Source organism: Kribbella sp. NPDC104218 (assembly GCF_055584105.1).
On the sequence record NZ_JBVJMQ010000001.1, the window covers coordinates 1 to 115343 of the forward strand.

At 69.1% G+C, this 115343-nt stretch carries 87 protein-coding genes and 3 tRNA genes (1 of these 90 running past the window's edge); 41 read left to right on the plus strand and 49 right to left on the minus strand.

Translation table 11 applies throughout. The annotated features are described in order from the left end of the window. Positions 1-565 precede the first annotated feature (565 nt). The 4 genes from ACZ6ZD_RS00005 to ACZ6ZD_RS00020 are packed head-to-tail and all read left to right on the plus strand — an operon-like array spanning position 566 to position 4604. Entirely contained in the window at positions 566-1825 is a 1260-nt protein-coding gene (locus ACZ6ZD_RS00005) for a helix-turn-helix domain-containing protein (protein WP_465666678.1), read from the plus strand. A gap of 10 nt (positions 1826-1835) precedes the next feature. Beyond that, positions 1836-2963: a branched-chain amino acid aminotransferase gene (locus tag ACZ6ZD_RS00010; protein WP_465666680.1), complete on the plus strand. Its 1128-nt coding sequence runs from the start codon at positions 1836-1838 to the stop codon at positions 2961-2963. A gap of 39 nt (positions 2964-3002) precedes the next feature. Further along, complete coding sequence (gene ligD, locus ACZ6ZD_RS00015) at positions 3003-3968, plus strand: non-homologous end-joining DNA ligase (RefSeq protein WP_465666682.1); 966 nt, start codon at positions 3003-3005, stop codon at positions 3966-3968. A gap of 3 nt (positions 3969-3971) precedes the next feature. Continuing rightward, positions 3972-4604, plus strand: coding sequence for a nucleoside/nucleotide kinase family protein (locus tag ACZ6ZD_RS00020; RefSeq protein WP_465666684.1), 633 nt, complete (start codon positions 3972-3974; stop codon positions 4602-4604). On the opposite strand, the gene ACZ6ZD_RS00025 is transcribed toward ACZ6ZD_RS00020, so the two are convergent. After that, complete coding sequence (locus tag ACZ6ZD_RS00025) at positions 4592-5335, minus strand: TetR/AcrR family transcriptional regulator (protein ID WP_465666686.1); 744 nt, start codon at positions 5333-5335, stop codon at positions 4592-4594. The two genes, ACZ6ZD_RS00020 and ACZ6ZD_RS00025, sit on opposite strands and share 13 nt — an antisense overlap. Before the next feature lie 82 nt (positions 5336-5417). Between ACZ6ZD_RS00025 and ACZ6ZD_RS00030 the strand changes: the two genes are divergently transcribed. From ACZ6ZD_RS00030 to ACZ6ZD_RS00055, 6 genes are all read left to right on the plus strand, one after another. After that, positions 5418-6323, plus strand: a complete 906-nt coding sequence (locus ACZ6ZD_RS00030; protein ID WP_465666688.1) for an ATP-binding cassette domain-containing protein — start codon at positions 5418-5420, stop codon at positions 6321-6323. A gap of 10 nt (positions 6324-6333) precedes the next feature. Then, positions 6334-7107, plus strand: a complete 774-nt coding sequence (locus ACZ6ZD_RS00035) for an ABC transporter permease (protein WP_465666689.1) — start codon at positions 6334-6336, stop codon at positions 7105-7107. Positions 7108-7350: 243 nt separating this feature from the next. Next, positions 7351-7527 carry a hypothetical protein gene (locus ACZ6ZD_RS00040; RefSeq protein ID WP_465666691.1) on the plus strand — a complete coding sequence of 59 codons (177 nt, stop codon included), beginning with the start codon at positions 7351-7353 and terminating at the stop codon, positions 7525-7527. Between the two features lie 9 nt (positions 7528-7536). Next, on the plus strand, positions 7537-8517 hold the full coding sequence (locus tag ACZ6ZD_RS00045; RefSeq protein WP_465666693.1) for a proline racemase family protein: 981 nt from the start codon (positions 7537-7539) through the stop codon (positions 8515-8517). 9 nt (positions 8518-8526) lie between these two features. After that, positions 8527-8850 carry a putative quinol monooxygenase gene (locus tag ACZ6ZD_RS00050; protein ID WP_465666695.1) on the plus strand — a complete coding sequence of 108 codons (324 nt, stop codon included), beginning with the start codon at positions 8527-8529 and terminating at the stop codon, positions 8848-8850. A gap of 5 nt (positions 8851-8855) precedes the next feature. Continuing rightward, the gene (locus ACZ6ZD_RS00055; protein ID WP_465666697.1) at positions 8856-9551 is read left to right on the plus strand and encodes an endonuclease/exonuclease/phosphatase family protein; all 696 of its coding nucleotides are present in this window, start codon (positions 8856-8858) and stop codon (positions 9549-9551) included. Here ACZ6ZD_RS00055 and ACZ6ZD_RS00060 read toward each other — a convergent pair. Continuing rightward, positions 9548-10465: a phosphotransferase family protein gene (locus ACZ6ZD_RS00060; protein WP_465666699.1), complete on the minus strand. Its 918-nt coding sequence runs from the start codon at positions 10463-10465 to the stop codon at positions 9548-9550. The genes ACZ6ZD_RS00055 and ACZ6ZD_RS00060 overlap by 4 nt on opposite strands. Before the next feature lie 98 nt (positions 10466-10563). Then, positions 10564-10637, minus strand: a tRNA-Met gene (locus ACZ6ZD_RS00065). Positions 10638-10824: 187 nt separating this feature from the next. Here ACZ6ZD_RS00065 and ACZ6ZD_RS00070 point away from each other — a divergent pair. The 6 genes from ACZ6ZD_RS00070 to ACZ6ZD_RS00095 are packed head-to-tail and all read left to right on the plus strand — an operon-like array spanning position 10825 to position 23809. Further along, positions 10825-11811 (plus strand): ABC transporter substrate-binding protein, encoded by a 987-nt coding sequence (locus ACZ6ZD_RS00070; protein ID WP_465666701.1) that lies wholly within the window; start codon positions 10825-10827, stop codon positions 11809-11811. After that, positions 11808-12854 carry a FecCD family ABC transporter permease gene (locus ACZ6ZD_RS00075; RefSeq protein WP_465666703.1) on the plus strand — a complete coding sequence of 349 codons (1047 nt, stop codon included), beginning with the start codon at positions 11808-11810 and terminating at the stop codon, positions 12852-12854. The genes ACZ6ZD_RS00070 and ACZ6ZD_RS00075 overlap by 4 nt, the downstream gene beginning before the upstream one ends. Further along, positions 12851-13900, plus strand: coding sequence for a FecCD family ABC transporter permease (locus ACZ6ZD_RS00080; protein WP_465666705.1), 1050 nt, complete (start codon positions 12851-12853; stop codon positions 13898-13900). The genes ACZ6ZD_RS00075 and ACZ6ZD_RS00080 overlap by 4 nt, the downstream gene beginning before the upstream one ends. Further along, a complete protein-coding gene (locus ACZ6ZD_RS00085; protein ID WP_465666707.1) occupies positions 13897-14787 on the plus strand; it encodes an ABC transporter ATP-binding protein in 891 nt (296 codons plus the stop codon). Before ACZ6ZD_RS00080 ends, ACZ6ZD_RS00085 begins: the two co-directional genes overlap by 4 nt. Continuing rightward, positions 14774-21949 (plus strand): amino acid adenylation domain-containing protein, encoded by a 7176-nt coding sequence (locus tag ACZ6ZD_RS00090; protein ID WP_465666709.1) that lies wholly within the window; start codon positions 14774-14776, stop codon positions 21947-21949. Before ACZ6ZD_RS00085 ends, ACZ6ZD_RS00090 begins: the two co-directional genes overlap by 14 nt. A 9-nt stretch (positions 21950-21958) precedes the next feature. Continuing rightward, a complete protein-coding gene (locus tag ACZ6ZD_RS00095) occupies positions 21959-23809 on the plus strand; it encodes an SIP domain-containing protein (protein WP_465666711.1) in 1851 nt (616 codons plus the stop codon). A 46-nt stretch (positions 23810-23855) separates the two neighbouring features. On the opposite strand, the gene ACZ6ZD_RS00100 is transcribed toward ACZ6ZD_RS00095, so the two are convergent. From ACZ6ZD_RS00100 to ACZ6ZD_RS00115, 4 genes are read right to left on the minus strand one after another with little or no spacing between them, the layout of a single operon-like run. Continuing rightward, on the minus strand, positions 23856-24107 hold the full coding sequence (locus tag ACZ6ZD_RS00100) for a phosphopantetheine-binding protein (protein WP_465666713.1): 252 nt from the start codon (positions 24105-24107) through the stop codon (positions 23856-23858). Continuing rightward, positions 24107-24997: a class I SAM-dependent methyltransferase gene (locus ACZ6ZD_RS00105; RefSeq protein WP_465666715.1), complete on the minus strand. Its 891-nt coding sequence runs from the start codon at positions 24995-24997 to the stop codon at positions 24107-24109. The genes ACZ6ZD_RS00100 and ACZ6ZD_RS00105 overlap by 1 nt, the downstream gene beginning before the upstream one ends. Then, complete coding sequence (locus tag ACZ6ZD_RS00110; protein ID WP_465666717.1) at positions 24994-26745, minus strand: ABC transporter ATP-binding protein; 1752 nt, start codon at positions 26743-26745, stop codon at positions 24994-24996. Before ACZ6ZD_RS00110 ends, ACZ6ZD_RS00105 begins: the two co-directional genes overlap by 4 nt. After that, on the minus strand, positions 26742-28421 hold the full coding sequence (locus ACZ6ZD_RS00115; protein ID WP_465666719.1) for an ABC transporter ATP-binding protein: 1680 nt from the start codon (positions 28419-28421) through the stop codon (positions 26742-26744). The genes ACZ6ZD_RS00110 and ACZ6ZD_RS00115 overlap by 4 nt, the downstream gene beginning before the upstream one ends. 100 nt (positions 28422-28521) lie before the next feature. On the opposite strand from ACZ6ZD_RS00115, the gene ACZ6ZD_RS00120 reads away from it, so the two are divergent. Next, positions 28522-37692, plus strand: coding sequence for an amino acid adenylation domain-containing protein (locus ACZ6ZD_RS00120; RefSeq protein WP_465666721.1), 9171 nt, complete (start codon positions 28522-28524; stop codon positions 37690-37692). On the opposite strand, the gene ACZ6ZD_RS00125 is transcribed toward ACZ6ZD_RS00120, so the two are convergent. After that, a complete protein-coding gene (locus ACZ6ZD_RS00125; RefSeq protein ID WP_465666723.1) occupies positions 37685-38893 on the minus strand; it encodes an FAD-dependent oxidoreductase in 1209 nt (402 codons plus the stop codon). The genes ACZ6ZD_RS00120 and ACZ6ZD_RS00125 overlap by 8 nt on opposite strands. A 4-nt stretch (positions 38894-38897) precedes the next feature. Then, the gene (locus ACZ6ZD_RS00130; protein WP_465666725.1) at positions 38898-40523 is read right to left on the minus strand and encodes a (2,3-dihydroxybenzoyl)adenylate synthase; all 1626 of its coding nucleotides are present in this window, start codon (positions 40521-40523) and stop codon (positions 38898-38900) included. Between the two features lie 57 nt (positions 40524-40580). Between ACZ6ZD_RS00130 and ACZ6ZD_RS00135 the strand changes: the two genes are divergently transcribed. Beyond that, positions 40581-41252, plus strand: coding sequence for a 4'-phosphopantetheinyl transferase family protein (locus tag ACZ6ZD_RS00135; protein WP_465666727.1), 672 nt, complete (start codon positions 40581-40583; stop codon positions 41250-41252). Here the strand turns inward: ACZ6ZD_RS00135 and ACZ6ZD_RS00140 are convergent. The 9 genes from ACZ6ZD_RS00140 to ACZ6ZD_RS00180 form a co-directional block, all read right to left on the minus strand. After that, the gene (locus ACZ6ZD_RS00140) at positions 41225-42031 is read right to left on the minus strand and encodes an alpha/beta fold hydrolase (protein ID WP_465666729.1); all 807 of its coding nucleotides are present in this window, start codon (positions 42029-42031) and stop codon (positions 41225-41227) included. The genes ACZ6ZD_RS00135 and ACZ6ZD_RS00140 overlap by 28 nt on opposite strands. Then, the gene (gene dapB, locus ACZ6ZD_RS00145) at positions 42031-42777 is read right to left on the minus strand and encodes a 4-hydroxy-tetrahydrodipicolinate reductase (RefSeq protein ID WP_465666731.1); all 747 of its coding nucleotides are present in this window, start codon (positions 42775-42777) and stop codon (positions 42031-42033) included. Before dapB ends, ACZ6ZD_RS00140 begins: the two co-directional genes overlap by 1 nt. A gap of 84 nt (positions 42778-42861) precedes the next feature. Further along, positions 42862-43275 (minus strand): aspartate 1-decarboxylase, encoded by a 414-nt coding sequence (panD, locus tag ACZ6ZD_RS00150; protein ID WP_465666733.1) that lies wholly within the window; start codon positions 43273-43275, stop codon positions 42862-42864. An 11-nt stretch (positions 43276-43286) separates the two neighbouring features. Continuing rightward, a complete protein-coding gene (locus tag ACZ6ZD_RS00155) occupies positions 43287-43517 on the minus strand; it encodes an MbtH family protein (RefSeq protein ID WP_465666735.1) in 231 nt (76 codons plus the stop codon). Continuing rightward, a complete protein-coding gene (locus tag ACZ6ZD_RS00160) occupies positions 43517-44827 on the minus strand; it encodes a lysine N(6)-hydroxylase/L-ornithine N(5)-oxygenase family protein (RefSeq protein ID WP_465666737.1) in 1311 nt (436 codons plus the stop codon). Before ACZ6ZD_RS00160 ends, ACZ6ZD_RS00155 begins: the two co-directional genes overlap by 1 nt. 81 nt (positions 44828-44908) lie before the next feature. Further along, the gene (gene tcuA / locus ACZ6ZD_RS00165) at positions 44909-46357 is read right to left on the minus strand and encodes an FAD-dependent tricarballylate dehydrogenase TcuA (RefSeq protein ID WP_465666739.1); all 1449 of its coding nucleotides are present in this window, start codon (positions 46355-46357) and stop codon (positions 44909-44911) included. Positions 46358-46457: 100 nt separating this feature from the next. Then, positions 46458-49304 (minus strand): TIM-barrel domain-containing protein, encoded by a 2847-nt coding sequence (locus ACZ6ZD_RS00170; RefSeq protein WP_465666741.1) that lies wholly within the window; start codon positions 49302-49304, stop codon positions 46458-46460. Beyond that, the gene (locus ACZ6ZD_RS00175; protein ID WP_465666743.1) at positions 49301-52600 is read right to left on the minus strand and encodes a TIM-barrel domain-containing protein; all 3300 of its coding nucleotides are present in this window, start codon (positions 52598-52600) and stop codon (positions 49301-49303) included. Before ACZ6ZD_RS00175 ends, ACZ6ZD_RS00170 begins: the two co-directional genes overlap by 4 nt. A 27-nt stretch (positions 52601-52627) precedes the next feature. After that, positions 52628-53803 (minus strand): ROK family protein, encoded by a 1176-nt coding sequence (locus tag ACZ6ZD_RS00180; protein ID WP_465666745.1) that lies wholly within the window; start codon positions 53801-53803, stop codon positions 52628-52630. 199 nt (positions 53804-54002) lie between these two features. Here ACZ6ZD_RS00180 and ACZ6ZD_RS00185 point away from each other — a divergent pair, with 199 nt between their 5' ends. From ACZ6ZD_RS00185 to ACZ6ZD_RS00210, 6 genes are read left to right on the plus strand one after another with little or no spacing between them, the layout of a single operon-like run. Then, entirely contained in the window at positions 54003-55199 is a 1197-nt protein-coding gene (locus ACZ6ZD_RS00185) for an ROK family protein (protein ID WP_465666747.1), read from the plus strand. After that, entirely contained in the window at positions 55196-56068 is an 873-nt protein-coding gene (locus tag ACZ6ZD_RS00190; protein ID WP_465666749.1) for a carbohydrate ABC transporter permease, read from the plus strand. Before ACZ6ZD_RS00185 ends, ACZ6ZD_RS00190 begins: the two co-directional genes overlap by 4 nt. Beyond that, a complete protein-coding gene (locus tag ACZ6ZD_RS00195) occupies positions 56061-56885 on the plus strand; it encodes a carbohydrate ABC transporter permease (protein ID WP_465666751.1) in 825 nt (274 codons plus the stop codon). Before ACZ6ZD_RS00190 ends, ACZ6ZD_RS00195 begins: the two co-directional genes overlap by 8 nt. 11 nt (positions 56886-56896) lie before the next feature. Further along, positions 56897-58147: an ABC transporter substrate-binding protein gene (locus ACZ6ZD_RS00200; protein ID WP_465666753.1), complete on the plus strand. Its 1251-nt coding sequence runs from the start codon at positions 56897-56899 to the stop codon at positions 58145-58147. A gap of 8 nt (positions 58148-58155) precedes the next feature. After that, positions 58156-59262 carry a glycoside hydrolase family 15 protein gene (locus ACZ6ZD_RS00205; RefSeq protein ID WP_465666755.1) on the plus strand — a complete coding sequence of 369 codons (1107 nt, stop codon included), beginning with the start codon at positions 58156-58158 and terminating at the stop codon, positions 59260-59262. A 3-nt stretch (positions 59263-59265) separates the two neighbouring features. Continuing rightward, positions 59266-61434, plus strand: coding sequence for a glycoside hydrolase family 31 protein (locus tag ACZ6ZD_RS00210; RefSeq protein WP_465666757.1), 2169 nt, complete (start codon positions 59266-59268; stop codon positions 61432-61434). A 41-nt stretch (positions 61435-61475) separates the two neighbouring features. On the opposite strand, the gene ACZ6ZD_RS00215 is transcribed toward ACZ6ZD_RS00210, so the two are convergent. Then, a tRNA-Met gene (locus ACZ6ZD_RS00215) sits at positions 61476-61549 on the minus strand. A gap of 55 nt (positions 61550-61604) precedes the next feature. Continuing rightward, positions 61605-63497, minus strand: a complete 1893-nt coding sequence (locus tag ACZ6ZD_RS00220; RefSeq protein ID WP_465666759.1) for a LuxR C-terminal-related transcriptional regulator — start codon at positions 63495-63497, stop codon at positions 61605-61607. 212 nt (positions 63498-63709) lie between these two features. Between ACZ6ZD_RS00220 and ACZ6ZD_RS00225 the strand changes: the two genes are divergently transcribed. After that, positions 63710-66082 (plus strand): helix-turn-helix transcriptional regulator, encoded by a 2373-nt coding sequence (locus ACZ6ZD_RS00225; RefSeq protein WP_465666761.1) that lies wholly within the window; start codon positions 63710-63712, stop codon positions 66080-66082. Positions 66083-66103: 21 nt separating this feature from the next. On the opposite strand, the gene ACZ6ZD_RS00230 is transcribed toward ACZ6ZD_RS00225, so the two are convergent. Next, positions 66104-68863, minus strand: coding sequence for a discoidin domain-containing protein (locus ACZ6ZD_RS00230; RefSeq protein WP_465666763.1), 2760 nt, complete (start codon positions 68861-68863; stop codon positions 66104-66106). Positions 68864-68949: 86 nt separating this feature from the next. Continuing rightward, a complete protein-coding gene (locus tag ACZ6ZD_RS00235; RefSeq protein WP_465666765.1) occupies positions 68950-71541 on the minus strand; it encodes an AAA family ATPase in 2592 nt (863 codons plus the stop codon). Positions 71542-71703: 162 nt separating this feature from the next. On the opposite strand from ACZ6ZD_RS00235, the gene ACZ6ZD_RS00240 reads away from it, so the two are divergent. The 3 genes from ACZ6ZD_RS00240 (at position 71704) to ACZ6ZD_RS00250 (ending at position 76997) form a co-directional block, all read left to right on the plus strand. Then, the gene (locus ACZ6ZD_RS00240; RefSeq protein WP_465666766.1) at positions 71704-74307 is read left to right on the plus strand and encodes a helix-turn-helix transcriptional regulator; all 2604 of its coding nucleotides are present in this window, start codon (positions 71704-71706) and stop codon (positions 74305-74307) included. Positions 74308-74400: 93 nt separating this feature from the next. Beyond that, positions 74401-75657: a heparin lyase I family protein gene (locus ACZ6ZD_RS00245; protein WP_465666768.1), complete on the plus strand. Its 1257-nt coding sequence runs from the start codon at positions 74401-74403 to the stop codon at positions 75655-75657. Further along, the gene (locus ACZ6ZD_RS00250; protein WP_465666770.1) at positions 75654-76997 is read left to right on the plus strand and encodes a discoidin domain-containing protein; all 1344 of its coding nucleotides are present in this window, start codon (positions 75654-75656) and stop codon (positions 76995-76997) included. The genes ACZ6ZD_RS00245 and ACZ6ZD_RS00250 overlap by 4 nt, the downstream gene beginning before the upstream one ends. 49 nt (positions 76998-77046) lie before the next feature. Here the strand turns inward: ACZ6ZD_RS00250 and ACZ6ZD_RS00255 are convergent, their stop codons facing one another. The 3 genes from ACZ6ZD_RS00255 to ACZ6ZD_RS00265 all read right to left on the minus strand — a co-directional run bounded on the left by ACZ6ZD_RS00255 (position 77047) and on the right by ACZ6ZD_RS00265 (position 79508). After that, complete coding sequence (locus ACZ6ZD_RS00255; protein WP_465666772.1) at positions 77047-78141, minus strand: hypothetical protein; 1095 nt, start codon at positions 78139-78141, stop codon at positions 77047-77049. Next, positions 78142-79233 carry a DUF3103 family protein gene (locus ACZ6ZD_RS00260; protein ID WP_465666774.1) on the minus strand — a complete coding sequence of 364 codons (1092 nt, stop codon included), beginning with the start codon at positions 79231-79233 and terminating at the stop codon, positions 78142-78144. A gap of 201 nt (positions 79234-79434) precedes the next feature. Further along, a tRNA-Met gene (locus ACZ6ZD_RS00265) sits at positions 79435-79508 on the minus strand. 104 nt (positions 79509-79612) lie between these two features. Here ACZ6ZD_RS00265 and ACZ6ZD_RS00270 point away from each other — a divergent pair. Then, a complete protein-coding gene (locus tag ACZ6ZD_RS00270; protein ID WP_465666776.1) occupies positions 79613-80578 on the plus strand; it encodes a GNAT family N-acetyltransferase in 966 nt (321 codons plus the stop codon). A gap of 117 nt (positions 80579-80695) precedes the next feature. Further along, a complete protein-coding gene (locus ACZ6ZD_RS00275) occupies positions 80696-81268 on the plus strand; it encodes a hypothetical protein (RefSeq protein WP_465666778.1) in 573 nt (190 codons plus the stop codon). Between the two features lie 173 nt (positions 81269-81441). Here the strand turns inward: ACZ6ZD_RS00275 and ACZ6ZD_RS00280 are convergent, their stop codons facing one another. From ACZ6ZD_RS00280 to ACZ6ZD_RS00300, 5 genes are read right to left on the minus strand one after another with little or no spacing between them, the layout of a single operon-like run. Beyond that, positions 81442-84411, minus strand: a complete 2970-nt coding sequence (locus ACZ6ZD_RS00280) for a UPF0182 family membrane protein (protein ID WP_465666779.1) — start codon at positions 84409-84411, stop codon at positions 81442-81444. Continuing rightward, positions 84408-85025 (minus strand): PPA1309 family protein, encoded by a 618-nt coding sequence (locus tag ACZ6ZD_RS00285; RefSeq protein ID WP_465666781.1) that lies wholly within the window; start codon positions 85023-85025, stop codon positions 84408-84410. The genes ACZ6ZD_RS00280 and ACZ6ZD_RS00285 overlap by 4 nt, the downstream gene beginning before the upstream one ends. A 43-nt stretch (positions 85026-85068) precedes the next feature. Continuing rightward, positions 85069-86106 (minus strand): YlbL family protein, encoded by a 1038-nt coding sequence (locus ACZ6ZD_RS00290; RefSeq protein ID WP_465666783.1) that lies wholly within the window; start codon positions 86104-86106, stop codon positions 85069-85071. Beyond that, positions 86103-86438 (minus strand): hypothetical protein, encoded by a 336-nt coding sequence (locus ACZ6ZD_RS00295; protein WP_465666785.1) that lies wholly within the window; start codon positions 86436-86438, stop codon positions 86103-86105. Before ACZ6ZD_RS00295 ends, ACZ6ZD_RS00290 begins: the two co-directional genes overlap by 4 nt. A gap of 30 nt (positions 86439-86468) precedes the next feature. Further along, on the minus strand, positions 86469-86909 hold the full coding sequence (locus ACZ6ZD_RS00300) for a molybdenum cofactor biosynthesis protein MoaE (protein ID WP_465666787.1): 441 nt from the start codon (positions 86907-86909) through the stop codon (positions 86469-86471). 118 nt (positions 86910-87027) lie between these two features. On the opposite strand from ACZ6ZD_RS00300, the gene ACZ6ZD_RS00305 reads away from it, so the two are divergent. Further along, complete coding sequence (locus tag ACZ6ZD_RS00305) at positions 87028-88314, plus strand: zinc-dependent metalloprotease (RefSeq protein ID WP_465666789.1); 1287 nt, start codon at positions 87028-87030, stop codon at positions 88312-88314. 41 nt (positions 88315-88355) lie between these two features. After that, positions 88356-88895, plus strand: coding sequence for an NUDIX hydrolase (locus tag ACZ6ZD_RS00310; RefSeq protein ID WP_465666791.1), 540 nt, complete (start codon positions 88356-88358; stop codon positions 88893-88895). Here the strand turns inward: ACZ6ZD_RS00310 and ACZ6ZD_RS00315 are convergent. Then, positions 88879-89553, minus strand: coding sequence for a TetR/AcrR family transcriptional regulator (locus ACZ6ZD_RS00315; RefSeq protein ID WP_465666793.1), 675 nt, complete (start codon positions 89551-89553; stop codon positions 88879-88881). The genes ACZ6ZD_RS00310 and ACZ6ZD_RS00315 overlap by 17 nt on opposite strands. Positions 89554-89562: 9 nt before the next feature. Between ACZ6ZD_RS00315 and ACZ6ZD_RS00320 the strand changes: the two genes are divergently transcribed. Together ACZ6ZD_RS00320 and ACZ6ZD_RS00325 are read left to right on the plus strand one after the other, a co-directional pair. Further along, positions 89563-90555 (plus strand): MFS transporter, encoded by a 993-nt coding sequence (locus tag ACZ6ZD_RS00320; protein ID WP_465666795.1) that lies wholly within the window; start codon positions 89563-89565, stop codon positions 90553-90555. Positions 90556-90563: 8 nt separating this feature from the next. Beyond that, positions 90564-90863: a hypothetical protein gene (locus tag ACZ6ZD_RS00325; protein WP_465666797.1), complete on the plus strand. Its 300-nt coding sequence runs from the start codon at positions 90564-90566 to the stop codon at positions 90861-90863. Between the two features lie 535 nt (positions 90864-91398). Here the strand turns inward: ACZ6ZD_RS00325 and ACZ6ZD_RS00330 are convergent. From ACZ6ZD_RS00330 to ACZ6ZD_RS00370, 9 genes are all read right to left on the minus strand, one after another. Further along, the gene (locus tag ACZ6ZD_RS00330) at positions 91399-92037 is read right to left on the minus strand and encodes a hypothetical protein (RefSeq protein ID WP_465666799.1); all 639 of its coding nucleotides are present in this window, start codon (positions 92035-92037) and stop codon (positions 91399-91401) included. 40 nt (positions 92038-92077) lie between these two features. Beyond that, positions 92078-92719, minus strand: a complete 642-nt coding sequence (locus ACZ6ZD_RS00335) for a LuxR C-terminal-related transcriptional regulator (RefSeq protein ID WP_465666801.1) — start codon at positions 92717-92719, stop codon at positions 92078-92080. A gap of 80 nt (positions 92720-92799) precedes the next feature. Beyond that, positions 92800-94743 (minus strand): hypothetical protein, encoded by a 1944-nt coding sequence (locus ACZ6ZD_RS00340; RefSeq protein ID WP_465666803.1) that lies wholly within the window; start codon positions 94741-94743, stop codon positions 92800-92802. Next, entirely contained in the window at positions 94740-95375 is a 636-nt protein-coding gene (locus tag ACZ6ZD_RS00345; RefSeq protein WP_465666805.1) for a prepilin-type N-terminal cleavage/methylation domain-containing protein, read from the minus strand. The genes ACZ6ZD_RS00340 and ACZ6ZD_RS00345 overlap by 4 nt, the downstream gene beginning before the upstream one ends. Then, positions 95366-95800, minus strand: coding sequence for a type II secretion system protein (locus ACZ6ZD_RS00350; RefSeq protein ID WP_465666807.1), 435 nt, complete (start codon positions 95798-95800; stop codon positions 95366-95368). The genes ACZ6ZD_RS00345 and ACZ6ZD_RS00350 overlap by 10 nt, the downstream gene beginning before the upstream one ends. Then, complete coding sequence (locus ACZ6ZD_RS00355; RefSeq protein ID WP_465666809.1) at positions 95800-97005, minus strand: type II secretion system F family protein; 1206 nt, start codon at positions 97003-97005, stop codon at positions 95800-95802. Before ACZ6ZD_RS00355 ends, ACZ6ZD_RS00350 begins: the two co-directional genes overlap by 1 nt. Next, entirely contained in the window at positions 97002-98207 is a 1206-nt protein-coding gene (locus ACZ6ZD_RS00360) for a GspE/PulE family protein (RefSeq protein ID WP_465666811.1), read from the minus strand. Before ACZ6ZD_RS00360 ends, ACZ6ZD_RS00355 begins: the two co-directional genes overlap by 4 nt. Then, positions 98204-99286: a type IV pilus twitching motility protein PilT gene (locus ACZ6ZD_RS00365; RefSeq protein ID WP_465666813.1), complete on the minus strand. Its 1083-nt coding sequence runs from the start codon at positions 99284-99286 to the stop codon at positions 98204-98206. Before ACZ6ZD_RS00365 ends, ACZ6ZD_RS00360 begins: the two co-directional genes overlap by 4 nt. Before the next feature lie 82 nt (positions 99287-99368). After that, positions 99369-99743 carry a type II secretion system protein gene (locus tag ACZ6ZD_RS00370; protein ID WP_465666815.1) on the minus strand — a complete coding sequence of 125 codons (375 nt, stop codon included), beginning with the start codon at positions 99741-99743 and terminating at the stop codon, positions 99369-99371. A gap of 392 nt (positions 99744-100135) precedes the next feature. Between ACZ6ZD_RS00370 and ACZ6ZD_RS00375 the strand changes: the two genes are divergently transcribed. After that, positions 100136-102397: an FdhF/YdeP family oxidoreductase gene (locus ACZ6ZD_RS00375; protein ID WP_465666817.1), complete on the plus strand. Its 2262-nt coding sequence runs from the start codon at positions 100136-100138 to the stop codon at positions 102395-102397. Here the strand turns inward: ACZ6ZD_RS00375 and ACZ6ZD_RS00380 are convergent. Further along, a complete protein-coding gene (locus ACZ6ZD_RS00380) occupies positions 102372-103520 on the minus strand; it encodes an MFS transporter (protein WP_465666819.1) in 1149 nt (382 codons plus the stop codon). The two genes, ACZ6ZD_RS00375 and ACZ6ZD_RS00380, sit on opposite strands and share 26 nt — an antisense overlap. A gap of 63 nt (positions 103521-103583) precedes the next feature. On the opposite strand from ACZ6ZD_RS00380, the gene ACZ6ZD_RS00385 reads away from it, so the two are divergent. Together ACZ6ZD_RS00385 and ACZ6ZD_RS00390 are read left to right on the plus strand one after the other, a co-directional pair. Beyond that, entirely contained in the window at positions 103584-104159 is a 576-nt protein-coding gene (locus ACZ6ZD_RS00385; RefSeq protein ID WP_465666821.1) for a CGNR zinc finger domain-containing protein, read from the plus strand. A 22-nt stretch (positions 104160-104181) separates the two neighbouring features. Continuing rightward, complete coding sequence (locus tag ACZ6ZD_RS00390) at positions 104182-104673, plus strand: GNAT family N-acetyltransferase (protein WP_465666823.1); 492 nt, start codon at positions 104182-104184, stop codon at positions 104671-104673. Positions 104674-104687: 14 nt separating this feature from the next. Here the strand turns inward: ACZ6ZD_RS00390 and ACZ6ZD_RS00395 are convergent, their stop codons facing one another. Next, the gene (locus ACZ6ZD_RS00395; protein WP_465666825.1) at positions 104688-106880 is read right to left on the minus strand and encodes an MMPL family transporter; all 2193 of its coding nucleotides are present in this window, start codon (positions 106878-106880) and stop codon (positions 104688-104690) included. 187 nt (positions 106881-107067) lie between these two features. After that, positions 107068-107604, minus strand: coding sequence for a YgjP-like metallopeptidase domain-containing protein (locus ACZ6ZD_RS00400; RefSeq protein WP_465666827.1), 537 nt, complete (start codon positions 107602-107604; stop codon positions 107068-107070). A gap of 509 nt (positions 107605-108113) precedes the next feature. Here ACZ6ZD_RS00400 and ACZ6ZD_RS00405 point away from each other — a divergent pair. Next, on the plus strand, positions 108114-108272 hold the full coding sequence (locus ACZ6ZD_RS00405) for a DUF5679 domain-containing protein (protein ID WP_012922897.1): 159 nt from the start codon (positions 108114-108116) through the stop codon (positions 108270-108272). 120 nt (positions 108273-108392) lie between these two features. Further along, on the plus strand, positions 108393-109703 hold the full coding sequence (locus tag ACZ6ZD_RS00410; protein ID WP_465666829.1) for an ABC1 kinase family protein: 1311 nt from the start codon (positions 108393-108395) through the stop codon (positions 109701-109703). A gap of 3 nt (positions 109704-109706) precedes the next feature. On the opposite strand, the gene ACZ6ZD_RS00415 is transcribed toward ACZ6ZD_RS00410, so the two are convergent. Next, positions 109707-109874, minus strand: coding sequence for a hypothetical protein (locus ACZ6ZD_RS00415; RefSeq protein WP_465666831.1), 168 nt, complete (start codon positions 109872-109874; stop codon positions 109707-109709). A gap of 18 nt (positions 109875-109892) precedes the next feature. Between ACZ6ZD_RS00415 and ACZ6ZD_RS00420 the strand changes: the two genes are divergently transcribed. Continuing rightward, positions 109893-110453 carry an NUDIX hydrolase gene (locus ACZ6ZD_RS00420; RefSeq protein ID WP_465666833.1) on the plus strand — a complete coding sequence of 187 codons (561 nt, stop codon included), beginning with the start codon at positions 109893-109895 and terminating at the stop codon, positions 110451-110453. 407 nt (positions 110454-110860) lie between these two features. Here ACZ6ZD_RS00420 and ACZ6ZD_RS00425 read toward each other — a convergent pair whose 3' ends face one another. The 4 genes from ACZ6ZD_RS00425 to ACZ6ZD_RS00440 form a co-directional block, all read right to left on the minus strand. Continuing rightward, positions 110861-111148, minus strand: a complete 288-nt coding sequence (locus ACZ6ZD_RS00425) for a WhiB family transcriptional regulator (RefSeq protein WP_465666835.1) — start codon at positions 111146-111148, stop codon at positions 110861-110863. 151 nt (positions 111149-111299) lie between these two features. Continuing rightward, positions 111300-111500: a hypothetical protein gene (locus ACZ6ZD_RS00430; RefSeq protein WP_465666837.1), complete on the minus strand. Its 201-nt coding sequence runs from the start codon at positions 111498-111500 to the stop codon at positions 111300-111302. 356 nt (positions 111501-111856) lie between these two features. After that, positions 111857-112801, minus strand: coding sequence for an alpha/beta hydrolase (locus tag ACZ6ZD_RS00435; RefSeq protein ID WP_465666839.1), 945 nt, complete (start codon positions 112799-112801; stop codon positions 111857-111859). A 13-nt stretch (positions 112802-112814) separates the two neighbouring features. Beyond that, positions 112815-113132, minus strand: a complete 318-nt coding sequence (locus ACZ6ZD_RS00440; protein ID WP_465666841.1) for a putative quinol monooxygenase — start codon at positions 113130-113132, stop codon at positions 112815-112817. Positions 113133-113242: 110 nt separating this feature from the next. On the opposite strand from ACZ6ZD_RS00440, the gene ACZ6ZD_RS00445 reads away from it, so the two are divergent. Then, positions 113243-114115, plus strand: a complete 873-nt coding sequence (locus tag ACZ6ZD_RS00445; protein ID WP_465666843.1) for an AraC family transcriptional regulator — start codon at positions 113243-113245, stop codon at positions 114113-114115. Here the strand turns inward: ACZ6ZD_RS00445 and ACZ6ZD_RS00450 are convergent. Next, positions 114112-115343 carry the 3' portion of an ATP-dependent DNA helicase UvrD2 gene (locus tag ACZ6ZD_RS00450; RefSeq protein ID WP_465666845.1) on the minus strand. It continues 883 nt past the right edge of the window, so only the last 1232 of its 2115 coding nucleotides appear in the window; its start codon lies off the right edge, out of view; the stop codon is at positions 114112-114114. The genes ACZ6ZD_RS00445 and ACZ6ZD_RS00450 overlap by 4 nt on opposite strands.

Genomic DNA, 115343 nt, shown 5'->3' on the forward strand with positions numbered 1-115343 from the left:
CCCACCCCACCCCCCCCCCCTCCCCCCCCCCCCCCACCCCCCCCCCCCCACCACCCCCCCCCCCCCCCTCCCCCCCCCCCCCCCCCCCCCCTGGCGCCGGGCCGGCCGGCCCGGCGGACCAGTGCAGCTGAGTCCGGCCGTCGGCGGCATGAGCGGCCAGCAGCGTGTCGAGCCCGTCCCAGGTGGAGGTGCTCGGCCAGGGACCACGCCAGCGCAGCGCGACCGAGCCGTCGGCCCACTCCACTCCCTCGGCCAGCGTGCCGGTGCCCCGCGGACCGGCCGCGTCGGCATGCCGCACCAGCCGGAAGAGCCGGGCCTGTCGCCGCATCGTGTTCATGTGGTGAAGGTTCGCCCACCTGCGCCCTGCCCCACCAGGTGTGAGCAGTGGGCTCCCCGAACAGCCCACACCGCCACCGAGCTGCCCACCCCAGAAGTCCACACCGGCTGACGGGCAGTGCCGCCAGTTTTGTCGGAGGGACCTTGTACTTTCCTTGGCACGCACCGCAACCACCAGGCGTACCAGCGAGCGAGCCGGAGGGCTCGCAGCACCGACGGGGGTGATCCTGTGGCCGAGACCGCAATCGAGACCCGGACCGAAACCGAAACCACGACCCGGACCGATCGGCCCGCCGACCGAGCCGCGGCGTTCGGCGCCCAGCTGCGCCGGAGCCGGCAGGCGGCCGGGCTGAGCCTGCGCCAGCTCGCCGGCCGCGTCGGGTACGACCACAGCTACCTGTCCCAGGTGGAACGCGGCCAACGCCCGGGATCGGCCGACCTGGCCCGCCGCTGCGATCGCGAGCTCGGCGCCGCCGGCCGGCTGACCGCGGCCTACGCGAGCAGCCCCGCCCGGTCCCGCGCGAAGCCTGCGCCCACCCCGCCGGCCCCGCGCCCGGGCGGCGACCCCGACCCGATGCAGTCCGCATGGGAGCGGGTCGCCGGCTCCTTCGCCGACCTCGACGAGCCGGTCCCCGATCGGCATGCGGTCCCGCCGGCGCGTCTGCTGCCCGAGCTGCTCGGCGAGCTGCGCCGGGTGGACACCTCGGTGAGCGGCTCCGAGCCGCAGGCGGCCGAGCTGTGCGCGCTGATCGCCGAGGCGCTGACCGACCTCGGCCGCGCGGCCGAGACGCGGCGATGGTGGCGGGCCGCGCGCGGTCTGGCCGCGGCGTCCGGTGTGCGCCGACTGGAGAGCCTGATGCCGATCCGCGAGGCGGTCAGCGGTCTGACCGGGCAGCGACCGGCGGCAGCCCTGCTGGAGCTGACGGAGGAGGTGCTGAAGCCGGCCGAGCCGGCGCGATCCGAGCTCCTCCTGCGCGCCCACGCCGTCCGGGCTGAGCTGTTCGTCGCCCTGGGCCGGTCGGGCGATGCCCACCTCAGCCTGCAGGCGGCGCTGCGCTCGAGCAATGAGTTGCCCTCAGCAACAACTAGTGACCTCGCCCCGTACGAGGTGCATGCGGTGGAGGGCCGGGCCTGCGTGTCGCTCGGCTACTGGGATGCGGGCTGTCTGTTCCTGCAGCGCGCGCTGATGCTCTGCCCGCCCGACCGGCTCGCGGCGCGGGCCGGTCTGCAGATGTCCATCGCCGAGTGTCTTGCGATCAGCGGCGACGGCGTACCGGCGCTCGCCCAGGCGATGCGGTCGCTCGTCGAGCTGCCCGACGAGTGGCATACCGCCTCGCTGTACGCCGCGGCCGAGCGCGTTCTCGGCACGACCCGAGCGCAGCAGCCAGAGCTGACTGCGGTCTGGAGTCTCCGGGCGTTGCTGGACCGGCGCGCGTACCAGGGCCGAAGTGTGGGCGTCAGCTCGTCGCCCGGCGACGGTTGGGGGTAGCGTGCCGGAGGTGACAGCAGAGACGACAGCGAGTGACGTGTGGAGCTTCGCGGTAGCGCGGCGGAGTGACCCGGCGAGCGCCGAGGAGCGGGCCGCCATCCTGGCCGACCCGGCCTTCGGGCAGGCGTTCACCGATCACATGGTGGTGGCCAACTGGTCGGTCGAGCAGGGCTGGTTCGATCAGCAGGTGACCGCGTTCGCGCCGCTGCGGGTGAGCCCGGCCGCCGCCGTCCTGCACTACGCGCAGGAGATCTTCGAAGGGCTGAAGGCCTATCGGCATGCTGACGGTTCGGTGTGGGCTTTCCGTCCGGAGCGGAACGCCGCCCGCTTCGCCGCGAGTGCGCAGCGGCTCGCCCTGCCGCAGGTGCCCGAAGAGGCGTTCATCGCCGCGCTGCGTGCGCTGGTCACCGTGGACGAGCCTTGGGTGCCGTCCGCGGCCGACGGCGAGACCAGCCTGTATCTGCGGCCCTACATGATCGCCACCGAAGCCGCGCTGAGCGTCCGCCCGTCGCAGGAGGTGCTCTTCGGCGTGATCGCCTCACCCGCCGGCCCGTACTTCGACACCGGTCCGCGCCCGGTGTCGATCTGGCTGACCACGTCGACCATCCGCGCCACCCCGGGCGGTACGGGCGCGGCCAAGTGCGGTGGCAACTACGCGGCCAGCCTGGCCGGGCTGGCCGAGGCCGTGGCCAACGGCTGTGAGCAGGTGGCGTTCGTCGAGGCCGTCGAGCACAAGTGGCTCGAAGAGATCGGCAGCATGAACATGTTCTTCGTGTACGCCGACGGCCGCATCGTCACTCCGGAGCTGTCCGGCTCGATCCTGGCCGGCGTCACCCGCGCCTCGGTCCTGGAGCTGGCCGCGGAGCTCGGCCACCCGGTCGAGGAGCGGCAGATCTCCGCCGACGAGTGGAAGGACGGCGTCCGCAGCGGGGAGATCACCGAAGTCTTCGCCTCCGGAACGGCCGCGGTCATCACCCCGATCGGCCGCCTGGCCTGGCCGGAGGGAGACCTCACCATCGGCGACCACTCCGTCGACCACGGCGTCGGTCCGGTCACCCAGCAGATCCGCTCCTCGTTGCTGGACCTGCAGTACGGCCGGGTGCCCGACACTCGCGGCTGGCTCACCCGGCTGGCGTAGTACCTGACTTTTGTCGCCGGGGCCGGTTAGGTTGCAGCTATGGCCGACTCCAAGGCGAAGTCCCCAGCGGTTGAGCTGGATGTGGAGGGACGGACGGTCCGGGTCTCGAACCCGGACCGGGTGTACTTCCCCGCGCGCGGCGAGACCAAGCTCGACCTGGTGCGGTACTACCTCTCCGTGAGCGAGGGCATCGTGCGCGCGCTGCGCGAGCGGCCGTGCATGATGCACCGCTTCCCCGAGGGCGTCACCGGGGAGAAGGTGCACCAGAAGCGGCTGCCGCACGGCGCGCCGTCCTGGATGGAGACCGTGCGGGTGAAGTTCCCGCGCTACAACCGGACGGCGGACGAGCTGTGCGTCACCGAGATCGCCCAGGTCGTCTGGGCCGTGCAGATGTCGACGGTCGAGTTCCACCCGTGGAACTCGCGGCGGGCCGACACCGAGCAGCCCGACGAGTGGCGGATCGACCTCGACCCGATGCCGGAGTGCCCGTTCGACCGGGTCCGCCGGGTGGCGCACGTCGTCCACGAAGTCCTCGACGACCTGGGGATGACCGGCTACCCGAAGACGTCGGGCGGCTCCGGTATCCACATCTACGTCCGCGTCGAGCCGGCGTACGGGTTCGCCGACGTCCGCCGGGCCGCGCTCGCCTTCGCGCGTGAGGTCGAGCGGCGCGCACCCGAGGACGTGACGACGACCTGGTGGCGCAAGGACCGCGACCCGAAGAAGCTCTTCGTCGACTACAACCAGAACGCCCGCGACCACACGATCGCCAGCGCCTACTCGGTCCGCGGCAACCCCGAGGCCACCGTCTCGACGCCGATCCGCTGGGACGAGATCGACGACGTCGACCCGAAGGCGTTCACGATCGCCACCGTTCCGCAGCGTTTCGCCGACCTCGGCGACCTGCACGCCGCGATCGACGACAAGTCTCATGACCTCACTCCGCTGCTGGAGTGGGCCGCCCGCGACGAGCGCGACGGCGCCGAGGAACCCCCGGAGGACTGACGCGTGCGCACGCTCGATTCAGCGGCGGCTTTCGAGCTCGCCGCCGGTCTCGCGACCGATCCGGCCCGCCGGATCCTCGGCATCACCGGCGCTCCGGCGGCGGGGAAGTCGACGTTCGCGGAGCAGCTCGTGGCGGAGCTGACGGCGGCTGGGCACCAGGTCGCGCTGGTGCCGATGGACGGCTACCACCTGGCGCAGTCCGTCCTCGAGGAGATCGGCCTGGCCGACGTGAAAGGCGCCCCGCACACCTTTGACGGGTACGGCTTCGTCGCCTTGCTCAAGAGGCTGAAGGAAGCGCCGAGCGAGCAGATCTGGGCGCCGCGTTTCGACCGCGGCATCGAGGACTCGATCGCCGCGAGTATCGGAGTAGCGCCGGAGGTCGGCCTGGTCGTGACCGAGGGCAATTACCTGTTGCTCGATGAGTTGCCCTGGGCAACTGTTCGGACGCTGCTCGACCAGTGCTGGTACGTCGACGTCCCGGAAGATCTGCGGCACGCGCGGCTCGAGGCTCGGCACCGGCAGTTCGGCCGGTCCGCCGCGGAGGCGCATGAGCGGACGTTCGGCAGCGACGAGCGCAACGCCCAGCTGATCGCGGCCACCGCGCCGGCGGCTGACGCGATCGTTCACTTGGCCTGAGTGATCCGCTCGATGAACGCTGCGACGCCGTCCAGGTAGAGCTGCAGCCCGAAGTCGAAGTCCTCCTCGCTGTCGTTCTCGAAATCGTTCACCTCGTCGAAGACACCGGCGTCCAGCACCTTGGCCAGGGCAGGTAGCTGCCGCGGGTCGACGACGCGACTCAGTGTCGCGCCGTACAGCCGGAAGGCGTCCGGATTGTCGGCGAACCCGGCCGACAGGTCGAGCGCCATCCGGATCTCGCCCTGGACGTAGGTGATCAGGCCCATCACGATGCCGACCTTGGCCTCCTCCGGCAGGCCGGTGCCGTCGAGCGCGCGGAGGGCGGAGTCGAACCAGGCGAGGTTGTTCGGCCCGGCCGGCGGGCCGGAGATCGGCAGCTTCGCGTACCAGCGGTGCCGGCGGATCGCGGTCAGCACGCCGTCGGCCCAGAACGTCAGGCCGGTCCGCCAGTCGATGTCCGCGGGGAGCGGCTCCGGCTGCTCCAGGGCGGCGTCCGACATCAGCACGAGCAGCTCGTCCTTGCTCTTCACGTGCCGGTAGAGGGCCATCGTCGAGTTGCCGAGCCGCTCGGCGATCCGGGCCATCGAGACCGCGGCGAGGTCGTTCTCCTCGTCGGCGAGCTCGATCGCGGTCCGGACGATGTCGTCCAGCGTCAGCGTCGGCTTCGGCCCACGCCGCGGGGTGTCCCGCAGGCGCCACATCAGGGCCACTTCGGCCGGCAGCTCGTTCATCACCTCAGTTTAGGGCTTGCGCATCGATACTGCGTACCTGCTACGCTAATTAGCGTATTCAATACGCAGTAAGGAGAGAATCATGATCGTCGAGGCGACCGGACTCCGGAAGTCGTACGGCGCGACCGAGGTGCTGGCCGGGGTCGACCTGGCGCTGCCTGAGGGCTCGGTGCTGGCCCTGCTCGGCCCGAACGGCGCCGGCAAGACCACCACCGTGCGCATCCTCAGCACACTGATTCGGCCGGACGCCGGTACGGCGACCGTCGCCGGGTACGACGTCGTCCGGCAGGCGGCCCAGGTGCGCGGAGTGATCAGCCTGACCGGGCAGTACGCCGCGGTCGACGAGAACCAGACCGGCCGGGAGAACCTGGCCATGGTGGGCCGGCTGATGCACCTCGGGCGACGTGGGGCGGATCGGCGTACCGGGGAGTTGCTGGAGCAGTTCGGGCTGACTGACGCGATGCACCGCCGAGTGAAGACGTACTCCGGCGGAATGCGCCGACGGCTCGACCTGGCGATGAGTCTGGTCGCACGGCCGCAGGTGATCTTTCTGGACGAGCCGACGACCGGTCTGGACCCAGCGAGCCGCTCGACGATGTGGGAGGCGATTGGGGAGCTGGTCCGGGACGGTACGACGATTCTGCTCACTACGCAGTACCTGGAAGAGGCAGATCGGCTGGCCGATCGGATCGTGCTGCTCGACCAGGGTCGGATCGTGGCTGACGGCACTGCGGACGCACTGAAGGCGCAGGTCGGCGGCGAGCGGGTTGAGCTGCAGTTCGCCTCTGAGCCGGAGGTGCGCAAAGCGACCGACGTACTGGGCGCTGTCGCGGTCGTTGGTCCGCTGCGACTCAGCGTGCCATCAGACGGTACGGCGACGCACCTGCATCACCTGTTGGATCTGCTGCGCGACAACGCCGCCGTCCCCGAGCGGGTGTCCGCACACCGTCCAACCCTGGACGACGTCTTTCTCGCACTGACGGCTTAGGAGGCTGCTCATGTCACACCACGGTGTTGCCGCCGCGCTGTCGGACACAGCGACCATGATCGACCGCAGCGTCCGCCTGGCCCGGCGGAACGTGGACACGGTGTTCGTCTCGATTCTGCTCCCGGTGCTGATGATGGCGCTGTTCGTGTACGTGTTCGGCGGTGCGATCAACACGGGGACGGAGTACATCAACTACGTCGTACCGGGCATTCTGCTGCTCACTACCGGGTACGGCGCCTCAACGACGGCGATGGCCGTTGCCGACGATATGAACAGCGGAATGATCGACCGGCTCCGGTCGCTGCCGATTCGCAGCTTCGCCGTACTGACCGGCCACGTCGCGGCCAGCGTCGCGCGGAACGCAGTGTCGACGACTCTGGTCATCCTGGCCTCTTTCGCGATGGGCTTCCGCCCGAACGCCGCCGCCGGCGACTGGCTCGCCGCCATCGGTCTCCTGCTCCTGTACGTCGTTGCGCTGTCATGGCTCGCCGCCGCACTCGGAGTCATCTCGCGGTCGGTCGAATCGGCCAGCACGCTCAGCTTCTTCATGCTGTTCCTGCCGTATCTGAGCAGTGCGTTCGTGCAACCCGACACGATGCCGTCGTGGCTGCAGCCGATTAGTGCGCATCAGCCAATCACTTATGTCGTAGAAGCGGTGCGCGGGTTTCTGACCGGTGTGCCGGTTGGAAACAGCGCGGCCTTTGCCCTCGCGTGGTGCGTTGGTCTGCTCGTCTTCTCGGTCGCGCTGGCGAGTTCGTTGTATCGGCAGCGGACTCGCCGTTGATCGCACGAAACGCACCGCTCAGCGGACAGATCGGCATCTGAGACACGTCTGGTTCGGACATGACCCCGTGCTCGCGCTACTGTCTAAGTCCCCCCCCAACGTGTGGAGGTCCCACTCCCCCCGGGACTCACACGGACAAGCGCCCCGGTCATCGACCGGGGCGCTTCGTTTTGCCGACCAGATGTCGATTTCGGCGGGTCTGATCCGACGTAGAGGTAAGAGCTACTGAGGGAGAGGGTCAGGATGAACGCCACCACCACGATGATCGTCACGATGCTCGCCGAGGGAAACCCGGTCTGGTACGTGGCAGCCATGGTCAACATGCGCAGCCACGACGTCTATCTGATCGGCGTCGCCGCGGGCTATCCGGACCGGGCGAAGCTGCGATGCGCGCTGCTGGCTGCTCGCCAGGCCGCCTAGGGTCGGGGTGTGCAGCCAGTCAGCGTTGTCGATTACCACACCGCCGGTGAGCCGTTTCGGATCGTCACGGAGGGCAGTCCGGAGATTCCGGGCGCCACTGTGGCCGCGCGGCGAGTCGTCGCGCAGTCCAGCCCAGCGATCGACGCCGTACGCCGGTTGCTGGTGAACGAGCCGCGTGGGCATGCGGACATGTACGGGTGCTTCGTCGTACCGCCGGACGACGCCGGTGCGCATTTCGGGGTGCTGTTCTGGCACAAGGACGGGTACTCGACGGCGTGCGGGCACGGGACGATCGCACTGGGCGTGTGGGCAGTGGAGAGCGGGCTGGTGCCTGCTGCGCCGGACGGCGTGACCGAGGTGGTCATCGACGTACCGTCCGGGCGAGTGACAGCCCTAGTGACCTGTGCCGGCGGCAGCGTCGTCGACGTCGCCTTTCGGAACGTCCCGTCGTACGTGCTGGCGCGTTCGCTGCCAGTGGCCGGTGCGGTCGCCGACATCAGCTACGGCGGCGCCTTCTACGCTTCGCTCCCGGCTGCCTCCGTCGGCCTGTCCGTCACCCCGGAGCACTACGCAGCCCTGATCGCCATCGGCCGCGAGATCAAGTGGGCGCTGAACGATGTCGCCGTCCACCCGACGGACCCGCGCCTGAACGGCCTCTACGGCACCATCCTGTACGACGACCTCGGTTCGACCGCCGACGGACCGCACCAGCGCAACCTGACGATCTTCGCCGACGGCCAGGCCGACCGCTCCCCCTGCGGCTCCGGCACATCTGCCCGGCTCGCACTGCTGCACGCAGACGGCCTACTGACCGCTGGACAGACGCTGCGCCACGACTCCATCGTCGGCACCACGTTCGGTGGCCGGGTGGTGCTGGACACCCTAGAAGGGGTGGTCACCGAGATCTCCGCGATGGCCTACCGCACCGGCACCGCCACGTTCTCCCTCGACCCGCGCGACCCACTCGGCACCGGGTTCACGCTGCGCTAACGTCGCCTCATGATCTTCATTACTGCGAAGTTCCGGGTGAAGCCCGAGTACGCCGAGACCTGGCCAGAGATCACCGCCGAGTTCACAGCGGCAACTCGCGCCGAGGCAGGGTGCCTCTGGTACGACTGGTCGCGGTCGCTCGACGACCCGAACGAGTACGTCCTCGTCGAGGCGTTCGCGGACGACGACGCGGCTGTCGCCCATGTGACCTCCGAGCACTTCAAGACAGCCCAGTCGCACCTGCCGCCGCACCTGGTCGAGACGCCTCGCATCGTCAACTTCAAGGTGCCGCAGGACGACTGGTCCGAACTGGGCGAGCTCGCGGTCAAGTAGTCCCCGTGCGGTTGGCAGTCGCTTCGCTAAACACGCGGGGGACTCCGCTGTTCGGGTCGCAGCTACGGGAGCGGTACGCCGCGGTTGGTGCGGCGTACGAGGCGTCTGCGGTTGAGGTGGTCAACTTCCAGGAGGTGTTGACCTACTTCCACCTCCGGCAGTTGGTACGGGCGATGCCGTCGTACCGCTTTGCCAGCTTCCGGAGGTCGCTGGCGGGCCCGGCCGGTGGGCTGCTGACGCTGTCCCGTCTGCCGGTCGTTCGAACGCGCTACTACCGCCTGTCCCATCTGAAAGGCGTGCTGGCGACAGGCCTCTCCGGAGTCACAGTGGCCAACACACATCTCCTGGCGAACCGGGACGGCGACTGGTCGGAGACCAACCGCTACTACACCGTCCATCAGACCCAGCTGGCCGCACTCGGCCGAGTAGTACCGACTCTCGAAGCACCCGTGGTCCTGTCCGGCGATTTCAACCTCGCACGGGACAGCCCGCTCTACAGCGACCTCATCCGCGCAGTCGGGCTTGTCGATGCCTTCGGGGACGACTGCCCGCCGACGTTCCACGCGGCCTACCTCCCACCAGACCGGACGCCGCACTGCATCGACTACGTGCTCGTGTCGAACTCACTGACCGTGGACGCCGCTCAACTCAACCCCAACCTCCCCTCGGACCACCTCGGGCTCGAGGTTCACATCCACTAGCTCAGCGTTTCGAGCAACGTGGTGACGTACGCATCCATCCGTTGCTGCACGACTGCCGTCGTCAGCTCCGGCCGACCGGCCTCGCGCCACGGCTTCGGAACCATCTCCAGCTCTTCCGACAGCGCCAACGCATCCCGCAACCGCCAGTAGAGCTGCTCGTTTGCAGTAGTGGCGAGTTGGCCGCCCGCCTCCTGATAGGCGTCAGCAAAGTGCAGCCCCCACTCCGGACCATGCAGCAATGCCAGATTGGTGGAGCAGTGCGCGACGTCAAGGTCAGCCGGCCCCCAGCAGACACTGGCCCAGTCCACCACCCCAGTCAGCCGGCCATCCTCGAAGAGCACGTTGCCAGGCTGAAAGTCCCGGTGCAGCAACCGCCCTTCGTACGCCGGCATCGGCGTCCGGATCACCTCGATCGCCGCCGCCCAGGCCGCGTTATCGGCGTCGGGTGGTACGACGGCAGTGTCGGCCGTCGACAGCGCCACGAAGTCCCGGATCGGTTCGCTGGGACGCACGCTGTTGATCTGCACCAACTGCCGAGCCAGCAACGGGATCCGCGCTTCCAGCCCTTCGTCGTGCAAAGCCGTCCGCCCAGGCAGATGCGTCATCAGCAACGACGGATACTCGCAGTGCGCACCCGCGGCATCGACGGCGACCAACTCCGGCGCCGGTACGTCGGTCGACGTGAGCAGCGTCATGGCACCGGCCTCAGCGGTCAGCCACTCGTCAGCGTGTGCCGCTCCGACCACGGTCCGCAGTACGAGCGCACGACTGCCCTCGGGCGTACGGATGATCAGTCTGCGCATCTCTGCGGTCAGGCCACCGTGCAGCACCTCGACGCCGGCGATCCACTCGCCGGCGGCCAAATACCGCTGCACCCAATCCATCGTCCGCGGTCGCACGGTGTCATTGGTCACCCCGCCACTCCACCATTCGCACCACACCCGCGGCGACTGGTTTTACGCTCCCCCGACAACGACGAAAGCCCGGACCAAATGGTCCGGGCTTTCGGTAGTAGCGGGGGCAGGATTTGAACCTGCGACCTCTGGGTTATGAGCCCAGCGAGCTACCGAGCTGCTCCACCCCGCGCCGCTGTCTTACGTTCGTCAGTCTAGGGGATGGCCGGTGCGCAACCAAATCGGCATCGGCTCCCCCGATCCCCGCGCAAAGCTGGCATTTAAGGTAAGGGTTACCTAATATGACCCGAGGTAGTTCGGGCGGCCGCCGGCAGCCGCCGGCTCCCGCTCCCCTGATGCAGAAAAGAAAGAGCAACCCCATGATCACGACACCCCTGAGGCGGCGCGGCGCGGCCCTGACCGCCACGGTCCTGAGCCTCGCGCTCGTCCTCACGGCCTGCGGCGGCGACGACAAGGCCGGCGACGCAGCTGGCGACAAGGCCGCCGAGACCCGGTCCATCACGGCCGGCAACGGCGCCGTCACCATCCCAGCTGCCCCGCAGCGAGTGGTCACGATCGGCAACACGGATCTGCCGTTCATCGACATGGGCGGCACGCCGGTGGGCGTCACCGGAGTCCCCGACTCCGACCTCGCCCTGTTGCCGCCGGAGCAGCGCGCGACGTGGGAGAAGGCCACGAACCTCGGTGACGAGGTGGACCTCGAGAAGGTCGCGGCGCTCAAGCCGGACCTGATCCTGGTCCAGATCCCCGACGCCGAGTTCAAGAAGATGGAGAAGCAGCTCACGACGATCGCCCCGACGGTGTTCTGGGGGCTCGACACCGAGTGGAAGGCGCTGGCCGACAGCCTCGCCGAGGCCGGTAACGTCAAGGACGCGCTCAGCAAGCAGAAGACGGACTTCGAGGCGCACGTCACCAAGATGAAGCAGACGTACGCCGACGTCATCAAGACCACCAAGTTCGTCAACCTCGACCGCTACTCGAACTCCGACCCCGGGACGTACGTCATCGGCGACATCGGCTGTGTCGAGATCGCCCAGGACGACGTCGGCCTGAACTTCCCCAAGGCGGCCGCCGGCAAGGACCCGCTGGCCTACGAGTCGCTGCCGTTCGAGCAGCTCTCGAAGCTGTCGCAGTACGACGTGATCACCTACCCGGCCGACGACAAGGGCCAGGCAACCCAGGTCTTCGCGCCGGTGGTCGAGACCAACACCTGGAAGGCGCTGCCGACCGTGACGTCGGGTCGCGCGCTCGGCGTCTTCTGCCCCGGTAACAACTCGTACGGCGCCGTCCTGCGGTACCTCGACTCGCTCGACAAGGCGCTGGCGACCCTGCCCGCCAAGAAGTGACCGCTCTCACCCTGAGCCGACCCAGCGATCCGGGCACCGTCACGGTGTCCGGATCGCGGCGTCGGGTGATCGGTCTGGTCGTCGCGCTGATCGTGCTCCTCGCCCTGCTGGTGGCGAGCATCATGATCGGCTCGACGGCCATCTCGCCCGCGGTGGTGTGGAAGGCCCTGTTCCATCCGTCGAGTGACATCGACCAGTTCGCGATCCGCGACTTCCGGCTGCCGCGCACCCTGGTCGGGCTGGTCGTCGGGACGGCGCTCGGCGTCGCGGGGGCCCTGATCCAGGCGCTGACCCGCAATCCGCTGGCCGACCCGGGCGTCCTCGGCCTGAACGCGGGCGCGTCCTTCGCGGTGACGGTCGCCATCGCGTTGCTCGGCGTCCGCGACATCCAGAGCTACATGTGGTTCGCCTTCGGCGGCACGCTGGTCGTGACGCTGATGGTGCTCGCGCTCGGGTCGACCCGGCGCGGCCAATCGCCGGTGATGATGGTGCTCGCCGGCCTCTGCGTCGGCGCGGTCCTCGGCGGCGCCGGGACGGCCCTCGAGCTGACCAACCCGGACGCCTTCGACGCGATGCGCTCCTGGAACGCCGGTTCCGTCGTCAGCCGTCCGCTCGAGCTGGTGTGGCCGATCCTGCCGTTCTTCGCGGTCGCGCTCGTCCTGGCCTTCCTGGTGTCCGGCCCGCTCAACGCGATGGCGCTCGGCGACGAGCTGGCCGTCGCCCAGGGCGTCCGCCTGGTCCGCACCCGGATCCTCGCGATCATCGCGCTGACCCTGCTCTCCGGCGGCGCCACCGCGATCGCCGGTCCGATCAGCTTCCTCGGGCTGATGGTCCCGCACGTCGCGCGCTGGATCGTCGGCCCGAACCAGCGCTGGATCTTCGCCTACAGCGTGCTGCTGGCCCCAAGTCTGCTGCTGATCTCCGACATTCTCGGGCGGGTCGTGATGCGGCCCGGCGAGATCCCCGTCGGCATCGTCACCGCCTTCGTCGGCGCCCCTGTGCTGATCGCGCTGGTGCGGCAGAAGAAGGCGAGTGGGCTGTGAGTACGCGGGTGGACTTCGGACGACGGGAGCTGGTGCTGCGGCGCCGCGGCGTCGCGGTCCGGCTCGACTGGCGCTCGGTCGTCGTCTGCTCGGCGCTCGTGCTGGCGATCGCCGGTGTCGCGGTGCTCGCGCTGATGACCGGCTCGTACCAACTCACCCCAGGAGAGGTGCTCTCCGCGCTGACCGGCGGGACGACGGGGCTCGTCCGCGACATCGTGGTCGAGTGGCGGCTGCCGCGGGTGGCCGCGGCGCTGGTGTTCGGCGCCGCGTTGGGGGTGAGCGGCGCGGTCTTCCAGTCGACGCTGCGCAACCCGCTCGCCGACCCCGGCGTCATCGGCTTCTCCCAAGGCTCCTACACCGGCGCGCTGATCGTCATCCTCGTTGTCAACGGCACCTACTGGCAGCTGGTCGGCGGAGCGCTGATCGGCGGGATCGCCACCGCCTTCGCCGTGTACCTGCTCGCCTACCGGCGAGGTGTCCAGGGGTTCCGCCTGATCGTCGTCGGTATCGCGATCTCGGCGATGCTCGGCTCGACCAACACCTGGCTGATCCTCAAAGCCGATCTGGACCAGGCGATGGCCGCCGCGACCTGGGGCGCCGGCTCGCTCAACGGCGTCTCCTGGAGCCAGGTCGCCTTCGGCGGCGCCTGCATCGCCGTCCTCCTGCTGCTGGCGGCAATGTTGAGCCGGCCCATGCGGCAGCTGGAGCTGGGCGATGACGCGGCCGCTGCCCAGGGCGTGCGAGTCGCACCGGCCCGCCTCGGGCTGATCGTGCTCGGAGTGGCGCTGATGGCGACCGTCACCGCCGCGTCGGGCCCGATCGCGTTCATCTCCCTGGTCGCTCCGCAGATCGGACGCCGACTCACGCGCAGCGCGGGGATCACCCTGGCGCCCGCCGCCCTGATCGGCGCGCTGCTCTGCCTGACGGCCGACTACATCGCCCAGCACATCGCTCCAACCCCGTTGCCGGTCGGCATCATCACCGTCATCCTCGGCGGTGGGTACCTCGGCTGGCTGCTGATCACCGAAGCCAGGAGACGCCTGTGAGCACCGACACCACCAGAAGCACCGGTCTGGCGGCAGCCGAGGGCGCACCCGCCTCCAGCGGTTCCCGGCTCCACGTGGAGTCGGCGACGATCGGCTACGACAAACGCGTCATCTCCCGCGAGCTGTCGGTGGCGATCCCCGACGAGTCGTTCACGGTGATCGTGGGGCCGAACGCGTGCGGTAAGTCCACACTGCTCCGCGGGCTGTCCCGGCTGCTGAAACCGTCGGCCGGGCAGGTCGTTCTCGACGGCGCCGACATCAACTCCTTCAAGACCAAGGAGGTGGCGCGGCGGGTCGGGCTGCTGCCGCAGACCTCCATCGCTCCCGACGGCATCACCGTGGCCGACCTGGTGGCCCGGGGCCGGTACCCGCATCAGGGGTTCGCCCGGCAGTGGACCGAGGCCGACGAGCAGGCCGTGCTGCGGGCGATGCACCAGACCTCGGTCACCGAACTGTCCAGCCGCCTGGTGGACGAGTTGTCAGGTGGTCAGCGCCAGCGGGTGTGGGTCGCGATGGCGCTCGCGCAGCACACCGACATCATGCTGCTCGACGAGCCGACCACCTTCCTCGACATCACCCATCAGATCGAGCTGATGGAGCTGTTCACCGACCTGCACGACGTCGGACACACTCTGGTCGCCGTCCTGCACGACCTGAATCACGCCGCCCGCTACGCCACGCACCTGATCGCCATGAAGGACGGCCGAGTCGTCGCCGAAGGCCCGCCGGTCGAGATCGTCACCGCCGACCTCGTCCACGAGGTGTTCGGACTGCGCTGCCTCGTCGTCCCGGATCCGGTCGCCGGTACGCCGTCCGTCGTCCCGCTGGGCCGCGAACGCCCGTCGAAAATCCGGAAAGGTGAGGGTGCTCCCGTTGACGGCTCTTGATCGGCTGGACCTGACCGCGAGCCAGCGAGGCAACTGGGTCGCGCGGAGCCTGGCTCCCGAGTCCTCGGTGTTCTGCGCGGGCCGGCTGATCTGGCTGGACGGCCCCATCGACCCGGTCGTGCTCGCGTCCTCGATCAGTACCGTCTTCGCCGAGACCGACACGCTCCAGGCCCGTTTCGGCAGCGACGAGGACGGCGTCCCGTTCCAGTACGTCGACGCCGCCACGACGCTCTCGACCGAGATCATCGACGCCGGTCACGACGACGAGCAGATCCGGGTCCTGGCCCGCGAACAACTCGACCGGACGGCGGCCGCCGGGGAGCCGGCGACCAGCTCGACGCTGATCCGCCGCGCGGACGGGAGCTGGGCGTGGGTCCTGGTCACCAGCATCCTGCTCGTCGACGGCTACAGCATCTTCCTCTTCATCCGCCGCGTCGCTGACGTCTACTCCGCGATCCAAGCCGGTGAGCCGATCCCGGACCGCTGGTTCGGCGACTTGACAACCGTCCTGGACGCCGAGCGGCACGACGCCACCGCCGCGGCGGCAGACGTCGCGTACTGGAGCGGCGTCCTCGAAATCGAGAGCGCCGGTGGCGAGAGCGCGTCGGACGTCGCCGGGCTGTTCGCCTCCTCCAGCCGGCCGGTCGCCGTCCCGATCCCGGACGACCTCTATCCGCGGGTGCAGCAGTTCGCCCGCGCCGCGCGGGTGTCCTGGACCGACGCTCTGATCGCTTTGTGGGGCGTCTACACCGCGCTGGCCGACGGTCGTGACTTCGTCGCCGTCCGGGTGCCGCTGATGCTGCGCGACGATCGCGAGGCGCTGAAGACGCCGAGCGCGATCTCCAGAGCGATCCCGATCGTCACCGAGCTCAGCCCGCACACCACCTTCGAGAACATTCTCGCGATCGTCGCCGGCCAGTTGAAGACGTCCCGGCAGCACACGACCGCCGAAGACCATCAGATCGCCCGCGCCTGGCCGGGCGGCCAGGCGTCCTATCTCGCGTTGCCGACGATCAACATCAAGCTCTTCGAGTCGACGCCGCAGCTGGGCGACACCGGCGTGACCACCGAGCGGGTCAGCAGCGGCCCGGTCGGATCACTCGACCTCGTCATCCACCGCAGCCGGGACGCCGGAGTCCGGCTGGAGCTGTCCGCCGGATCCGCCGTCGGCGATCCGCTCGTGCACGCCGACCAGCTCGGCCGCTTCCTCGACGCTGTCCTCGACGGCGCCCCCACCCAGACCCTGCACCATTGGCGGACCGGCTTCACGCCCGCCGCCGACGGCCCGGATCCGTCCTGGGCGCAGGGCGAAGCGCTCGACGTCCCCAGCGCGACTGTCGACGAGCTGGTGCGCCGACAGGTAGCCGCGACCCTAGACCGGGTCGCACTCACCACTGCTGACGACAGCGTCCGGCTGACCTACGGCGAGTTCGACACGCGAGTGAATGCGCTGGCCCAGCTCCTGGTCGATCAGGGCGTCCGGGTCGGGGATCGGGTCGCCGTCGCGATGACGCGTTCGGTCGACCTGGTGGTCGCGCTGGCCGGTGTACTGCGCGCCGGAGCGGCGTACGTGCCAATCGATCCGGAGTACCCCGCGGAACGCATCGACCACATCGTCCACGACGCCGCACCCGCTGTGGTGATCACCGACCAGTACCTCGCCGAGGCGCAGCAGCGCCTGGCCAAGGGCGCAAGCACCGCTCCCGATCTGGACCGGCCGCTGACCGACCTCGACGCCGCCGTCGTCATCTTCACCTCCGGCACGACGGGCACCCCGAAGGGCGTCGTCCTCTCCCACCGCGCGCTCGCGAACCGCCTGGCGTGGGGTCAACGCATGCTGGACTACGGACCGGACGACGTCGCGCTGTCGAAGAGCGGCGTCGGATTCGTCGACGCCGTCACCGAGCTGTTCGGGCCCTTGATCGCCGGCACCCCGACCGTCGTCGTCCCGACCGAAACCGCCCAAGACCCGGCCGCGCTGCTCGACACGATCGCCCGGCACCGCGTCACCCACCTGCTGACCGTGCCCAGCCTCGCCGACGTCCTCGTCCGCCACGACGACGTGCAGACAGCGTTGGCCACGGTCCGGCACTGGATCTCCTCCGGCGAACCACTCACCCAAGTCAGCGCGGACGCGATGCGAACCGCTGCACCACAAGCCGAACACCACAACTTCTACGGCTCCACCGAAGTGACCGGCGATGCCACCGCCGGCCCCCTCGAAATCGGCGCCCCGGTCGCGAACACCACCGCCCACGTCCTCGACGCGTGGTTGTGCCCGGTCCCAGCCGGAGCAACAGGTGAGCTCTACCTCAGCGGCGTCCAACTCGCCGACGGCTACATCGCCAACCCGGCCCGCACCGCTCAACGCTTCGTCGCCGGCGCGGACGGCGCCCGGCTCTACCGCACCGGCGACCTCGTGCGATGGAACGCCCAAGGCCGACTGGAGTACCTCGGCCGCAGCGACGACCAAGTCAAGATCCGCGGAAACCGCATCGAGCCGGCCGAGATCCGTGCGGTCCTCGAACAACACCCAGCGGTGTCGGGTGCGGCCGTCGTCGCCCTGGACCACCCTGCCGGCGGCAAGTACCTCGCTGCCTACGTCATCGGGGACGAGGCGCCGGCCGACGAGTTGCGCGAGCACCTCGCCCGATCGCTCCCGGACTACATGGTCCCCACGACCTTCACCCGCCTGGACCGATTCCCCGTTACCCCCAACGGAAAACTGGACCGCCGCGCCCTCCCGCAACCAGATCTCACCGAGGGCGCCGCCGAGGGCCGGCCGCCGCGAACCGGCACCGAGATCACCCTCGCCGGGATCTTCCGCGACGTCCTGCACCTGGACGCCGACCTCGGCATCGACAGCGACTTCTTCCGCCTCGGCGGCCACTCACTCCTCGCCGCGCGAGTCGTCGCCCGCGCCAACGCACAACTCGGCGCCGCACTCACCCTTCGCGATGTCTTCGACCACCCCCGCATCAGCGACCTCGCCCACCTCGCCGACACCAGCACCGGAACCACCGCGCCGCGAATCGGCGAGCTACCACGTCCGGCCGTCCTCCCCGTCTCCTACGGGCAACGAGCGCTCTGGCTGATCAATCAGCTGGGCGCACCGGGTGCGGGGTACGTCGTGCCGGTAGTCCTGCGGTTGCGCGGCGAACTGGACCCGGACGCCCTGACCACGGCGGTCCGGGACGTCGTGTCTCGGCACGAGGCGCTGCGCACGCTCCTGGTCGAGAGGGACGGGACTCCGACTCAGGTCGTCGTACCAGCCCAGGAGGCGGCCGACCGGTTCTCGCTGCTCGTCGAGGACGACGTCACGAGCGTGGATGCGCGGGTGAGCGCGATCGTCCGGGCCGGGTTCGATCTGGCGGTCGACCTCCCGATCCGGGTCGCGCTGCTCCGCGCCGACGATGCCGACTGGGTCTTCGTCATCGCGGTCCATCACCATGCGGTGGACGAATGGTCGTTCCCATCGTTGCTGGGCGATCTGTCGACGGCCTATCAGGCGCGGGCCGCGGGCCAGGAGCCGAGCTGGACGCCGCTACCGGCGCAGTACGCGGACTACGCGATCTGGCAACGCGACGTCCTGGGCGCGGCCTCCGATCCGCAATCAGCACTGTTCAGGCATCTCGCCTATTGGCGTGACGCCCTCGCGGATGCACCCGAGGAATCGACGATCACGCTGGACCGGCCCCGACCGGTCGCCCCGACCCACCGCGGCGCGGATCTGCGCTTCAGCATCGATCCCCAGGTGGTCACCGGCCTGCGGCAGGTTGCGGATGCGCAGGGCGTGACGATGTTCATGACTCTGCAGGCCGCGACCGCGTTGACCGTCTCGGCGCTGGGCGCCGGTCCGGATGTGCTGATCGGCTCGCCGGTCGGCGGGCGGACCGAGGACGGCCTGGAGGCGCTGGTCGGCTACTTCGTGAACACGCTGCCGGTCCGCCATCGGCTCCACGCCGGGCAGTCGATCGCCGAGGTTCTGCAGCACACGAGACGATCGGTGCTCGGCGGATTCGAGCATCAGGCCGCGCCCTTCGAGGAGATCATCCGCGCGCTGGGCACCGGTCGATCCATCGGCCGGAACCCGCTGTTCCAGACCATGCTCACCCACCGCGTCGTCGGCAGCGGCCGGGCGAACAGCCTGCGCCTCGACGGTGTCGAGACGACGGCGACTCCCGCGTCGGTCGGCGCGGTCAAGACCGATCTCGACCTCGACATCTTCGACTCTCCCACCGAGCTGAACGGGAAACTCGCGTACGCGACCGACCTGTTCGACGACACCACCGCGGAGCGGTTCGTCGCCGTCTTCAAGTCGGTGCTGGCGGCAATCACTTCGGATCCCACGCAGCGGGTCGGTGAGCTGGATCTGTTGCCTGCCTCGGAGTTGCGGCAACTCGACGCCTGGTCGCGCGGTGCGCTGGTCGAGCTCCCCGAAACGACTCTCGACGAGCTGGTACGCCGGCAGGCCGCGGCGAGCCCGGACGCCGTCGCCGTCATCGCCGACGACGGCAGCGAACTCACCTACCGCCAGTTCGATGCCCGGGTCAACGCTCTCGCGCATCGACTCGTCGCGGACGGCGTACAGGTCGGAGATCGGGTCGCGGTCGCGCTACCGCGTTCGGCCGATCTGGTCGTCGCGCTGGCCGGGGTGGTTCGGGCCGGCGCCGCGTACGTACCGATCGACCCCGACTATCCCGCCGAGCGCGTCAAACACATCCTTGCGGACGCCGAGCCCCGCGTGGTGCTCACCGACCAGCATCTAGCCGATCTCGGCACCGGGACGATCGACCCACCACACCTCACCCGTCCGCTGCGCCCGACGGATGCGGCGTACGTGATCTTCACCTCCGGCACCACCGGACGCCCCAAGGGCGTTCAGGTCAACCACCAGGCGATCGTCAACCGCCTGAGCTGGATGCGCGACGACTACCAGATCGGTGCGACGGATCGGGTGCTGTTGAAGACGCCGTTCACGTTCGACGTGTCGGTGTGGGAGTTCTTCCTGCCGCTGATCACCGGAGCCGTGGTGGTCGTGGCCCAGGACGGCGGGCACAAGGATCCGCAGTACCTGCTCGAAGTGATCGATCGTCAGGCCGTAACCGTCACGCACTTCGTGCCGTCGATGCTGCAGGCCTTCCTCACCTCGACCCCGGACCGGACGTCGGTGGCTTCGGTACGCCGGGTGTTCTGCTCGGGTGAAGCACTTCCCGTATCGACCGCTGCCGGCGCCGTTGAGCTGTTCGCGAACGCCGAGCTGCACAACCTCTACGGGCCGACCGAAGCGGCCGTGGACGTGACCGCGCACCCGGTGGTTCAGCCTGATGCCGCCGGAGTACCGATCGGTGTCCCAGTGGCGAACACGACGACGCGAGTCCTGGATACCTGGTTGCGCCCGGTGCCGGTGGGTGTGGCCGGTGAGCTCTACCTGGGCGGCGTCCAACTCGCGGATGGGTACGTCGCCCGGTCGGGCCTGACCGCGGACCGATTCGTGGCGGATCCGTTCAGCACCGACGGCGCGCGGTTGTATCGCACGGGCGACGTCGTCCAGTGGGACGCCCAGGGACAGTTGGAGTACCTCGGCCGCGGCGACGACCAGGTGAAGATCCGCGGGAACCGGATCGAGCTCGGCGAGATCAGCGCAGTCCTCGAACAGCATTCCGCCGTAGCGGGGGCGGCCGTCGTCGCGCTGGACAACCCGGCCGGCGGCAGGTACCTCGCGGCCTACCTGACTGGCGACGCCGTACCGGCCGACGAACTGCGCGAACACCTCGCCCAATCGCTGCCGGACTACATGGTCCCGACGACCTTCACCCACCTGGACGAATTTCCCGTTACTGCCAACGGGAAACTGGACCGCCGCGCATTGCCGCAACCGGATCTGGCGGCCGGCGCGACCGACGGCCGACCGCCCGAGACCGACACCGAGCTCGCCCTCGCCGACATCTTCCGCGCGGTACTGCACCTCGACACCGAGCTCAGCGTGGACGACGACTTCTTCCGCCTCGGCGGCGACAGTATTTCCGCGGCCCGAATCGTTGCCTCCGCACGTGAGCACGATCTGACTTTCAAACTGTCGGACGTGTTCGCACAGCGCACGATCGGTGCGCTCGCCCAGCTGTTAACGCACGATGCCGTGCCGGTCGAGCCGATACTGGTCCCGACGTCCGCTGCCCTCGAGCGCCTACGCGAGGCGGACCCCGCACCCAGCGAGTACGTCTTCACCGAGCTCATCACCCTGCCCGCTGAGTCGACGAGCGAGTCGATCGACGCGGCGTTCCGCGCACTAGTCGCCACCACGGACGCACTTCGCCTTTCGGTAGACGCGAGCAGCCGGCGGCTCTGGTTCACCCATCTCCTCCCCGCCGAGACAGTCCAGCCGCAGATCGTGGAGTTGGCGGACGTCGACGCCCTCAGGCCGGCCGCCGTCGAGCTCATCGACCTCACGGCCGGTCGCCCAGTGGCCCTCGCGCACACGCGGACGGACGCCGTCCTCGCCGTCCACGCGGCAGTCGTCGACCGTGCCTCGCTGCACCGGTTGGCGGCGGCATTGCAGCGACCCGAGTCTCAGCCGTCGGCACTCGTTCCCGCGCTCGAAGCCATCGAGGCAGCCGGCGAGGCGACTGCCACCGACGATCTGGATCGTTGGAAGGGCCTACTGGCCCAAGCACAGACAGTCGACGAATCCGCCTTCACAGCAGCCACCGCGGCCACCATCCGCTGGGACGGCGAGCTCACCGAGGACGTCGTCCGCAAAGCCATCCGCAGCGCGTTGCACACCTCAGGAATCGCACCGCTGGTCGACGAAGAGGTCCCGCTGATCCCCGGCACCACGCCGATCGGTCCGTTCACCGCGACCACCGCCATCGCACTCGACGGAACCGAGCCGACCCCGACCCCCGAGCTGGCCCTCCTGCGCTACCACAACAAGGCCGGCCGCCGAGCCCTGCGACGCGGTCCCTCCCCCGCCGTGCTCATCACCCGGGTCTACGGGCCGGACCTGCCGCCAACCCCCGAGGGTGCCGAGCAGCTGTACCGCGCCGTGATCCGGTATCGCATCACCCCGGATGCGACGACAGTCACTCTTCTCGGGTTCGCGGAACAGGCAGCCGCCGCACTGCGCGAGACTCTAGGTCAACAACGTCAATTTCAGTTCTGAGGAGTCGCCGTGCCGCGTCGCGTCCGCCCAACCGTCGTCCACGCCATTGTGCTGCGGGAGCTGCAGGTGGCGCGGGTCGTCGATGTCACTCCCGGCCTGCGCCGGATCACCCTGACCGGTGATCAGCTGGGCTCGTTCACCGCGGACGACGGTACGACGTTCCCCGCGTTCGCGAGCCACGGTTTCGACGACAACGTCCGCTTGATCTTCCCGTACCCCGGCGAGAGCGAGCCGGTGCTCCCGGCGTACAAGGACGGCAAGTACCGCTGGCCGTCCGACCCGGCGTCGCTCTGGCGGGTCTACACGGTCCGGCGGTACGACGCGCAGACGCGCGAGCTCGACATCGACTTCGTGAAGCACGGCGTGGGCGTCGCGACGACGTGGGCGTACCGGGCGAGCCCGGGCGATCGCCTCCACGTCGGCGGACCGTCGGTCTCGAACGGTTCGGCCGAGGGCTACGACTGGCACCTTGTAGTCGGTGACGACACGGCCATCCCGGCCATCGACCGCCTGCTCGCGGAGCTGCCCGACGACGCGCAGGCCGAGGTCTACATCGAGGTGGCCGAGGAGGCGCACCGGATCGACTTCCCCGCGCGCCCCGGCGTCGAGGTGACCTGGGTGGTGCGGAACGGAGTCCCCGCGGGGACCGAGCCCTTGCTGCTGCAGGCGGTCCGCGCGGGCGGCCGGCGCGACGGTTCGATGTTCGCATGGCTCGCCGGGGAGCAGTCCGTCGTCCGTGATCTGCGGCGGTACCTCATCGAGGAGCGCGGCGCCGACAAGGCCGACATCGACTTCACCGGCTACTGGCGGCGCGCCGAGGTGGTGGCGCTGGACGAGGATCCCGCCCTGCCGGACCCGGAGCGCAACGAGGGGGCCTTCAAGAAGTTCCACGAGATGTCCGAATTGCTGCCGCCGCTGGCGATCCGGGCGGCCGCGAACCTCGGGATCGGCGACTGCATCAGCCGCGGCGTCCGCACCCTCCCCGCGCTCGCGGAGCACACCGGCGCGAAGGAACGCTCGCTCGCGAAGTTCCTGCGCTACCTGCAGGCGATCGAGCTCGTGGACCGCGACGGCGACGAGTACAAACTCACCGAGACCGGCGAGTACCTGACCAGCGAGGCCGTCCTCGACCATTTGGTTGCCGACGGCGTCGACTTCCGGATGACGCAGGCCTTCCACGGCATCGAGGAGGCGGTCCGCCACGATCGTCCGGTGCTGGCGTCGGTCACCGGCCAGGACTGGGGTGCGCTCCGCGGCGAGGCGTCGTTCGAGCACAAGCGGCTGGAGAGCAAGTCCCGGTTCGTGCAGATCCTCGCCGAGCCGCTCGCGAAGTCACCCGCCCTCGCGGGCGCCGGCACGATCGTCGTGCACTCGGTCGGCGCCGGCGTCCACGCCGACAACCTGACCGCGACCCATCCGGAGGCGACCGTCACGATCGTGGCGCTTCCGACCGCGGCCGAGTGGTTCCGCAAGGACCTTCCGACCAGCATCCCGGACGAATCGCGACGGGACCGGATCCGCATCGCCGAGCAGTCGGTGTTCGAGCAGACCGAGCCCGCGGACGCCGTCCTGATCGTCGAGACGCTCGGGCAGTACCCGGACGCCGAGGCGCGGCTGATCCTGCAGCGGGCCGCCGCGAGCCTGGGCCCGGATGGCCGGGTGCTGCTGGTCGAGGCGACGTTCGACCCCGAGGAGCTGGACGAACACGACGCGGAGCTCGACATCCTGCGGCTGACCCTGCACGGATCCGGATACCGCACCAAGGACGAGCTCGAGGCGGTCATCGCCGACGCCGGCCTGAAGCTGGTCGAGACGTCGCTCGTCGGCTGGGGCAACACGTTGCGCGTGCTGGCGCCGTGAGGTGTGGGTGCGGTCCCTGGGACCGCACCACCCACCTGCCGCCGGGTCAGGACGGTACTTCTTCACCCGCCTGGAGCTTCTCGATGACCTCGATCCAGTGCCCCAGCCGCGAGTCCTCGGCCAGGGTGATGAAGTCGATCCGGTCGACTCCCGCGGTGCGCCAGCGCTCCACCAGATCCATCAGCCGGACCGAGTCCATCCCCTGGTCGCGCAGGCTCAGCTCGTAGTCGATCTCCGTGGGCTGGATGTACAGCACGTCGGCGACGTCGGCGATCAGCTGCTCGGTGGTGAGACTCATCAGAACTCCTCGTTCGTTTTCACGGTGGCGATCAGAACTTCCTCGCCGCTGTACGGGCGCAGGCCGTCGGTGCGGCCGGCGAAGTACCGCTCCTCCAGGCCGGTCGCCGAGACGTGCTCGACGTCGGCGAACCCTGCCTGCTTGGCCAGCTCGATGGCCTGGCCGGGGGTGTAGAAGCTGACGAACGGCGTGCCGGAACGCCGGGCGCCCTCTCGGGAAGCGCGCCGGATCGGGACGTCCTCGGGCCGGAGATCCTCGAGCGGCAGGAAGAACGTGAGGATCAGCGAGGAGCCGGCCGGCAGGTCGGCCAGCCGCTTGAGCGTCGCCGACGTGGCCTCTTGGGTCAGGTACATCGTGACGCCCAGCCAGGACACCACCGCGGGACGAGTGGCGTCGAAACCCGCCGCCTGCAGGCGCTCCCACCAGTCGTCGTGCGCCTCGAAGTCGACCGGGACCAGGCGCAGGTGATCCGGGATGCCCAGCCCGAGCTCGGCCAGGCGGTGCCGCTTCCAGGCCTGGGTCTCCGGCTGGTCGATCTCGAAGACGGTCATCGTCGTCTCCGGATGACGCTGAGCGTAGGTGTCCAGGCCGGCGCCGAGGACGACGTACTGATCCACGCCGCGGCTCGCGGCCTCCGCCACCAGCTCCTCGGTCAGCCGTGCCCGCCCGACGATCGTGGCTCGCTGCCCCCGGGAGGCGGCGGGGACCATGTCGGCGCGTTCACGCCAGCCGTCGTCGTCCTGCACCAGCCGGGCCCCCAGCGTGTCCTCGAGGACGCGCGGCAGCTCGTCGACCTGCGTGTGCAGGGCGCGCCACAACGCGGTCCGTACCGCCGTGTTGTCCGGCGTACCGACAACAGCCCCTCCGCCCCGGTCCGGGCTTCCCGTCATGAGCCAGTCCTTCCTACCTTGGTGTTCATGCTCCGTCCGGCCTCCCAGGCGCTCCACAGCCCGCCGTACACGCCACCGGCGGCGACCAGCTCGTCATGGGTACCGCTCTCGATGATCCGGCCGTGCTCCATGACGACGATGCGATCGCAGGTCGCCGCTTGCGAGAGGCGATGCGCGATCACCAGTCCGGTGCGTCCGTGCAGCACCGCGTCGGCAGCCCGGTCCAGCAACCCCGCGTGGGTGGAGCCGGCTTCGGCGGTCGCCTCGTCGAGAATCGCCAGCTCCGGATCAGCGAGCAGGAGCCGGGTCAGGGCGAGCTGCTGAGCCTGCGCATCGGTCAGCGGATGTCCGCCGGTGCCGATCATCGTGTTCAGACCGTCCGGCAGCAGGTCGAGCAGACCGGCCGCGCCCGTCGCGTCCAGCGCGGCCTGGATGTCGTCGTCGGTGGCCGTCGGGGCGCCGAGCGTGAGGTTGTCCCGCAGGGTGCCCGCGAACACATGCGTCTCTTGGGTGATCAACGTCGTCCGGCCGGGCCGGGCCACTGTCCCGTCCTCGGGGAGATGGATGCCGGCGATGACGGCGGCCAGCGTCGTCTTACCGGCCCCGGACGCGCCGACCACAGCAGTCCGCTGCCCGGTCGGGATGTCGAGGGTCAGGTCGTCGAACAGGCGAGGGCCGTCGCCGTAGCGGAAGGCGACCTCGTCGAGCCGCACCGCGACGCCCGTACCGGCGGTCGCGGCCGGCTCGTCTGCTTCCGCCGGAATCGTGGCGACGCCAATCATCCGGCTGAGCGATGCCAGGGCCGACTGGAGGTCGTCGACGACGAACACCAGTTCGTTGACCGGTCCGAGCAGGCGCAGGACGAGCAGCATCGCGGCGGTGGCCGCGCCGACGGTGGACACGTCCGCCCTGATCAGGAAGAAGCCGACGACTAGGACAGTGGCGAGGCTCAGGCACTCGCCGAGGTTCAGGCGGAGGCTCAGCAGGACGCCGACAGCGCGGGCGCGAAGCGTCCACAGCGCGACGTCCCAGGACGCGGCCAGGACGCTGCGGTGCCGCTGCTCGGTGAGCCCGAGCCCGAGCACGGTGGCATAGCCACGCTGGGATTCGAGGATCTGCTGGGCCCGCGCGCTCATCGCCGCACGTTCGGCGGCGTAGACCCGCGGACCGATGCGCAGGTACCAGCGCATGACGAAAACGTAGACGGGCAGGACGACGGCAAACGCGGCGGCGTACGGCCATTCCAGCGCTGCCAACCCGCCCAGCGAGACGACGATGGTGAACGCCGTGACGGTAAGGGCCGGGATGACCGCGGGCGCGGCGTCGGCGACGGCGGTCACGTCGTCGCTGGTCCGGGAGATCAGGTCGCCCGTCCCGGCGCGTTCGACGAGGTGCTGCGGGAGCGTCATCGCGCGGCCGACGAGCTGTTCGCGCAGTCCGGCGAGGATGGTGTGGTAGACGCGAGTGGCCAGCACGATCGTCACCGCGGTTCCGGCCGCGCCGAGAACCGCCGAGAGCACCATCGTGACCGCAACCACCAGCACAGTGCCGAGGTCAGCGGTCCCGGCCCGGACCCGGTCGACGAGGAACCCGATGATGACCGGCGGGATCACGTTGACGGCAGTACTGACGATCCCCAATACGCCGACAGCGACGAGCCGGAGGCGATGCCCGCGGCTGAGCCGCCAGACCTCTTTGGCTGTCTGCTTGCCGCTCGCGACCGGCAGCGCGGCGGATGCTTGGCTCACGCGGTTCTCCCAACACTGACCGGTACGTCGACGACGCGGTCGCAGCTGCTCAGCAAGGCGGGGGACGACGCGATCAGCAGCGTCGAGCGGCCCGCGCGGACGGCGCGCATCCGCTCCGCGATCGTGTGTTCGGTAACCGAGTCGACCGCCGTGGTCGGGTCGTGCAGCACGAGCACCGGCGCGTCGCTCGCCAGGGCGCGCGCCAGCGCAAGTCGCTGGAGCTGACCGCCGGAGAAGCGGTTACCGTCCTCGCCGACCGGAAGGTCGAGATCGGCAGCAAAGTCGTCACAGGCCGCGGCTCGCACCGCCGCCGGCACCAGCTCGGGAGTGGCCGCCGTAACAGTGAGATTGTCGCGAATCGTTCCGCCGAACAGCGTCACCCGGTGCGGTGTGAAGGTGACCCGGGCGCGGTACTCCCGCGCGCTCAGCTCACCCGCCGCGACGCCGTCCAGCCGCACCGCAATCTCGCCGCCGGGCTCGTGCGGGTCCAGCAACGCCTCTGCGATACGGGCCGCGGTCACGTCGTCGGTGCGGACACCCACGAGTTCACCGGGCTCCACCCGGATCGTCGTACCGGGCGTGCACACCTCCAGCACCGGCAGCTGCGCAACCGGCGACGGTACGGCGTCGTCGGGCTCGGGCACCGCGGCGACATCGGACTGCAGCACGTCGAGGATGCGTGCGGACGACGCGCGCGACCCGGCGAGGTTGGGGATGGAGTCGTTCGCGATCGATTGGATCTGCGGCAGCAGCGCCTGAGCGAGCCCGACGGCGGCGATCAGCTCGCCGATGCTCAGCTGACCGTTGACGGCGAACCAGCCCGCCAGCCCCATCACCGCTGCGACGAACACGCCGGTGACCACACCGGAGCCCATCAGGAACCTCCCCAGCAGCCCTGCGTTCCGCTTGGCGCCGACGAGCGTCTCCTGGCTTGCCTGCTGGTATCTGCGGGTCGCCTCGGTCTCAGCACGGATCCCCTTGACCACCCGATAGCCGGCCACCACATCTGTGGCCAGCCCGACCGTGGTGGCCAGCAGCCCTTGGTACTCGCGGGTGTCCCGCGACAGCCGCTCGCTGAGCACACCCATCAACCACACCGCCACCGGCGCCCCGACCAGCACCGCGAGCCCGAGGAGCCAGTGCGTCGTCAGCAGCGAGACGGCGATGAATCCGATGGTCACGACCCGCGCGATCGGCATGATCACCAGCTGAACGCCGTTGGCCATCCGGCCGACGTCGTTGGTCATCAGCGAGACGACACCGCCGTCCGGCGCGTGGGCGCCGCCTGCGACCGGATGCAGCACGCTGGCCGAGAGAGTGCTCCGGAGGCGATGCTGCAGCAGCTGAATGGCGTACGCGGTCAGCTGGATGGCGAACTTCGCAGCTGCCGTCAGCCCGACGTACAGGCCCACCAACGCACCGATCCACAGGACCAGCTGGCCCGCATCCCCGGTAGCCAGCGCCCGGTCGATCGCAAGGCCCATCACCACCGGGACCGCCGCCTCGCCCACCTGCCACAGCGTGGCGGCCAGCGCGGCCGGGACGGTCACCCGCCGTACAGAGAGGATCACACGGAGCAGAAATCGGCCGGCTGTCATCCCGGGATCGGCCGCGAACGGCTGGACGGCAGGTGGGTCAGCGGGCGCCCACGGGATCGCAGGGATGGATGGCGGCACGGCGCAAGGTTAGCCTAACCTTCATTGCTGTGGCAGTGATCGTCACCTCGTCCCAAGAGAAGTGGGTGTGCGTCCGTTGACGGCTTTTGATCGTGTGGAGTTGAGTACGAGCCAGCGGGGCAACTGGGTGGCACGCAAGCTCGCTCCCGAGTCTTCGGTCTTCTGCGCGGGTCAGCTGATCTGGCTCGACGGCACGGTCGATCCGGCCGCGTTCGCCGCCGCGGTCAGCCGCGCATTCGCCGAGACCGATGCGCTCCGGGCCCGTTTCGGCGACGACGACGGCGTCCCGTTCCTGTACGTCGACCCGGATGTGACGCTCCCGACAGAGATCGTCGACGCCACGTACGGCGACGACCGGATCCGGGCGCTGGCCCGCGGACAACTCATGACCGCACCGGCCACCACGGCCGAGCCGGCGACGTCGTCCACGCTGGTTCGCCGCAGCGACGGGAGCTGGGCGTGGATCCTGATCACCAACATCCTGCTCGTCGACGGCTACAGCATCTCGCTGTTCATTCGCCGCGTCGCTGAGATCTTCGCCGGCGACGCCGTGCCCGACGGCTGGTTCGGCAGCCTGCAGAACCTCACCCACGAAGCCGGCACCGACGCAGATCTCGTGTACTGGAACGAGATCCTCGGCATCGAGACCGCCGGCCCGGCGGAGGACCTGTCCGAGGTCTTCGTCTCGTCGAGCCGACCGGTCGCCGTCCCGATCCCGGACGACGCCTATCCGAGGATCCAGCAGCTCGCCCGCGCCGCGCGCGTCACCTGGACCGATGCGCTGATCGCCTTGTGGGGCGTCTACACCGCGCTCGCCGAGAGCCGTGATCACCTCGCTGTCCGGGTTCCGCTGATGCTGCGTGACGACCGCGAGGCGCTGAAAACACCCAGCGCGATCTCACGAGCGATCCCGGTCGTCACCGCGATCAGCCCGTACGACACCGTCAGCCACGTGCTCCAGGTGGTCGCGGACCAGCTGAAGACCTCGCGGCGGCACACAGCTGTCGAAGACCACGAGATCGCCCGCTCCTGGCCGGGCGGGCAGGCGTCGTACCTCACCCTGCCGACCATCAACATCAGGCTCTTCGACTCGGCGTCCAGCCTGGGCGTCAGCGAGACGATCAGCACCGGCCCGGTCGGGTCCCTCGATCTCGCGATCTACCGCGACGCCGACGCCGGACTCCGCCTCGAGTTGTCGACAGGCTCCGCCATCGGCGATACCGCGTTGCATGCCGAACAGTTCGGTCGTTTCCTCGGCGCCGCCCTCGGCGGTTCGCCGACCCTGTACGAACTGATCACCCCGGACACCTCGTCGCAGCCCCAGGGCGAAACGGTCGAGGTGCCCAGGGCAACTGTTGACGAGTTGCTCCGCCGACAGGTTGCGGCCAGCCCGGACGCGGTCGCCATCGTCGCTGCGGACGGCACTCTGACTTACGCCGAGTTCGACGCCCGGGTCAACGCTTTCGCGAACGACCTCGTCGGGCGGGGTGTGCAGGTCGGAGACCGGGTCGCGATCACCATGCCGCGGTCGGTCGACCTGGTCGTCGCGCTGGCCGGCGTCCTGCGCGCCGGAGCGGCTTATGTGCCGATCGATCCGGCCTACCCCGCAGATCGCATCCAACACATCCTCGACGTCGCCGCACCCGCCGTCGTGATCACGGAAGTCCCAGGCGCCAGTGCGGAAACGGCGCCGGTCCTGAACCGGCCGGTGAACGACCTCGATGCAGCCGTCGTCATCTTCACCTCCGGAACGACAGGCAATCCCAAGGGCGTCACCCTCTCCCACCGCGCACTCGTCAACCGCCTCGCCTGGGGCCGGCAACTACTGAACTACGGGCCGGACGACGTCGCGCTCTCCAAGAGCGGCCTCGGATTCGTCGACGCCGTGACCGAGCTGTTCGGCCCGCTGATCGCCGGCACCCGAATCGTTGTCGTCCCCGCCGAAACCGCCCAGGACCCGGCCGGGCTCCTCGACACCATCACGCAGCACCGCGTCACCCATCTGCTCACTGTGCCCAGCCTCGCCGACGTCCTCGTCCGGAACGACGCGCCGTTGACGACGCTCAAGCACTGGATTTCTTCGGGCGAACCGCTCACCCGCTCCACCGCGAACAGCATGCGATCCGCTGCACCACAAGCAGAACTGCACAACTTCTACGGCTCCACCGAAGTCACCGGCGACGCCACCACCGGGCACCTTCAGATCGGCGCCCCGGTCGCCAACACCACGGCGCACGTCCTCGACAGCTGGCTGCGCCCGGTACCGGCCGGAACAACAGGAGAGCTCTACCTCGGCGGCGTCCAACTCGCCGACGGCTACATCGCCGACCCGGCCCTCACCGCCCAGCGATTCGTTGCCAACGACAACGGAACCCGGCTCTACCGCACCGGCGACCTCGCGCGCTGGGACTCCGCAGGACAACTCGAATACCTCGGCCGCAGCGACGACCAGGTGAAGATCCGCGGCTACCGGATCGAACCCGCCGAGATTCGCGCCGCCCTCGAACAGCACCCAGAGGTTTCGGGTGCGGCAGTCGTCGCGTTGGAGCACCCCGCCGGCGGCAAGTTCCTCGCCGCCTACCTGACCGGCGGCGCCGTGCCGGACGAGGAGCTGCGAGCGCATGTCGCCCAGTCGCTGCCGGACTACATGGTCCCCACGACGTACACCCAGCTGGACCGATTCCCCGTTACTGCCAACGGGAAACTGGACCGTCGCGCGCTGCCGCGGCCTGACCTGACCGCAGGTGCTGCTGACGGCCGCGCACCGGAGAGCCACACCGAGATCGTCTTGGCGGGCATCTTCCGCGACGTTCTACAGCTCACCGACGAACTCGGTGCCGACAGCGACTTCTTCCGCCTCGGCGGACACTCCCTGCTGGCCGCCCGCGTGGTCGCCCGCGCCAACGCGCTGCTCGGCGCCGCGCTGACCTTGCGCGATGTCTTCGACCACCCCCGGATCAACGAGCTCGCCCGCATCGCCGACAGCACCGCCGGAGCCGTCGAGACCTCCGGCACCCGGATCGGCGAGCTACCGCGCCCCGCCGTCCTCCCCGTCTCCTACGGCCAGCAATCGCTCTGGTTCACCGAGCAGATCGCCGGCCGCTCGATCTATCGGACCGAGGTCGTGCTGCAGGCAGACGAGCGGCTCGACCTGGATGCGTTGGCAACGGCGGTACGCCGAGTCGTCGCCCGGCACGAGATCTTGCGCACGATCCTGGTGCCGGACGAGGAGAGCTCGTCGCTGCGCCAGGTCATCGCTCCGGAACCCGCGGACGACGCCAAGGTCCTGGAGATCGAACAGGTCGATTCCGGATCGCTCCCCGACAAGATCGCTCAGGTCGCCGCGCTGCCGCTGGACTTCACCTCCGAGTTCGGGCTGAAATTCCATCTGCTGCGCCACTCCGACGGCGATGTGCTGATCGCTTACGGGCATCACATCGTGACCGACGCGGACTCCTTCGGGACGCTGATTCAGGAACTGAACAGGTTCTACGTCGAAGCGGCAACCGGCAAGCCCGCCGAGCTCGCACCGTTGCCGACGCAGTACGCGGACTTCACGGTCTGGCAGCGGCACGTGCTCGGGAGCCGGAACGACCCGGCATCCCGCTATCAGTCGGACCTGCAGTACTGGCAGAACACGCTGTCGGATCTCCCGACGGAGACCGTGCTGCCGCTCGACCAGTCCCGGGACAGCTCCGAAGAACGAACCATCCGGCCTGCCTCGACGTCCCTCACCGGCACCGAGACAGCCGCGGTCGACGAATTCCTGATCGAGCACAAGGCCACTCCGCTGCAGGCCTTACTTGCGGCCTTCTCCCTGGCGCTCTGGGACGAAGGAGCCGGCGAGACCGTACCGATCGGCACCCCGGCCAGTCTGCGCGACCAGCCCGAGTTGCAGGACCTGATCGGCTACTTCGTGAACACCGTCGTGGTGCGTGCCGATATCGACGCCGACGCCGGGTTCGCGCAGATGCTGCTCGGATGCCGCGATCGGATGCTCGAGGCCGCTGACCACAAACTCGTTCCGTTCGAGCACGTCGTCGAGGCGGTGAACCCGCCGCGCCAGGTGGGGATCAGCCCGCTCTTCCAGGTGATGGCCGCCTACGTGGATCGCGGCGGCGACGCCGCGTCGCCGCTGCGGAACTACGTATCGACCGCCGCGGCCGGGCCGCTGGCCGCTCAGCCCGCGCTGTTCGATCTCGTGTCGAGTATCGAACGGCTGGGTAGCGGCGCCTTCGGGGTGAACCTGAACGCGGCCCGCGAGTTGTTCTCGGCGGAGACCACCGCACGGTTGCTGCGGAACACCGCACGCTTCCTGGTACTTGGCGCTCAGCATCCGGACGTGACGGTCAAGCAACTCGCCCAGATTGTCCGGGCCGGAGGCAACGATCTCCCCGCCACCGGTGCGGTCCACCGCTTCCACTTGCCACTCAACGATTTCGACATCAGCGTGGCTCCGCACTGGCGGGTCGCGATCGACCACGTCAGCCACGCCCTGTCGGGCAACTTGCAGTTGGCAATCCGCGACGACGGCACCGGTGAGCTGGTCGGCGAGACGAGCAACCCAGAACTGCTGGACGCGGTCCGGGAGAAACTCACCGAGCTGGTCGCGGCCTACCAGGCAAGCATTCCGATGGTCGTCACCTCGGCCCGAATCGCAACCGAGCACAGCGACGACGAGCTGACCGCCATCGTCGACGATCCGTTCTGGGAGGACTGGGTCGACGAACTCGCTGATGCGACCGACACGGTACTGCGGCAGCGCGGCGACTCGGCTGCTTCGAGTGGTACGGCCAGCCGTGCCACGTCCACCCTCGCCGGAACTTCGCTGCGCTCCGTCGTACTGACGGCGGTCGCCAAGGCGTTGGCTGAGATCGCCGACGGTGATCTGCTGGTCGAGCTCCACGAGTCCGGCAGTCCCGGATTCCCTGTCCGGCTTGATGATGGCGACGTGATCGGGCTGAGCCCGGAGCGAGCGGCCGAGTACGCCGTCCTGGCCGGGCACCCCCGGTTCAGCCGCTTCTTCGACGATGTTCCGACGCCGCGAATCCGGGTCGGCATCTTCCGGAGCGACGCGGAGCTGATTCTCGAACCTGCCGAGGACGGGCTCGACATCCAGGTCCTCATTGCCGCGGACGCCGTCCGCGTGTGGGCAGCCTCGGCGTCCACTGCCGATGTCGATGCACAGGCGCTGGCCGCCGCGATCGCCGAGGAGATCAGCGGCGTCCCGGCGCCTGGCCGCGAGCGGCGAGCCGCGTTCACGCTGCGACGCGCTGACCGGGTCACGCTCACGCCCGGCGAAGAAGAGTCCATCCGCGCCCGGTACGGGCGCGACGCCCAGATCCTTCCGCTCGCCCCGCTGCAGCGCGGGTTGTTCTACCACCTCCTGCGGTCCCAGGAGTCCGACGACCACAACACCTACGTCTCGCAGATCACCCGGCAGCTCGTGGGAGCGCTCGATCCCGAGCGGATGACGGCTGCCATCACGAGCGCGATGGACAGGTACCCCAACCTCCGGGCCGCGTTCGTCCCGCCTGGGGACGTACAGGTGATCCCGTCCGGCGTCGAGGTCCCGGTGCGGGTGATCCGGGACCACGCTATCGATGTCGAGCAGTTCCTCACCGCCGAGCGCGGTGAGCCGTTCGACTTCGAGACGCCGCCGCTGATTCGCTTCACGCTGCTCGAACACGGCGACGACGCGTGGACGCTGGTGATGAGCTTCGAGCACATCCTGCTGGACGGCTGGTCCATCAACTCGCTGCTCACCGAGATCCTCAGCATCTACGGCGATCCCGGGTACGTCGATCGGGTGCCCCCGGCGTCCTTCCGCTCGTACCTGGACTGGGTCGACGACCAGGACCCCGGTGCCGCCTATCGCGCCTGGGACGACTACCTGGCGGAGGTGACCGGCCCGACGCTGCTGTGCCCGGACTTCGTCGACCGCGGTGACGCCCAAGGCGAGATGGGTGAGCTGAACCTCGATCTCAGCCCGGCCGAGGCCGCGACGGTGTTCCAGGCCGCCCGCGACGCCAAGGTCACGGCAGGCGCCCTGCTGCAGACCGCCTGGGGGATCACGCTCGGCCGGCTCACCGGTAGCAATGACGTGGTCTTCGGCAACACCGTCTCCGGCCGGCCGCCGGCGTTGGCGGACGCCGACCGCATCATCGGACTGCTGTTCAACACGGTCCCGATGCGGGTGAACCTGCCGCCGTTCGCCACCAAGCGGGAGCTGCTCGCTCAGGTCCAGTCCGAGCTGCTGGGCGTCATCGACCATCCGCAAGCCGCTCTGACCCAGATCCAGACCAATGCCGGCGTACCGGTTCTGTTCGACACGTTGTTCGTGGTGCAGAACATGCCGTTGGCCAAGACCGGCGGGAAGGACATCGGCGGGTTGGAGGTCGTCGGCGCCAAGGTCGACGACGCGACCCACTACCCCGTCACGTTCGCGGTCGACCCGGAGGAGCGCGACGGAGCCGCGACCGTACACGTGCGGTTGTCCTACCGCCGCGACGTGTTCGAACCGTCGGCCGCGGAGTTGCTGCTCAAGCGCTACGTCCAGGTCCTCGTCTCGCTCACCGGACGGCTCGACGAGCCGGTCGGCATGCTGTCCGCGCTGTTGCCGACCGAGACCGACCCGCACACGGGTATCCCCGCTGATCTCGTCCGCGAGATCGAGCCGGTCACGGTCGCCGAGTTGCTGAACCGGCAGGTGCTGGTGTCCGCGTCGGAGACGGCGCTGGTTGCCGGTCCGCGCCGGTTCACCTTCACGGAGTTCGCCGCCGAGGTGAATCGCTACGCCCGCCTGCTCCTGGAGGAGGGCGTGCGTCCTGAGCATCGGGTCGCGCTGCTGCTACCGCGTGACGAGCGCACGGTCATCGCGATGTTCGCGGTGTTCGCGCTCGGCGCCGCCTACGTCCCGGTGGACTGCGAGCTGCCGGACGAGCGGATCAACTACATGGTCGAGGTCGCCGAACCGACCGTGACGCTGACGACCGACCGCGACGTGGACCGGATCACCGGCGCTGCCGGCCAGGTGATCAACCTGGACTCGGCGACGATCCTGGATCGCCTCGCACGGACCGCTCCCGATCCGATCACGGACGCCGAACGCGGCGGGCCGGTCTCGCTCGACAACCTCGCGTACATCATCTTCACCTCGGGAACCACCGGACGGCCGAAGGGCGTCGCCGTCGGCTACCGCGGGCTCACCAACATGTACGTCAACCACGTCGAGAAGATCTTCGATCGAGTCGTCGACCACCAGCTCGGTCGCCGGATGAAGATCGCGCACACGACGTCCTTCTCCTTCGACGCCTCCTGGGAGCAGCTGTTCTGGCTGCTGAACGGCCACGAGGTGCACGTCATCGACGAGGAGATGCGCCGCGACCACCAGCGGCTGCTGGCGCACTACGACGAGGTGTGCATGGACGGGTTCGACGTGACCCCGTCGTACGGGCAACTGCTCGTCGAAGAAGGACTGCTCGACCGCGATCGTCCGGCCGGCCGCTCCGTGGCTTCCGACGCGCCCGGTGTCGTCTTCGTCTCCCTCGGCGGCGAGGCCGTCCCCGACCGGCTGTGGCAGCAGCTGCGCGACGCACCCGGGGTCGAGTCGTACAACCTCTACGGACCGACCGAGTACACGATCAACGCCCTCGGCGCTGACCTGGCCGACAGCACGACGTCGAGTGTCGGGACGCCGATCTTCAACACCCGGGCCTACATCCTCGACGAGAACCTGCAACCCGCCCTGCCCGGTGTCGCGGGTGAGCTCTACCTGGCCGGCGAGGGAACCGCGCGTGGCTACTGGGGCCAGGCCGCCATGACCGCCGAACGTTTCGTCGCCTGCCCGTGGGAGCCGGCCGCACGCATGTATCGCACCGGCGATCTCGCGCGGTGGAACGACGACGGGATGATCGACTACCTCGGTCGCGCCGACGAGCAGATCAAGATCCGCGGTTACCGGATCGAGCCGGACGAGATCCGGGACGTCGTCCAGGAGTTCCCCGGGATCACCCGGGCCGAAGTGGTCGCCTTCGAGCACTCGACCGGGCTGCAGCTGGCTGCCTACTACAGCACCATCACGGACGCCGACGTCACCGAGCCGTTGCGCAATCACCTGGCCAAGTTCCTGCCGGACTACATGGTCCCGGCGGCCCTGGTCGTGGTGGACACCTTCCCGCTCACCCCGACCGGGAAGCTGGATCGCCGGGCCTTGCCCGCGCCGGACGTGGCGGCGTCCGGAGTCAGCGCGGGCCGGGAGCTCGAGTCGGAGACGGAGCTCGCGGTGGCCGCGATCTTCCGGGCCGTGCTCGACCTCGACGAGGGTCTGGAGCTCGGAGCCGCGAACGACTTCTTCCGGCTCGGCGGGCATTCGCTCGCGGCGATGCGACTGGCCTCGCAGCTGAATCGCGCCTTCGCGGTGAACATCGCGATGCGCGACGTCATCACCGCGTCGACGATCGGCGAGCTGAGCTCGGTGATCGATCGGAAGCTGCATCCGGACGCCGATCCCGAGGTCGGCATCACCGCGATCGCGACCCGGCTCACGCCGTCCCGGAACGGCCGCAACGTGTTCTGCGCCCACCCGAAGTTCGGCGCCTCGTTCATGTACGCGGAGCTGTCGAGCTATCTGCCGGACGGCGTCGGGCTGGTCGGCCTCGACGATCCGGCGATCGCCGGTGTGGACATCGAGTTCGACGATATCGACGATCTCGCCTCGACCTATGCCGACGTCATCCAGGAGCTGCAGCCGGCCGGCCCGTACGAGCTGGTGGGGTGGTCGTACGGCGCGCACATCATGTTCGCCGTGGCGCGCCAGTTCATCGAACGCGGCGAGCGCGTCGAATCCCTGGTCATCGTGGACGCCATGCCCGCCGGCGCGGAGAACGCCGCGGAGCGCCTCGAGCGACCGGGGACCGCCGAGTCGATGCGGGACGAGATGCTGAAAGCCTTCGGTCAGGAGGCGTACGACGCGTTGCTCGCCGACGCGCAGCAGCTCAAGGCTGTCGAGACGGCCGGGCTCCGGTGCGACGTCCTGACCGCGGCGCCCACGCGCGGCACGCTCGACATCCGGACGCTCGTAATCGCGTCGTCCGCGACACATGGCGCCCGGATGGCGGAGCTGGGTCGAGAGGACGCGCTGGGCTGGGACAGCTACCTGACCGACTTCTCCTTCTTCGTCGCCGCGGACGAGGACCACCAGTCCATCCTCGAGCCCGACTCCGGGATTCCGAAGTGGGGCCCGCTGCTGGCCGAGCTACTGCTCAGGTGACGGCGGCGGCGTCCTGAAGGCTGTCGAACAGGGCCGCGCGGCGCATATAGGCACGCGCGGTCCCGAACTCCTCGGCGGTCCGGCGCAACTGGTCGAAGTTGCGCCGCCGCACCTCGGGATCGCGCTCCTCCAGCAACCGCTTGTTGGCGATCGTCTGCGCCTGCACGTAGTTCACCGCGGCATGGCGACGCTGGCGGCTGTAGAGATCCAGCAGGTCGTCACTCGCGCCGGCGATCACCTTGGCGAGCTTCTCGGTCAGATTGACGGCGTCGTGGATACCGCCGTTCATCCCCATCCCGCCGATCGGGTTGTTGACGTGCGCGCTGTCGCCGGCGAGCAGGATCCGCCCGCGGCGGAAGCTCGCGGCCACCCGCTGGTTGACGCCGTACACGTCGCGGTACTCGACGTGGTACGCGCCGGCCTTCGGGAGGAACTTCTGCAGCCGCTGCTCGACGCGCGCCGGTGACAACGCGGTGGCGTCGTCCTCGTCGGCGGGGATCGGCAGGATCACCCGCCAGAGCCCCGCGGGGGACTCACCGCGCACCTTGAAGACGTTGGCCCACTCGTTGGGGTCGGAGAAGTAGTTGCGGAACGACAGATTCGGCTTGACGGCCTGCAGGTCGAAGCTGGTCGCGATCTTGATGAACCGCTCGGGATAGGTGAAGCCCTCGAAGTCGATCCCGGCGAGCTTGCGGACCGTCGATCGGCCGCCGTCACAGCCGATCACGTAGGCCACCGACAGGCGTTCCGGCCCGGCCGCTGAGGTGTACTCCGCCTCGATACCGTTCGCGGTCTCGGTCAGGCCGGTCAGCGTGTGCGCGAACCGGACGTCGAAATCGGACTCGTTCGCGTACTCCGCGGCGATCGCGGCGGTCAGCTTGTACTGCTCGAACTGCAGCACGTACGGGAACCGGACCTCGTTCGCGAGCCGGCCGAGATCGAACTCCGCCACGACCTCGCCGGTCGGCCGGTCGTGGAAGCGGTAGGTGCTGGAGACCAAACCGTGCGCCATGATCTTCTCGGTGACGCCCAGCTCGTCGAGCATCTCCAGCGTGCTCGGGTGGATGGTCGCCGCGCGCTGATCCTTGACCGGCGCCGGTTCGGACTCGAGAACGGTCACCGGTATGCCCAGCCGGTTCAGCGCCAGCGCGCAGACCATTCCGACCGGGCCGGCTCCGACGACGAGGACACGTGTCGACATCCGGCTAGTTCAGCTCGCGCTGGAGGCGCTTGCTGACCTTGCCGACGGCGGTGTACGGGAACTCGTCGACGACCTCCACGACGTCCGGGAGCTTGAACGTCGCGAGCCCCTTGTCGCGCAGGAACTGGCGCAGCTTGCCCAACGTGAGCTCGGCCGCGCTCTCCGGCGTCCGGGGGATCAGGTACGCCTTGACCCGCTCGCCGAGCACGTCGTCATCGATGCCGACGACCGAGACGTTGTGGACGCCGTCGTGCGTGAGCAGCGCGTTCTCCAGCTCCTCAGGCGCGATCTTCTCGCCGCCCCGGTTGATCTGGTCCTTCGACCGGCCGACGACCCGGATGAAACCCCGCTCGTCGCGCTCGACGATGTCACCGGTGCGGTAGAAGCCGTCGCTGGTGAAGGCCAGCGCGTTCTGCTCGGGGTTGCGGTAGTAGCCGCGGATCACCGACGGCCCGCGGGTCAGCAGGTGACCAGGGGCGCCCGGCGGCACTTCGTTGCCCTCGTCATCGATGACCTGGATCTCGTCGGCCGCCGAGGCCGGCCGGCCCTGGTAGCGCACGCTGGTGGCGCGGTCGACGTCCGCGGGATTACTGACGACGAGCCCCTCCCCCATCCCGAAGCTCTGCGACAGCTGGACGCCGAACTCGGGCTCGACCCGGCTCGCCACCGCTTCGACCAGTTTCGCGCCGCCGCACATGAGCACCTGCAGGCTGGACAGGTCGTAGGACTTCCGCAGCGAGGAGTTCAGCCAGGCCAGCAGGATCGGCGGGACCAGCGAGACACGGGTCACCCCGTGCTTCGCGATCAGCGGGAACGCCGTGTCGGGGCTACCGTTCGGCGCGATCACGATGGTGGCGCCGACGCTGAACGCGCCGAGGAAGCCGGGCGAGCGCGTCGACATGCTGTGGCAGATCGGGATCACCAGCAGATGCACGGTGCGCTCGGTGATCCCGCGTTCCCCGACGCTGCGCCGCAGCGCGTAGCCGTACGTCTGGTGCGTGTGCGGCATCAGCTTCGGGACGCCCGTCGTACCGCCGGACATCTGCAACAGCGCGACGTCCTGCGGGTTGCAGCGGCGCGCGTGCGCGAGCGATCCCTTGGACTGCAACGCTTCGTACTCGGCGCCGCCGCCGTCCCGCTCGAGGACGACGGTGTGCTCGAGATGCGACCAGCGCTGCTTCAGCTCGGCGGCCATCGCGGCCAGATCGGTACCGCTGTCCGAGGCGACGGTGATGTACGCACGCGCCTCGCCGATCTCGATGAAGTGCTCGATCTCGGCCCGGCGGTGCGCGATCGGGGCGACGATCGGAACCGCCCCGATCTCCCACAAGGCGAAGACGAAGGCGATGTACTCGTAGATGTTGGGCAGGTGGACGACGACGCGGTCGCCGCGGTCGATCCCCAGCTCCTGCAGGCCGGCCGCGAGGCGCAGGACCTCGTCCGTGAGCTGCGTGTAGCTCAGCTCGGCCTTGCGGTCGATGACGGCGAGCTTGTCGGGAAACCGCTCCGCGGTGGCGAACAGCAGCTCCGGCAGCGTCTGGTCCCGCCAGTATCCGGCGGCGACGTACTCGGCTGCCGTCTCCGGCGGGAACGGAACGACCCCGTCAAGGGCCAGCGGTTCGATGCTCATTGGTTTCCCTTCGAGGAGCTGCCTCCCAGCCCGTAAAGGGTAGGCTACCCTAACGAAATGACCGGCCGGACCGGGATCTCAGCGCTGCTGCCGGACGTCGTCGAGGTCGTCGAGCGGACCAGCGACGTCCCCCTCAGCACCCTGCTGCCGCAGGAGGACGCGGCGATCGCGCGCGCCGTACCGAAGCGGCGCGCGGAGTTCGCGACGGTCCGCTACTGCGCGCGGCAGGCGCTCGCGCGGCTCGGACATCCGGCCGTGCCGATCCTGGCCGGGAAGAAGCGCGAACCGATCTGGCCTGACGGCGTCGTGGGCAGCCTGGCGCACTGCGATGGATACCGTGCTGCGGCAGTCACGAGCGCACCGGGTATCGCCTCGGTCGGAATCGATGCCGAAGTCCATCAGCCGCTTCCTGATGGCGTCGACCGCGCGGTCACCGTTGCCGGTGAGGTGCGGATGCTGACCAGGCTCGCGGCCCAGTACCCCACGATCCACTGGGGCCGGGTGTTGTTCAGCGCCAAGGAGAGCATCTACAAGACGTGGTATCCGCTGACGCGGGCCTGGCTCGACTTCACCGACTGCGAGCTCGTCATCGACCCGGAGGACGGCACGTTCACCGGGCGGATACTGCTCCCCGGTACGACGATCGCCGGATTCGACGGCCGATGGACGGTCACGGGCGACCATGTGCTGACGGCGGTTCATCAACCAAGGAAGTCGATCAGCACCTGATTCACCTTCGCCGGCTGCTCGAGGTAGCCGAAATGGCCGGCGTCGGGAATCTCGACGTACTGCGCGCCCGGTACGACCTCGGCGACCTCACGGGCCAGGTAGGTCGGGATGACCCGGTCGTCCGCGAAACCGATGACCAGCAACGGCTTTGCGATCGCGCCGTACGCCGTCAGCCGGTTCCCGAGCTGGGCGGAGATCTCGAGCTGACCGCGCCGGCCGGCGTCCATCGGTCCGGACGAGTAGGCGAGGACGTCGAGCCAGTCCCGCGCTTTGCCCGCATCGGCCAAGGTCGCGGGCGAGAGGTTCAGGATCGCGTCGAGCGCGGCCTTGTACTCGGCCGGCAACACCACGGACGTATCGAAGAGCAGCCGCTCACCGGCGGTCAGACGCCGATTCACTTCGTCGAGCCGTCCATGCGCCGCCATCGCCACTACGCGCCGGACGAGCTCCGGCCGACTCAGCGCCAGCTCCTGGACGACGCGTGCACCCAGCGAGGTTCCGACCACATGCGCGGGGCCGCCGAGATGCTCGATCAGTTGTGCGAGATCGTCGACCAGGTCGTCGATCGTCATCCGGGGAAAGCCGTCGGCCACCGGCATCGGGCTGATCCCGCGGGCGTCGAATGTCACCACCCGGTAGCCGGCGCCGACCAGCGCCGGGACCTGATGCAAGGTCCAGACGTTGCCCTTCGCGCCGGTCCCCATCACGAGGACGACCAGGTCACCCGCGCCGGCGACGTCGTACCGCAGATCGAGGTCGCCGACCGACAGGAGCGGCATCAGCCCAGGTTCAGCACCGCGTCGAGCCCGACCGTGACGCCGGTCAGATTCGGGACGGCGCGCAGCGAGGTGAGCACACCGGGCATCAGGGACTCGCGGGTGACGGAGTCGTAGCGCAGGCGCAGAATTTCGCCGTCGACGCCGAAGAGCACCTCTTGTGACGACATGAACCCGCGGACCCGGACCGCATGGACGGAGACGCCCTCGATCCGCCCGCCGCGCACGCCGTGCGGGTCGAGGTAGGTGGCGTCCGGCGACGGGGCGCAGCCCGCTTCGGCGCGCGCGCGACCGATCAGCTCGGCCGTGTGCTGCGCCGTCCCCGAGGGCGCGTCCACCTTGCCCGGGTGATGCATCTCGATGATCTCGACCGACTCGAAGTACGGGGCGGCCTGGGCGGCGAACTTGGCCATCAGCACCGCGCTGACCGAGAAGTTCGGGACGACGAACACCTTGACCTCAGGATGGTCGACGAGCGCGGCCCGGATCTGCTCCACGGACTGCTCGTCGAAGCCGGAAGTCCCTACCACCACATGAATCCCGTGCTTGATGCACCACTGCAGCTGCTCGTGGGCGACATCCGGCGGCGAGAACAACAGCACGATCTCGGCGTTGTTGTCGACGATGTCCTGGACGTCGTCGTCGATGTCGATCTCGGCGACCACGGTCAAATCGGAGCTGGCCTCAATGGCGCGGACCGACGCCACGCCCATGCGCCCGCGGGCCCCCACCACAGCAATTCGATTCATATGGATAGCCTAACCTAAGTTGAACGCCCCGCTCCAGTGTCCTGAGTCTCACCCAATGAGACCCGGGAGCGGGGCGAACAGGCCTCAGCCCAGGCGCGCCGACAGCTGGTCGGCGGCCCCGGGCACCGGCTCGGCAAGGTCGTTGCCCAAGGCAATAATGCGGTTGTTCTCGTCGACGTGGACGACCTTCGGCTCGTAGCCGACCAGCTCGGACTCCTCGGCCTGGACGAACGACATGATGATCACCAGGTCGCCGGGGTGGACCAGATGGGCCGCCGCGCCGTTGATGCAGATCTCGCCGCTGCCGGCCGGTCCGTTGATGATGTAGGTCTCGAGCCGGGCCCCGTTGGTGATGTCGACGACCTGGACCTTCTCACCCTCGATCAGGCCGGCGGCCCGCGCGAGGTCGACGTCGAGCGTCAGGGACCCCACGTAGTGCAGGTCGGCCTGGGTGACGGTGGCGCGGTGGATTTTCCCGCCCAGGACTTCGCGAAGCATGTCCGGCTCCTCTATCGGTTGGTGGTGGAAACGTGGTCGCGCAGCGACTTCGGGCGGATGTCGGTCCAGTGCTCGTCGATCCAGTCGAGTACTTCCTGGCGCGGCTTGCCGCCGGGTTCGCCGTACGCGATGCTCCAGCCGGCCGGGACCGGCTTGAACGTCGGCCACAACGAGTGCTGCTCCTCGCCGTTGATCAGCGCGTAGAAGGAACCGTTGTCGTCGTCGAACGGGTTCTGAGCCATCAGTACTGCTCCTCGGCAGGTAGTCGTTGCTGGGCGGCGTGGTGATCCTCGGTGATCGCGCGCAGGATGTCGGCGGCGCGGATCGCGACGTTGGACAGCAGGGACGACGTCAACCCGTGACTGTGCTGGACTCCGCCGTTGAGGAAGATCCGCTCGGGCACGCTGGGCAGCCGCAGCCGGTAGTCGCGTTCGACGATCGGGAGCTCACCCTCGAACGAGGACGACGCGTCGATCGTCGGCCCGAGCATGCCGCGGGTGTCGGCGGCCCGGAACCCGGTCGCGAAGACGGCCGCGTCGACCTCGACCGTGCTGCTGCCCCGGTCGCCCAGGTCGCGGATCGTCGCGGTGACCCCGTCGGGCCCCTCGCTCAGCCGCTCGATCTCGGTGACCCGGTGCACGATCAGCCGGCGGACGCCGCGCGTGCTCTCGTCGTACTCACGCCGGTAGAGGTCTTTGATCAGGTCGGCATCGACGGCGGAGTAGTTGGTCTGCCCGTGATAGTCGAGCAGCTGCTGCTTGAGCTCCGGCGGCGCCGTGTAGAACTCGTCGACCGCCTCCGGATCGAAGATGCGGTTGGCGTAAGGCGTGTCGTCGGACGGCGAGTAGCCGAACCGGCGGAAGGACGCGTGCACCTCCGCGTCGGGGTACGAATCGTGCAGGTACGCAGCGACCTCCGCCGCGCTCTGCCCGGACCCGACGACGAGGAATCGGCTGTGCGGCCGCGAGGGCAGCTTGGCCAGCCGATCCAGCAGCTGATGATTGTGGAACACCCGAGCGCCCGGCACGATGCCCGCCGGCAGCACCGGCCGGATACCGGAGCCGATCACGACGTTGCGGGCCGCGACTCGCGTCACCGCCGAACCGCCGTCCACGGACTCGAGCGCGACCTCGAACCGCTCGCCGCTCCAGTCGATCCCGGTCGCCCTCGTGCCGTAGGAGACCGGAAGGGCGATCCGGCTCGCGGCCCAGCTCAGGTAGCCGTGGAACTCACGCCGGGTCGGGAAGAACGTCTTGAGATTGATGAAGTCGGACAGCCGGCCCTGCTCCTGCAGATAGTTCAGGAACGTGAACGGGCTGGTCGGCGTCCGCAGCGAGACCAGATCCTTCAGGAAGCTGATCTGCATCGTCACGCCCGGCAGCAACATCGCGTCGTGCCATCCGAACCGCGGCCGGACGTCGACGAACCGTGCCGTCAGCGGCCGCTCGTCGGCACGGCGATCGTTGAACTCCTCGATCGCGATCGCCAGGCTCAGATTCGACGGCCCGAAGCCGATCCCCAGGATGTCGACCTCGGCACTCGACTCATCCATCGCGCCCCACCCCCTCATCGAGGGGTGACGATAGCATCAACAACTTAGGCAAGCCTATCTTTAGTGGTCTCATGAGACGTCTCACGCGAGCGTGCCCGCCCGGCGCCCGATCACCATTCCCGCCGTCAGGCCGGCGCCGGTCGGATAGTTGCCGCTGAAGAGTCCGCCGAGGGTCTCACCGCAGGCGAACAGACCGGGGATGGGCACGTCCGATCGGTCCAGCACCCGGCCGTCGACGTCCCCGCGGAGACCACCGAAGGTGAAACTGATCCCGCAGGTGACCGGGTACGCGTAATACGGCCCGGCCTCGAGCGCCGCGGCCCAGTTGCTCTTGACCGGCTGGACCGACGCGCAACGACCGTCCTTGATCGTCGGATCGAGCGGCCGGCTGGTGTCGATCGACGCGTTGAACTCCCGTACCGTCCGCACGAATCCGTCGACGTCGACGTCCATCGCCGCGGCCAGTCCTTCGAGGCTGTCGGCGACCACCGGTTCGATCCCGGGCATCTCGTACTCGTACGCCGCCAGCATCGCGCGCGACGTCGCGTCGAACACCTGGAAGGCCACCGATCCCGGCTGATCGAGGATCACCTTGCCGTACTTCGCGTACGTGTAGTTCCGGAAGTCCGCGCCTTCGTCGAGGAACCGTTGGCCGCGGCGGTTGACCACGATGCCGAGCGGGTAGCCGTACCGGCTGAGCCGGTTCGTCAGCGTGCGATTGCTCTCGTTCTCGGGGAACGACGCGTCCCACGGAACGCTGTGGCAAGTAGACCAGTCGCCGCCGCGGTCCGCGCCGATCTCCAGCGCCGCGCCGATCAGGTCGCCGGTGTTGTACGGCGTCCCCCGCACCTTCGCGTGCTGCCAGCCGTCACCCAGATACCGCTGACGCCATTGCGCGTTCGCCTGGAAACCGCCGCTGGCGATCACCACCGACTCCGCCGCGAGTTCCTGATCACCGATCCGGACGCCGACGACCGCATCGCCGTCCGTCATCAGCTCGGTGACGGCGCAGTCGTAGCGCACCTCGACCCCGAGCCGCGCCGCGATTCGCTCGTGGACCGCCATCAGCCCGGGGCCGCCGTCCACATTGCTCACATGCGAACCGCCCCAGAAGACGAAGCTCCCGTCGGGCTGCTGATGCGCTTGCCGGTCGTACATCAGCTGGAAGCGCAGCCCCAGCCCATGGAGCCAGCGGACGGCATCCCGCGAGCCGTCGACGACCGTTTCGGCGAGCTCCTTGTCACCGCGTCCGCCGGTGACCCGCTCCAGATCGTCCAGGAACTCCGCCGCCGAGTACGGCGGGACCTCGGTCCGCGCGTGCCGCTCGTCCGGCTCGAGAACCTCGATCAGATCATCGAGCCCGTCATGCACCATCCGGGTCGATCCGAGCGTGTAGTAACTGTTCCCGCCGGCCTGCGCTCGTGGCGCCTTCTCCAGCAGGACAACGCGTCGCCCCCGCTCGGCCGCCGCATGCGCCGCGCAGTAACCGGCGTTCCCGCCGCCCACCACCACAACCTCCGGATCACGCATGCCATGAGCTTAGCCTTACCTAAATTGAATGGTCATGTGTTCTCGACCACTGCCTATAAGCAAAACGGTGCGGACCGGCCGAAGCCGGTCCGCACCAAGGTCATAGCGTTCCAGTAGTGGTTCCGCCACTGCCAGTAGCCGGAGTGGTGAAGGTGTTGTTCGGATCTGGACCCCACTGGTCGGCGGTCGCTGGGTAGTTGGTCTCTTGGCGTTTGATGCACTTCCACGCGACGTTGGTGTTCGGCGGCAGATTGGCGATCGTCCCTGTCCAGGTGGGGTAGCTGGTCGGCGAGAGCTTCACCGCGCTGGCGACGGACCAGGCGCCCAGCTGTGGGATGTCGCCGACCACGTAGACGGACTGCCCCGACGTAGTGGTGCCATTGGCGCAGCTGAAGGTCTTGGTGACAACCGCCTGACCAAGGGTGAAGACGAACGACTTGGCTGTCGTCACCGACACCGCCGCCGACTTCGCCACGACCAGGTTGCCGCCGGCGTTGTACCAGCCACTGGCCGCTGCGTCGAAGGCCGCCTTGTTCGCGTGCTGGGTCAAGGCGGTTCCGTTGAGAGTGACGCCCGAGGCCTGTGTGTCGGCGACGAGTTCCACCACGTTCTGGCGCGACGACGGGGCGCCGGTGTAGGTGCCGCTGGAGGCGGCGATGCCGACGGTCGCTGTGGCGCCCGAGCGGGACTGCGACAGATCTGTGGTCCGCTTGGATCCGGTCTGGTAGCCGACCGTCGCCCCGTCGTCCTCTGCGAGCTGGAACGACGAGGCGGTCGGGTCGGAGTAGACCCGCGCCACGAGCTCGTTGCGCGTCGAGCTGTCGGCGCGCTTCCCGAGAACGTTCATCGTCTGGTCGTCGACGTGCATCTTGGGGATGATCGCGCCGCCACGGGCGTACGCCGGGAGCTGGAACTTGCCGTTGCGCCACAGCGGTACGTCGGCCAGGTTCTGCCCGGTGCTCACCGTCTTGGTGTTGGTGTAGTAGTCGTACCAGGTCCCGGCCGGCAGGTAGACGTCACGCTTGCGCTGGTTGGCGCCGGCGACGACCCCGACCAACAGGTCCTTGCCGATCAGCTTCTGGTGGCCCATCTCCCGGACGTTCGGGTCGTTCTGGTAGTGGTAGACCAGCGGTGGAATCAGTGGGTCGCCGTTGGTGTAGGTCTTGTGCGCCAGCGAGTAGTAGTACGGCGTCAGCTCGTACCGCTGACGCAGGTTCGCCAGGTTGCTCGGTACGTCGCCGATCGAGTCCGGAGCCGTTTTCGCGCAGTTGCACAGGTTCTCGGTATGCGGCCGGATCGGTACGTCGAACCACGACGAGTTCGCGAACCACTGGGTGTACAGCTCGTTCAGGTCGGTGTTCAGCATCTCCCGCCGGAAGCCGCCGATGTCCGAGCCGTAGTAGTCGATGCCCGACATCGACATCTGCATCTGCGTGTTCTGCTGCGCGGCCAGCGCCGTCAGCTTCGATCCGATGTCGCCGGACCAGATCGCCGTACCGGTGCGCTGGATGCCGCCCGCGGCGGACCGGGCCAGCATGAACGGCCGCTGCTGCACCGAGTTGTCGGTGTAGCCCTTGGCGATGCTGCGGGCCCACTCCAGGTTGTACAGGTTGTGGTAGTCGGAGTGGGCGTGCTTGCCCGGCAGCACACCGGCCGTCCAGTCGTTGCCGTCGTACATCTCGGGTTCGCCCAGGTCGAGCCAGTGCCCCATGACGCCGTCGTTGACCAGCGGCTGCCGCTGCGTGTTGTGCCACTGCGCGCCGGCCGCGGGCTGCGTCCAGTCGATCATGCCGCCGCGGCCCCACCAGTCGTTGCCGGTCAGGTAGACCGGGCTGCAACTCGAGCAGCCCGCCCGGACGAGGTAGCCGGGCGTCGCCATCGCGGAGTGCTCGGGGAGGTTCTTCCCGATATAGGACTCCTCGATCGTCATCACCCCGACGCCATGGGTGTTCTTGTACGACGCGAGCTTCGTCGCCGGATTCGGGAAGTTGGCCGTATCCCAGTCCAGCGTGCCCATCCGGGTGTTGTCCGACCCGGCCGTCACCCCGCCGAACCACTGCACGTCGAGCATCAGCCCGTCGGTCGGGAACTTGTTGCTCCGCAGGCTCGCCAGGGCGTTGTCGGCTTCGGCCCAGTTGTCGTAGCCGAACTCCGACATCCACAGGCCGAACGCCTTCTTCGGCGGCACCGGCGACCGCCCGGTCAGCTCCAGGTAGTCCTTGCGGAGATCCGGCAGATCCGGTCCGGACATGACGTACCAGCGCAGCTGATCGCCGTAGGTGTCCAGCGTCCAAGGGTCGCCGGTCAGGTTCCAGTCCTGCTTGTAGACCTGGTCGACGAACATCCCGTAGTTGGTCGTGTTGGCCCCGACCGCGAACAGCACCGGGATCTGGGCGTTGCCCACCGGGCCGTTGTCGGTGTCGTAGAGCATCGCGTTGCCGTAGGCGCCGCTGGTGCGCTGGCGTCCGACCCAGTCGCCGTCCGCGCTGCCGCCCATGAAGAACTGCTCGCCGAGACCGTAGGCGTTCTGCATCGAGGACTTGGTGAAGCTGAGTCCCTTCCAGGCCTGGTTCAGGTTGCGCGGGCAGGTGGTGTTCAGCACCAGCTGTGGCGAACGAGTGGTGTCGGTGATGGTCGCGCACAGCGTGGTCGCATTCACCTCGACCTTGAGACCCGCCGTCGTCAGCGTGTTGCCGGCCTGGTTGAAGCTGGTCGGTCCGGCGTAGTTGGTCTTGGCGATCTGACTGGTCGTGAAGATCGGCGTCCCGGTCCCCGGGCCGCTACCGGCTCCCGTCTCGAAGTGCACCAGGTCGTCGTCCAGGAACTCGACGACCAGATAGTTGCCGCCGGCCGTGAACTGGACCCGCTGGACGGCGGCCTGCGCGGTCTGCGCCGGCAGCACCACCAGGAGCGGAACGAGGAGGACGAATGCCATCAGCCGTTTCATGGGCGGGCCACCGTCACGTTGTCGAGGTTGATCCCGCCGGACCCCGCGAGGACTTTGACCACCCGTTTACCGGCGGACAGGCTCGTGGTCACGGTCGCCGTCCCCCAGGTGTCCCAGTTCCCGGTGCTCGGCAGATTGACGGTGCCGACGCTGACGCCGTCGACCTGGATCGTTCGGGTCGCCGTCGTCGCGGCGCCGTTGGCGTAGCGCAGCTTGATCACGTGACTGCCCGCGACGTCCGCGTTCGTGTCGACCTGCACGTAGTCACCTGCGGTCTCGAAGCCGTCCACGAAACCCGTACCCGTGTAGCCCGGGTGATCCGTGTTGGTCGTCGTACCGCTGTTGCTACCGAACTCGGCCTCGTACGCCGCCTTGTCGACACCGTTGAGAACGATGCTCCGAGCCGATGCGCTGGAGGCGGTCTTGACCAGCGTGAGCTGCTGGACCGGATCCCAGTACCACCCTTCGGTGGCGGACTGGAGCGCGGCCAGGGTCGCATGCGCCGTCATCGCCGTACCGCCCTTGGTGACGCTCGTGGGCTTGGACGACGCGACCTGCAGGGTGCTCTTGGTCGACAGGGGCGGAACGCTGACCGTGACCTGATGACCGGCGAAGTTCTCCGTCGAGGTCACCGTACGCGTCTGGTTGGCGGAGTCCTCGAAGTAGCCGTAGCTGGTCGTGCCGGACGGGTAGATGCGGAAGGCCAGGTTGGTGTAGTTGTCCACGCTGTTGCCGATGTTCCCACCGAGCTCGTACGCCGCGTTCAGGTTCAGCGGGACGATCGCGCCGGCCTTGGCGTAGACCGGGATGGTGCCGGTGTCGGCGTTGTAGGTCTTGGTCCCGGCGCCTTGTGCACGGCCGCCGTTCCAGAAGTCGTACCACTCACCGGCGGGCAGGTAGACGCTCTTGCTGGTCGCGCCCTGCGTGGTGATGGGTGCCACCAGCAACTGCCGGCCGAACATGTACTGCTGGTCCTGCGCGGCCGCGGTGGCGTCGTTCGGGTAGGCCACACTCATCGACTGCATCATCGGCAGTCCGGTGGTCGAGGCGTTCTTGGCCTCGGTGTACAGGTACGGGATCAGGTTCATCCGGGTGTTGGCGAACTTGCGGAACTTCGGGATCACCGTGCTGTCCCCCGACCGCGCCTGCACGTTCCACGGCGTCCGGGCCTCGGAGATGGCCGGGTTCGCCTTCTCCGAGTGGTACTGCATGACCGGCGAGAACGTCGCTTGGGCCGCCGACCGCAGGTACAGCTCGCTGCTCGGGAAGCTCCCGGTGAAGCCCGCCAGATCCCACGACCAGAACGGTACGCCGCTCTGTCCGGCGCTCTGACCGGCCCGGACGGCCTGCTGGAACGCGTCGAACGTGGACGCCTGGTCACCGGCCCAGAAGATGGAGTTCGCCTGGGCGCCCGACGTACCGGCCCGGCTGAACAAGGTGCCCTGGGCACCCTTCTTGGTGGTGACGAAGTCGTTGTAGACGCGGGTGTACTCGTTCGGATAAGCGTTGTGCAGCTCGTCGCCCTTGCGGCCGGACGCACTCGTGACGTTCCGGCCGAACACGGCCTCGCTGCCGTCGGTCTTGAGCCCGTCGATACCGACGTCGTCGAACAGGTAGGACCGCTTGTTCATCCACCAGTTCGTGGCCGCCGTACTGGTGAAGTCCGGGACGGTCGAGTTACCGAACCATTGACCGGCCGGCACGCGGTAAGGGCTGCCGGCGCCGTCGCCCAGAACGTAGCCCTGGGCAACCGCATAGTCACGGTCGTTGACGTGCTGCTGCGGCGGCGTCGCTGGATTGGTGTCGAAGTCCTGTTTCAGCACGGGGATCTGCCAGAGCACCACCTTGACGCCCTGGTTGTGGGCGGCCGTCACCATCGCTTTCGGGTCGGTCCACGCGCCGCCGGGCGGGAACGTCAGATCGGCGTACGAGAGAGCCTGACTGCCGGCCTTCGGCGTGTAGGTCGCGCCGTGCCACAGGTAGAACGTCGCCTCGTCGCTCCACTGCTCGAGCACCATCGCGCTGTGCGGGATCTGGTGCGAGGTGAAGTTCGCGAGCTCGGCGTTGACCTCGGCCTGGGTGTTCCACTCGTTGGCCGAGCCCCACAGCCCGAACGACCACTTCGGCGGCAGCTTGGGCCGGGCCGTGGTCGCGGTGTACTGGTCGAGGATCTCGGCCCGCGTGCCGGTGAAGAAGTAGTAGTCCATCGTCGAGTTCAGAGCGCCACCGGTGTCGGTGGTGAACCCGGCCATGTCGGGCAGGTACGTGCACAGGTTGAAGATCGAGTACCGGGTGCTCGGGATGTAGACGCCGTAGCCCGCCGAGTTGGTGTAGAACGGCACGCTCAGGTAGGTCCGCGCGGTCTGACCCTGGTCCTGGTACTGGTTGTAGACGTAGTTGTGGACGTCCTTCCCGCGCTGGTTGAGCGTGTCGTACCGCTCCCCCAGCCCCTCGAACCGCTCACCGGACGGCGACAGCCAGTGGTCCTCGATCTTGCTGACCGTGGTCGATCCGTCGCTGGCCCAGCCGGTGTTGCGGAAGGTCGCCGGGTCGTACTGCCGGGCGATCAGCGTCGTCCCGTCCCCCTTGTAGACCGCCACCCGGTACGGCGATTTCTGGATCTTCACGACCACCTTCGCCGTCGCCAGCTGCAGCGTGGTCGGGCTGTCGGTCAGTGTGTACGCCGCCGACCCCGGGATGTTGAGCCCGGTCCCGGTCGGCGCGACCTGGACGCGGAACCGGTCGATCCCGGGGAACGCGAACCGGATCTTCGGCGTGAAGCTGCCCGCGGTGTCGCTGGTGGTGACGTCGACGGTCGTGCCGTTGTTGACGAAACCGGTCACGTTACCGGCCCCGGAGAACGACGTCACCGCGAACGAGAACGGCCCGGTGGACTTCTGGTTCGCCCCGTCCACGTCGGCGTTCACCGTGTAGGTGATCTTGTCGCCGCGGACGAAGCTGCCCATGGCGATCTTCCAGTACGTGTTGTTCCCGGAGTTGTAGTCGAAGGACGCGCCGATCGGAGTCTGCGCGATGCCGTTCTTGGTCCAGGTGATCCAGGCGGTCTGCCCGGACGAGACGGGCCAGGTGGTCAGCTTGAGCTGCACCGCCTCCCCGGCCATCGGGTCGCGCGGCGCCCGCTCGGTGGCGGTGGTGTTGTAGAGCTCGTCGGCGCCGTGCGGCGCGTGGAACACGCCGGTCAGCGTGCCGGCGAAGGCAGGGACGGGAGTGAACTGGAACAGGACCGTCGCGAGCACCAGGATCGCGGCGATCAGGCGGGTTCGGGGGACCCTCATGGCAGCCTCACTGTCTGTCGGAGAAGTTCAGGCGGTGCGCGCGGTGAGCGACGGGCGACCGGCCTCGTCGGGTCGCAGGTTGGGCTGGAACAGTTCGGCCAGGAACAGGCCGGCGGCGCCACGCGCCCAGGCCTCGTCGTCCCAGTCGTCCACGACGACCTCGAGATCCCGGCGCAGCCCGTCGAACACCGCCGCGCGCAGGGCGGTGTCGAAGTGGTCCGCGAACAGGTCCCGGGCCCTGGTGCCCTCGCCGGCCAGCACGATCAGCCGGGGGTTGAGCAGGTTGACCAGATTGCCGACCGCGGTCCCCAGCACCCGGCCGACGTCGGCGAAGATCTCTCGGCAGTCCTCGTCGCCGAGCCGGGCGGCGGCCACGGCGTCGGCGATGGTGGCGGTCCCGGCCCGGGCGACGATCGCCGGCGCACCGATGATCGCCTCCAGACAGCCGCGCCCGCCACAGTCACATTCAGGGCCATCGGCAACGATCTTGGTATGGCCGAACTCGCCGGCGCCGCCACCGGAACCCCGGTAGAGCCGGCCGTCGAGCACCATCCCCAGACCGATACCGCGACCCACGCTGACCACGGCCATGTCGGCGACCCCGCGGCCGGCGCCGAACCACTGCTCGTTGGCGACCAGCGTGTTCACGTCGTTGTCGATCACGACCGGCACGCCCAGCCGCTCCTCGAGCAGCTTTCCGAGTGCGACGTCGTGCCAGTCGGAGTACGTTCCGTGCCGGACGACGCCGGAGGACCGCTCGATGACGCCGGCCAGTCCGATCCCGACGCCGTACAGGGATCGGCCGATCGACAACTCGGCGACGACGGCGGCGACGGTCTGCAGCACCGCGTCCAGCCCGGGCCGCAGCTCGTGGGTGGCGCGCGCGACGATCCCGGCGCTCAGGTCGGTCAGGACGGCGACCACCTGGGTCTCGGTGAGTTTGATCCCGATCACGTACCCCGCGTCGGCGCGCAGCCCGAGCAGGACCGGACGCCGGCCGCCGCCGGAGCGGGCGACCGCACGTTCCTCGACGACGCCGGCGGCGATCAGCTCGGCCACGATCTCCGAGACCGTCGGCAGGCTCAGACCGGTGCGTTTGGCCAGCTCCGTCCGTGAGACGAGCCCGCCGCGCAGCTCGCCCAGCACGAGGGAGGAATTGATCTCACGGATCAGCTCCTTACTGCCCGCCCGGACCTGCTGCACCCTGCCACCCCTTACTTAGGTCACCGAAGGAAGTGGTTCGGAAGGTAGATCACGGCGAACCGGGTGGTCAACAGGTCAGGACCTGAGTAATCACCGGACGACGCTCGGCAACAACGCACCGAGCTCTTGACCACAACCCCGCCCGGGCTTAGTTTCCTCCTAAATTTAGTGCCGAAGTAAGTCCTGGAGGAGAGCAGACGTGGCGCAGATACCCCGCGGTGACCTGGTGCCGTCCGGCATCGTCGGGTTGCTCGGGACGCAGGGCCCGACCGCCCGCACCGACATCGCCCGCGCCCTCGGCCTGAGCCCCGCCACCGTCACCCAGGTGACCAAGGACCTGATCGCCCGCGGGCTGATCGAGGAGCTCGAGTCGGTCCCGTCCAAGGGCGGCCGCCCGTTCCGGCTGCTCGGCCTGGTCCGTGACGCCGGCGTCGCACTCGGCGCCAAGGTGACCGCGGACCACGTCGCGGTCGTCACGGTCGAGCTCGACGGCAGCATCCGCTCGGCCACCGAACACCCGTACGACGCGAGCGCCGCGGACGCCGTACCGCGGCTCGGTCGGCTGCTCGCCGGCGAGGCGTCGGCGCTGGACGACCGGCTGCTCGGCGTGGGCGTCGGCGTACCGGGGTCCGTGGACTCACAGGCGTCCGGGGTCGTCGACGCGCCGACGCTCGGCTGGCACGCGGCGCAAATCGGTCCGATGCTGCGAGCGGCGATCGGTTCGCCGGTCCTGGTCGACAACGACGTCAACACACTGGCCGCCGCCGAACGGCTCTACGGCATCGGGCGCGACCACTCGGCGTACGTACTGGTGACGATCGGGCGCGGTATCGGCTGCGGGATCGTCGTCGACGGCGGCATCTACCGCGGCGCGAACGGCGGCGCCGGCGAGATCGGGCACATCCCGGTCTGGCCGTCCGGGCCGGACGAGCCGCCGTGCACCTGCGGATCGACCGGCTGTCTGGAGGCGCACATCGGCGCCGCCGGGCTGCAGCGGATCGGCCGCGAACAGGGCGTCATCGGCCCGCGCGGCACCGTCGGCACCTTGTTGCGGGCGGCCAGCGGCGGGGACGCCGCCGCCCGGGAGATCTTCGCCGCGGCGGGCTCGATGCTCGGCCGCGCACTGGCCGGAGTGATCCACACCGTGGACCCCGAGGTCGTGGTCGTGATGGGTGAAGGAGTGGACGGATGGGAGTTCTGGCAGACCGGGTTCGAGCCGTCGTTCCGGCGATCGTTGCTACCGGCCCGCAAAGCGGTGCCCGTGGTGGTGGAGCCGTGGACGGAGATGCAGTGGGCCCGGGGCGCGGCGTCGCTGGTGCTGTCGAGCCCGTTCGACTCGGCCGGCAACGGCGGCGAGCAGAGCCGCCTGGTCCGCGCCCGGCTGGGCACCGCATGAGGAAGTGGAAGAACCTCGGCTGGGTGCTGTTCTTCCTGCTGCCCAGCGCGATTCCGCTGTGCCTGTTCACGCTAGTCCCGATGGTGTCGTCGTTCTGGGTCAGCCTGCACAAGTGGAACCTGATCTCGCCGATGGAGTGGGTCGGGCTCCGCAACTACACCAACCTGTTGTCGGACGAGGTCACTCGCAAGGTCTTCCTACACACGCTGTTGTACGTCGCCGGCTACCTTCCGCTGGTCTACGCCGGCGGGCTGCTGCTGGCGCTGGCGCTGAACCAGAAGCTCAAGGGCCGCTCCTTTCTGCGCGCCACCTACTTCCTCCCCGTCGTCACCAGCTGGGTCGTCGTCGCGCTGGTCTGGAAGTGGCTGCTGAACCCGTCCAACGGTCTGGTGAACCAGTTGCTCGGCGCCGTCGGGCTCCCTGAGCCGGGCTGGTGGACCGACCCGCAGTGGGCGCTCCCGGCGGTGATCCTGTCGTCGGCCTGGAAGGACCTCGGGTTCGTGATGGTGATCCTGCTGGCCGGGCTGCAGTCCATCCCGAGCGACTTCCACGAGGCCGCGAAGGTGGACGGCGCGAGCGCGTGGCAGCGGTTCTGGCGGATCACGATGCCGCTGCTGTCGCCGAGCACGTTCTTCGTCGTGGTGATCTCGCTGATCAACGGTTTCCAGGTGTTCGACCAGGTCTTCGTGATGACCGCGGGCGGCCCGGCCGGCTCCAGCCAGGTCGTCGTCGGCCAGATCTACGACCTCACCTTCCGCTACGGCCGGGCCGGCGAGGCGTCGGCGCTGTCCTGGATCCTGTTCGCGCTGATCATGGTCATCACGGTCGTCCAGGTCCGCGGCCAGAAGAAGTGGGTGCACTATGCGTGAGACCCGATCCCTGCCCGCGACCATCGCACTGTACGTCGCCGTCCTGGCCGGCGCGGCGATCATGCTCTTCCCGTTCCTGTGGACGGTGATCACCTCGATCACCCCGGAGGGCTCACTGGCCGACGGGCCGACGCTGTTCGTCGACAACCCGACCGCCGACGCCTACCGGACGCTGCTGGATGCACTCCCGATCTGGCGGATCCTGGCGAACTCGCTGATCATCGCGATGGTCTCGACCGTCCTCCAGCTGATCACCGGTTCGATGGCGGCCTACGGTTTCGCCCGGCTGCACTTCCCGTTGAAGAACGTGGTGTTCGGCTTCTACCTGGCCACCTTGATGGTGCCGCTGCAGGTGCTGGTCGTGCCGTTGTTCATCGAGATGAAGACCTTCAACCTGCAGGACACCTACTTCGCGCTGCTGGCGCCGACGATCGCCTCGGCGTTCGGCGTCTTCCTGCTCCGGCAGGCGGTCACCGCCGTCCCGGCCGAGCTGGACGAGGCGGCCACGATCGACGGCGCCGGGCACCTGCGGATCTTCACCACCATCGTGCTGCCGCTGATCCGGCCCGCCCTGGCGACCGTCGCGGTCTTCGCGTTCATGGGCAGCTGGAACAGCTTCCTCTGGCCGCTGGTGGTGATCCGGTCGCCGGAGTTCATGACCCTGCCGCTCGGGCTGTCGACGCTGCAGGGCCGATTCACCACGCAGTGGGACGTGATGATGGCGGGTTCCGTCGTCTCGATCGTCCCGATCGCCATCGTGTACCTGCTCGCGCAGCGGCACATCATCGCCGGCGTCGCCCACACCGGTATCAAGTGAGAGGAACGGCAATGCGCATTCTCAAGTTCGGGGCGATCGGCCTCACCGCGGCGCTGGCCCTGACCGCGTGTGGCCAGGGCTCGGCGACCAAGCAGGAGGCCGCGCCGGACGGCAAGGCCGTCGTCCGGTACATGAACTTCTCCGCCAACGGCGGCCACGAGAAGGACCTGGCCGCGATCGTGACCGCGTTCCAGACGGCCAACCCGGACATCACCGTCCAGGTCGAGACCGTGCCGTACGCCGACTACTTCACCAAACTGCAGACCTCGGTGGCCGGCGGGACCGCGGCCGACAGCTTCGAGCTGAACTACGAGAACTTCGTGACGTACGCGAAGAACGGTTCGCTGGCCGAGCTCAAGGGCGTCGACGGCTCGGCGTACAAGAAGGCGCTGTTCGACGCCTACAACGCCGACGGGAAGCAGTACGGCGTACCGGAGTCGTTCTCGAATGTCGTCCTGTTCTACAACAAGGCGCTGTTCAAGAAGGCCGGCGTGGCCGAGCCGACCGCCGACTGGACCTGGAAGGACGAACAGGCCGCCGCGGCGAAACTGACCGACAAGGCGACCAAGACCTGGGGCGACTACCAGCCGGTCTCGTACAACGAGTTCTACAAGGTGCTGGCGCAGAACGGCGGAGAGTTCCTGAACGCCGACAAGACCGCTGCGGTGTTCGACTCCCCGCAGGGCGTCGAGGCGGCCAAGTTCCTGGTCGAGAAGGTCGGGAAGTCGATGCCGACCGAGGCGGACGGTTCGGGGACGCCGGACTTCGACTCCAAGCTGTTCAAGTCCGGCAAGCTCGCGATGTGGCACACCGGGATCTGGATGTTCTCCGCGATGGCCGACGCGCCGTTCGACTGGGACGTCGTGGTCGAGCCCGGCAACACCCAGAAGGCCTCGGCGATGTTCGTCAACGGCTTGGTCGTCTCGGCCGCCTCGAAGAACGCCGAGGCCGCGCAGAAGTGGATCAGCTTCCTGGCGTCGTCCGACGAGACCGTCAAGACCCGGCTGGACACCTCATGGGAGCTGCCGCCAGTCGCCGACCAGGCCAAGCTGGCGCCGTACCTGAGCCAGCCGAAGCCGGCCAACCGCGAGGCCGTGTTCAGCGCGCTGGACGCGACCGTGCTGCCGCCGGTGATCGAGCGTCAGCAGGAGATGCAGGACGCGGTCACCGCCGAGCTCGGCTCGGCCGCTGCCGGCCGCAAGCCGGTCGAGCAGGCCCTGAAGGACGCCCAGGCCAAGGTCAACGCCCTGCTGAAGAAGTGAGCGCCTCGATGATCTCCGATCCCGCCGAACTGGCCCGGCTGCGCCACCTCGCGCGGCACAGCCACGCCGTCATCACCGAGCACCAGGATCCGGGCGGCGCCTACCCGGCCGCGCCGACCTTCTCGGCGTACCGCGGCTACGCCTGGCTCCGCGACGGCTCGTTCACCGCGGAGGGCATCTCGCGGTACGGCGATGTCGAGTCGGTCGAGCGGTTCCACGACTGGGTGAACGACGTACTGGTCCGGCGGCGCGGGCAGGTGGATGCATTGCGTGCGGCCGAGTCGCCGTCCAACGAGGCGATGCTGCCCACCCGGTTCACGTTCGACGGCGAGGACGGGTCGGACCCGTGGTGGGACTTCCAGACCGACGGCTACGGGATGTGGCTGTGGGCGGTCGTGACCCACGCCGCCCGGCACGGAGCGGACCTGTCCCGCTGGCGGGCCGGGATCGATGTCGCAGTCGATTACCTGGTCGCCTTCTGGGACCGGCCTTGTTACGACTGGTGGGAGGAGCATGTCGAGCATCGGCACGTTTCCACGCTCGGTGCGATCCACGGCGGTCTGGTTGCTGTCGGCACCTGTGCAGAGCTGCGGTCGGCACCCTGGTCCGCAGCCGTGCTGAAGGTCGCGGCGGACATCCGGTCGCTGGTCAACTCCGAGGGCATCGTGGACGGGCACCTGACCAAGTGGCTGGGGAGCTCGGCTGTCGATGGTTCGCTGCCGGCCTGCGTCGTACCGTTCGGTCTGGCCGCTGACGGTCTCGCGTCGCAGACGCTGGCCGCGGTCGCCAAGGACCTCGACTACGACGGCGGCGTCCACCGCTTCACCGCGGACGTGTTCTACGGCGGCGGGCAGTGGATCCTGCTGTCAGCGCTGCTCGGCTGGAACCTGGCTGTCGCCGGGGACACCGAAGGCGCACTGCGGCATCTGCGGTGGATCGCGGACCAGGCCGACGAGCAGGGCGATCTGCCTGAGCAGGTCCCGCACCACCTGCTGCATCCGGACTCCCGCGCCGAGTGGATCGCCAAGTGGGGCACCGTCGCCAGCCCACTGCTGTGGTCGCACGGCATGTACCTGATCCTCGCCGACGAACTCGGCCTCCTCGAGAAGGACTGATCGATGATCACCCACCGTCCGTACGGCGTGGAGCACCCCTACGCCGTCTCCCCCGACCAGCGGGTTCCGGTGCTGCCGTTGATGGACCAGCCGGTGCGGCTCGGCGTACTGGTCGGCTCCGAGGTCACTCGGGTCGTCTGTGAGTGGGGGGACGTCGAGCTGGAGCTGGCCCCGGCGGAGACGGCGGCCGCCGATGCGGCAGCGCTAGCCGGTGGCGAGGGCCACCTGAGCGCCGCCCAGGCCGGTGCGCTCGGTGGGGACGGCGGCTGGTCGGTGGAGACGCCGCCAGTGGTGGAGCCGGTCAAGTACCGCTTCCGCGCGGAGGGGTCGACGGAAGAGGTCAGTGACTGGTTCGAGGTTGCTCCGGCGTCCTGGCAGCCGAGCGGTGGTGAGGTGCGCGGCGGCGAGGGGCGGGTGTCCGGGGTCGAGTGGCTGGTGTCGGCGGTCGGCGTCCACCGGGCGCGGTTCCGGTTGCCGTTGGCACCGGGTGATCGGTTGGTCGGGTTCGGCGAGCGGTACGACGCGCTCGACCAGCGGGGCAAGTCGCTGGACGCGGTGGTGTTCGAGCAGTACAAATCGCAGGGTGCGCACGGGCGGACCTACCTCCCGATGCCGTTCGCGCATGTGGTCGGTGCGGATGGCAACGGCTGGGGCTTCCACGTACGGACGTCCCGACGTACCTGGTACTCCTCCGTCGGCGACGAGCTGGTGGTGGAGGTCGCACTCGGTGCGGAGCCGGTGGTCGAGCTGGCCGTCTACGACGGGGGTCCAGGAGCGGTACTGACTGCGTTCCTAGACGAAGTCGGGCGGGCGGAAGAGCTGCCGGACTGGGTCTTCCGCCTGTGGGCCTCCGGCAACGAGTGGAACACCCAGGAGCTGGTGCTGGCACGGATGGACACCCATCGCGAGCTGGCGATCCCGGTCGGCGCGGTGGTGATCGAAGCCTGGAGCGACGAGGAGGGCATCACCATCTGGCGGGACGCCCGGTACGACGTGACCGACGACGGCACGGCGCATCCCGGCAGCGACTACACCTACCCGGCCGACGGCGCCTGGCCGGACCCGAAGGCGATGATCGACGAGCTGCACCAGCGCGGGATCAAGGTCATCCTGTGGCAGATCCCGCTGCAGAAGAGCGAGTTCGACGGCGGGCAGGTCGCGGCCGACGCGGCGGCCATGATCCGCGACGGGCACGCCGTCCTCGAAGCGGACGGTACGGCGTACCACAACCGGGGCTGGTGGTTTCCGAAGGCGCTGATGCCGGACCTCACCTCGGCCCGGACCCGGGAGTGGTGGACGGCGAAACGGCGCTACCTGGTCGAGGATCTGGATGTCGACGGCTTCAAGACCGACGGCGGTGAGCACGCCTGGGGCCACGACCTGCGGTACGCCGACGGCAAACTCGGCGACGAAGGCAACAACCTCTTCCCGGTGCACTACGCGGAGACCTTCGGCGACCTGCTCCGTTCCGCCGGAAAGGCGCCCGTCACGTTCTCGCGGGCCGGCTTCACCGGCTCACAGGCACACGGCGTCTTCTGGGCCGGCGACGAGGACTCCACCTGGGCGGCGTTCCGCTCCTCGGTGACGGCCGGCCTCTCGGCCGCCTCCTGCGGAATCGTCTACTGGGGCTGGGATCTGGCCGGATTCTCCGGCCCGGTGCCGGACGCCGAGCTGTACCTGCGCGCGGCCGGCGCCTCGGTCTTCATGCCGATCATGCAGTACCACTCGGAGTTCAACCACCACCAGCTCCCGCTCCGCGACCGCACCCCCTGGCACGTCGCCGAGACCACCGGCGACGAGCGCGTCGTCCCGGTCTTCCGCGCCTTCGCCGACCTGCGCGAGCGCCTCGTCCCCTACCTGGCCGCCGCAGCGGCCAAGACCGTCGCCTCCGACCGGCCGCTGATGCGGCCGCTGTTCTTCGACCACGGCGCCGACCCCGAGATCTGGAACCACCAGCACCAGTACCTGCTCGGCGACGACCTGCTGGTCAACCCCGTCCTCGAACCAGGCGCCACCGAATGGACGACGTACCTACCAGCCGGCTCCTGGATCGACGTCTGGACCGGCACCCCGGTCAACGCCGGCCTCGTGACCCGCGACGTCCCCATCGACGTCGTCCCCGTCTACGCCCGCGCCGCGGCCTGGCCCCAGCTCCGCCCCGTCTTCCACTGACATGACGAAGGCCCGGACCACCAGGTCCGGGCCTTCCGTAGTAGCGGGGGCAGGATTTGAACCTGCGACCTCTGGGTTATGAGCCCAGCGAGCTACCGAGCTGCTCCACCCCGCGCCGCTGTCTTACGAAGCGTGAGTCTAGGGGGAAGGGCGCCGCACCGCCAAATCGGTCACCTGAGCGCCGGGATCGAGGCGAGTGACATCGCGGACTGGAGTTCGCGGCGGCTGGTGACGCCGAGTTTCTGGTAGGCGCGGGCCAGCAGGTTCGCGACCGTCCGGACCGAGATGCCGAGGTGGACGGCGATCGCCGCGTTCCGCAGGCCGGAGGCTGCGAGTTCACAGGCCTCCCGCTCGCGGGCGGTGAGCGGGTAGCGGGTGGGTGGCGGCAGTCCGATCGCGGAGTACTGCGGACCGCCGTTCCACCGGGCCCGGAGGTCCGCGACCCCACGCTTCACGGTCACCTGGACGGCGTACGCGGCGGGCGCGCGCAGCGCCGACTCCCCCGCCGACAGGCCCAGGCCGATGTAGCCGCGTTCGCTGAACTCGATGGCCAGCTTCAGCAGCCGCCGGGAATCGCGGCTGGCCAGCGCACGGCCGTGCTCGGCGAAGAGCGCGAAGAGCGGGCTGTCCGTCTCGGCCGCGAGCTGCTCCAGGCGAAGTGCTCCGGCCGCCGACGGGTTCAGCCGGACCTGGTAGTACGCCGCTTCGATCGCCGGCACACGCTGACCGGAGGCGAGGCATCGGTCCGCCAGCTGGTCGGCCAGGTCGGCCGCGTACGCGCGGCGGCCGGAGTGACACAGCATCCGGATCCGTGCGAAAGCGATCCGGTCGCGCAGCGGCTCGGAGAGGTCCAATTGCTGCAGCTCGTCCAGTTCGGCGGCTGCCAGGTCCAGTACGCCGACCGCCGCGGCGCCAGCGGCATAGTCGCTGCGGATCTCCACCTGGAGCGAGACCGGAACCGCCTTGTTCAGCAGGGATCTGGCCTCCTGCAGCATCGGCCAGGCATGAGCGTGGTTGCCCGCCCAGCTCGCACAGGCCGCAGCCGCATGACCGAGTACGGCGAGACCGGCTGAGGTCAGCTCGACTGCACCGGCGGAGGTCAGCGTCTCGGCGTAGTACCAGGCCGCGAGCTGCTCGGCCGCGGGCAGCTGACCGGTCTGGACGAGCGCTCGAACCTCGCCCGCCTGGTGGGCGTGCTGGAGGGTCGTCCACGGTCCGGGGACGGCGGCCTCGATGCGCGCGAACTGGCCGTCCACCAGGTTCTGCTGAATGACGGCGAAGGCATCCGCTTGCCGGAGGATGGGGAGGTCCAGGTCCGGGTTCTGAACGATTCGGCCTTGGGCGAGTTCACGCAGGGCGGCGACAGCGGCCTCCGCCTGGTCGAGGACCGCCAGGGTGCGTAACGCATCGGCCGGTCGACCAAGCGCGAGCTGGGCTTGTGCCCGCGTGATCGACGCCTCGTCCGCACAGTGCCGCGACAGTCGATCGGCGAGCTGGGCCTCTCCGGCCGCCAAGGCGGTGACCGCCGCCGCTGCGGGGTCCTCGTCGAGATCGGCCTCGAACCTCCACCACGCGAGCCGCGCCTCGGGTACGCCGGACGGCTCCGCGGCGACCAGCGTCCGGAACAGCCGGCGACGACGAAGCTTGCCAATAGCCCCTACCGGCACGGTCGGAACGGCAACGACCCCATCGCTCCGCACCAAACCATCGGCGATCAGGCTCGCGCTGACAGCGTCGGTCGCGACTGCCCGAAGCACACCGAGCGGCAACTGCTCGGCGACCGTCAGGTACTCGAGGGCCGCACGTCGAGCCGGTTCGAGTTCCACGTCGAGTACGAGCTCGGTAGGCCACTGCCAGCGCTGATGCCGCTCGACGAGCAGCTGCTGTTCGAGCCCGGTGGTGACCAGGCGCCCGATCAGCAGCGGATCTCCGGCGGTCGCCGTCCAGATCCGATGTGCGGTCAACTCGTCGGCAGGGTTGCCGAGGACCGCGGTGAGCAGAGCACGGACAGCGGACCGGCTCAATCCGGCGACTGGAGGCGCCTCGACCTGCAATCGGTTCACGGTGACCACCTGATGCCTTGGGCAACATCTCGGAGACGACAGCATCCGCACTGCCGCGGCGGTTGGCAAGGGTTCGCAACCGGTCCGGGAAGCACTACCACGAACCGGTCCGTACCCCGCCGGAATTGAGCACCGATCACTCATGTCAAACGCTCGTTACCCGAACATGCTGGCCGCCTCGGGCTCCCCGCACCCACCCGACGGAGGACGGTATGACCGCGTCGCCGCTACCGAGCTGGCCGTTGGTCGGGCGGACCACCGAGATCCGGCAGGTGTTCGATCGGCTCAGCGATCCCGGCGGAGTCGGGACCCTGCTCGTCGGCCGGAGCGGGAGCGGGAAAACCCGATTGCTCACCGCGATCGCGGAGCGCTGCCGGGCCAACGGTGTCGAGGTGTACGCCTTCGGTGCGCCGCTCCCCACCAGTTCGGCGTACGTACTGGTCGTCGACGACCTCGACCGGCTGGACCTCGACCGCCTGCCCGAACGGGCCCGGCTGCTCGCGAGCTGCCGTAGTGAGGCGGCTGTCGATCCAGCGGTTCGGCGAGTGCTGGCGACGAGGCCGATAGCTCCACTGGATCGGACTGCGGTGGTCGAGCTGCTGGGTGCGGTGCTGCCGGGGCCGATCGACGGACTCTCGGTCGACCGCTTGTGGCGGCTGAGCCACGGCAATCCGCGCACGCTGCGACATCTGCTGGACAACAACCTCCGGTACAGCAACGGCTTCTGGCGTTGGAAACCGGATGGGGTGGACATGCTGGTTCTCAAGCGCTTCGGTGCGCTGACACCCCGTCGGCGACAGGCCGTCAGCTACGTCGCCTACGGCGAGCCGCTCGCGCTGGGCGTCCTCGAAGCTTTGGTCGACGTCGACGAACTGGAAGCGCTGGAGGACGCCGGGCTGCTCGCCGTCGAGCGGATTCGCGGACGGCTGATGGTCAGACTCAGCAATCCCCTGTACGGCGAGGTACTGCGCAGAGCCATGCTTCCGGGCGCTCGGCAGGCCGCCTGCCGAGCGCTGGCCTGGGCTGCGGAGGAGCGCCTGTACGCCGAGACTCGGGTGCAGGCGACGCGGTGGCGGCTGATCGCCGGCGACGACGTACCGGCGGTCGAGATCTTGACTGCCGCCGAGGGTGCGCTGGCCGGTCAGGATGCGGCGCTGGCCGAAGAGCTGGCCCGTCGGCTGCCGTCCGACGACGCTGCGATGCGGTTACTCGCCCGAGCACTCGTCGCACAGGACAAAGCGGCGGAGGCCGAGGCGGCGCTGAGCAGCTTGGACGCTTCGCCGGAGCTGATCGCCTTACGGTCGCTGAACCTGTTCTGGAATCTCCGCCGTCCACAGGAGGCAGCGGCCCTGGTTACCCGAGCCGACTCCACCGCCACGCGGTTGGCGGCCTCGGCACTCCAGGTCTTCGGCAATGGCTCAGCCACGCAGCTCACGCACGAGCCGACTGGCGACGTCGTCCTCGACGATGCGGCGGCGCCGCTGTGGGCCTATCTCGCCCTGTTCCAGGGCCGACCGAGCCAGGTGGCAGACACCATCACGGCTCGACGGCTCGATGGGCCGCGGGCCTGGGCCTCGATGAGCGCCGCCGTCGCTGCCTGCCATGTGCAGTCGCTGGTCGTCAGCGGGCAACTCACCATGGCCGTTGAGGTGGTGACGGCCAGATACGACGCGGCGGTCCAGCGGAATGCACCAACCGAGGCGGCGCTACTCGCCTTTGAGCGCGGCACCTGCGAAGCCTGGGCCGGCCGGATGGGGCCGGCCCTCACCCACTTCCGGGAGGCGCGGGCGCTGATCGACGCCCACGTCCCGTTCCCGATCCAGCTCTACATCAACACCGAGTACGCCAGCTGCCTGGCGACTCTCGGCCGCTCGACCGAAGCGCGCGTAGTGCTCGGCGAGCTCGCTGCACTACTCCCCGCGGGAGCCGCATTGCATACGCACGTCGAGTTCACTCAGGTGCGACTGGACGCGCTGACCGGCGACATCGCAGGTGCCGCCGCGCGGGCCGAAGCGCTCGGTCGGAAGTACACCGCAGCTGGTCGACTGACCAACGCCGTCGAGGTGTACTACTACGCGGCCCGCCTACGTCCAACGGCTGCCGTCGCAGCGGCACTCACGGATTGCGCCAGCCGGTGCGACAGCCCACTGTTCGGGCTGATGGCCGAGCACGCGACTGCAGCGGCGTACCAGAAGTACGACGACCTGTCTGCCGTGGCTGAGGCCTTCGCGTCCCGCGGGTACTACGGGATGGCGCTGGAGGCATGTGCCCGGGCGGTCGAGGTGGCGACGGCAGCCGGTGCGGAACGGGACGCGACCAGGTACCGCGTCCGGGCCAACCGGCTGCGGGAGCTGTGCGACGGTCCGAGCAGACCGTGGCTGGCCGAGGACCTGTCGGAGCCCTTGTCGGCGCGGGAGCGTCAGGTGTGCGAGCTTGCCGCCGAGCGGATCGGCAATGACGAGATCGCAGTCCGGCTCGGTCTGACGCGTAAGACGGTCGCGAACCATCTGCATCGGGCCTACAAGAAGCTCGGGGTGCGCGGGCGGGAGGAGTTGCGGGAGGTGCTGGCTCCGGGCCCCCGGTAGCGGCTCCGGGGGCCCGGCTGCTCAGCTCGTCAGCACCGCCGCCTCGGTGATGCTCGCCCAGTCGTTCTCCGGGTTCTGCCAGAACGTGATCTTGACGAACCGGGCGTCACGTCTGCCGGCCGGGAACAGCTTGGTCTCGAGCGCGGTGGTCGTCCCGCTGCTCCGGCCCTCCCAGGCCTTCTGGTACGTCGTACCGTCAGGCGAGGTGTAGACCGTGTAGTCGTTCCACCGGGTGTTGCCCTTGTGCCAGGCGACCTTCGTGCCACAGACCGGCCGGACCGCGCCCAGATCGAGGACGAGCGCGGCGCCGGAGCCCTGGCCGGACCACCTCGTCGCCAGGTTGCCGTCGATCGCGTGCGCGGCCGGGTTGATCGCCTCCGAGGTCGTCGCCGATGCGCTCGCGGCAGCGGTCGTCGTACCGCAGCTGGGCTGGGAGCTGCCCGGATCGATCTCCCGGACGCTGAGCTTGGTGACGTCGACGTCGATGGCCTCGTCCCACCGGAAGACCGCTTTCGGACCACCCCAGCTGACCACCTCGCTCTGGGTCCCGCCACAGCGGTTGGCGGTCTGGACCGGCCAGTTGCCGGTGTCGTCGCGCGACCAGACCTTCGTCCACGTGTTGGTGTTGGCGCGGTCCAGGTACATCTCCATCCGGGTGCCGCCGGGGATGTTGTACATGGCAACTTTGAAGCCGGTCAGCTTCCCCTTCAGAGCCGCGCCGCCGCCGCGGTAAGCGTCCTGGACGTAGCCCGCTCCGCCGTCGTGGAAGATCTCCTTCTCGAACCGCACCGCACCGTCACTGAACCGCAGGTTGCCCTTGTACGCAGTCCCCCAGCAAGCCTGCGGCGCACTGCCGGAGCCGGTGTGCCGAGCACCCCTTGCGTACCAGGTGAACGCGTCGCTGTCCTTCCTCCCGCCGTTGTAGCGGACGTAGCCGGTGATCTCGACGTTGCGCCAGTCGTTGGCGTCGGACATGAATCCCCGCGTCCGCAGCGTCGACTGCCGCCAGACCAGTGCGCTCTCCCGGCTGTCGTCGTACGAGGTCGTGTTGACGCTCAATCGGGTCTTCGGGTCTCGTACCTTGAACGTCCCGTCCGCGTTTCTCGTCATCGCCGGTCCGTCCAGCCGCCCGTCCTGCGCCGGATTCGCGCCGAGATACCAGGTCTGGCCGCCGGCCTTGCTCGGGTGCATCATCGCCACCCCGTCCGCGGCGCCGTCCAGGGCAGCCCGCGCCCCGACGTACGTCGCCGCTCCCGCCGTCCCGAGCAGGGTCTTGGCGTTGTAGGCCATCTGGGCCATGTACAGCGCTTGGGACTGGTACTTGTAGGTTTCCAGGGCTTTCTGGACGCGGACGTCGAAGCGGCCGAGTTTGACGAAGCCGTCGGCGATCCAGCCGGTGCCCTGGCCGGTGCCGTCGAGATAGGCGGCCGGGCGGGGCATGATCACGTCGGTCAGCGTGTGACCGAAGCGTTCCATGTCGGTGCGGGTCCAGCCCTGTCCGCCGAGCTCGGCGGCTTCGGCGACGTAGCTGAGGACGCCGTTGGCGTGCGCGACATCGGACCCCGGTCGTTTCGTGCTGCCCCATTCGGCCGCGAAGAAGTACGAGTCGGCGTCGACCACACCGAGCTTCAGCTGATCCCGCAGTCCGAGCCCGCGGTGGTTCGGCATGTGGTCGTTGATGTCGTCCCGGACCTTGATCGCCCGTCCCCGCCGGCCCGAGTCGGTGGTCAGCTGCGCGACCTCCATCGCGATGAAGCCCCAGTGCGCGGCCATGTGCGTGTTCACCCGGTAGACGTGGGAGTTCACGTTCCGCCCGACCCACTTGTCGAAGATGTTCGTCTCCAGGAACGCGAGCAAGGCGTCGTACCGCTTTCGGCTCGTCGGGTCCGCGTACGCCGGGCTCTTCCGGACGACGGCCAGCCCGTGGGCGACGTACCGCCACGCGTAGCTCTCGAACAGCGGCACCTCCTGCCCGCGCACGTCCGACCGCTGCGAGACCCAGCCACGCTTCCCGTCGCTGCGAACGCTCGACGAACGCACCATGTTCTCCGAGTAGGTGAAGAACCTGTTCAGGTACGTCGTCCGCCCGCTCGCCGCGTAGGCCGCGACCGCCGCCTCGATGCCGTAGGCGCCGTCGTAGTGATTCCACGAGTCGGCCGACTTGGTGAGCGTCTGGTACTCCGCATCCTCTGTCGTCGCGACCTTGTCGTAGCGGTCGATCCAGTACTGCACCGGCTTGATGTCCGGAGCCGGCCCGCCACCGCTCCCCTGGACGCCTGCCTCGGCGATGCTGGCCCAGTCGTTCTCCGGGTTCTGCCAGAAGCTGATCCGGACGTAGCGAGCCGCGCCCGGCGTGGTCAGCGGGTAGCTCTCCAGCCCCGCCGAACGGCCCGAGCTACGGCCTTCCCAGGCCTTCTTGAAGCTTACGTTGTCCGCTGACAGGTAGACCGTGAAGTCGTTCCAGCGGGTATCGCCGCGGTGCCATGCGATCGAGACCGCACAGACGTCCCGGCTGCTGCCGAGGTCGAGCACCAGGTTAGCGCCGTACCCCCGGCCGGACCACCGCGTGCCGAGGTTCCCGTCGATCGCGTGGGACGCCGGGTTGACCGCCTCTTCGGTGCTGGCAACCGCGCGGACCGTGCTGAGCTTCGTGGTCGCGCCGCATCCGGCGGCCGCCGAGCTGGACCGCAGGACGTGGGTGCCGGCGACCACTGTTGCACCGAGCAACAGACTGATGGCAGTGGCGAAGCCGAGGCTTCGCCGGGTGAGTGATCTGGTCATGGGCGTGGTTCCTTCTCGTGATCGGAGGGGCCGATCACTTCACTGTGCGCACGCCCGGGCCTTCCTGCATGAGTAAAAGCTGCCCACTACCGCGGAAGAGCGGCCGCCAGGTCGCGGCGGCTCTGCACGCCCAGCTTGTCGTACGACCGCTGCAAGTGGTTGGAAACGGTACGGACCGACAACCCGAGGACCTCCGCGATGGCCGCGTTGTCGAGGCCGGTCGCCGCGTGCCGGCAGATCTCCAGCTCCCGCGCGCTCAGCTGCTCCGGCGGATCGAACGGGCTCAGCCACGGCACCAACAGGCCCTGACAGCGCTCGGCGAGCCGCGCCGCCCGGTGCGCCAGCTCGGTCGCCAGTCGCCCGTCCGCGTGGTGGTGACCCGCCGCGGCGGCCTCCAGCGCCAGCCCGTTATAGCCGAGCGACTCCAGCTCTCCTGACACTGCTAGCAGGCGAGCCGAATCCGCAGCGGCCAACGCCAAGGCGTGCTCGGCGTACAGTTCGAACAACTCGCTGTCACAACGTGCGGCCAACTCCCGGACGCCGTTCGCAGCCTCCGCGCTCGGCTCGATCCGCGCCAGCAGGTACGCGGTCTCCACGGCGTTCGAGTACCGGTGGTCGGCGCGTTGCCGATCGGCCAAGGCCCGCAGCTGTTCGACCCGATCAGCAGCATCGGCGAAAACCGCAACCCGGACCTCGCCCCACGCCAGGTGGTCGCGCAACTTGGAGCCGACCGGAAACGTCGTCCGCGCGTCCGCGAGTACGTCGTACGCTGCGGAAATCCGCCCGGATGCGGCCAGGCACGCCGCCTGCTCGCTGACCAGATAGGCCTGCATCGGGAACGGCGTCCGGGCGCCGAGATGCCCGCGCGACTCGACCAGATGCGGCCAGGCCTCTTGGTAGTTGCCCGCCCACATCTCCAGCACGGCCGACTCGAAGGCCAGGAAGCCGATCTGCGCCGCGTCACCGCGCCTCACCGCCTCGTCGTAGTACCGGCGCGCTGTCGCCCGCGCCTCGGACAGGCGACCGGTCAGACCGAGCGCGTGGACGTGGCAGATCTCCGTCGCGCCCCGAATCGAGGCCCAGCCGTCCGGTGGGCTGATCTTGCCATCGGCAACTTCCTCGACGAGCTGCCCGGGGCGTCCGGTGAAAGTGAGCAGATAGGCCCGGAGCACCAGCGCGCAACAGGCGAGCACCGGATCCGATGTCATGCTCTCGGGCGCCATCCCGAGCAGCTCCGCCAGCTGTCGCTCGTCGGGCCGGTGGCGCTCATCGGCCTTGCTGAACAACAGGATGCCGAGCTGCGCGACCGCGTGCTCGGGAACGCCGCGGCAGGTGTCCGCGACCGCCTGCGCGGCCGTCGCGTCGCCGAGCCCCCACAGCAGGTTCAAGGACCGCAGTGGACCCAACTCGGCGTCATCGAGTGTACTCAGCAGCTCTTCGGCTGCTGCAGCCTTTCCCTGCGCGACGAGTGACCGTGCGAGCTCGGCCGTGCTGGACGGCGAGCTGCTCGGCAGCGTGCGGATCAGTGCCTCGGCAACGGCCGCATCGCTTCGCGCCAGAGCGAGCCGTGCGGTGGTCAGCAGCTCCTCTGGAGTCAGTTCCTCACCCGCCGCCAGTCGCCACTGCGCGATCTGAAGCCCATCTGCGAAGTCCACGCCGTTGACCCGGCGACCGCTGGCCTCCTTGGCCAGCCGGCCGAGGATCTCGGCACGGTCGTCCGGAGTGGTCGAGTCGCGGATCAGCTCGCCATACAGCGGATGGGCAGTGCTCGCGATCACGGTCGGCCCAGCCGGCTCGACGGTGATCAGCCGACGCTCCTCCAGCGCTTCCAGGGTGTACTGGTCGATCAGTTGCTCAACAAGATCCAGTAGCACCGGCTCGGCCAGCGCGATCACCGTCAGCGCGAACACCTCATCATCGGGTAGCCCCGCCAGCGCCTGCTGCACCGCGTTGCCAAGCATCGGCTGGTCGGCGGGCGAGCCGGACCAGCGCCACAGCTCGTCGTCACGCCAGAGCGAGCCGGAGCGTTCGCCGTTCTGGAGCAGGTGACGCAAGTGCAGCGGGTTACCGCGGTTCAGCTGCCAAAGCGCCTCGACGCTGACGCCGTCCATCACCCCGCGCAGCACCTCACCGATCAGCGCGGTGAACTCCGCGCGATCCAGGTTCGGTAGCTCGAGCCGATGGACCAGACCGCGGCGCAGGAAGGCGCGCACAGCCTCCGCGCCGCCGTTCTCGGAGCGTGCGGTGAGCAGGACTTTCGCTCCCACAGTGGCGATCAGGTGCTGGACCAGCCCGACCGACGCGTCGTCCAGGTGATGCACGTCGTCGATACCGATCACCACCGGGCGCCCGCCCGCCGCCGCGCGCACCTGCCGGATCACCGCACCGATCACCCCGGCGGGCTGGCGCTGTGGAGGCCGGTGCGAGAGCAGTTGCGCGGCAATCACGTACGGCACATTGCGCTGCTCCGCCCGGACCAGCGCCCGGATAACATGCGCCCCGGCCGTCGCGGCGTCCTCCAGGACGGCTTCGGCAAGCGCAGACTTGCCCACTCCGGCAGCACCAGTGATGAGCACCCCGCCGGCCGTGCTCCGCAGCAGCTCACCGACGAGCCGCCGCTGGTCATCCCTCCCGACCAGCGGCCACCGGGCGGTCAGCCGGCGCCCCAAAGCCTCCACCAGAGTTACCTCCCACCCACCACGGTAACCGCCGGACCGCCCGGCCGAGAGCCGATGAGTATCGATTGCTCATGACAAGCATCGGATCGCGTGGGACGCTGGCGGTCCACGGGATCGCGAGCGCGGCTCCGGCAGATCTGGGCCAATGTCACGGGAGACTGCATGCTCGACCTCGAGGCGCGGCGGCCTGGGCCCGCCCGGCTGGTCGGACGGGACGCCGAGCTCGCGGCGATCTGCGCGATGCTGCGCCCGCCCGGCGCGCCTGCCGTCGTGCTGGTCGGGGAGGCGGGTGTCGGCAAGACCTCGCTGCTGCACTCGGTCGCGGCCGACTGCGCAACGGCCGGTATGGCTCGTCTGCACGCCGTCGGGATGCCCGGCAACGTCGCACTCCCGCTCGCGGCGATCGCCGACTTCCTGCCTGCCTCGCTCCCCGCTGGACCGGCCGGTGGATTCGCGGCCCTTCGGGACCATCTGACGACCCTGGCGGCGCAGCGACCGACACTGATCTGCGTCGACGACGTCGACCACATCGACCAGGCGTCGACCGAGCTGCTCGCGCAACTGGCCGCCGTACCGCGTACCCGCTTCCTGCTCACCTCACGAGCAGAGTCGGCTCCCGCCGCGCTGACCGAGCGGATCCACCGTCGGCGCGGCGTCCAGGTCCAGCCGGTCGCACCGCTCGGCACGACGACCACTGCCGACCTGGCTGCGAGCATTCTGGGTGGCCCGCTGGACGGTATGAGCGCGGACCAGCTCTGGCGGCTCAGCAACGGCAATCCGCTCTTCGTCCGGCACCTGATCGAGCTGGGCCTACAGTCCGGCGTACTCAACGACAGCTCGGGCGTATGGACCTGGCGGGACGCACCGACCGCCCCGGCTGCCCTACGAGATCTCGTCGGTGACGTGATCGGCGCGCTGGGCGGGTCCGAGCGACATGCCCTGGAGTACGTCGCGCACGGCGAGGTCCTTCCGCTGGAGCTGCTCGTCGGCATGGTCGGCGCACCGGCGATCGAAGTGCTGCGAGAGCGCGGGTTGGTCACCGTCGACGGACGCGCGACCGTCCGCCTCGGCCACCCCTTGTACGGCGAGGTGGCGCGTTCGGCGAGCGGCACCCTGCGCTCCCGGCGGCTGCTTCGCGATCTCGCAGCGGCCAGCGAGCGCGCAGACGAACCAGAGCAGATGCTCCGCGTCACCACCTGGCGCCTACGGTCCGGACTGCAGGTGACGCGGGCAGATCTCGAGCGTGCGGGGGTCGAGGCGCTCGACCGCTCGGACCCGGTTCTCGCCGAGCACCTGGCCCGGGCGGCGGCGCCCGACGAGCCGCTGACGGTGCTCTGCCAGGCGCTCGTCGCGCAGAACAAGGTCGAGGAGGTCGAGGCCGCCCTGCACCGGGCCGAACACGAGGCCTGCCCGGATCCGGCACTCGGTGACTGGCGAGCCGCCCTGCGGATTCTCAACCTGTTCTGGGGTCTGCGGCGGCCGGAGGACGCACGTGCGCTGCTCGCGAGCCGGATCGACGCGTCCGGCGCCGATGACGGCCCGAGCGCGGCGCCAGGATCTCCGGAACTCCGGATCGCGAGACTGGCCCTGGCCGTGTTCGGCCCCGAGCCGGAGCTGAGCTCGGATCTGCTCGCCGGAGTCTCGCCGCCGTGCCCGGTACTCAGCGGCGTCGAGGGCACGCTGCGCGCGTATGCGCTGACCTTCGCAGGTCGCCCCCAGCAGGTCGTGGACGACTTCCAGCGCGGCCAGGTCCCCATGCCCGGACTGTGGCCGACCATGCATGGCGCAATGGCGGCCTGCCACCTGCACGCGCTGCTGATGGCTGGTGACCTGCACGCGTCGACGACAGCAGGCGCGGACTACTACCTCGCAGCGATCGAGCGCGGCGACCGGTCCGAGGTGGCCACGGTCTGTCTCGAGCTGGGCGTCGCCGCATCCTGGGCCGGTGATCGCAAGCTCGCGCTGAGCCGCCTCGGTGAGGCCCGCGCGCTGGCCGACGACCGGCTGCCGTTCCCGATCCAGGCGTACATCTTCGCGGAGTTCGCGGCCGCCGCCGCGGCGGTCGGCGACCTCGCGAAGGCGGAGGCCGGCCTGGCCGAGGCGAGCCTACGTCTGCCGGCGAGTGCCGGGTTGCGGGATCACCTCGCGATGGCGAAGGTCCGCAAGCTCGCCTGCAGCGGTCTGGTGGCAACGGCCGCAGCCCAGATCCCACCTTTGGTCGAGCGTTACCTCGCGACCGGACGCCTGACCAACGCCGCCGAGTCGCTGTACTACCTGGCCCGGCTGAAGCCGTCCGAGGCGGTCGCCGCTCAGCTCGCCGCAGTGGCAGGAGGCTGCGACGGACACCTGTTTCCCCTGCTCGCTGCCCACGCGTGCGGGCTGGCGCACCGGGACGGCGCGCTGCTGGCGACAGCTGCCACCGAACTCGCGGCCCGCGGCTTCGGCGGCCTCGCACGAGAGGCGGCCGCCGTCGTAGCGAGAACGCATGCCGGAGGCAAGGCCCAGGCCGCTGCCCAGCGGTTGCTCGACACAACGACCGGCGACGCCCAGCCCTGGACCACCGGCCCACCGGCCGTGGACACCCTCACCTGGCGGGAACGTGAGGTCTGCGAGCTGGCGGCCGGAGGGCTGGAGAACACCGCGGTGTCGGCGCGGCTGGCGATCTCGGTCCGAACCGTCGACAACCATCTGCATCGCGCGTACGAGAAGCTCGGGATCCGCCGCCGGGTCGAGCTGGCGGACGCGCTGGGGCTGCGGCTGCCCTGAGCCGAATTGGGCATCAGGTGCTCACGCGCCGCCCGGCGCTGGATCGCATGCTCAGAAGGGGCCGGACCCACGGCCCCGGAAAGAGGAGATCCCATGCGCAGACCGTCCTGGACGGCCGCGGCGACCACTGTGCTCGCCGCGGCTCTCGTCACCACCGTCGTCGCTGTGTCCGGAGCCGCCCAGGCCGACCCGGCCGGCGTCTTCCGAACCCTGAACTGGGAGAACCCGGCCGACCGGACGCTGCCCAACGCCGCACCGCCCGGCTGGATCAAGCAGGGCGGCGCCACCGACACCACCCGTCCGTACTCGATCACCACCGTGACCGGCGGCGCCCGCGACGGGTCCACGGCCGCTCGGTTCGAGCTGCGCGCTTCCGACCCGCTGGCCAACAACGGCACCCGGGCCGAGCTCAGCCAGCCCGACACCCAACCGGCCGGCGCGGACCGCTGGTACGGCTTCAGCATCAACCTGGCCGAGTACGCGCCGGACCGGGCCCGCGACATCGTCTCCCAGTGGCACGACTGCGACACCCGGGGCGCATGTCATGAGGGTTCGCCGCCGCTGGCGCTGATGACCGAGCGCGGCAGCTGGAAGATCGACTTCCTCGGCAACATCCTCGACATGGGCGCCTATCAGACTGGTCAGTGGACCGACTGGGTCTTCCACGTGAAGTGGTCCACGGGTGACGACGGCGTCCTGGAGATCTACAAGAACGGGCAGCAGATGGTCCCGTCCTACCGCGGCCGGACCTATCTGAAGGGCCCGCGCTCGCCGTACTTCAAGTTCGGGATCTACAAGTGGAAGTGGAACAACAAGCAGAACCCGGACTCCGACACCCGCAAGCGGGTCATGTTCTACGACGCACTGCGGCTCGGCAACGAGCGGGCCACGTTCGCCGATGTCGATCCGGCCCAGGGCGGAGTCGGCACCCCGACCTGCGCGACCCCGGCCGTCGTCCCGATCCAGAACGTCTTCGCCTCGACCTCCGAAGCGGCCAACCCACCGGCGAACGTCCTCGACGGCCGGCTGCTGACCCGCTGGTCCGGACAGGGGTACGGCGCCGCGCTGTTCGCCGATCTCGGGTCGGTGCGCAAGCTCTGCGCGGCCCAGGTCGCCTGGCATCGCGGTAACCAGCGATGGAACGACTTCACGATCTACACCTCGGTCGACAACGTCAGCTACACCAAGGTGTGGGAGGGCCGCAGTTCCGGCAAGACCATGCAGCTGGAGACCTGGAAGTTCACCGCCGCCCCACGCGACGCGCGCTACGTCCGGATCTCGTTCTGGCAGAACCCGGAGAACGACTGGGCCAGCATCAGTGAGCTCAAGCTGATCGGGGCCACTCCGTGATCAGGTTGCCTCGAGCAACAGCCCTCGGAGCGGCGGCGGCGCTGGCCGTCGTCGCCGCTCTGAGCGGTTCCAACGGTCCCGCGCAGGCCGCCGAAGTACCGTCGGACGTCGTCGGGTCGATCCCCGGCTGTACGACGGCGCCGGCGGTGGCCGGCGTCACGGCGAGCACCGCGGAGGAGATCAACCCGGCCGCCAATGCGGTCGACGGGAGTCTGTCGACACGCTGGTCCGGGTACGGCGCGGGTGCCGCCCTGACCCTCGACCTCGGAACGAGCCAGCCGCTGTGTGGAGTCAAGCTCGCCTGGTTCAAGGGCGATCAGCGCTGGAACGACCACACCGTCTACACCTCCGTCGACGGCACGGCGTACACGAAGGTCTGGGCGGGCCGGAGCTCGGGCGGAACGGACGGCTACGAGTCGTACCCGTTCGCCGGGCCGATCAACGCCCGCTACGTCCGGATCTCGTTCTGGCAGAGCGCGCAGGGTCTGTGGGGCAGCATCTCCGAGGCGCGGGCGCTGCGGCCGGACTCGACACCACCACCGACCGGCGAGACCAAGGTGGTTGTTGCCGTCGGTGACATCGCACGGGACTGCTCCGGCAGCAGCTGCGACCAGTACAAGACCGCGGCGCGCACCGCCGCGATCAGTCCCGACCGCGTCCTCACGCTGGGCGACCAGGCCAACGGGCCCTATACGAAGTTCACCAAGTACTTCGACCCGGCCTGGGGTCCGCTACGAGGCAAGATCAACCCAACCGTCGGCAACCACGAGTACGACGACGCCGGCGCCGCTGGCTACTTCCGGTACTTCGGCAGCGCGGCCAAGCCGCAGGGCGCCAGCTGGTACAGCTTCGACCTCGGCAATTGGCACATCGTGTCGCTGAACTCCGAGACCGAACGCCAGTCCGGTAGCAACCAGCTCAAGTGGCTGCGTGCGGACCTGGCCGCCAACAGCAAGCGCTGCGTCCTCGCGTTCTGGCACCGGCCGAAGTTCAGCTCCGGCTCCGGGCACGGCAACTTCCCGAACATGAAGCCGTTCTGGGACGAGCTGTACGCCGCCCGCGCGGAACTCGTGCTGAACGGTCACGACCACAACTACGAGCGATTCGCCCGGCAGAACCCGTCGGGTACCAAGGATGCGAACGGCCTACGGCAGTTCGTGGTCGGTACCGGCGGCAGCGGAATGCGTGAGTTCGGGCAGATCCAGCCGAACAGTGAGGCGCGGCGCGCGATGGAGCTCGGCGTCCTCCGGCTCGAGCTGGCCGACAACAGCTACTCATGGCAGTTCGTCCGACACGACGGCGTCGTCCGCGACTCCGGCGGTCCTGAGCAGTGCCGCTGATTCTCCTGAAGAGGGGGCGCCTGCCGTAGCAGGCGCCCCCTCATGGCGATCAGCCGTTGCGCAGTAGCTTCGCGTTCACCGCCATCTGGGCGAGGAACTGCGGCTGGCTCTGCACCGAGTGGTTCTCCAGCTTCAGCTGCACCCGGGCGTCGAAGCGCCCCAGTTTCACGAAGCCGTCGGCGACCCAGCCGGTGCCCTTGCCGCTGCCGTCGACGTACTGGGCCTTCGGCAGCACGACGTCGGTGAGCAGATGGCCGAACCGGTCCATCTCGGTCCGGCTCCAGCCGCGCCGCTGCCGGGTCGCCTCGGCGACGTAGCTGACCACGCCGTTGGCGTGCGCGACATCGGAACCAGGACGCTCGGTCCGGCCGAAGGTGTCGTTGAAGAAGTACGCGTCCCGATCGACCACCCCGAGTTTCAGCTGATCCCGGATGCCCAGGTTCCTGCGGTTCGGCATGTGGTCGTCGATGTCGCGCTGGATCCGCACCGCCCGGGCCCGGCGGGCCGGATTCTTGGTCAGCTGCGCGACCTCCATCGCGATGAACGCCCAGTGCGCGGCCATGTGGGTGTTGACGCGGTACACGTAGGAGTTCACGCTGCGCTTGGTCCACTTGTCGAAGACGTTGGTCTCCAGGAATGCCTGGACGGCGGCGTGCCGGCGGCGGATCGCCGGATCGGCGTACAGCTTGCTGTTGCGGATCGTCACGAGCCCGTAGCCGACGTAGCGCCAGGCATAGCTCTCGAAGAGCGCGACCTCCTGACCGCGAACGTCCGGGCGTTGCGAGACCCAGCCCCGGTACCCGCCGGCCCGCGGCCGGGCGGAGCCGATCAGGTTCTCGGCGAGCTGCAGGAACCGCTCGGCATCGGCCCGGCGGCCACTCGCGTCGAAGATCGCCGCGGCCGCATCGACGGCGTACGCGCCGTTGTAATGGTCGTACGAGTCCGCCGACCGGGTCAGCCGGTTGGCCTCGGCGACCTTCGCCTTGGCCGCCCGGTCGTACTTGGCGATCCAGTAGGACGCAGGCTTCGGCCGCGGCCGAGCGGCGGTCCCGGCCGCATCGCTGTCCACGAGGTCGGCGGCAACGACCGCAGTGCCGCTCAGCACCAGGCTGAGCGGCACGGCGATCGCGAGCGTGCGCCGCATTCAGAACCCCGCGACGTAGTACGGCGCGAGCGACATCCAGCCGTTGCGCGCGGCGCCGTACCGGACGCCGTTGTCGGCCTTGGCCAACGTGTACCAGGCGTCCACGAAGTCCGGGTCGTCGGTCCACCAGCTGTCCGGGATCGCTGCGATCACGGCGTCGGCCAGCGGCTTGTAGGCGCCCTGGTCGGTGATCGTGAGCAGCGCCGACGTGATCGCCTGGGCCAGCGCACGGTAGTTGGTGTCACCGTCGTCCTCCATCATCACGGCGTCGGCCAGGTTGTACTTGTACGACGACCAGTTCACCAGGATCTGGTTCGGCCGGTAGGTCTTGCCGTCCTCGTCCAGGTACGGCATCGTCACCGTGTTCACCACCGGCTTGCCGTTCGGCCCGAAACCGGTGACGAGGGTGAACATCTCGGCGGCGCCCTTCGTCCACGGCTCGTGGTCGTCGGAGACCCGGACCGCGGTGATCCGCGAGGTCCAGAAGCCGGCCGTTGCGTTGGCCGTCGGGGTCAGCCCTTTCGCGGCCAGCTCCTGGCTGACCAGTTCCATCCCGCGGCTCATCGCCTTCGCGACATCCAGGTCCAGCACATAGACCGGTCGCTGCGGCGCCGCCTTCGCGTCGAGCACGTGGGCCTGTCCACGAACGTCGTACGCCGTCACCCGCTCGGCCACCTCGTTGCCAGCAGCAACGGCGACCCACGGCTCCAGCCTGGTCTGACGAGCCATCTCCGGCGTGCCGAATCGCAGGCGCAGCAGCGAACCGACATCGCTGGGCAGACCCTTCACGGTCTGCAGCCGGCGGTCGGCGTCCCGTACGGCGGCCGCCAGGCGCTGACCACCGCTGGTCGTCGAGCGCGTCGTCACTGCCTGCAGGTCGACCTCGCCGTCGACCGCCGCTGAGCGCAACTGCGCTCGCCAGGCGTCGTCACCCAGCGACATCGCCAACAGCCGGGCGGTGTCCCGCTGGATCGCGCCGACCGGCGATCGCTCCTCCGCCGGCGCACCGGCCTGTGCCGGCGCCACACCGAACCCGAGCACGCCGAGCAGGACTCCGGCGACGGTCCACCGCCGGAATGTCTTTCTGTTCAAAGGATCTCCTCTAATCGAGGGCGCACAGGCCGAGCCCGTCCGCCGCCTCACCGACCGTTCCCGCAGAACCTTGGCGAGTGCCCCGCGGTCCGACAAGGACCAGAGCGGTCTTCGGCCGAAGATGAGTACCGATCGCTCAGCCGGGCCACCGGCCCGGGGACATGACGAAGGCCCGGACCAGATGGTCCGGGCCTTCCGTAGTAGCGGGGGCAGGATTTGAACCTGCGACCTCTGGGTTATGAGCCCAGCGAGCTACCGAGCTGCTCCACCCCGCGTCGCTGGGTCCAGATTAGCCGACGGGCTCTCGGCAACCAAGCCGGTTTCCGGTGTGCCCGAAAACCCATGCCGTGGGCGGTGGTTGCGGGCGTACAGTCCCGGTATGTCCCGACTCGACCTTCGACCCTTCGAAACAACGGATCTGCCGGCTGCGGCCGCGCTGCTGGCGGAGCGGCATCGGGCGCATCGTGAGCGCCATCCGCTGTTGTCGCCTGCGTATGAGGATCCGCAGCGGGCGCTGGTGGAGGTCACGAAGGTCTGGGAGTCCGCGGATGCTTCGGGGGCGGTGCTGCACGACGGGGATGAGCTGACCGGGTACTTGCTCGGGGCACCGAAGCAGTCGCCGGTGTGGGGTCCGAACGTGTGGGTGGAGGCTGCCGGTCACGCTGTGCGGACGCCGGAGCACATCAGGGACCTGTACGGCGCGGCTGCGGCCAGATGGGTCGCGGAGGGGCGGATCGCGCACTACACGCTCGTGCCGGACGACGCCGAGCTGCTGGATGCGTGGTTCCGGCTCGCGTTCGGCGCGCAGCATGCGCATGCGATTCAGGCGGTGCCCGCGACGCCGATTCCGCCGCGCGAAGGGGTGACCGTACGACGCGCCGTCCGGGCGGACATCCCGGTGCTGGCCGAGCTGGATCTCGCGCTGCCGCGGCATCAGGGCTTGTCGCCGGTCTTCGCGGCCGGGACGCTGCCCAGTTTGCAGGAGGCGATCGACGAGTGGGAGGAGGACTTCGACGATCCGGGCTCGGTGACTTTGGTGGCCGAGAGCAACGGGCGGGTGATCGGGTCGGCGATCGGTACGTCGATCGAGCGGGGCAGCACGCACAGCGGGCTGTCACAACCAGACGACGCCGGCTTCCTGGGGTTCGCGGCGGTGTTGCCCGCGGCCCGTGGTCTGGGCGCGGGCCGAGCGCTGGGTGAGGCGGTGCTGAACTGGTCGGCCGAGGCCGGCTACACGTCGGTGGTCACCGATTGGCGGGTGACGAATCTGCTGTCGTCGCGCGCGTGGCCCGCGCTCGGCTTCGAGCAGACCTTCCACCGGCTGCACCGGCTGATCGGGCACTGAGCGGCGAAGTTTTCCACAGATCCGGAATTGACCGGCCGGAACACCGGCTGATCGGTGCATCTTCTTGGGCAAGAGGCGCCGCGCGGGTCGCGGCGCCGAGGTGACCAGGAGGCAACCATGTCGCGATCGTCCCGCCATTCCCGAGTCCTGCCGCGAACCCGCCGTATCGTGGCCCGGAGCGCGGTGGTGCTCGCGGCCGTGGGCGTCTGGCCGACCGCCACGGCGGCGGCCATCGGTCCCTCGGCGCCGCCCGCCGCCGTTTCCCCGTCGATCGAGCAAAGGGCGCACACCGTGGACGGCTTCGTGATCGAGTATCTCCCCGGCGGTATCGGGTCGCCGAGCGACTTCGAGTACGAGTGGGAGGAGGTGATCTTCCACAGCCGCGTCTGGGAGACCGGCCCGGATCCGGCCGGTGCGTTCAAGGTCGACCTGACGGTCAAGACCCTGCGCGGCGCGAAACTGTCGGATCTCGAGGCGCTGAAAGCCTTCCTCGTCGAGTACGAGGAGCGCGATCCCGCGACCTGGCAGCCGCGCCCGGTGAAGGTCGGCGCCTACGACGGCCTGACCGTCGACAACGAGGTCTTCTACTTCATCGAGCCAGGCCTCGCGGCCGAGGTCTCGATCGACCTCGAACGCTTCGCCTCGGAAGAGCTCCTCGCCACCGCGGCCGGTTTCCGTCCCGAGGGCTGACTCGATGCTCTCAGCAACTACCTGGCGCTGAAACGAACGGGGCGGTGACCCCGACCGTAGTCGTGGTCACCGCCCCGAGCTTGCGTCGGCGCTTGGCGAGTGGGCGTCCGGTACCGCGTTGCCCGTCAGCGTCGTACCGGCGCTCCGGTACGACGCTTACCCGCCGCCGGGCGTCAGCCGGTGGGAGAGCTCGGCGGGCTGGAGGGTGTCGTCGGCGTCTCGGGTGTTTCCGAGGGTTTCGGGGTCGGGGTCGGGGTGACCACCGCTCCGGCCGCGACGGCCCGGTCGATCGCCGTCTTCATCTTGTTGACCTCGCTCTGGTACGCCGCCAGATCACCGCGTTTCAGCGCGGCCTGGGCCGCGTTGTAGGCGTTCTGGGCGTCGGTCAGCGCTTGTTTGATCGTCTGGTTGGCCGGCGGCTGGTTCGTCGGCGGCTTCCCCGGGTCTTCGCCGGTGTCGACGCTGGTGTTGAAGACCTTGGTCAGCGCCTCCTGCAACGTCGATCCGAAGGCGACCCGGTCACCGAAGGAGACCAGCACGTACCGCAGCACCGGGTAACTACCCTGACCGCTCGTCCGGACCGAGTAGACGGGCTGCACGTAGAGCAGGCCGCCACCCAGCGGCAGCGTGAGCAGGTTGCCGTACTGCGCCCGCGCACCGCTGGTCGGCTGGTTGATCGGGAGCAACGCCGTTCTGATCCCGTCATCGGTCTGGAACTTGTTGGACACCTGGCCGGGGCCAGGGATCTGCACGTTGCCGGGCAATCGCAGGATCCGGAACTTGCCGTAGTCCGGTGAGGTCGCCTCGGCGTCGACGGCCATGAACGCGGTCAGGTTCTCCCGCTCCGCGTTCGGCACGTACACCGACGTCAACGAGAACCTCGGCTCGGTCTGACCGGGCATCCGCAACGAGAGGTAGAAGGGAGGCTGTTTCGTTTGCGAAGCCGAATCACTGGTCGGCGCGGCCGCGGTCGGGTCGTTCGGGACTCGCCACAGGTCGCTGTTCTGGTACCAGGTGGTCGAATCCGTCACGTGGTACTTGGCCAGCAGGTCGCGCTGGACCTTGAAGATGTCCTCCGGGTAGCGCAGGTGCGACATCAGCGCCGGCGAGATGTCGCCGCGCGGCTTGACCGTCCCCGGGAAGGCCTTCATCCAGGTCTTCAGGACGGGGTCCTGCTCGTCCCACGCGTACAGCTCGACCGAGCCGTCGTAGGCGTTGACGACGGCCTTGACCGAGTTGCGGATGTAGTTGATCTCCTCGCTCGGCTGCTGCGCGATCGTGCCGCGCCCGGTGGTGGTGTCCCGGGTGCTGGCGTCCAGCGCGACCTTCTGCGCGTAGGGGTAGTTCGCCGAGGTGGTGTAACCGTCGACGATCCAGACGACCTGGCCGTCCACGATCGCCGGGTACGGGTCGCCGTCCGGCGTCAGCCACGGCGCGACCTTCTCGACCCGCTCGCGCGGCGAGCGGTCGTAGAGGATCTTCGACTCGGGGTTGACCCGGCTCGACAACAGCAGGTTCGCGTCGCGGAACTTGGTGGCGTAGAGCAGCCGGTTCCCGAAGGTCCCGACCGGGACGCCGCCCTTGCCGTCGTAGGTGTTCAGCGTCGGGTCGCCGCCCTCCTTACCTTCCGGAGTGTCCAGCTCGACCGGCTGGCCGCCCTTCGGGCCGCCGACGATCGAGTAGTCCGGGGACTTCTCGCCGAAGTAGATCCGCGGCTCGTAGTCGCCGAGCTGTCCGGTCGGCGGCAGGTCCTTCTCGGAGAACACCGGCGTGCCGTCGGCGGCGCGCTGGTTGCCGTTCGCGGCGACGACGCCGTAGCCGTGGGTGTAGACGGTGTGGTCGTTGTTCCAGTTGCGCTGACCGGCCGGCAGCCGGTCGACCTCGACCTCGCGGACGGCGATGACCGTGTCGCTGACCTTGTCGCCGATCTTGTAGCGGTCGACGTCGAGATCGGTCGGGAACGAGTAGAAACCGCGGACCTGCTGCAGCTGCTCGAAGGTCGGGCCGACCACACTCGGGTCGATCAGCCGGATCCCCGGCAGGACTTCGGCGTCCTGCGAGAGCTCGGCCGGCGTCGCGGTGGTCTTGGCCTCGTAGTTCTCGACCTTGCTGTCCTCGAGGCCGTAGGCCTGCCTCGTCGCGTCGATGTTCTTCTTGATGTACGCCGCTTCCCGGACGGGCTCGCTCGGGCGGACGCGCAGCTGCTGCAGCGCGGCCGGCCAGAGTGCGCCGAGCAGGATCGCCGACAGGATCAGCACGACCGTCCCCACCCCGGGCAGCAGCCACGTCCGCCGGACGACGTTCGCGAAGAACAGCACCGCGCAGAGCACGGCGATCGCCGCGAGGATCTCCTTGCTCGGCAGGACGGCGTTGTCACCGGTGTAGGAGATACCGGTGAAGAGCCGGCTGTCCGAGGTGGTCAGGCCGTAGCGGTCGAGCCAGTAGCTGAACGCCTTGAGCAGGACGAGCAGACCCAGCAGCACGGAGAACTGCACCTGCGCGGCGCCCGAGGCCTTCTGCCCCTTGGCCGACGGCCGGAAGCCGCCGTACAGGTAGTGGGTGATGATCGCCGCGACCAGCGACAGCAGGACGATCGAGTAGCCGAAGCCGAGCAGGACGCGCAGCCAGGGGTAGTCGAAGACGAAGAAGGCGATGTCCATGTTGAAGTGCTGGTCGGTGACGCCGAACGGCGTCCGGTTCCGCCAGGCGAGGAAGACCTTCCACTCCCCCGAGGCGGCCGAGCCGCCGAAGACCAGCATCAGCACGGCGATGACCGCGATCGCGATCTTCCCGCGCTGCTGGAGCAGGTCGCCGTACCGCTCGAAACCCGGGCTCGGCGACGGCGCGAGCGCGACCCGCGGCCGCGTCCGGAACGCGACGATGACGTTCGCGACGACGGCCGCGGCCATCAGCAGGCCGACCACGACGAACAGCAGCACCCGGGTCCCGAGGACGGTGCTGAACACCGATCCCAGGTCCACCGAGCGGTACCAGAGCCGCTGGGTCCAGACGTCGGTGAAGACACTGAACAGGATCAGCAGCACGATCAGCGTCGCGATCGTCGGGAGCAACGCCCGGGGGCGTCTCCCGGGTGTTCGCGCCCGCCGCGGCTCGTCCGGCATGTCGTAGACGCCGTCACTCATGGTCGGTTCTCCTCGTCGTTCCTCATGCCGTCGTCCCCAGGACCCTCACCCGGCCGGATGCCGACCGAGGGCTCGAATGTCAAAGACAGTACTTCGCACAGCGTGGGGACCAGGTCGGTTCCGGTGAGCACGGCGCTGTCCTGGTCGTGCGTGCGCAGCCGGACGGCGCCGAAGCGGCCGCCCTCGCGCAGCACGGCGGCGACCATCCGCACCTCGTGGCGGCGCGGGTCGCTGGCGGCCATCCGGGCCAGCTCCGCGTCGGATTCGGCGCTCGGCAGACCGGCCTCGACCGAAGCCGGCAGCACGACCTGCTCGATCGCGACGGCGCAGCCGCTGACGCTGTCGGGCCACTCGATCCGGCCGAGCGCGTCGGCCAGGTGCTCGACCTCGAGCCCGCCGGGCAGCTCGCCCTGGGCGATCGGCGTCAGCGGCTGGGAGGCGTCCTCGGCGCCGAGCTGGGCGGCCAGTTGCGGCTCGGCGCGCAACAACTCATCGGTCAGGACGAGCGCGAACAGCTGCGCGGGCTGGTCCCAGCCGGAGCTGCTCACGTGCTTCTCGATCTCGACCACCGCTCGGCTGAGCGCGTCAGGAGGCAACGTGCCTACGGATTCCATACCGCCAGATCTCTCCTTCGGCCGGGCGATTCCATCGGGTGTTTCACGAAGTACATGTGGGCACGTCGCCCTTCCCGCTGCTGAGCGCCTGCAGCGCGGCGATCGCGTCGTTCAGCGTGGACATCTTGACCAGCTGGATTCCCTTCACGCCCGCGTGCAGCGCGGCGCCGCAGTTCGGCGCGGGGACCAGGAAGACGGTCGCGCCGTCCTCCTTGGCGCCGGCGATCTTCTGCTGGATGCCGCCGATCGCGCCGACCTGGCCGAGTGCGTCGATGGTGCCGGTGCCGGCGACGTGTTTGCCGTCCAGCAGCGCGCCGGGGGTGAGCTTGTCGTAGATGGCCAGCGCGAACGCCGTCCCGGCGCTCGGACCGCCGATGTCCTGGCCGAGGTTGACCGAGACCTTCACCTGCGAGTCGACGCCGACCGAGATACCGACCATCGGCCGGTCGTCCTCGCCGGGGGTGGCGGCGGTCTTCAGCTGCACGGTCTGCTCGGCCTTGCCCCGGCGGATCAGGAAGCTCACGTTCTCGCCGACCTTGTGCTTGCGGACGGCCTCGCCGACCTGCGGGATCTGCGTCATCGGCTGCCCGTCCACCGCCAGGATGATGTCGCCCGGCTTCAGCTTGCCGTCGGCCGGCGAGCTCTTCGCGACGGTCGAGACCTTCGTGTGGAAGGGGACCTTCGCGGCCTGCAGCGCGGCGGCGACGGCGCTGTCCTGCGAGCCGGTCATCTCGGCGGTGTTCTGCTGCTCGACCTCGTCGGCGCTCTGGTCGGGCGGGTAGATGATGTCGCGCGGGAACAGGTCGTGGTGCGGGTCGAGCCAGTTCCGCATCGCCTGCGGCAGCGTCAGCTCCCGGTCCGGCGAGGTGACCGAGACCGTCGTCAGGTCCAGCCGGCCCGTGGTCGGGAACGTCTCGTACCCGGTGACCTCGATGACCGGCTTGTTCTTCGCCGAGCCGAGGGTGTCCTTGACCGGCCCGGGGCTGAACGAGACGAACGGCACCGGAAAGGCAGTCACCAGTCCGAGCGAGATGACGAGCACGACGATCGAGGTGACCAGCGTTGCGGTACGACGTGTCACGAACCCTGCCCTGCGGTCTTGGTGGAACCGAGCGTCTCGGCCGAACCGAGCTTCTTGCCGACGTGCCCCCGTGCCGAGTTCAACGACCGGGCCGGGTCATCCGTCCCCTTCGTGTCCGAAGCGTTGCGCGCCGCCCGCCGGAACCGGCGGCGCCGCGGGCCGGCCTCCGGGCCCGGAGCGGCCAGGGCGTCGCTGAACCGGCGGAATTCCTCGACCGAGGCGAACGCACCGCCGGAGCGGCGCGGGCCACGGCTCCGCCCCCGCCACGCGGCCCAGCACATGGCCAGGACCGTGACGGCCAGCGGGAACGCCAGCCACGCCAAAACCCTCATCCGGCCACCTTCATGCGCCCAGAGTACGGGTCAGTGCACGCCGACCCACTCGCTGGCACCGTCGGTGAAGTGCTGGTGTTTCCAAATCGGGACCTCGGCCTTGAGCTCGTCGATCAGCCGCCGGCAGGCGGCGAACGCGACGTCGCGGTGCGCGGCGGCGACGGCCACGATCACGGCCGCGTCGCCGATCTTCAGGTCGCCGACGCGGTGGACGGCCGCCAGCGCGGTCACCGCCGGGTCCGCGCAGATCCGCTCGGCGACCTTCCGGAGGTGGTCGAGCGCATCGGGGTGCGCCTCGTAGCTGAGCCGGTCCACCGGCTGATCCTGATCGTGGTTGCGCACTGTCCCGATGAAGAACGCAGTACCGCCCGCTGCCGGGTCGGACACGGCGGCCAGCACCTCGTCGCTGGACAGCGCCTCCGCGCGGATGTCCAGCAGCCTGATCGCGTCGCCCATGTCACTCGCTCTCACTCATCGGGTGTGTCCATTGTCCCTTGTCCGTCCCAATGCGTTCGCCGGGGGCGGAACGGGCCGGTGCAACCAGTACGTTGGTAGTAGTACGCCCCACCCGCACAGGAAGGCCACCCCGATGAGCGACGAACCGGACAACCCCTTCAAGGGAACTCCGTTCGAGGCCATGTTCCAGCAGTTCTCGGGCGCGGCCGGCGCGGGCGGCGCCCCGGATCTGAACGCGATCTTCGCGCAGGTCCAGCAACTGCTCAGCGGCTCGACCGACGGAAAGCCGGTGAACTGGGAGCTGGCCAAGGACATCGCCCGGAAGACCGTCTCCGCGGGCGGTGACCGGTCGATCACGCCGACCGACTCCGAGCGGGTCGCCGACGCGGTCCGGCTCGCCGAGCACTGGCTGGACGAGGCGACCACCCTGCCGGAGGTGACCACGACGTCCGCGGCGTGGAGCCGGGCCGAGTGGGTGGAGAACACGCTGTCGGTGTGGCAGGTCGTCGTCGATCCGGTCGCCGAGCACGTGGCCGGCGCCATGGGCGGCGCGCTGCCCGCGGAGGCTCAGCAGCTCGCGGGCCCGATGACCGGGATGCTGCGCCAGCTGGGCGGTTCGATCTTCGGGGCGCAGGTCGGTCAGGCGCTGGGCGAGCTGGCGGGTGAGGTGGTGAGCTCGTCGGATATCGGCCTGCCGCTCGGGCCGACCGGCCAGGCGGTCCTGCTGCCGGACAACATCGTCAAGTTCGCCGAGGGGCTCGAGCTCACCGACGAGGACGTGCGGCTGTACCTCGCGCTGCGTGAGGTCGCACACCAGCGGCTGTTCGCCGGCGTGCCGTGGCTGCGGCAGCACCTGTTCGCCGCCGTCGCGGACTACGCGGCTGGGATCGAGGTCGACTCGACCAAGATCGAGCGCGCGATGACCGATATCGACCCGCAGAACCCGGAGGCCCTGCAGGAGGCGCTGGCCGGCGGCCTGTTCGAGCCCGAGGACTCCGAGCAGCAGAAGGCCGCGCTCGCCCGGCTCGAGACCGCGCTCGCGCTCGTCGAGGGCTGGGTGGACGACGTCGTCCGCCAGGCCACCAAGGACCGGATGCCGGCCGCCGTCCAGCTCGCCGAGACGGTCCGTCGCCGCCGTGCGGCCGGCGGTCCCGCCGAGCAGACCTTCGCCACCCTCGTCGGCCTGCAGCTCCGCCCGCGCCGCCTCCGGGACGCCGCCAACCTGTGGGCCGCCGTCCGTGATGCCCGCGGCGTCGACGGCCGCGACAACCTCTGGTCGCACCCCGACCTCCTCCCCAGCACCACCGACCTCGACGACCCCATCGGCTTCGCCCAGCACGCCGGCGAACTCTCCGACCTCGACATCAGCGACTTCTTCGACAACCCCGACGACACCCCCGAACCGCCCGCAGCCAAGTAGCCGAAGCCGAGTCCTTCCCTCGAGTTTGGGAGGATGGGCGGGTGCTTGCTGCGGATGCGATTGCGGTTCTGACGGGGTGGGATGCGCCGGAGGGGGAGCAGGAGGGGCTGCGGGCGCATTACTTGCGGCATTTGGCGGCGCATGCGGATGGGGTTTGGCGGGAGTGCCGGCCTGAGCATGTGACGGCGAGTGCGTTGGTGGTGGATCAGAGCGGTGAGCGGGTGTTGCTCACGCTGCATCGGACGATCGGGCGTTGGCTGCAGCTCGGTGGGCACTGCGAGCGGGGTGATCTGACGCTGGCGGGGGCCGCGTTGCGGGAGGCGACCGAGGAGTCGGGGCTGACCGGACTGTCGATCGATCCGGTGCCGGTGCGGTTGTCGCGGCACGAGATCTTGGCAGGTGGGTGCGCCGGAGCCTGGCATCTGGATGTGCAGTTCCTGGTGCGGGCGACGAGCACGTCGTACGTGGTCAGCTCGGAGTCGGAGGATCTCGCCTGGTTCGCCGTCGACGAGCTGCCGGAGGGGCTGGACGACTCCGTCCGGCAGCTGATCGCGAGCTGCACGGCTAGCGGCGCTGTATGAGGCCGTCGAGCAGCTGGTTGATGGTGAACTCGAAGCGGTCGTGGCCGGTGCCGGTCGTGAGTTCGGCGGCGTGACGCTTGATCGTCGGGAAGCGATCGGCCGGGAGCGCGGCGAAGCGATCGAGGATCTCTTCGCGACTCAGCGCCCACTCCTGAGCCTCAGTCCGCTGCCGCTGCCGAACGACCGACAGCTCCAGGACATAGGCGTTCACATAGAGGGTGAGCGCATCCGAGGCCCACGCCGCCGCTCGCGGCTCGATCCCCTCCGGCCAGCAGGATCGCCAGGATCCCGTCTCCGACCCGCAGTGACTCCAGCTGCGTGGGCACCACACCCAGCGCTGCGCGAGAGACGCCGGGGTACTTGAGGTACTCGTCGCGGATCTGGGCGTAGACATCGAGGTTCTGCTGCCGCCAAGCACCGGATCCGGCTCGGGCAGCCTGATCCCGGCCAGCAGCCGGGCGATCAGCAGATCATCCAGATCGTCCTTGTTCACGATGTGCGCGTACAGCGAGGACGGGCCGGTCCCGAGGACGGCGGCGACGCGGCGGACCGTCAGCGCCTCGTACCCCTCGGTGGCGATGACCTCCAGCGCGGCGTCGGTGATCCGGTCCGCGGTGATCGGCGCCTTCCGCGGCTTGGCGGGCGCGGCATCGGTCACGAGCTGCCCATGGCGGACGGCGCGCCGCTGCCACTCGGCCGCGCCTGGCTCGTCCTCGTCGTCGTGGTCGTCGCCGAGCTCATGGACCTGATCGACACCAGCGTCGCCAACCTCGCCGGTCCCTCGATCCGGGCCGATCTCGGCGGCGGCCCGATGACGCTGCAATGGGTCCTGTCCGCCTACACGGCCGCGTTCGCGCTCGGTCTGATCACCTCCGGCCGGCTCGGCGACCTACTCGGCCGGCGCCGGCTCCTCCTGCTCGGGATGACCGGTTTCACGCTCGCGTCGCTGGTCTGCGGGCTCGCGCCGAGCCCCGCGATCCTGATCGTCGCGCGGGTCTTCCAGGGGTTGTTCGGGTCGGTGATGATCCCGCAGGGGATCGCCCTGATCAAGATCGTGTTCCCGCCCCAGCACCTGCGCAAGGCGCTGATGCCGATGGGCCCGATCATGGGCCTGGCGACGGTCGCGGGCCCGATCCTCGCCGGTTGGCTGCTGCATCTCGACCTGTTCGGCAGTCAGTGGCGCTCGATCTTCCTGATCAACATCCCGTTCGGCGTCCTGGCGTTCGCGATCGGCTGGCTGGTCCTGCCCCGGCACAGCGGTGAGGACCGCGGCACCCGACTGGATCTGGTCGGCGTGAGCCTCCTCACCGTGGCCTCGGCATTGCTGATCGTGCCGCTCATCCAGGGCCGCGATCTCGGCTGGCCCGCCTCGACATACGCGATGCTCGCGGGCGCGGTCGTCGCTCTCGGGCTGTTTGTCCGCTCGGAGCGCCGCAGCCGGCACCCGGTCATCACTCCTTCGCTGTTCAAGAAGCGCAGCTTCGTCGTGGGTCTGCTGATCACCGGCGGCTTCTACGCCGCGCTGAGCGCCTTCGTGCTCTCGCCGAGAAACTTGGCCGAGCCAATCTTCAACTCGGCCTCGCGATCGCCGTCATCGGCCTGCTCGGTCTGTGGTGGTCCACCGCGCACTGGGGTGACGCCGTCACGGTCTGGAAGCTGACTCCGGCGTTGGCGCTGACCGGCATCGGCGCGGGTCTGCTGTTCATTCCGCTGTTCGACTTCATCCTCGGCGATGCCACGCCGCACGAGGTCGGCTCCGGCGCGGGGGTACTGAACGCCGCGCAGCAGTTCGCCGGCGCCATCGGCGTCGCCGCGCTCGGCACGGTCTTCTTCAGCCGGGTTGGCACCCCCTCGACGCACTCGTACTTCGCCGCGGCCCTGGTGTTCGCGATTTGTGCGGCGATCTATCTGCTGGCGCTGCTCCTGGTCGGGCTGCTGCCGAAGCACTCTCAGCAAGCCGCCCACTAGCCCGGGCAATCCTCACGTAGCTGGGGTGAGCACCTACCTGATGTGCTCACCCCAGCTAGCGATCGTGGTGCCTCACTGCTGCCCCACTTTCCCCCCGGTTACCGCATCCCCCCGTCCACACGCCGGCCGAGCCGGCGCGCCCCCATTTCCCCCGTGTTCCCCCACATCCCCGTGTGTACAGCGATCCCCCCGGCTTTGCACTCCCCCATCCGTACAGCGACCCCCGGATCCGCTCCCCCGTGTACTGCGATTCCCCGTGAAACTGCATCCCCGTTGGCCTTGCGATCCCCGTGTACTGCGTCCCCGTGCGTACTGCTGTTTCCCCGTGTCCCCCGTCGTACCGCATCCCCGTGTCCGTGGCGTTCGCGGCCGCTTCAGGGACGGCCGTGACTGCCGGCCCGCTCCCCCGAGCGGGCCTGTGGCGGGTGGGCACCAGGTGTCGATCACCGCCCCTGAACGGCATCGGCGGTTGGTGCCGGCCTCCCCCGAAGCCCCCGCTGCATGGTGAACGAGCGACTTCGGCGAAGGTGACGGGTCACGGACGACGAAGTTGAGATCTTGTCGCTTCCCAGCCCTCGAGGCCGGGATCCAGTTGCGCTAGGTCAGCAGCCGACCGCAGCCGGTGCCAGCCCGGCCCGATCGCGACCGCATGCCGTCGAGGCTTGCGGGCCTCGAGTTCGGCGAGGGTGGTGTCGAAGGTCGGCGCGGCTTCCGCGACCCAGGAAGCGACCGGGAGGTTGACGCCGATGGCTGCCAGCGAACCATCGGTCGCCGGGGTCACAGCGATGTCGGCCGACCCCAGGGCCCGGAAGAGCTTCCCGATCAGCAGGCCCGGCAGATCCGGGACGTCGTGGCTCACCGCCACCACTGCGGCCGCCGGACCGACCCCGGCAACCGCTTCAAGGACCGGATCCGCCGAAGTGACCGCGAACACCGGAGTCCCCGGCCAGGTAAGCGCCTTGATCGGCTCCAGCTCCGCTTCGGCGTCAGCAGCCGCAGTTACTGCGACTGCGACGTCCACGCGGTCCAACGCGGCCAAGAGCTCGTAGGTGTCCTCGGCAAGCGCCTGGTGCCAGGCAGTCGGCGTGCGACCCGGCGGTGCCCAGGTCGGCGTCGCAGGCACCACCAGTACGACGACTCGACGGTCGGGAGCGGTGGTGTGGCCGGACGGCATGGTGCCAAAGCCTAGCCGCAGCCAGCTGCTGGCAGTCCGCTCAGGGCTTCGGCGCCAGCAGTCCGCGCTGGAGTGCGGTCATGATGGCCTGCGCCCGGTTCGAGACTTCGAGCTTCTCGTAGAGCCGAGCGACGTACGTCTTGGCCGTAGAGATACTCACCGACAGCGCAAGCGCGATGTCCCGCACGGAGAGCCCCTGGCCCAGGAGGTCCAGAACCTGCGCCTCCCGCGGGCTCAGCAGGGACTGCGCGGGTGAATGGTCCCGTCTGGCCATGGCTGGGCCCAGACCAGTGGCTGTGAAGGAGGTGGGTGCCACCGCAGCGTGCCGGATCGCGGCGAGCATCTCGTCGGTCGGTGCGTCCTTGGCGACGACGGCCGAGACACCTGACTCCAGCGCCGCGAAGAGCACTTCGTCCTGCTCCGCCGGTGCCAGCAGGACGATGCCCAGCTCGGCGTACTGGCTGCGCAGCTCCCGCGCTGCCCGCAGCCCGGCCAGGTCGGGTGGTGAGACGTCCAGGACGACGACGTCCGGACGCTCGGCAAGTACGAGGCCGAACACCTCGGTACGCCGTCCGCTGTCGCCGACCACCTCCAGATCGGGCTCCGTACCGACCAGACCGATCAGGCCGTAGCGGACCAGCGTGTGACCGTCGATGACGACGACCTTGACCAACTCGTTCATGGATCCCCCCGCGGACCAAACTACGCAGCGTGACGCCGTCGCGATAGAGGACGGCGCTCGCGATGTGACTCGGCAGGTCATCAGTTGGGTCGCCACCAGCCGAGGACAGTCACGGCTCGCCGCCCTGCCGCGGGGTGTTCCGGATCGGCGTCGACGAGCCCGATCCGGGCCTGCAGCGCCGGCTTGCCGCTGGCCGGGCACAACAACGCCCCCGGACAGATGTACGCCGTCAGCTGGACCCCGAAGGTGAATCCGGGTGAGTCGTCCGGTCGAGCGATCGTCACACCGGACAGCCTTCCCGTCGCGGTGAGGTGCAAAGCCCGCACCACGACCCCACCGGACACGACTGGCTGCGGACCCGGTGCCACAGCGAGGTCCAGTACGCCTTCCGGTGCGTCGACCGTCCCGTGGACGACGAACCGGCCCGACGACTCGATCAGTGCACAAGCGCTTGTATTACTGGGATACGGCCCAGCGGTCACGCATCCGTCCGCAGCCCGCAAGACAGGTGTGGCGTACCGGAGCTCCAACTGGACGGCGTCGATGTCCTCGGTGTCGTCCTTAGCCGGCAGCCGCGTCGTGACCGACACACTCGCTCCGGTGAACGTCCCCGCGTACACCTCCTGCGCCAACGCACCAGTCCGCGCGGTATCGAGCGGGACCGTCTCGGTCCGGTACGCCGGGCCGCCCAGACCGCCCGTGACCGTCGCAGTGATCGGCGCACCCGAGCCAACGTCAACCGATAGGTCGAGCCGGTCGACCGAGGCGGCGTCGCTGTGCCGGTGGGTGATCTTCAGGGCAGCAGACTCGAGTACCGAACCAGCCGGGATCGACCCTGCTTGGCTGTAGCCACTGAGCGTGAGCAGCGCACTGTCCCCGGCCGCAGTGCTCTTCCAGCTCGCAGCAACGCCGTCTGCGGCAGCGAGCCGCCCCGGCGTCGCAGACAGGCCGAACTTGCTCAGTAGCCCGACCGAGGTCGGCCGAAGCAGGTCTGTGGTCACGGCCGCGGCTCCGCTGGTCAGACCCTGGACGGCGATCGGTGGCTGGTTCGCGGAGTAGCTGCCGCAGAGCTCAGCGCGGCCGCCCTGCACCACCAGCCGGCTGTCGCCGCCGAAGACGAAGCGCACCCCAGTGGCCGCTCCATCGAGTGGGCTGGCGCACGAGCCGCCGGACAGGGTGCCTCCGATCAGAACGCCGCTGTCGATCGTCCAGGCGTGCGATTCGCCGTCCAGCAACGGATTCGTAGCGTTCTGGAAGTCGAAGTAGTAGTTCCCGGGCTTGAACCACCAGGTGCTGCCCCGACAAGGACTGTCGCTCGCCATCAGCTCAGTCAGCCCGGCAGCGTCGTCGTAGTACCCAGGTAAGAAGGTGACCGTTCCGGGCGCAGTACAGCTCGGCAGCGACCGGTGCGGCGGGACAGCGGCGAGCGACGGATAGCTGGGGTTGGCGCCACCCGGCAGGTCGGCCAGATTGCAGAGCGGATCGCCGAGTAGTGAGCCGGAGCAGCCACCGCGTGCCGACAGCGTCGCTGCGCCGAGCTGGCCGGCAGCGACGTCGATCGAGGAGTTCGACACGACGCTGCCCCGGATCTGCACTGTCGAGTCCGCGGGCTGCTCGATGCTGAGCCCTGCCTCGCCCGCAATCGTGCCAAGCGTCAGCACAGCGTTGGCAGGACGGTTGCACTCGCTGGCGACCCGACACTGCACAACCACTTGCTTGGGGTCCGGACGGCAAGTGACTGCAGCCGAGTCGAGTCCGTTGAACAGGACCAGTGACAGTGAGTCCGACAGTCCGAAGCAGCGTTGACCGGACTCACCGTTGTAGCTGCTGTTGCGGAGGTTGTTGATCGCTGCCTCCATCGCGCCGTCGGCGGCGTACGAGGCCACTGTCTGCGCACGCAGGCTGTTCGACACGCGCTGTGCGGTGTCAGCGCGGGACAGCAGCGCAGACAGCGCAGTCGCGATCACTGTGATCACGACAAGCACCAACAGCAACGACGAGCCGCGTTCGTCGCGCCGCCTCACGACTGTCTCCGGATGCCGCTGAGGAGGACCTCTTGGTCACCTGCGGCCGGCTTGGTCAGCAGAAGCCGCACAGTGACGTTTCGCGGCACTGCGGCGGACGTACAGGCAGTCGAGCAAGTCACGGCCAGGCTGCCCGGCTTGACGTTCGCAGCCACCCGGACGTCGGACGCCGGCGTCGTACTCGGGCCGACGCAGGTAGCCCGGTGCAGCTCACTCACCGAACCTGCCGGCTTCAGGTAGTACGTGACGACCGCTGTGCGCCGGACGGCTGGAGTGACGGAGGTGTCCCAGTGGTCCGACAACAGCCGGACGGCGGCGTCCGGCAGCGGCCCGCAGGTCACTCCACCCGCAGCGAAGGGCGCAGCGAGCTGCACCGACTGTTTGAACGGCTGGCTGCCGTCCAGGCCGACGGTGCCGTAGTCCCGCAGTCCCATCGCGGCGACGTCACGGGCGAAGTACGTCGCGCTGAGCTCGGCGTCCTGCGCCATGTCCATCCGATCGGACGTCGCACTGATCTGCCGGAGCGCCGTGGTGACGAGGTCCGCCAGAGCCAGGGACACCACCCCCATCAAGGCCATGGTGATGACGATCTCGATCAGTGTGAAGCCCTGCTCGCTCCGCCTCACGTGCACGGCGAATCGCCTACCCGGCACGGCTTGCGCAGTACGACGTCCAGTGTCTCCGACGCTCGCCCGTCCGAACTGGACACTGCGACCCGCACCCGCTGCAGCCCGCGGTCCGGCAGACAGAGCGGCAGCCACAGGGCACCGGTCCAGTACTGCACGGACCCGCTGACCACCTTCGCCGTGAACCCCTCCGGCACGGCGAAACCTGGAACGACGTACGACGTGGCACACGCGACGTAGTGGCCGTCGGCAACGTAGTTCTGCAGAGCCTCGGCGTAGTTGCGCACTGTGGTGACCGCCGTGGCCTCCTTGCGCTGGGTGTCGGACATCAGCACGGTTGTGGTCAGCCCAGCCATCACGGCGACGATGGCCACACCCATCAGCGCGATGGCGACCACCAGCTCCAGCAGGCTCTCCCCGCGTTGGCTCATCAGCCCTGCACCTGCCGGAAGATGCCGTACATCGCGGACACCAGAGCGATGGCGACGAAACCGACCACTCCGCCCATCACCACGATCACAGCGGGCTCGAAGAGGCCGATCAGCTTCTTCAGCTTGTGGTCCAGCTCGCCCTCGTAGTACTGCGCGGTGACTTCCAGCTGGTTGTCGAGGGTGCCGGTGTCCTCGCCCACTCGGAGCATCTGCGCGGCCGTCGCCGGGAACAGGCTGGTGGCGGCCAGCGGTTGGGCCAGCCCCTCACCCCGCAGCATCGCCTCCAACACTCGGTCCAGCGCCCGCCGATAGACCCGGTTGGGCAGCGAGCCAGTCGCGACCCGCAGCGCCTGCGGTAGCTGCACACCCGCGCTGACCATCGACGACAGGATCCGGCAGAACCGCTCGACCAGAGCGAACTGGATCGTCGGACCAATCACCGGCAGCGCCAGCAGGAGGCGATCGCGCAGGTAGCGACCGGCCGTCGTACTGGTCGCGGGGACGAGCGCAAGGATCAGTAGGCCGGCACCAATCATCAGCGCCCACCACCAGCTGGACAGGAAGGTGGTGATTCCGAGCAGGATGCGCGTCGGTAAGGGCAGCGTGGCGCCAAGACTGTCGAAGAACGTCTGGAAGCGCGGGAGCACGAATCCGGCCAGCACGATCAGAGTGACCATCGACATCGCTGCGACCACCGCTGGATAGATGGTGGCCTGTTTGATTCTTCTGCGGGCTTCCAGATCCCGCTCCAGGTAGCGCGCGAGCTGCGCCAGCACCGTGTCCAGCCGGCCGCTCAGCTCGGCCGACCGCAGGATGCCTCGATAGAACTCCGGGAAGATCCGCGGATGGCGGTCAAAGCAGTCGGAGAGCCGTTCGCCGTCCCGTAGGCCGTCCTCGACCTCCAGCATCATGCGGCGGACCGAGGTGTTCTCAGCCTCGCGCGCCAGGCTGTGCACGGACTCCGTCAGCGGCAGACCCGCAGCGACGAACGCTCCGAGCTGTCGGGTCAGGTGCATGACCTCTTCGCGTTTCACCCGCCGCTTGGTGATCTCCAGCTGTAGCAAACTCGGCTTCTCGGCCAGACGGACGTTGCGCAGGTCCCGACCAGCCAGGGCCAGTTCCGCGTCTTCGCGGCTCTCCGCGCGGGTCGTACCGCGCTTGGTACTGCCGTCGGCCTCTACCGCGACGTAGGCGTATCTCGTCATCTCGTCCCCACCGTGTAGATCGAGCGCAGTACTTCGGCAACCGTGGTGGTGCCGGCCAGCACCATCCGGGCGCCTGCTTCCTGCAGCGTTCGCATCCCCTCGTAGCTCGCGGCCTTGCGGATCTCCCCCAGCGGCGCCCGGTCGACAATCAGCTCTCGGATCGCGTCCGACACCGTCAGCAGCTCGTAGACGCCGGTCCGTTCGTGGTAGCCGGTCTGAGCGCAGAAGGTGCACCCCGCACCGCGCAGCAGCCCCCCGGCTGGTACGTCAACACCGCTACTGCGCAAGAAGGCCTGCTCCGCGGCCGGTGGGTCGTAGTACTCGCGACAGCTGACACATACGCGGCGAATCAGCCGCTGCGCAATTACTGCACTGACTGACGAGGCGACCAGGTAGCTCTCGATCCCCATGTCCAGTAGGCGATGCAGCGCGGTCGCAGTGTCGGTGGCGTGCACCGAGGAGAGCACCAGATGACCTGTGAGTGCAGATTGGACGGCGATGCGCGCCGTCTCGGAGTCCCGCATCTCACCGACCAGAATGACGTCCGGGTCCTGCCGCAGGATCGCCCGCAGTCCGGTGGCGAAGGTGATCCCGGCAGCCTCGTTGATCTGAATCTGGTTGATCGACGCGTAGCTGTACTCAACCGGGTCCTCGATCGTCATCACGTTGCGCTCGGGACTGTCGATCGCACCGAGCGACCCGTACAGCGTGGTCGTCTTGCCGCTGCCGGTCGGCCCGGCGCAAATGACCATCCCGTACGGCGTCCGCAGCACACCCGTGTAGCGTCCGACGAGCTCTGAAGTCATACCGAGCTGTTCCAGCCGCAGCAGCGAGCGTCCCTTGTCGAGAAGCCGCAGAACGACCTTCTCACCGCCGACCACCGCTGCGGTCGAGACGCGGATGTCGATGTCCCGGTCCGTGACCCGCATCCGGATCTGTCCGTCCTGCGAGCGTCTGCGCTCGACGATGTCCAGATTGGCCAGCACCTTGAGCCGGCTGACCACCGCCGGTCCGATAGCCCCCGGCAGCTCGACCAGCTCCCGCAGCGCGCCGTCGACCCGCAGCCGAACCCGGACGACGTTGTCGTGCGGCTCGATGTGGATGTCGGACGCCCGCTCCCGCAGTCCCTGGGCGATGATCCGCTCCACCACCTGAACGACCGGGACGTCTTCTTGGACCGCCGCACGTCCGCTGTGCTTCATGAGGCCACCCGCGGCTGTAGCTCGATCTCCTTGGGATGCGAACTCCGCGCGTACGCATCCTCGGGTGCGATCTCGCCGCGCTGGATCAGCCCCGACAACGACTGTTCCAACGTGATCATCCCTTCACGGCGACCGGTGACGAGTGCGTTGCGCAGCTGGTGCGTCTTGCCCTCCTTGATCAGATTGCGGATGCCGGCGTTCGCCACCATCACCTCGAACGCCGCGACCAGTCCGCCGCCGGTCCGCGGCAGCAGCCGTTGGTGAACCACTCCGCTCAGTGCGGCTGCCAGCTGCACCCGGACCTGCGTCTGCTGCTCCGGCGGGAAGACATCGATGATGCGCGCCAAGGACTGCGCGGTGTCGTTGGTGTGCAGCGTCGCGAACACCAGATGGCCGGTCTCGGCAATGGTCAGCGCAAAGCGGATCGACTCCAGGTCCCGCATCTCTCCGACCAGTAGTACGTCGGGGTCTTCGCGCAGTGCGGCGCGGAGCGCGTCCGGAAACGACGCTGTGTCGCTGCCGACCTCACGTTGGTTCACAGCCGACCGTCGGTGCTCGTGGACGTACTCGATCGGGTCCTCGATGGTGATGATGTGGCAGGCCCGGTTCGTGTTGATCTGGTGGATGATCGCGGCCAGAGTGGTCGATTTGCCGGACCCAGTCGGCCCGGTGACCAGTACCAGCCCCTGGTAGGCGCGAGCGAAGGTCCCGAGCACAGGAGGCAGTCCCAGCTCGGACATGGTCGGAATGCTGCGTGGAATGATCCGCAGCGCCACAGCGGTGTCGCCGCGCTGGGTAAAGGCGTTTGCACGGATGCGGGCGTTGTCCCGCCACGAGAATGAGAAGTCGTGCTCGTACGTCGTCTGCCAGACGTTCGAGCGGTGTGGATTGAGGATCTCGGCCAGCATGGAGTCGGTGTCCCGCCGGGTCAGCGGCGTCCGGTCCGACACCGGCCGGAGTACGCCGTGGACCCGTAGCTGCGGCGCCATTCCGACGGTGAGCAGCAGATCGGTGCCACCGGCGTTCCAGAGTTCTTCGAGCAACAGGTCGACCCGGCTACCGGGCATGGGGATGCGCATGAGGTCCCTTCGGCATGTCGGCCCAAGGCGTGGACCGGCCCTCCTCAGAGCCGATCCACGCCCGGTGAGGGGCGGGACTCGATCAGGTGCAGGCGCCGGACGCCGTGACGCTGCCGTTGATGCCGAGAGCGATCGTGTAGCCGGTGCCGGTCGGTCTGCTGCGCAGCAGCTGGTTGACACCGGAGGTGAGCTCGAGCCAGCCGGGGTCACCGGCCGGCGGATACGTGCCGTTCTTCGCGAAGTACGCCTCGACGGCGACTTCGACGCTCTTCTTGTCGGTCTTGCACGCGGCGGCGTTACCGCGGTCCTGGATGCCGGAGACGGCGAACACGACGATCCCGGACAGAACGCCGAGGATGACGATCACGACGAGCAGTTCGATCAGAGTGAATCCGGACTGGTTCTTGGTCCGGTCAGGGCGATTGGCGCATGCGACGGCCCGAAGGCGGTGGCTCATGGTGCTTCCTTCACTGATGCTCCGCAGGCGACGGAGACGGGGTCTACCAGGCGCGACAGCGTGGCGACCGGCTCAGCTCGACCCCTGTAAATCCAGCTGACCCCGGCTCACATCCCCCCGGATGCCACTGGCTGCCGGGACACAGCCTGGTCGCTGGACGACGCGCGTCACAGCGGGTGAACGGCCGACGCCCCTCGCCACCCGGCCGACACCTGTCGGCCAAACACCCGACAGCAGCACCCTCCAGTGCGACGACTACAGGGAGCCCGCGCGTTCCGCAGTATGGGATGCGAGCACACAGGACGGCTGCCGATCATGGCTTCGGACGCCACTTGTCCACAGCTTCGGCTATCGACGGGCCGCCGATTGATAGATGGAACTATCGTGGAGACATGGTCGATATCGAGCAGCCGAAGAAGAAGGCCGCCGGGGTGCCCGCGGTGCTCTCGTCGTTCAAGTTCGGCTTCCGTGAGATGGGCCCGGCCCGGACCGGCAAGGTCTTCTTGAAGATGAACCAGGACGGCGGCTTCGACTGCCCGTCCTGCGCCTGGCCCGATCCCGACCACAAACGCAAACACGCGGCCGAGTTCTGCGAGAACGGCGCCAAGGCGGTCGCCTGGGAGGCGACCCGTAAACGCGTCCCGCGGGAGTTCTTCGCCGAGCACTCGGTCGCCCAGCTGCACGAGATCTCCGAGTTCGACCTGGGCAAACTCGGCCGGCTCACTGAGCCGATGCTGCTCCGGGCCGGCGGCACGCACTACGAGCCGATCGGCTGGGCGGAGGCGTTCCAGGTCGTCGCTCGGCACCTGAAGGCGCTCCCCGATCCGAACGACGCCGTCTTCTACACCTCGGGCCGGACGAGTAACGAGGCCGCGTTCCTCTACCAGTTGTTCGTCCGCGCCTACGGGACGAACAACCTGCCGGACTGCTCGAACATGTGCCACGAGTCCTCCGGGACGGCGCTGACCCGGGTGATCGGCAGCGGGAAGGGCGCCGTCACGCTGGAGATGCTCGAGCAGGCCGAGCTGATCGTGGTCGTCGGGCAGAACCCGGGCACCAACGCGCCGCGGATGCTCAGCCACCTGGAGATCGCCAAACGCAACGGCGGCCAGATCGTCTCGGTGAACCCGCTGCCCGAGCCCGGCCTGATGAACTTCAAGAACCCGCAGAAGGTCGGCGGCTGGATCGGCAAGGGGACGGCGCTGGCCGATCAGCACCTGCAGATCCGGATCGGCGGCGACCAGGCGCTGTTCCTTGCCATCGGCCACTTGCTGATCGAGGCCGAACAGGCCAGCCCCGGCACGGTGCTCGACAAGGACTTCATCGACACCTACACCAGCGGTTTCGAGCTGTACGCCAAACACAACACCGAGCTGGACTGGCCGGCCGTCGAGCTGGCCACGGGGCTGCGCCGGGCCGAGATCGAGGAGCTGACCCAGCGCTTCATCGACTCGAAGGCGACCGTGATCTGCTGGGCGATGGGTCTGACCCAGCACCGCGAGGCCGTCGCCACGATCAGCGAGATCGTCAACGTGCTGCTCCTGCAGGGCAACATCGGCAAACCCGGCGCCGGGCCGTGCCCGGTCCGCGGCCACTCGAACGTGCAGGGCGACCGCAGTATGGGCATCTGGGAGAAGATGCCGGCGGCGTTCCTCGACCGGCTCGATCGCGAGTTCTCGTTCACCTCCCCGCGCGAGCACGGGATCGACGCGGCCGAGACGGTGCTGCGGCTGCGCGACGGCGCCGTCCGCGTCTTCTTCGCGATGGGCGGGAACTTCGCCTCCGCGACCCCGGACACCGAGGTCGTGCACCGCGGGTTGCGCGCCTGCGACCTGACCGTGCACGTGTCGACCAAGCTGAACCGCTCGCACACGGTCACCGGCCGCGAGGCGCTGATCCTGCCCACCCTCGGCCGGACGGATTTCGACCGGACGCCGAACGGCCCGCAGTCCGTCACCGTCGAGGACTCCCAGGGCGCCGTCCACCTGTCCACCGGGAACCTGACGCCGCCGGGGCCGGAGCTGAAATCCGAGATCGGCATCGTGGCCGGGATCGCGCAGGCCGTCGTCGCGGAGGTCGGGCAGATCCCCTGGGCGGATTTCGCCGATGACTACAGCCTGATCCGGCAGCGGATCGGCCGCGTCGCGGACGGCTACGAGGACTTCGAGGACCGGCTGCGGGCCAACGAGGGCGGTTTCCTGCTCGCGCACGCGGCGCGCGACAAACGCGAGTTCCGGACGTCGGACGCGAAGGCGCAGTTCACCGCGAACGACCTGAGTTGGTTGCCGACGGCACCGGGCCGGCTGCTGCTCCAGACGCTGCGCAGTCACGACCAGTTCAACACCACGATCTACGGCCTCGAAGACCGCTACCGCGGCGTCCACGGTACTCGCGAGGTCGTCTTCGTGCACCCCGACGACCTGCGGGAGCTCGGCCTGGAGGACGGCGCGTACGTCGACATCGTCAGCGAGTTCCGCGGGGTCGAGCGGCGGGCGTCGGGGTTCCGGCTCGTCTCGTACCCGACGGCGCGCGGGTGCGTGGCGGCGTACTACCCGGAGACGAACGTGCTGATGGCGGCCGACGACGTGGCGAAGGGCAGCAACACCCCGGTCGCGAAGGGGCTGACCGTCAGGCTGGAGCCGGTCGGGTCCTGAGCCAGGGTTGTGCGGTAGCGAGGGTGAGGGCGATAGCGGCGTTCAGGAGCCAGAGCCCTTCGGGGCCGGCCACTTCGAGCAGCCGGGTCACGATCAGCGGGGCGATGGTGGTGGCCACGCCCCAGCTGAGGCCGAAGATCGCGAGGTAGCGGGCGCGGGCTCCATCGGGGGCGAGGCCGGCGGCTCGGGTCAGGTAGCGGGTCAGCAGGAACATCTCGCCGAGACTCCACAGCACGGTCGCGAGCAAGAAGCCGGGCAGAGTCCGGGCGAAGGCGCAGACCACCAGGCCGACCGCGAGCAGCAGGTAGCCGAGACCCATCGCGCGGACGTCGTCCAGCTCGATCCGCAGCAGGCGCTGCCCGGCGATCAGGGTGATCGCGGAAACGGCGAGGACGATGCCGGTGCCGGACTGCGACAGACCGCGTTCGAGCAGAGTGAGCGGGACGCCGACGACCAGTTGCATGTAGAAGGTCGCGAAAGCGGTGCCGCTCGCGAGGAGGAGCAGAAGCCGGCGGTCGCGCCATGCCGCGACGTCGGGCCGGGTGCGGTTTCGGCGTCCATCGGGCGGTAGCGTGCGGGCGATCAGGAGCGCGCAGGCGAGGCAGGACAGCGCGTCCGCGACGAACAGCCAGCGCAGATCCCAGTGGCTGACGGCTGCGGCGAGCAGCCCGGCGAGCACACCGGCGGTCGCCATCGCGGCGCCGAGCAGCCCGTACGCCGCGGGCCGGTCGGCCGGCTCGGTGGCGTCGGCGATCGTTGCCTGGCTGGGAGGTTCGTAGATCTCGAACGACAGGCCGAGCAGAACCGTCGCGGCGACGGCCGACCAGAGCGTCGTACTGAGTGCGATCCAGAGCTGCGCGGTCGCGCAGCCGACCAGGCCGAGGACGATCGTCCGCCGCGGCCCGAGGCGATCGGCCAGCTGTCCGCCGAGGAGACGCGACGGGATGGTGGCCAGGCCGAACAGCGCGAGGATCAGCCCCGTCGCGGTCAGCGAGGCGTGGAACTCGACGGCGAGGACGATACCGAGGAAGGGCAGCGTGAAGGCGCCGATCCGGTTCACCGCGCGGGCGACGACGAGGATCCAGACCGTCCGGGACACGCGCGGCCGAGCAGTGACCACCATCAGGCCCTCCGTGACTAGCTAAGTCGATATGATCAGTCACGGACGAGCTTAGGAAGGAGACGCATGACCGGTCAAGTGTCTTTTGATAGTCATGCCCGCAGTGTGTTGGCCGCGTCGGTCGAGTACGTGAACCGGCTGACGCCCGGGTACGCCGGCGGTGCGCCACTCCCCGCACCGGCGGACGAGGCGCAGGCGGTGGCCGATGCGCTGGCCGCGATCGGCTACCCACAGCCGAGCGTCCGACCGGACGACGCGCGCCGGCTCGCGGCGCTGGCCGGGCGGATGCGGATCGTCTTCGAGTCGGCTCACGCCGGTGAGCTCGATCGGGCCGCGGCCGAGATCAACGCTCTCCTCCTCGACACGAACGCCCGTCCACAGCTCGACCGCCGTGATGACGGCTGGAGCCTGCACTTCCACGGCCCTGACGACACCCTCGTCAACGGCTGGGCCGCCGGCTGCGCCGCCGGTCTCGCCCTCGCCGTCGGCAGCGACCTCGGCGGCCGCCTCGGCGTCTGCGCAGCCCCCGCCTGCGACCGCGTCTTCGTCGACACCTCCAAGAACGCCCAACGCCGCTTCCACTCCCCCCAATGCCAAAGCCGCGTCAAAGCCGCCGCCCACCGCGCCCGCCAAACGACCTAGTCGCCGTCTAGGGTCGCTGGTCATGCCGATCACGCTGCGCCCCTACACCCCCGCCGACGCCGTTCCGACCTGGCGGGTCTACCACGCCGCGGTTCGGCGTACAGCGGCCCGCGACTACACCGAAGAGCAAGTCCGCGCCTGGGCGCCTGACGAAGTGGACACCGACGAGTGGACCGCTCGCCGGGCTTCGGCGTCCACCTGGATCGCCTGTGTGGACGACGAAGTCGCCGGCTTCAGCGACTTCACCGACGACGGCGTCCTCGACATGCTCTTCGTCCACCCCGACCACGGCGGCCGCGGCATCGCCCGCCTCCTCGTCGAGAAGATCCAGCAAGAAGCCGCCGCCCACGGACTCACGCACCTGGTGACGCACGCCAGCCGCACCGCCCGCCCCGCCTTCGAAGCCCTCGGCTTCACCGTCACCCGCGAGAACCCCGCCAACCAGATCCGCGGCGTCCACATCCCCAACTACGACATGCGTTTCGAGCTGCGGGGCGTCGCACCTGGGGTGTGACGCCCCGCGCGGGGTCAGCCGACTGGGGTTAGTTGGCGGTCGGGTTCGGCGGCCGGGGATGCGGCGTGTTTGGCGGGTTTGGGGCGGAGCCAGTTGGGGGCCCACCAGTTGGCGTCGCCGAGGAGGATCATGGCGCTGGGGAGGACGACGGCGCGGATGATGGTGGCGTCGATGAGGATGGCGACGGCCAGGCCGACGCCGAGTTGTTTCATGTCGAGGGTGCTGAGGGTGGCGAAGACCGCGAAGACGCCGATCATGACGGCGGCGGCGCTGGTGACGACGCCGGCCGAGCCGGTGATGCCTTCGGCGACGGCTTGTCGGGTCGGGACGCCGCGGAGGACCGCTTCGCGGATCCGGCTGACGACGAAGACGTGGTAGTCCATCGAGAGACCGAACAACACCACGAAGAGGAAGAGCGGGAGCCAGGAGACGACCGCGCCGTTCGAGCGGAAGTCGAGGATGCCTTCGGCCCAGGTGTTCTGGAAGACCGCGGTGACGACGCCGTACGCCGCGCCCGCGCTCAGCAGGTTGAGGACGATGGCGGTGACCGCGACGACCACCGAGCGGAACGTCACGATCATGACGATCATCGTCAGCAGCAGGACGAACCCGATCACCAGCGGCAGCTTCGACTTGGTGTGCGCCGCGTAGTCGACGTCGGCCGCGACGAAGCCGCCGACGGCGTACTCGGCGCCGGTCACCTTGCCGACGGTTTGCGGCATCAGCTCGGTGCGCAGTTTGGTCAGTGAGTCGCGCGCCTCGTCGCTACCGCCGTCGAACGGCGTCGCGATCTCGAGGGTGGCCACCGTGCCGTCCTTGGAAACGCGCGGCTCCTGCAGGCCGTCCTGCGCGAAGAGCTTGTCGCTCTTGGTGCGCTGCACCAGCTCGGCGAGCGCGGCCTTGACCGCGGGCGCCTGATCGGCGGGAGCCTTGATCGCGACCTGGTGGCTCGTCCCGGTGCTCGGGAAGGCGGTGGTCAGCCGGTCGTAGGCCTGCATGACCGGCGTCGTCCGCGGCAGGTCCTCGGTACCGGGGAACTTCAGCGCCATCCCCAGCGCCGGCGAGGCGACCGCGAGCAGCGCGACGACCGAGACCAGCAGCGTGGCGATCGGGTGCTTCAGCGCGGGTTTCAGCACGGTCGGCCAGAACTTCGGCTCCGACTTGCTCGCGGTCAGCCGCCAGAGCAGCGGGATCCGCGGCTTGTCCACCCAGCGGCCGAGCTTCGCCAGGACGGCGGGCAGCACGGTCAGCGAACCGATGACGGCGACCGCGACGACCAGGATCGAACCGACAGCGAACGACGAGAACACCGTGTCCCGGGCCAGGAACAGCCCGGCCATCGAGATGATCACCGCCGTCCCGGAGACCACGACCGCATGTCCCGAGGTGGCGGCCGCGATCTCGACCGCGTCGACGTGACCGCGGCCCTTGGCCCGCTCCTCCCGCTCGCGACGTAGGTAGAACAGCGAGTAGTCGACGCCGACCGCCATCCCGATCAGCAGGATGACGCTGTTCACGGCGTCCACCGCGGGGACCAGCTGCGACGCGGCGGCCGACAGCCCGATCGCGGCGGCGACGGCCGACAGTGCGAGCAGGAGCGGTACCGACGCGGCGATCAGCGCGCCGAACGCGACCAGCAGGATCGCCAGCGTGATCGGCAGACTGAACATCTCCGCGCGTTTGAAGTCCTCCCCGAGAGTCTCCTGGAGCGCCTGCCCGATCGACAGCCCGCCGACCTCCTCGATCCGGAGGTCCGGGTACTGCTTCTGGACGTCGGCGGTCGCGTCCAGCAGCGGCTGCACGCGATCCTTGTCCTCGCCGCCGCCCTCCTTCAGCGTGACCCGGACGATCAGCGCGTCCTTGTTCGGCGACGGCATCGGCTGGGCGACGTCCGCGACCCCACCGAGGGCGCGCATCCGCTCGCTCACCGCGCCGGCCGCCTGGCCGGCCTTGGCCTGGTCGAGCTGCCCGGACGGCGCCGTGATCAGCACGCTCTCCACATCCGGATCGTCGAACTGCCCGTCCTTGACGATCTGCTCGGACCGGGTCACCTCACCGATGTCCCCGTTGCTGTCGGACTTCTTCGTGCCGGTCGCCGCGCCGATCGCGAAACAGGCGATCACGAGGACCACCCACATCCCGATCGCCCGCCACGGATGCGTCGCGCTCCAGCGCGCCGCACGCACCGTGATCTGTCCCTTGGACATAACCGTCCCGCCCCTCTGCGCCGCCTCGACGCCCCACCCAGCGCACCTGGCGTGGCGCTGGCTACGGCTCAAAAGCCTCCCGTGCGGCGACCTCCGGAACCATGGAGGAAGGACCCGACGCGACCCTGGGGGTAGCCCTACCCGAACCCCTGACCGTCACGATCTGTAATCGGACGATCGCGACCGGTCAGAACTCCTCGAGGTCCAGCGACGAGGCCGCGGAGACCCCCTCGAGGTAGCCCTCGGCCCGCTCCGCCTTGGGGTAGCGGTGCACCAGCTCCCAGAACGCGGCGTTGTGGGCCGGCTCGATCAGGTGGGCCAGCTCGTGGACCAGGACGTAGTCCAGGACCCAGGCCGGCATCGACTGCAACCGGGTCGACAGCCGGATCGATCGGTCCGCCGGAGTACAGGAGCCCCACCGTCTGTTTTGGTTCGAAACCCAGCGCACGGACGCAGGTTCGGGCACTTCGGGGAGGTGACGACACGCGAGTTCGTGTGCTCTGGCCAACAATTTTTCGTCCGACACGCGGGATCTGCTGCGCTGCTTGTCCAGCCGCGCCAGCATGGTCTCCACCCAGCGCGCCTCCTCGGCCGCGGAGAGCCGATCGGGCATCAGCACGATCACCCGCTCGCCGTCCCGGTAGGCGCTCACGGTCCGCTTGCGCCGCTTGCTGCGACGGATGTCGACGTACGGCGGGATCGGGCGCGGCGGGGAATCGGCCATGAGGCAAAAACTACCTCCCGAATCCGACAACTTTCTTCGGTCCACATCCTGTGCATCGACGTTTTCGCAGGTCAGACGCCAGATCGCGAGGACGGCGACAACGGTTGTTCACACCGTGTTCCCCCGTCGGTCCACAGCGCCGGGCGGCGCGTCCCACAGGTTGCGCACAGAGTTATCCACAGGGGTGGACAACCTCCTCTTGCGCCGGACGGCGGCGCCTTCTAGCGTCGGGGTCAACAGGCTCCCGGACCGGCATCGGGGCCACTCGGAGGGGAAGCCGAGTGGTTCCGGCGGCGGCTCACCGGGAGCCTGTTCCGTGCCGGCCCGATCTGCGGAAAGGGTTTGCCCAGGCGGGGCCGAGCGCGTCGGTGGGCTTGAGCACGGCTCAGAAGGCCGTAGGGTGAATCCCGATTGGGCCGAACGGCCTACGGCAGGACGGTCTGCCGTTAGCATCCACGACTGGTCCGGTGACAACCCCGGGCTGATTCAGAAGCAAGGAGAGGGCCCTCATGGCAGAGACCTGGAGCGGCGAGTTCTACTGCGTCAAGTGCAAGGCCAAGCGCACCGCCGACGGCGAGGTCAAGGTCAACGACAAGGGCACGCGCATGGCGAAGGCCAAGTGCCCCGAGTGCGGTACGAACCTGAACCGGATCCTCGGCAAGGCCTGACGCACCACACCGCGGGGCGGTGACGGATCGAACACGGTCCGTCACCGCCCCGACGGCATTCCGGCCCGACACGAGGCCCCCGGCGCAGCCCCGGCTTGGGTCACCCGACAGAATGGGAGTGTGTCGGACCTCCCCCGCAAGGCGCTGAGCCGGACCGCGAAACTCGCCAGCCTGCCCCTGGGCGCCGCCGGCCGGGCGACGGTCGGTCTGGGTAAGCGGATCGGCGGCGCGCCCGCCGAGGCCGTGCTCGCCGAGTTCCAGCGCCGGACGGCCGAGCAGCTGTTCTCGGTCCTGGGCGAGCTCAAGGGCGGCGCGATGAAATTCGGGCAGATGCTGAGCCTGATGGAAGCGGCGATGCCCGAGGAGCTCGCGGCGCCGTACCGGGCCACGCTGACCAAGCTGCAGGACTCCGCTCCCCCGATGCCGATCGCGACCGTGGACACGATCCTGTCCCGGGAGCTCGGCAAGCGCTGGCGGGACCGGTTCACCGAGTTCAGCGACCAGCCGGCCGCGGCCGCGTCGATCGGCCAGGTGCACCGCGGCACGCTCAAGGACGGCCGCGAGGTCGCGGTCAAACTGCAGTACCCGGGCGCCGCCGAGGCCCTGCGCGCGGACCTGCGCCAGCTCGGCCGGTTCGCCCGCTCGTTCGGCGCGCTCGTCCCCGGGATGGACATGAAACCGCTGATCGCCGAGCTGCAGGAGCGGATCGGCGAGGAGCTCGACTACGACCGCGAGTCCCAGGCCCAGCAGCAGTACGCCGATGCCTTCAAGGACCACCCGGAGTTCGTCGTCCCGCGGGTCATCAAGCACTCCCCGACGGTCATCGTCTCGGAGTGGATCGAGGGCCGCCCGCTGTCGTCGTACATCGCCGAGGGCACCCGCGAGGAGCGCAACGCGATCGGCCTCAAGTACGCGCGGTTCCTGTTCAGTGGCCCGCGGGACGCCGGTCTGCTGCACTCCGACCCACACCCGGGCAACTTCCGGGTGATGCCCGACGGCCGCCTCGGCGTCGTCGACTTCGGCCTCTGCGCCCGCCTCCCCGAGGGGCTGCCGCCGGCGATCGGGCGGCTGCTGCGGATCTCGCTGAGCGGCGATGCGGTCTCGGTCCGCGACGGGCTGGTCGACGAAGGCTTCATCAAGCCCCGGATGGAGATCGATCCCGAGCAGCTGATGGACTACCTGGCGCCGTTCGCGGAGCCGGCCCGGGAGGAGACCTTCCACTTCAGCCGGGAGTGGATGCGCGCCCAGGCGAACCGGACCAGCGACTTCCGCTCGCCGAACGCGACCCTCGCCTTCAAACTCAACCTGCCGCCGTCGTACGTACTGATCCACCGGGTCTGGATCGGCGGGATGGCGGTGCTCTCGCAGCTCGACGCGGAGGCGCCGTTCCGCGGTGTCCTCGAGGAGCTGCTGCCCGGCTTCACCGACTGACGGTCACCAGTAGACGGCGTCCAGCTTGCCCTCGATGCTGCGGACGTTCTCGCGCGCGCAGGTGTCGCAGTACAGCAGCTTGCGGTCGCCCTCGACGGAGGTGGCCCAGGTCAGCGGGGTGTCCTCGGAGTCGGCCTGCCGACCGCATAGCGCACAGGTAGCTCTTGCCATGGCAGTAGTGTGCACCTCGTGCGCTGGCGGATCCATTCGGAGCAAGAAGTCTGGGGCAGCCGGTGGCTGAGCGTCCGGCGGCTGGACGTCGAGCAGCCCGACGGCGAGCGGGTCGCGTACGACGCCGTCCGGCTGAGTGACGTCGCCGCGGCCGTCGTGACGGACGCCGACGACCGGGTACTGCTGCTCTGGCGGCACCGCTTCCTCACCGACACGTGGGCGTGGGAGCTGCCGATGGGCATCGTCGAGGACGGCGAAACGCCGGTCGACGCGGCCGCCCGCGAGGTCGAGGAGGAGACCGGCTGGCGGCCGGGGCCGCTGAGCGAGCTGATCCGCGCGCAGCCGGGCGCCGGGATCATGGACGCCGTCCACCACGTCTTCCGCGCGACGGGGGCGACCCGCATCGGCGAGCCGACCGAGCGCAACGAGTCCGACCGGATCGAGTGGATCCCGCTGGCCGACGTACCGGCCCTGATCGCCCGCGGCGAGATCGTCTCCGGGATCACCCTCGTCGGCCTCCAGCAGGCCCTGCTGGCGGACCGCCGGCCCATCACAATCGGCGGCACCGGGGACGGCTGAGCGGGCAGCGCGGGTTTCGCGGCGATTGTGGAGTGCTGGGGAATCGAAGCAGGGCGGCACCCGGATGAGTGCCGCCCTGCGTTCAGCTGGTCAGGCTGTGGCGCCTACCTGGCCGGTCCTCCTGACGGACCGGCCGGGCGGGCGTAGTTGTTAGTGGTGTTCACACCAGGCGAGCGAGGGCGATCCGCGCACGCGCGCTGGCTCGCTCCGCTCGGCGGCTGGCCCGGGCGGCTTGCTTCTGGGCTCGCTCGATCTGGTGAGCGAGTCGGAAGCGCCGGTTCTGCTCCGCGTCGGTCAGGACCGACTGTTGATGAGCACGGGCGAGATCTTGGTGAAGTAGATGCATTTCAGTTCTCCTGCGAAAAGTCTGGGTCGACATGGTTCGTGGTCTCGATTCGGATGTGGGATCAGGCTGCGGTCATGGAGTCGCTCTTGCGGGGACGTCCACGGGGCCGCTTGCGCGCGACCACCGCACCCTGGACGAAGAGCTGGCCACCCCAGACACCCCAAGGCTCCGAGCGCTCGAGGGCGCCGGCCAGGCACTCGGCCTGGAGGGGGCAGGTGGAGCACAACGACTTCGCGTACTCGACATCCGCCGGCGATTCGGCGAAGAAGAGTTCTGGCGCGTAGGACCGACAGGGCAGGTCCTGCGACGTTGCAACCTCGGCGAAAACATCGAGGAAGCTAACGCTCATTCCGGTCACCTCCCAGTGACTTTGGTGCTAGGTCTCTTGCTGTCTTGAACGGTCAGCGGGTGCTGGCCGCCAAACTGTGGGGACAAACAAAAGGGCCGCGGGACCCTTTGGTGGGTTCCCGCGGCCTGGAGGTGCCGGGTCTGACTCGCTGTCAGACCGGTGGACTCCATGCTCGAGAACCCGAACCGCCGTACTTCACATCAGCGACAGCTCCGCCCTGAGACAGGACGGCACTGGGCGCCATGAGCACAACGGTCGCGACGCGCGGTCGCGGCGAGGCACCCTGGATCGGCGCGCACGGCAGCGCGAAGACGTCGCTGAACGGCTTCTGGATGGCGTTGATGGTGATCACTGGGCACCTCCTCTCGTTGTGGCGAAGCGGGCTGTTGGCTCGATCGCTATGGTTGTTTGAAGTTTTCGGCCAGACTTCGACCGCAGAAAGAACAGTACGCTGTCGTTCCCGAAGGCCGCAAACTATTTATTGGCAGGTTCGGGAACTTGGCCGGAAGTTGCCGCGTCGGCGTCCGAAATCGGTTGCCGCCGCTGGCTCCCACCACGCTCCGGGACGCGGCTCGCACGCTCCGGAATCGTTGCCTCTGTCACCTATGTGCCTTGTCTGCCAGGAGCAGACAGCAGCACGAAGTACAACCATGCGCTCTGTCCCGCCAGGCTGGCAACAGGTTTGCGGACGTTTGCACCTTCGTGCAATCAGCGGCCCAGGACGCCGGTCAGCCACCGGGTCCGCGTCGTCCGGGCGGCGACGGCGAGCGCGGCCGCCGGGAACATCGCGTCGAACCCGTGGAAGCCGCCGGCCCACACGTGCAGCTCCGCCTGTCCCCCGGCGGCCCAGATCCGGCTCGCGTAGGCGACGTCCTCGTCCCGGAACACCTCCGCGCTCCCGGCGTCGACGTACGTCGTCGGCAGGCCGGTCAGGTCGTCGGCCAGCGCCGGTGAGACGTACGCCGGGACGTCGTCCGGCGCCTCGCCGAGTACCGCGGCCCAGGCGAACCGGTTGGTCTCCGGCGTCCACACACTCGGCACCCCGGCGTACTGCAGGCTCGAGACGGTGTCGTTGCGGTGGTCGAGCATCGGACAGATCAGCAGCTGGGCCGCGATCGCGGGGCCGCCCAGATCACGAGCCATCAGCGTCACGCCCGCCGCCAGACCGCCGCCCGCGCTGATCCCGGCGACGACGATCCGCTCCGGGTCGATCCCGAGCTCCCCCGCGTGCTCGGCCACCCAGCACAGCCCGGCGTAGGCGTCGCGCACCGGCGTCGTCCCGCCGTGCTCCGGCGCCAGCCGGTAGTCCACCGTCACGACGACCACCCCGAGCTCCGCCAGCCACTCGAGCGGGATGTCGAGCTGCGAGAACCGGTCGCCGAGGATCATCCCGCCCCCATGCAGCCACACCACGGCACCGCGACCTGCGGCTGCCGGGGACGAGGTGGGGGTCAGGACGGTCAGTGGGACGGCGTGGCCGTCGGGAGCTGGGGTGGTGTGGTCAGTGCGGGTCAGGGGACGACCGGCGAGGAGCTGATCGGGCGGGAGGGCGGAGGCTTGGCGCATGGCGGGAAGGAGGTCAGAGGTGACCTCGGGGATGAGCGGGAAGTCGGACAGGAGGGTCTGGAGCTCGGGGTCGACAGCTGGGTGCATCGGAGTTGGCCTTTCAGAGGGCGGACTTGGCGGCGCGCGGGACGAAGTCGGTGTAGGGGGTGGCGTCGGCGGCCAGGGCTTGGGTTGCCGTGACGATGGCCTGGGCGGCAGGGGTGGCGAAGATGCGGTGGTGGTCCTCCTCGGAGGTCCAGCCTTCGGCGACGAGGACGACGTCCGGGTTGGCGGCGGACTGGGAGATGAGGAAGAACCGGCAGTACTCGGAGGAGCCGGGGTTGCCCGGCTCGAGAGCGGTGCGGAGGAGAGCGACGAGGTCGTCGCCCTTGCCGGGCTGGGCGGTGACGGTCGAGGTGAAGCCGTAAGTGGCGGTCATGGGATGCTCCTTTGGTTTGTTTCTCCTATTCCATCGGCGCGATCGTCGGTCTGGTAGCGCAAAGTTCCGGGGTTCTTGCACGATTCTCCAAAGTGCGGTGGAATCAAGACATGGATGAGCTCCGCAGCCTGCTGCGCCGGCACGTGCGGCCGGACGACCGGACGGCGATCGACGGGCTGCACATCGCGCGGATCGAGCAGTCCGGTCCGCCGTCGCCGTCGATGTCGGGTGTGGTGCTGGCGGTGCTGGTCGAGGGCGCCAAGCGGCTGGCCGTGGGCGAGCGGGTGCACCTGTACCGGCCGGGCGACTATCTGGTGGCCTCGGTCGATCTGCCGGTGACCGGGCACTTCGTCGACGCGACCGTCAGCGAGCCCGCCCTCGGGATGGCGCTCGTGCTGGAGCCCGCACTGATCGCCGATCTGCTGCTGCACGCCGGCCCCGGCGATCTCCCGAAGCCGCAAGCCGGTCCGGTGCCAGGGATCGCTGTCGGCACGCTGACCGACGACCTGGTCGACAGCCTGGTCCGGATCGTCCGGCTGCTCGAGCGTCCGCGGGACCAAGCCGTCCTCGCGCCGATGCTCAAACGGGAGATCCACTGGCGGCTCATCACCGGCGACCAGGGCGCGGCGGTCCGACAGCTGGGCCTGGCCGACAGCAGCCTGAACCACATCACCCGCGCCGCCCGCTGGATCCGGGAGAACTACGCCGAGCCGTTCCGCGTCGAGGACCTGGCCAAGCTGAGCGGTATGAGCCCGTCGGGCTTCTACCGGCACTTCCAGACCGTCACGGCGCTCAGCCCGATCCAGTTCCAGAAGCAGGTCCGCCTGCAGGAGGCCCGGCTACTGCTCGCCGCCCAGCCGCGCGACATTGCGACCGTCGCGCATCGCGTCGGCTACGACAGCGCCTCCCAGTTCAGCCGCGAGTACCGCCGTCAGTACGGCGTCCCACCCAGCCAGGACGCCCGGCTCCGCGAGCCCGCCTAACGCGTACAGATCACCAGGATCTGCTCGCCGTACTTCGTCAGCTTCGCGTGCCCGATCCCCGGGATCTGCCGCAGCGCGGACTCGTCCTCCGGCCGCGTCTCGGCGATCGCGGTCAGCGTCGCGTCGGTCAGGACGACGAACGCCGGCATCCGCTCGGACTCCGCCTGCTCGGCGCGCCAGGCGATCAACGCGTCGTACAGCTTCTGATCGATCGTCGACGGGCAGGCCTCGCAGCGGCCCAGCTTGCGCGCGCCGGGGTCGAGCAGCCCGCGCCCGCAGACCCGGCACTTCGGGATCGGCCGCCCGGACCGGGCCGCGCGCTCGGCGCGGTCGGTCGACGGCTCCCAGGCCGGCTGCTGCTGCCGCGACGTCCGGACGCCGATCGGATCCAGGAAGCGGGTCGGACCGCGCGTACCGCGGCCGCCGGGCGACCGCGACGTCGACCAGCTCACGAACAGCTGCTGTTTCGCCCGGGTCACCCCGACGTAGAACAGCCGCCGCTCCTCCTCCACCTGAGCAGGCGTCTGGGCATAGCTGATCGGCAGCGTCCCCTCATGGGCGCCGACGATGAAGACGCACTCCCACTCCAGGCCCTTGGCCGCGTGCAGCGTCGCCAGCGTGACGCCCTCCGCGAGCGGCGCATGCTGGATCGAGGCCCGCCGGTCCAGCTCGGCCATCAGCTCGGCCAGCCCGGCCGTCGGGTTCGCCGCGGCGAAGTCACCACTCATGGTGACCAGCGCGCTCAACGACTCCCACCGATCCCGGACGGCGCCCTTCCCGCTCGGCGGCTCCGGCGTCCAGCCCGCGCCGCCGAGGACGCCGGTCACCGTGGTCACCAGGTCGTCGGACAGGTCGCCCGCCTTCGCCTGACCGCGCAGCAGGACGGCGGCCTGGCGGATCTCGGCCCGCTCGAAGAACCGCTCGGCGCCCTTCAGCACGGCCGGGATCTTCCGCTCGGCGAGCGCCTGCTCGAAGTTCTCCGACTGGGCATTCGTCCGGAACAGGACGGCGATGTCGCGCAGCTGGACGCCCTCGTCCTGCAGGCGGGCCACCGCGCGGGCCACCGCGTCGGCCTCGGCGACCTCGTCGGAGTACTCGCGATAGACCGGCACCGGGCCGGGCTCGAGCTGCGAGCGCAGCGTCACGCGCCCGGGCAGACCGGACGGGCCGGCCGCGTCGAGGATCTTGTTCGCCACGTCGACGATCTGCGGCGTCGAGCGGTAGTCGC

Excerpts from the sequence above, each read along its gene's own strand:
- ACZ6ZD_RS00365 (WP_465666813.1), bottom strand. The coding sequence starts at position 99,286 with ATGCGCATCCCCATGCCCGGTAGCCGGGTCGACCTGTTGCTCGAAGAA.
- ACZ6ZD_RS00050 (WP_465666695.1), top strand. The coding sequence starts at position 8,527 with ATGATCTTCATTACTGCGAAGTTCCGGGTGAAGCCCGAGTACGCCGAG.
- ACZ6ZD_RS00380 (WP_465666819.1), bottom strand. The coding sequence starts at position 103,520 with ATGGTGGTCACTGCTCGGCCGCGCGTGTCCCGGACGGTCTGGATCCTC.
- ACZ6ZD_RS00255 (WP_465666772.1), bottom strand. The coding sequence starts at position 78,141 with ATGCGGCGCACGCTCGCGATCGCCGTGCCGCTCAGCCTGGTGCTGAGC.
- ligD (WP_465666682.1), top strand. The coding sequence starts at position 3,003 with ATGGCCGACTCCAAGGCGAAGTCCCCAGCGGTTGAGCTGGATGTGGAG.
- ACZ6ZD_RS00240 (WP_465666766.1), top strand. The coding sequence starts at position 71,704 with ATGCTCGACCTCGAGGCGCGGCGGCCTGGGCCCGCCCGGCTGGTCGGA.
- ACZ6ZD_RS00285 (WP_465666781.1), bottom strand. The coding sequence starts at position 85,025 with ATGGAATCCGTAGGCACGTTGCCTCCTGACGCGCTCAGCCGAGCGGTG.
- ACZ6ZD_RS00130 (WP_465666725.1), bottom strand. The coding sequence starts at position 40,523 with ATGAGCATCGAACCGCTGGCCCTTGACGGGGTCGTTCCGTTCCCGCCG.
- ACZ6ZD_RS00140 (WP_465666729.1), bottom strand. The coding sequence starts at position 42,031 with ATGCCGCTCCTGTCGGTCGGCGACCTCGATCTGCGGTACGACGTCGCC.
- ACZ6ZD_RS00135 (WP_465666727.1), top strand. The coding sequence starts at position 40,581 with ATGACCGGCCGGACCGGGATCTCAGCGCTGCTGCCGGACGTCGTCGAG.
- ACZ6ZD_RS00415 (WP_465666831.1), bottom strand. The coding sequence starts at position 109,874 with ATGGCAAGAGCTACCTGTGCGCTATGCGGTCGGCAGGCCGACTCCGAG.
- ACZ6ZD_RS00030 (WP_465666688.1), top strand. The coding sequence starts at position 5,418 with ATGATCGTCGAGGCGACCGGACTCCGGAAGTCGTACGGCGCGACCGAG.
- ACZ6ZD_RS00245 (WP_465666768.1), top strand. The coding sequence starts at position 74,401 with ATGCGCAGACCGTCCTGGACGGCCGCGGCGACCACTGTGCTCGCCGCG.
- ACZ6ZD_RS00105 (WP_465666715.1), bottom strand. The coding sequence starts at position 24,997 with ATGACGGGAAGCCCGGACCGGGGCGGAGGGGCTGTTGTCGGTACGCCG.
- ACZ6ZD_RS00160 (WP_465666737.1), bottom strand. The coding sequence starts at position 44,827 with ATGGATGAGTCGAGTGCCGAGGTCGACATCCTGGGGATCGGCTTCGGG.
- ACZ6ZD_RS00295 (WP_465666785.1), bottom strand. The coding sequence starts at position 86,438 with ATGAGGGTTTTGGCGTGGCTGGCGTTCCCGCTGGCCGTCACGGTCCTG.
- dapB (WP_465666731.1), bottom strand. The coding sequence starts at position 42,777 with ATGAATCGAATTGCTGTGGTGGGGGCCCGCGGGCGCATGGGCGTGGCG.
- ACZ6ZD_RS00370 (WP_465666815.1), bottom strand. The coding sequence starts at position 99,743 with ATGAGCCACCGCCTTCGGGCCGTCGCATGCGCCAATCGCCCTGACCGG.
- ACZ6ZD_RS00025 (WP_465666686.1), bottom strand. The coding sequence starts at position 5,335 with ATGAACGAGCTGCCGGCCGAAGTGGCCCTGATGTGGCGCCTGCGGGAC.
- ACZ6ZD_RS00400 (WP_465666827.1), bottom strand. The coding sequence starts at position 107,604 with ATGGCCGATTCCCCGCCGCGCCCGATCCCGCCGTACGTCGACATCCGT.
- tcuA (WP_465666739.1), bottom strand. The coding sequence starts at position 46,357 with ATGCGTGATCCGGAGGTTGTGGTGGTGGGCGGCGGGAACGCCGGTTAC.
- ACZ6ZD_RS00100 (WP_465666713.1), bottom strand. The coding sequence starts at position 24,107 with ATGAGTCTCACCACCGAGCAGCTGATCGCCGACGTCGCCGACGTGCTG.
- ACZ6ZD_RS00440 (WP_465666841.1), bottom strand. The coding sequence starts at position 113,132 with ATGACCGCCACTTACGGCTTCACCTCGACCGTCACCGCCCAGCCCGGC.
- ACZ6ZD_RS00225 (WP_465666761.1), top strand. The coding sequence starts at position 63,710 with ATGACCGCGTCGCCGCTACCGAGCTGGCCGTTGGTCGGGCGGACCACC.
- ACZ6ZD_RS00445 (WP_465666843.1), top strand. The coding sequence starts at position 113,243 with ATGGATGAGCTCCGCAGCCTGCTGCGCCGGCACGTGCGGCCGGACGAC.
- ACZ6ZD_RS00125 (WP_465666723.1), bottom strand. The coding sequence starts at position 38,893 with ATGTCGACACGTGTCCTCGTCGTCGGAGCCGGCCCGGTCGGAATGGTC.
- ACZ6ZD_RS00035 (WP_465666689.1), top strand. The coding sequence starts at position 6,334 with ATGTCACACCACGGTGTTGCCGCCGCGCTGTCGGACACAGCGACCATG.
- ACZ6ZD_RS00355 (WP_465666809.1), bottom strand. The coding sequence starts at position 97,005 with ATGACGAGATACGCCTACGTCGCGGTAGAGGCCGACGGCAGTACCAAG.
- ACZ6ZD_RS00330 (WP_465666799.1), bottom strand. The coding sequence starts at position 92,037 with ATGCCGTCCGGCCACACCACCGCTCCCGACCGTCGAGTCGTCGTACTG.
- ACZ6ZD_RS00205 (WP_465666755.1), top strand. The coding sequence starts at position 58,156 with ATGATCTCCGATCCCGCCGAACTGGCCCGGCTGCGCCACCTCGCGCGG.
- ACZ6ZD_RS00230 (WP_465666763.1), bottom strand. The coding sequence starts at position 68,863 with ATGACCAGATCACTCACCCGGCGAAGCCTCGGCTTCGCCACTGCCATC.
- ACZ6ZD_RS00195 (WP_465666751.1), top strand. The coding sequence starts at position 56,061 with ATGCGTGAGACCCGATCCCTGCCCGCGACCATCGCACTGTACGTCGCC.
- ACZ6ZD_RS00200 (WP_465666753.1), top strand. The coding sequence starts at position 56,897 with ATGCGCATTCTCAAGTTCGGGGCGATCGGCCTCACCGCGGCGCTGGCC.
- ACZ6ZD_RS00275 (WP_465666778.1), top strand. The coding sequence starts at position 80,696 with ATGTCGCGATCGTCCCGCCATTCCCGAGTCCTGCCGCGAACCCGCCGT.
- ACZ6ZD_RS00425 (WP_465666835.1), bottom strand. The coding sequence starts at position 111,148 with ATGAGCGTTAGCTTCCTCGATGTTTTCGCCGAGGTTGCAACGTCGCAG.
- ACZ6ZD_RS00435 (WP_465666839.1), bottom strand. The coding sequence starts at position 112,801 with ATGCACCCAGCTGTCGACCCCGAGCTCCAGACCCTCCTGTCCGACTTC.
- ACZ6ZD_RS00360 (WP_465666811.1), bottom strand. The coding sequence starts at position 98,207 with ATGAAGCACAGCGGACGTGCGGCGGTCCAAGAAGACGTCCCGGTCGTT.
- ACZ6ZD_RS00270 (WP_465666776.1), top strand. The coding sequence starts at position 79,613 with ATGTCCCGACTCGACCTTCGACCCTTCGAAACAACGGATCTGCCGGCT.
- ACZ6ZD_RS00375 (WP_465666817.1), top strand. The coding sequence starts at position 100,136 with ATGGTCGATATCGAGCAGCCGAAGAAGAAGGCCGCCGGGGTGCCCGCG.
- ACZ6ZD_RS00305 (WP_465666789.1), top strand. The coding sequence starts at position 87,028 with ATGAGCGACGAACCGGACAACCCCTTCAAGGGAACTCCGTTCGAGGCC.
- ACZ6ZD_RS00395 (WP_465666825.1), bottom strand. The coding sequence starts at position 106,880 with ATGTCCAAGGGACAGATCACGGTGCGTGCGGCGCGCTGGAGCGCGACG.
- ACZ6ZD_RS00280 (WP_465666779.1), bottom strand. The coding sequence starts at position 84,411 with ATGAGTGACGGCGTCTACGACATGCCGGACGAGCCGCGGCGGGCGCGA.
- ACZ6ZD_RS00175 (WP_465666743.1), bottom strand. The coding sequence starts at position 52,600 with ATGAGGGTCCCCCGAACCCGCCTGATCGCCGCGATCCTGGTGCTCGCG.
- ACZ6ZD_RS00405 (WP_012922897.1), top strand. The coding sequence starts at position 108,114 with ATGGCAGAGACCTGGAGCGGCGAGTTCTACTGCGTCAAGTGCAAGGCC.
- panD (WP_465666733.1), bottom strand. The coding sequence starts at position 43,275 with ATGCTTCGCGAAGTCCTGGGCGGGAAAATCCACCGCGCCACCGTCACC.
- ACZ6ZD_RS00170 (WP_465666741.1), bottom strand. The coding sequence starts at position 49,304 with ATGAAACGGCTGATGGCATTCGTCCTCCTCGTTCCGCTCCTGGTGGTG.
- ACZ6ZD_RS00070 (WP_465666701.1), top strand. The coding sequence starts at position 10,825 with ATGATCACGACACCCCTGAGGCGGCGCGGCGCGGCCCTGACCGCCACG.
- ACZ6ZD_RS00040 (WP_465666691.1), top strand. The coding sequence starts at position 7,351 with ATGAACGCCACCACCACGATGATCGTCACGATGCTCGCCGAGGGAAAC.
- ACZ6ZD_RS00390 (WP_465666823.1), top strand. The coding sequence starts at position 104,182 with ATGCCGATCACGCTGCGCCCCTACACCCCCGCCGACGCCGTTCCGACC.
- ACZ6ZD_RS00350 (WP_465666807.1), bottom strand. The coding sequence starts at position 95,800 with ATGAGCCAACGCGGGGAGAGCCTGCTGGAGCTGGTGGTCGCCATCGCG.
- ACZ6ZD_RS00320 (WP_465666795.1), top strand. The coding sequence starts at position 89,563 with ATGGCGGACGGCGCGCCGCTGCCACTCGGCCGCGCCTGGCTCGTCCTC.
- ACZ6ZD_RS00335 (WP_465666801.1), bottom strand. The coding sequence starts at position 92,719 with ATGAACGAGTTGGTCAAGGTCGTCGTCATCGACGGTCACACGCTGGTC.
- ACZ6ZD_RS00155 (WP_465666735.1), bottom strand. The coding sequence starts at position 43,517 with ATGGCTCAGAACCCGTTCGACGACGACAACGGTTCCTTCTACGCGCTG.
- ACZ6ZD_RS00190 (WP_465666749.1), top strand. The coding sequence starts at position 55,196 with ATGAGGAAGTGGAAGAACCTCGGCTGGGTGCTGTTCTTCCTGCTGCCC.
- ACZ6ZD_RS00210 (WP_465666757.1), top strand. The coding sequence starts at position 59,266 with ATGATCACCCACCGTCCGTACGGCGTGGAGCACCCCTACGCCGTCTCC.
- ACZ6ZD_RS00385 (WP_465666821.1), top strand. The coding sequence starts at position 103,584 with ATGACCGGTCAAGTGTCTTTTGATAGTCATGCCCGCAGTGTGTTGGCC.